Below are 115,343 nucleotides of genomic sequence, written 5' to 3'. Positions count from 1 at the left end.
CTACGGCTTCCCCAACCTGACTGACGCCGACTGGCGCTGGGGCGGCGAACCGGCGACCATCAAGGAAACCATCATGAAAGGCCGCCATGCGGTGATGCCGGCCTGGGCCGAAGTCATCGGCGAGCAAGGCGTGGCCGATGTGGCCGGTTTTGTGGTGACCAACCTCGATGGCCGCAAACTGCCGGAAGGCGCCAAGGCCGACGTGGCCAACGGCGCAAAACTGTTCGCCGCCAACTGCGTGGCCTGCCACGGCCCTGCCGGTAAAGGCACCCCGGCAATGGGCGCACCGGACCTGACTCACCCGGGCGCATTTATCTACGGTTCGAGCTACGCCCAACTGCAGCAAACCATCCGTTACGGCCGTCAGGGCCAGATGCCTGCTCAGGAGCTGTTGCAAGGCAATGACAAAGTGCACTTGCTGGCGGCGTATGTTTACAGCTTGTCCCATGGCGATAAATCTGCTGACACCGAATAACATTCCCCAGCAGAACAAGCCCCGCAGGTGTGCACTTGCGGGGCTTTTTTATTTGAGCCGCCCGGCCCGATCAAGGCTTATATCCTGCTGCGATTACCCAGAGTGAGCCATTCGTTCAACACAGTATGGGAAATCATATTTACAAACCCGGACCCACCTAACCCATCCAGAATTTTAGTGACGAGCGACGAGCGCAACAGCAGCTCACTTGCAAACAGTCTGTGCTCGTTAGTGTATCGACTCGAACTATTCGAGTTTTTGACCCGCTGCAGGGTGTCGCGTGTCACCACATTCTCCGTCTCACTGGCATTGCGCCCCACGACGAACGTGTGTGGTTTGGAAAAAGTGCTGAAATTACTAAGTAAATGCCACGTGAGATCGAGATCCGACTTGCTGCTGAAGTGGCCGTTCTGAGGATGAATAAAGGCAGCGACACTCGCACGATTAATATCGCCACCGCGTGCCAGTTTTTCCATGAGCCCGGGATTACCCAGCAGCGCAAGGGCAAACTTCGAAAACTGAGCTTCGCTCCCCTCCTGCGAGCCGCTGCGCGCTACTGTTTCCAACGATTCGCGGGTAACGACACCTGGCTGCCTGAGGTCAGTAAACTTGGAAAAATTAGTGCTCAGATAAACGGCCATGCCTCGATTGCTCAAAGCCTTGAAGGCATTTTCGGACACTGGATTTACCGCAGGTGCCACTCCTTGGCGGGTCGCCAAGTCTGGCAACCTATTAGTAGAAGCTACACTCATGAACCTCTCCTGAGCTAAAAATAATATTAAAGAACACTCATTAAAATTTATAAAAAAGCACCTGCAAGAGCGCCCCTTACGAACCATCCAAACTTCAAACCAAATTTGGTACTGGGTAAGTGGCAGCACCGACACAATTCGTTCCTACAAAAAAATTCAGCATGTGTAAAAAGAAACCGCTTGGATGATAAGAATGTAATGCGCCTAACAGCTAGACCAGTCTCTATTCAATGTAGGACTTTCCACTGTATCGGGCTTGCAGCCCCACAACAAAGTAGTAACGCATCTGCATTGAATCCTGACTCAGGGAAGTTATTTCATGACCATTACCACTATTTCCAGCCGCGAAGTAATCCAGGCACAAGAGGTGTCAAAAAGCCGACCTCACGTCCACCGGTGTCGCTGATTAATCCATGGGACGAATGACCTGCTTACTGGCCAAAAACGTCCATACTTCCCCTGTCAATTGATCCAGATCACGTACACCATCAATTGATTTCCCCCAACGCGACCAAAGGTCGCACCCTTTGCCAAGGATCGGGGGCGTATCATTACGCCACTGCAACACCCTTAATTTGACCCCGGTTGGCACGTACTGGCCGAGGCAAATCTCCACCGCCGTGGGATGCAATGATGAGCGACCAGATACCGGTACATGACGTTACCCCGCCTGCCCAAAATACGAACCAGCCCGTCGACCTCTACGCGTCGCGAGAAAAAATCTACACCCGCGCCTTCACCGGCCTGTTCCGCAATTTACGCATGCTCGGTGGCGCCGCGTTGTTCCTGCTCTACTTCGGCACGGTGTGGCTGAACTGGGGGGGCCACCAGGCCGTGTGGTGGAACCTGCCGGAGCGTAAATTCTTCATTTTTGGCGCGACCTTCTGGCCCCAGGACTTCATCCTGCTCTCGGGCATTCTCATTGTTGCGGCGTTTGGCCTGTTCTTTATCACGGTCTACGCCGGGCGCGTGTGGTGTGGCTATACCTGCCCGCAAAGCGTGTGGACGTGGATTTTCATGTGGTGCGAAAAGGTCACCGAAGGCGACCGCAACCAGCGCATCAAACTCGACAAAGCCCCGATGGGCGCCAACAAATTCCTGCGCAAATTCAGCAAGCACACGCTGTGGCTGCTGATAGGCTTTGCCACCGGCATGACCTTCGTCGGCTACTTCTCGCCGATCCGCGAATTGGTGTTCGACTTCTTCACCGGCCAGGCCGACGGCTGGTCGTATTTCTGGGTCGGCTTCTTCACCCTCGCCACCTACGGCAACGCCGGTTGGTTACGCGAGCAGGTGTGCATCTACATGTGCCCGTATGCACGCTTCCAGAGCGTGATGTTCGACAAGGACACCCTGATCGTCTCCTACGACCCGCGCCGTGGCGAAGTGCGCGGCCCGCGTAAAAAGGGCATCGACTACAAGGCCCAGGGCCTGGGCGATTGCATCGACTGCACAATGTGCGTGCAGGTGTGCCCCACCGGTATTGACATCCGCGACGGCCTGCAAATCGAATGCATCGGTTGCGCCGCCTGTATCGACGCCTGCGACAACATCATGGACAAGATGGAATACCCACGCGGCCTGATCAGCTACACCACCGAGCACAACCTGTCCGGGCAGAAAACCCACAAGCTGCGCCCGCGTTTGATTGGCTATGCACTGGTGTTGCTGACGATGATCGGCCTGTTGGCCGGCGCGTTTTTCATGCGCTCGCTGGTGGGCTTCGACGTGAGCAAGGACCGCGTGCTGTTCCGCGAAAACGCCGAGGGGCGGATCGAAAACGTCTACAGCCTGAAGATCATGAACAAGGACCAGCGCGACCACACCTACGTGCTCGACGCCGCAGGCCTGCCGGACCTCAAGCTGCAAGGCCGGCGCGAAATCAAGGTGGCCGCCGGCGATATCGTCAGTATGCCGGTGGAGTTGTCGAGCGCGCCGGAGCAATTGCCGTCGAGTACCAACGAGGTCAAATTCATCCTCACCGACGCCGATGACGACAGTGTTCGTATTGAAGCCAAGAGCCGATTCATCGGCCCCCAAGTCCGTTAAACAGAGAGCACAACAATGCCCGCAGCTACTGCCGCAAGCCCCTGGTACAAGCACCTCTGGCCCTGGATCATCGTTGGGATCCTGGCCTGCTCGGTGACCTTGACCTTGTCCATGGTCACCATCGCGGTGAACAACCCGGACAACCTGGTCAACGACAATTACTACGAGGCCGGCAAGGGCATCAACCGCTCCCTGGACCGCGAGCTCCTGGCCCAGACCCTGCAGCTGCGTGCCAAAGTGCACCTGGACGAGCTGACCGGTGAAGTCGAGGTGCACCTGAGCGGCAACAGCAACCCGGCGACCCTGGAGCTGAACCTGATTTCCCCGACCCAGCCGGAGAAGGATCGCAAGATCAACCTGGCCCTCAGCGCCAGCGAACCCGGGCGCTATATCGGCCAGGTCACCGACAAGGTCGAAGGGCGGCGCTTCGTCGAATTGCTCGGTGTGGAAGGCGATCGCACCTGGCGTATGTTCGAAGAAGAACAGGTCAGCCACGACAAGGACTTGCTGCTGGGCGACGAACCATTGCAGGGTGCTGAAGACCTGAAAAAATAAAGCCGCGCTTCGCGCATCGCGGGCAAGCCCACTTCCACATTTGGAACGCGTTCCAAATGTGGAAGTGGGCTTGCCCGCGAAGAGGCCCTGACAGCCACTATAGATTTCAAACCATGACCACCCCAACCCCTTGCTACCACTGCGCCCTGCCCGTCCCGCGCGGCAACCGCTTTACCGCCGTGATCCTCGGCGAGCGCCGCGAGCTATGCTGCCCAGGCTGCCAGGCAGTGGCCGAAGCCATCGTGGCCGGTGGGCTGGAAAGCTATTACCAGCACCGCAGCGAAGCCTCGGCCAACCCCGAGGCGCTGCCAGTGCAGTTGGTAGACGAACTGGCGCTGTACGACCGCGCCGATGTGCAAAAACCCTTTGTGCGCCACGAGGGCGATCTCGCCGAAGCCACGCTGTTGATGGAAGGCATCAGCTGCGCGGCCTGTGGCTGGCTGATCGAGAAACACCTGCGCAGCCTGCCCGCGGTGGCCGAGGCGCGGCTGAACCTGTCCAACCATCGCCTGCACGTGCGTTGGGCCGATGGGCAATTGCCATTGAGCCAGTTGCTCAGCGAACTGCGCCACATCGGCTACGCCGCCCACCCTTATCAGGCCGACCGCGCCGCCGAACAACTGGCCAGTGAAAACCGCCTGGCCTTGCGCCAACTGGGAGTGGCCGGCTTGTTGTGGTTCCAGGCGATGATGGCGACCATGGCTACTTGGCCGGAATTCAATATCGACCTGAGCCCGGAGCTGCACGTGATCCTGCGCTGGGTTGCGATGTTTCTTACAACACCCATCGTGTTCTACAGCTGCGCGCCATTTTTCAAAGGCGCCCTGCGTGACCTGCGCACCCGCCACCTGACCATGGACGTGTCGGTGTCCCTGGCGATTGGCGGTGCGTACCTGGCGGGCATCTGGACCGCGATCACCGGGGTGGGCGAGTTGTATTTCGACGCCGTCGGCATGTTCGCGCTGTTCCTGCTGGCCGGCCGCTACCTGGAGCGCCGCGCACGCGAGCGTACGGCCGCCGCCACCGCGCAGTTGGTCAACCTGTTGCCCGCCTCGTGCCTGCGCCTCAAAGGCGATGGCCAGAGTGAACGCATCCTGCTCAGCGAACTGGCGGTGGGTGACCGCGTGCTGGTGCACCCCGGTGCGGTACTGCCGGCGGACGGGGTGATCCTCGACGGCCAATCTAGCGTCGATGAGTCGCTGCTCACCGGTGAATACCTGCCGCAACCGCGGCACGTCGGCGAGGCGGTTACCGCCGGCACCCTCAATGTCGAAGGAGCCCTGACCGTCGAAGTACGCGCGCTGGGCCATGACACGCGGCTGTCCGCCATCGTGCGCCTGCTGGAGCGGGCGCAGGCCGAGAAACCGCGCCTGGCGCAAATCGCCGACCGCGCCGCGCAGTGGTTCCTGCTGTGCTCGCTGATGGCCGCCGCCGTGATCGGCCTGGTGTGGTGGGAACTGGATGCATCGCGGGCATTCTGGATCGTGCTGGCGATGCTGGTCGCCACCTGCCCGTGCGCGCTGTCCCTGGCCACACCGACGGCCCTCACCGCCGCCACCGGCACCCTGCACAAACTCGGGCTGCTGCTGACCCGTGGTCATGTGCTGGAAGGCTTGAACCAGATCGACACGGTGATTTTCGACAAGACCGGCACCCTCACCGAAGGCCGCTTGGCGTTGAGAGCGATCCGCCCATTGGGCAGCGCCAGCAGCGACCTGTGCCTGGCGCTCGCCGCCGCCCTTGAACAGCGCTCTGAGCACCCGATTGCGCGGGCCTTCGGGCGTGCCCCGCTGGCCGCCGATGAGGTGCTCAGCTTCCCGGACTGGGCCTGGAAGGTCGCGTGGGTGAACGCCTGCTGCGCATCGGCCAGCCCGGTTTTGTCTGCGAACTCAGTGGCTGCCCGATCCCCGCCTCGCCAAACGAAGCCGGCCAATGGCTGCTGCTGGGCGACCGTGACGGTGCGCTCGCCTGGTTCGTGCTGGATGACCGCCTGCGCAGCGACGCCCCTGCCCTGCTGGCCGCCTGCAAGGCTCGCGGCTGGCGCACACTGCTGCTGTCCGGAGACAGTTCGCCGATGGTCGCCAGTGTGGCTGCCGAACTGGGCATCGACGAAGCCCACGGCGGCCTGCGCCCCGACGACAAGCTGCACGTGCTGCAACACTTGCACAAGCAAGGTCGCAAGGTGCTGATGCTCGGCGATGGCGTCAACGATGTGCCGGTGCTCGCCGCCGCCGATATCAGCGTGGCCATGGGTTCGGCCACCGACCTGGCCAAGACCAGCGCCGACGCGGTGCTGCTGTCCAACCGGCTCGACGCGCTGGTGCAAGCCTTTAGCCTGGCACGACGCACCCGTCGGGTAATCATTGAAAACCTGCTGTGGGCCGGGCTGTACAATGGCCTGATGCTGCCGTTTGCTGCCCTGGGCTGGATCACCCCGATCTGGGCGGCGATCGGCATGTCCCTCAGTTCGTTGACCGTGGTGCTCAACGCCCTGCGCCTGACTCGCCTGCCGAGCGCGCAGGCCCCAGGCGCCCCCTCAGTAACCCGCCCACTGCCGGCTTGAGCCGTGCGGGCATGGAGTGCAGATGCCAGCTTTATACGTGATGATTCCGGCGGCGCTGCTGTTGGTGGGGGTCGCCATCTACATCTTCTTCTGGGCGGTGGACAGCGGCCAGTACGACGACCTCGACGGTCCGGCCCACAGCGTGCTGTTCGACGACCAGGACCCGAACCACCTGGCCGCCATCGACGAAGCCAACAGGCCGGAGCAACCGCAGGCCCCTAAAGAACCGCCCCATGCTTGAATTGGCGCCATTGCTGGTCTCCGCGTTGATCCTCGGCCTGCTCGGCGGCGGCCACTGCCTGGGCATGTGCGGCGGGCTGATGGGGGCACTGACCCTGGCAATCCCCAAGGAGCAACGCAGCCGTCGTTTCCGCCTGCTGCTGGCGTACAACCTGGGGCGCATCCTCAGCTACGCCACTGCCGGGCTGCTGATCGGCCTGGCTGGCTGGGCGGTGGCCAACAGCCCCGCGGCGATGTTCATGCGCGTACTCGCCGGCTTGCTGTTGATCAGCATGGGCCTGTACCTGGCTGGCTGGTGGAGCGGCCTGACCCGCATCGAAAGCCTCGGGCGCGGCCTGTGGCGCTACCTACAGCCCGTCGCCAACCGTTTGCTGCCGGTGTCCAGCCTGCCGCGTGCGTTGCTGCTGGGCGCGCTGTGGGGCTGGCTGCCATGTGGGTTGGTCTACAGCACCCTGCTGTGGGCCGCGAGCCAGGGTAATGCGCTGGACAGTGCGTTGCTGATGCTGGCGTTTGGGTTGGGCACCTGGCCGGTGCTGCTGGCGACGGGTTTGGCGGCTGAACGGGTGACGGCGCTTTTGCGTAAACGCAGTGTGCGCATGGCCGGGGGGCTGCTGGTGATTCTGTTCGGGGGGTGGACACTTCCCGGTCCACATCAGCATTGGCTAATGGGCCACTGATAAGGTGTGGCATAGCGCCGCTCCCCGTTGATGCAAATCAACATGGCTCGCCGGTCACGCCCCTAGACTCGGCCCACTAGCCTATCCGGGGGAACGCCCGCATGCTCGACGCCATTCGTTGGGACACCAATCTGATTCACCGTTACGACCTGGCGGGACCGCGCTACACGTCCTACCCCACCGCCGTACAATTCGACAGCCAGGTCGGCACTTTCGACCTGCTCCACGCCCTGCGCGACAGCCGCAAGGCCGCACGCCCGTTGTCGCTGTATGTGCATGTGCCGTTCTGCGCGAACATTTGCTACTACTGCGCCTGCAACAAGGTGATCACCAAGGACCGTGGCCGCGCCCACGCGTACCTGCAACGCCTGGAGCAGGAGATCCAGCTGGTGGCCTGCCACCTCGACCCGAAACAGCCGGTGGAGCAGCTGCACTTCGGCGGCGGAACGCCGACCTTTCTCAGCCATGATGAACTGCGCCAGGTGATGGGTTGCCTGCGCCAGCACTTCAATTTGCTGGATGATGACTCCGGCGACTACGGCATCGAGATCGACCCGCGTGAGGCAGACTGGGCCACCATGGGCCTGCTGCGCGAATTGGGCTTCAACCGCGTGAGCATCGGCCTGCAAGACCTCGACCCGGACGTGCAGCGCGCGGTCAACCGCCTGCAAAGCCTGGAAGAAACCCGTGCGGTCATTGATGCGGCGCGCACCCTGCAGTTTCGCTCGATCAATATCGACCTGATCTACGGCCTGCCCAAGCAGACACCGATCAACTTCGCCCGCACCGTGGAGGAAGTGATCAGGCTGCAACCGGACCGCCTGTCGGTGTTCAACTATGCGCACCTGCCGGAGCGTTTCATGCCCCAGCGGCGCATCGACACCGACGACTTGCCGTCGCCTGCGTCCAAGCTACTGATGCTGCAAACCACCATCGAGCAACTGACCCAGGCCGGTTATCGCTATATCGGCATGGACCACTTTGCCCTGCCGGACGACGAACTCGCCATCGCCCAGGAAGAAGGCACCCTGCAGCGCAACTTCCAGGGCTATACCACCCATGGTCATTGCGACCTGATCGGGCTTGGCGTGTCGGCCATCAGCCAGATCGGCGACCTGTATTGCCAGAACACCAGTGACCTCAGCGCCTACCAGAACACCCTGGCCGGCGCGCAGTTGGCCACCAGCCGTGGCTTGCGCTGCACCACTGACGACCGGTTGCGACGGGAGGTGATTCAGCAGTTGATCTGCACGTTCAGCCTGGCATTCGAGCAGGTTGAACACGCCTTCAACATTGATTTTCGCGGGTATTTCGACGACGTATGGCCGCAACTCGAGGCCATGGCGCAAGACGGCCTGATCGCGCTGGACGCCCAGGGCATTCGTGTGCTGCCAGCCGGAAGGCTGCTGGTGCGGTCGGTGTGCATGGTGTTCGATGCCTATCTGGAGCACCAGAATCGGCAGCGCTTTTCACGGGTGATCTAGTTACATCGCCAGCGAGGCGGCCTTGAGCGCGCCATCAGCGCTCATGCTTTTCATCGCCTTGAGCAAGGAGCCCTGGGAGGTCATCAAGCCGGCCTGCAGCGCACTGATAGCGCCCTGGATGTTGTTGGTCTTCACCCGGGCCTGCTCCGGCGTCAGGCTGTTGTCATTCGCGACCGCCTGGAGCTCGGCCATTTTCTCGGCGATCTGTTGCTTGAGCTTGCGGATCATTTTGAGGATCTGTTTAACGCTTTCATCCAAGCCACTGTCATCGATGTCGGAATTGGCTTTACTGGCCACCGCCACCGCCTTGAACGCCGCGCCGGAAATCGTCACCGTCACGCCTTCCACGCCTTTGGTTTCAGCAGCCGGCGCAGCGGCCTGGGTCTTTACGGCAGGTTCGGCGGCTGACTTCGCGCTCGGCACTGCAGGCACTCGGATGGCAGGATTGTAGGCGGCAATGACAGACATGGTCCGAGCTCCGGCGTGTAGGAATGCCCTTGTATCGGCGCAGATACAAAAAACTTTATACCGTTGCCGGTTTTTGTACAAGCTGGCCTCAGCGCCCCCCAGTGCGTTACCCTTACGTCTTATGTGTGTTTTCCCACAAGGATTTAAGAAATGTCCGAGCCAGTTAAACTGCGCGCTCATAGCCAGGCTCATTGCAAGGATTGCAGCCTGGCCCCCCTCTGCCTGCCACTTTCGCTGAATCTGGAAGACATGGATGCGCTGGACGAGATCGTTAAACGCGGTCGCCCGCTGAAAAAAGGCGAGTTTCTGTTTCGCCAGGGCGACAAGTTCGATTCCGTCTATGCAGTACGTTCGGGTGCATTGAAGACCTTCAGCCTGAGCGACGGCGGCGAAGAGCAGATCACCGGGTTCCATCTGCCCAGCGAGCTGGTCGGGTTGTCGGGCATGGACACCGAGATTCACCCGGTGTCGGCCCAGGCCCTGGAGACTACGTCGGTGTGCGAAATCCCCTTCGAGCGCCTCGACGAACTGGCCCTGCAATTGCCGCAACTGCGCCGCCAACTGATGCGCGTCATGAGCCGCGAAATTCGTGACGACCAGCAAATGATGCTGCTGTTGTCGAAGAAAACCGCCGACGAGCGCATCGCCACCTTCCTGGTCAACCTGTCGGCGCGGTTCCGTGCCCGTGGTTTCTCGGCCAACCAGTTCCGCCTGAGCATGTCGCGCAATGAAATCGGGAATTACCTGGGCCTCGCGGTGGAAACCGTGTCCCGCGTATTTACCCGCTTCCAGCAGAACCAGCTGATCGCCGCCGAAGGCAAGGAAGTGCATATCCTCGACCCGATCCAGCTATGCGCGCTGGCCGGTGGCTCCCTGGAAAGTTGATGCAAAGGCTTGCGGCCGCGCCAATCGGCGAGGCCGCAGGTATACTTCGAGTCCGTTTTCCACCCCAGGACTCTGCGACGATGACTTTCGATTCGTTCGACATCAAATCCCTGATCCGCCCTGTCATCGACTTCCCCAAGCCTGGGGTGATCTTTCGTGACATTACCCCGCTGTTCCAATCGCCCAGGGCCTTGCGCCTGGTGGCCGACACCTTTGCCCAGCGCTATGTCGAAGCCGATTTCACCCACATCGGCGCGATGGATGCTCGCGGCTTCCTGATCGGCTCGATCATCGCCTACCAACTGAACAAACCGCTGATCCTGTTTCGCAAGCAGGGCAAGCTGCCGGCTGACGTGCTGGCCGAGGGTTACCAGACCGAATACGGCGAAGCCTTTCTCGAAGTGCACGCCGACAGCCTGTGCGAAGGCGACTCGGTGCTGATGTTCGATGACCTGATCGCCACCGGCGGCACCTTGATTGCAGCGGCCAACCTGGTGCGGCGCATGGGCGCGAAGATCTTCGAAGCGGCGGCGATTATCGACCTGCCGGAGCTGGGCGGCTCGCAGCGCCTGGAAGATATGGGCATACCGACGTTTTGCCTGACGCAGTTTGCGTTGACTGAACGGTAACGGTTGTCTGTACCGGCCTCATCGCGGGCAAGCCCGCTCCCACAGGTGATCACATTCACAGAAATGAATGTGTGAACCCGATCACCTGTGGGAGCCGGGCTTGCCCGCGATGAGGCCCGAAAGAACAGCGCAGATCAGAGCCCCATCTGCTTGCTGATGATTTCATTCATCACCTCGCGAGTGCCGCCACCGATGGACAGAATGCGGTTGTCGCGGTACAGCCGCTCCACCAGGCTGCCGCGCATATAGCCCTGGCCGCCGAGGATCTGCACGGCATCATAGGTGACGCGATCGGCGGTATCCGTGGCGAAGTTCTTGGCCATGGAGATCTCCTTGATCACACTTTTGCCGGCGGCCATCTTCGCCGCCTGGCGGTAGGTGAATTCCCGCGAGACTTCCACCGCCGTGGCCATTTCCGCCAGGCGATGCTTGAGCACCTGGAACTTGCCGATAGGCTTGCCGAACGCCTCCCGTTGGCTGGCCCACTTGAGGCTTTCCTCCAAGGCCAGCTGCGCGGTCATATTGGCCATCAGGGCCAAGGCCAGGCGTTCGCTCTGGAAGTTGCCCATGATGCAGGCGAAGCCCATGTTCTCGGCGCCAATCAAATCGCCGACAGGCACTGGGCAATCGTCGAAGAATAATTCAGCCGTGTCCGACGCCCACCAGCCCATTTTCTTCAGGGGCTGGCCGACGGTGAACCCTGGGGTGTTTTTCTCGATCAGCAACAGGCTGATGCCGGCAAAGCCCGGCCCGCCGGTGCGCACAGCGACGGTGTAGAAGTCGGCACGAATGCCGCTGGTGATAAACGTCTTGCTGCCGCTCACGCGGTAATGCTCGCCGTCGCGCACGGCACGGGTCTGCAGGTTGGCCACATCGGAGCCGCCACCCGGCTCGGTAACGGCCAGCGCAATGATCTTCTCACCTGCCAACACCTGCGGCGCCACCCGTTCGCGCACCTCGGGCCGCGCCCATTTGACCAGCGGCGGCAAGCCGATATCCAGCGAGCCCAAGCCCGCCACCACGCCAGCGGACCCGCAGCGCATCAGTTCTTCGCTGGCCGCGACTTTGGCGAACAGATCACCTTCGTGGCTGCCGCCCAAGGCTTCGGGGTAACCGATACCGAGAAGCCCCGCTGCGCCTGCCTTGAGGTACAGCTCGCGAGGAAAGCTTTCGGCCTCTTCCCATTGCTCGATGCCCGGCAACATCTCGCGCTCGACGAAACGGCGCACGCTGTCGCGGATCAATTGGTGGCTGGGGTCGAAGTAGTCCTGGTAGGCAGACATCGGCAAACTCCACGCAGAGGTGGAGCGAAATTACCAAGCGCTTGCTTGGTTATCAAGCTGGACGTAGCTATCACACACACCACAAAACGAATGTGGGAGCGGGCTTGCTCGCGAAGGCGGTGGATCAGTCAACACATCTGGTGACTGACACTGCGTATTCGCGAGCAAGCCCGCTCCCACCTTTTGAACGGCTTTGTTGCTTAGAGGGCGATCGGTTTGCGCCCGGCAAATGAGTGCGCCAGCGTGCCGCCATCCACCAATTCCAGCTCGCCACCCAGCGGCACGCCGTGGGCGATACGCGAGGTGATCAAGCCTTTGTTGGTCAACAGCTGCGCGATGTAATGCGCCGTCGCTTCACCTTCAACCGTCGGGTTGGTCGCCAAGATCACCTCGGCAAAGGTGCCCTGCTCTTCAATCCGCGCCACCAATTGCGGAATACCAATCGCCTCCGGCCCCAGGCCGTCCAGCGGCGACAAATGGCCCTTGAGCACAAAGTAGCGCCCGCGATAACCGGTCTGCTCCACCGCATACACGTCCATCGGCCCTTCCACCACGCACAGCAGCGTATCGTCGCGGCGCGGGTCGGCGCATTGCGGGCAGAGTTCTTCTTCGGTCAGGGTGCGGCACTGGCGGCAATGGCCGACCCCGGTCATGGCCTGGCTCAGGGCCTGGGCCAACCGCGTGCCGCCGCTGCGATCACGCTCCAGCAGTTGCAGCGCCATGCGTTGGGCGGTTTTCTGGCCGACGCCTGGCAAAGTGCGCAGCGCGTCGATCAGTTGGCGAATCAGGGGGCTGAAGCTCATGGGCGAATGGTCCGACAAAACAACGAGACGCGGTTTATACCCGCGCCCCGGATTAGCGTCAAATCCTCAATCCTGTGCGACGCGTACCACCAACTTGCCGAAGTTGCGCCCTTCCAGCAAACCGATAAAGGCTTCAGGCGCTTGCTCCAGGCCATCGACCACGTCCTCACGGAACTTGATCTTGCCATCGCGCACCCATGGCGCCATGGCGCTGAGGAATTCAGGCTGGCGATCGCCATAGTCATCAAACACGATAAAGCCCTGGATGCGCACCCGCTTGGTCAGCAAAGTGCGTTGCAACGCAGGCAATCGGTCAGGCCCGCTTGGCGCCTCATGGGCATTGTAGCCGGCGATCAATCCGCACAGCGGAATGCGCGCCTTGGGGTTGAGCAGCGGCAGCACCGCATCGAATACCTTACCGCCGACGTTTTCGAAGTAGATATCCACGCCCTTGAAACAGGCCTGGGCCAGTTCGTCGGCAAACTCCGCGCTCTTGTGGTCGATACAGGCATCAAAGCCCAATTCGTCCACCACATAGCGGCACTTGTCGGCGCCGCCCGCAATACCGACCACGCGCAAGCCCTTGAGCTTGGCCACCTGCCCCACCACCGAGCCCACGGCGCCGGAGGCTGCCGCCACCACCAGGGTTTCCCCAGCCGTGGGCTGGCCGATGTCCATCAGGCCCATGTACGCGGTCATGCCGGGCATGCCCAGCACACCCAAGGCCATGGACGGGCTGGCCAGGCCCTTGGGCACCGGCATCAGGTTGCGACCATCGGAGATGCTGTGGCTCTGCCAGCCGGTGGCACCGACCACCAGGTCGCCCACTTCGAATTTTGGATTGCGCGACTGCTCGATACGGCTGACAGCACCACCGGTCATCACTTCATCGATTTCCACCGGCGCTGCGTAGGACGGAGCGTCGCTCATGCGTCCGCGCATGTAAGGGTCGAGGGACAGGTACAGGGTTTTCAAAAGGACCTGGCCGTCTGCCAACTCCGGCAGGTTCACACGCTCCAGGCGAAAGTTCTCCGGGGTCGGTGCACCTTGGGGGCGCGAGACCAGGACAATGCGCTGGTTGAGAATCGGTTCTTGAGGCATCTGGGGCTCCTTTAACGAATGCTTCGGTATAGGGTGCAGACCATGGGGGCAGTGCCGGGGTTCAGCTCGGATGACGTATTGGGGCTGCTTCACAGCCCAGCGCGGGCAAGCCTGCTCGCCACCACCACAAATAAAAATGCCAGGCACTGGGCCTGGCATTGGAGTCTAGCTAAAGCTCGTCGATCAGAACGGCAGCTTCATGCCCGGTGGCAATTGCATGCCGGCGGTCACGCCGCCCATTTTTTCCTGGCTGTTGGCTTCGATCTTGCGCACGGCGTCGTTGACGGCCGCGGCGAACAGCGCCTCGAGCATTTCCAGGTCATCTTCGCCTACGCCTGGCAATACGCTTGGGTCGATGCTCACGCGCTTGATGTCGTGACGACCGGTCATCACCACGCTGACCATATCGCCACCGGCTTTACCGGTGACTTCGGCGTTGGCCAGTTCTTCCTGCATCTTGGCCATTTTTTCCTGCATCTGCTGCGCCTGCTTCATCAGGCCGGCCATGCCACCTTTCATCATGGGAATCACCTCAAAGTACGTGGATCAATAAGTAGCCCGGTGTCAGGACGCCTGGGGCACCGGGGCTTCGACAGGTTCAATAGTATCGTGACGGACGACCGCACCGAACTGTTGCATCATTTGCTGGATAAGCGGGTCGCCATGGATCGAGTCTTCGGCCTCACGCTGGCGGTTGATACGCCGACGGGTGGCAGCCTGGGCCGGGGTTTCCTGCTCGGGCTTGATCAGCTCGATGGCGATGGTCAGCGTGCGCTCATGGTACTGGTTCAATGCATCGTTGAGGCGACGCTGCTGGGTCGCGTTGAACAGGGCGCTATGGGCCGGGTCCAGGTGCAACAGCCAGTGGTCACCGTCGACGGCGATCAGGGTGCAGTTGGCGGCGATGCTGCCGGTCATGCCGGAAATTGGCAATTTCGGAAACAATTCCAACCATTGCAGGGCCAGGCCGGTGGCCGGCGCCGCTGCAGGCTCGGCCTCGGGTTCCGGGGCCGGCTCGGCGGTATGCTCGCTGGCCAGGTCGTCCAGGTAGCTGTAGGCCGAATCCATGTCCGGCTCGATGTAGTCTTCGTCCAGCGGCGGTTCGTCGTCGAGGTCGATGCCCGGGGTAGCGGCTTCTACCTGGGCCACGGTCGGCTCCGGAACCGGCGCAGAAACCCACTCGGGCGCGGCCGGCACCACACTGTCGGGGGTCGGCGCAGGCATCGGCGTCAGCTCGGGCTGCTCGCCGCTGGTTTCGAGCACGGGCTCCACGGCGGGCTGCAGCTCGACTTCCGGCTCGACCTCTACCGGGTCATTCCACGGCAGGTCGACCACGGGCTCAGGCTCGGGCACGACCACCGGCTCAGGCGCCGGCGCAACCACGGGCGCAACCACCACCGGCTCAGGCTCGGGCACCGGCGCAGCAACCACTGGCGCAACCACCGCCGCGCCAGCCACTGGTTTGGCGGAATCAACTGTGGCCTGGCTGATCCCCACTGGCTTTAGCGGCTGTCTCGGCGCATCTGCCGAATCCGCTGGCCGGAACGCCAGCATTCGCAGCAGGACCATTTCGAAGCCACCACGCGGGTCCGGGGCCAGGGGCAGGTCGCGGCGGCCGATCAGGCCCATCTGGTAGTAAAACTGTACATCTTCGGCCGGCAACGCCTGGGCCAGGGCCAACACGCGGTCGCGGTCGCCATGACCATTGTCGACACCCTCAGGCAGGGCCTGGGCGATGGCCACGCGGTGCAGCACATTGAGGATTTCCGAGAGCACGCCGTTCCAGTCCGGGCCCTGTTCAGACAAATGCCGCACGGCCTCGAGCAACGCCTTGGCGTCGCCCTCGATCAACGCGTGCAGCACGTCGAACACCTGGCCGTGGTCGAGGGTGCCGAGCATGGCACGCACATCGGCGGCCATGACCTTGCCTTCACCGAAGGCGATGGCCTGGTCGGTGAGGCTCATGGCATCACGCATCGAGCCGTCAGCGGCGCGGCCGAGCAGCCACAGCGCGTCGTCTTCGAACGGTACGTTCTCGACGCCCAGCACATGGGTCAAATGCTCGACCACGCGCTCAGGCGTCATGTTTTTCAGGGAGAACTGCAGGCACCGCGACAGAATAGTGGCCGGAAGTTTCTGCGGGTCAGTGGTGGCCAGAATGAATTTGACGTAGGGCGGCGGCTCTTCCAGGGTTTTCAACAGCGCGTTGAAAGAGTGGCTGGACAGCATGTGCACTTCGTCGATCAGGTAGACCTTGAAGCGGCCACGGCTCGGCGCGTACTGCACGTTGTCCAGCAGCTCGCGGGTGTCTTCGACCTTGGTGCGGCTCGCGGCGTCGATCTCGATCAGGTCGACGAAACGCCCTTCGTCGATTTCCCGGCACACCGAGCAGGTGCCGCAGGGCGTCGAAGTGATACCGGTTTCACAGTTCAGGCATTTGGCGATGATGCGCGCAATAGTGGTCTTGCCCACCCCCGGGTACCGGTGAACAGGTAGGCGTGGTGCAGCCGCTGGCTGTCCAAGGCATTGATCAGAGCCTTGAGCACATGGGTCTGGCCGACCATTTCGCGGAACGAGCGCGGACGCCATTTACGTGCAAGAACCTGATAACTCATCGAAAACCGTCGCAACTGGGAAGCGGAAGCCGGTAATGCTAGCGGAGCAAGGGGGAAATTGCATCCGGCACGCTCGTCTAATCTGACTAAGCTCTGCTGATTGGCCCCGAAAAGGCCTGAACCCGGAGAGTGTATGCGCGTAGTCCTGGGCGCTTTATGGATGATCACCACGGCCAGCCTGGCGGCACCCGCGCCGCTGTGTTTCTCGGTTTCCGACAGCTGGGCGATGCCCATGGTGCAGTTGGAGGACGGCCGGCCCACCCAGGGTATTTTGTATGACTTGATGTTGAGCCTGGCCACCCAGGTCGGCCGCCCGGCGCAGTTCCATGTGCTGGCGCGGGCGCGTATCTCGGCGGCCATGCAGCACGGCGATATCGACGTGCGCTGTTATGTCACCCAGGCCTGGTTCGACAATATGTCCGGGGATTACACCTGGAGCATCCCCCTGATGGTGCAGCGCAACCTGTTGGTCAGCACCCAGGCTCCCGTGCAGCCGGTACAGGTGAGCAAACTGCCGCCCCAATCGATCGGTACGGTGCTCAATTATCGCTACGCCACGCTCGACCCGCTGTTTGCCGCCGGTCAACTGACCCGCGACGACGCCCGCAGCGAAGAACAGGTGCTGCACAAGCTGGTGGCCGGGCGTTTCAAGTATGCGGTGAGCAACGAATGGATACTCGACCGCTTCAACCAGCACATGCCCACCGGCAAAAAATTGCACAAAATCGCCGTGATCGACGAGCAGCGCGTCGGCTGCACCGTGCGCAATGACCCGAACGTGCCGGTGCAGCGGATCCTGCGCACCCTGCTGCGGATGCAGATGTCAGGCGAGATCGATGCAATCATCCGGTTGTACACCGGCGAACACCCGGAGCCCCTGCACACTCCTGACAAGAACTGACAGGACGGCCTTATAGACTGGGCTCACTTAACGTCCGTCCTCAAGGAGCCTGCATGAACACCCTCGCCCATTACTTCCTGCTGTACGTCGATAGCCCGGCCACCAGTGCCAACTTCTATAGCCGCCTGCTGGGCAAGCCGCCGGTGGAGCTGAACCCGACGTTTGCGCTGTTCATCCTCGACAACGGCGTGAAGCTGGGGCTGTGGTCGCGGCATACCGTGGAACCGGCCGCCCAGTTCACCGGTGGCGGCGGTGAACTGGGCTTCTCGCTGCCCAACCAGGCCGCCGTGGATGCCTTGCACGCGCAGTGGGTTGAGCGTGGCGCGACGATCATTCAATCACCGACCGCGCTGGATTTCGGCTACACCTTCGTCGCCCAGGACCTGGACGGCCACCGCTTGCGGGCGTTTTGCCTGAGCGACTGACCGCCAGCGCCCTTCCAGGCTGATGGCCGCCACGCTGGCCAGCACGATCACACCGCCGAGCACCACCTGCACGGCAATGTGCTCGCCCAGCAGCGTCGCGGCCATCAGCATGGCCACCGGCGGGATCAGGTACATCGCCACCGAGGCGCGGCTGACCTCGACATGTTTCAACACATAACCCCAGGCCAGGTACGCCAGTGCGCTGGGGAAAACCCCGAGCACTAGCACCGCCAGGTTTTCCGCCAACGGCGCCTGCACCACGGCGGCTGGCAGGCCCGGCAGGTTCACGGCGAGCATCAGCGTGCCCGCCCACACCATGTAGCACGCCATGGTCAGTGGGCTGTAGCGGTGGGCATAGTGCTTCTGCAGGGCGAAGTACACGCTCCAGGACAGCGCCGCCAGCAGGATCAGCAAGCCACGCGGGTTGATATCCGCCACGCCCTGATCCCCCCAGATCACCACCAGCACGCCGAGCAGCCCCAGCAGCACGCAGCCCCAGCGCCAGGCGCTGACCCCCTCCTTCAAGCAGAAAAACGCAATCAGCACGCTGCACAGTGGCGCCGACTGTGCCAGCACGCTGGACGCGGCCGCCGTCACCCATTGCTGCCCGTAATTGAGGCTGGTGTGATGCAGGAACACCCCGAAAAACCCCAGCACCAGCAACCACGGCAGATCCCGCAGGCGCGGCCGACCGATGCCCAGCACCAGTGCCACCGCGCCCATAAACACCGAGGCGATCAAAAACCGCAGCAACGCCAACTGGCCGGGGCTATAGCTGTGCAGCCCCAGGTGCACGCCAATCGGCGAATACGCCCAACAGAGGATGACGCTGGCGACAACTAGCGTTAGCTTTACGGGTGAAGGGGGATTCATCAATGGCGTCCGCAAACAGAGAGGGAATGCCGTCAGTCTTGGCCTCGGCAAGGCGCAGGACAATTAACCGTTTCTGACATCTGAAATCACTGGAACTGAGCAATGGAACTGGCCCAACTGAAAATGGTACGAGCCGTGGCGCAAACCGGCAGCGTGGCCCAGGCCGCCCTGCAATTGCACTGCGTAGCGTCCAACATCACCACGCGCATCAAGCAGTTGGAGAGCGAGTTGGGCACCCCGCTGTTTATCCGCGCCGGGCGTGGGCTGGCGATCAGTGCGGCTGGTGAAGTCTTCCTCGATTACTGTGAGCGCATCCTGGCACTGGTGGAGGAGTCCAAACGCGCCGTCGACGCCACCGCCATCCCGCGTGGCACCCTGCGTATCGGTGCGGTGGAATCCAGCGCCAGCGGCCGCTTGCCACCGCTGCTGGCGGAATACCATCGGCGCTACCCGGAGGTGAACCTGGAACTGGTGACCGGCGCCTGGGGCCAGTTACTCGATGATTTGCAGCACCATCGCCTGGATGTGGCGTTGGTGGCCTCCGGCAACAAACGCGCAAAGCTTGCACACAGCGTGGTCTACAGCGAGCGCCTGGTGCTGATCGCCAGCGCGTCCAGCGCGCCGATCAACAGCGCCGAGGATTTGGCTGGCCGCACCTTGCTGGTGTGGCCGCCCGGCTGCCCGTATCGCGCCGCACTGGAGAACTGGGTCAAGCCCCATGACTTCAAGCCGAGCATCGCCAGCTATGCCAGTTGGGGCACGATCATCGGTTGTGTCAGCGCGGGGATCGGCGTGGCGCTGGCACCGGAAGGCATCCTGGCCCGCTATGAGCAGGCCAATCAACTGGCCTCGTATCGATTCGACGAGTTGCAGGCCGTGGATAACCTGCTGTTCTGGCACAAGGACACCCAGCGCCACCTGGCGCGGGATGCGTTTGCCGGGTTGCTGCGCGAGACGTTCGGCTAACCCAAAACAGTTATTTCATATATCCTCCCGCGAAATTAATTCAAAATGTAAGGGACTACCATGAATTACTTCCGCCTGTTACTGGCGGCAGCCGCTCTGAGCCTGCCTGTCGCACCCGCCTTTGCCGCGTCCACGCCCGCGCCTGTTGAAGCCAGCGCACCGGCCGAAACCGCCGAACACTTTCTCGCGTCGCTCAAGCAAAAGACCGGCACGGTCACCCTGCCCAGTGGCATTGCGAGCCTCAAGCTCAATGACGAGTTCTACTACCTCGACCCCGCCGACACCGAGCGCCTGCTGACCGATGGCTGGGGCAACCCGCCGGGCTTCAAGACCCTGGGCATGATCGTGCCCAAAGCCGTCAGCCCGTTGTCGGAGCGCGGCTGGGGCGTGATCGTCAGCTACAAGGACGACGGGCATATTTCTGACGAGGATGCGGCGAAAATCGACTACGCCGAACTGCTCAAGCAAATGCAGGAAGAAGACGAAGCACAGAACCAGGAACGCAAGAAGCAAGGCTACGCCGGCCTGCACCTGCTGGGCTGGGCCGAGCCGCCGCGCTACGACGACAGCACCCACAAGATGTACTGGGCGCGCGAGCTGAAAGCCGACGACGCCGACCAGACCACCCTTAACTACAGCATCCGCGTGCTGGGCCGCGAAGGCGTCCTGGAACTCAACGCCGTGGCCGGCATGGCCGACCTGGCGACCGTCAAACAGGAAATGCCCAAGGTCCTGGCGTTCACCAACTTCACCGACGGCAACCTGTACACCGACTTCAACCCCAAGACCGACAAGCTGGCCTCTTACGGCCTGGCGGCCCTGGTTGCGGGCGGGATTGCCGCCAAGGCCGGGTTGTTCGCCAAGATCGGCATTTTCCTGCTGGCTGCGAAGAAGTTCCTAGTCGTCGGCGTGGTGGCGCTGTTCGCGGTGATCCGCAAGCTGTTCAATCGCAACAAAGACTAAGCACCGCGCACAAAAACGCCGCTGTGTGACGGGCACACAGCGGCGTTTTTTTATAGCTCAGTTTTGCGCAGCGGGCGCAGCCAAGCGGCTGTACTGATCCTGGCTGATCCAACCGGTGAACGTCCGGTCCTTGGCGTTGGTGAACTCAACCTGAGCCCAGCCCTCCTTGAAGGCCAGCACACCGACCACATCATCCTTGACGATATACGGGCGCTTGGTGGCCTTGTCGCCAGGGGTTTTCAGCAGATAAGCCTTGTCGGCCGACACGGTCACCAAGCCGATCCAGTTGCTGCTGGCGGTCTGGGTCAGGTCCAGGCCGGTGGCAATTTCCGGCATCAGCACGCTCATGCAGCCCGGATGCTGGCGGCCTTGCTCCACGGTCAGGGTCACGCCGTCGGACGAAGGCGCAAGGCTGCCCGGGTAGGCTTCGTCGAGCCAGGTAGTGAGCGCTTCGGGCTTGCCTCGCAGGTAGAACGCACAGCTGCGGGTTACGCCCTCGCCCAGTTCTTCGGCGTAGAAACCTTCGACTTCATGCTCAGGGGTCACCGCCAGCATCAGCCCTTCGTACTTGCCCGAATGCAGCGCGGCGGAACTGGCAAACGCAGGCACTGCGCAACACATCGACAACACACCAACCGCAAGAAACCGGATCATCTTATTTTTTCCCTTCAAGTGCTTCGTAGGCATTTTTTATACGGCGGTCATAGTCGCCGTAATCCTTGCCGTTATAGTTACGCGCCATGGCGACATAGTCTTTTTCCTTCATCGCCTTGATTAACGACGGGCTCTGGCTGCAAAAACTGACGAAGGCCTTTAGTTGATGACCGGCATTAATCTTGAGTGCGGCGGTAAATTCAAACACCGACTTGTAACCGCAAGATGCAAAATTGAAACCCATCATCTGAAACATGCCCCAGGACGCCGATTTCAACGCCGCTTCCATGGTCCAGCGCAAAGGCCGTGGCCATGGTTTCCCAGGCCTTGGTCTGGTCCTTGTTGTTGACCTGCCATTGTGGCCCGGCTTTTTTCACATAGGGGTAAGACAGCAGCGGGTGGGCCTGGTCGTAAATACTCTTGGTGTATTTGCGAAACCAGTGCCCTTCAAATGCGATCACCGGTAATTTGGCCGGCCCGAAACCGGAGCGCCCACCGGATTCGACCGTGGCAAACGCCTTGATGAGATTCACTGAAATACCGTTGCCCAACTGCGTCGCGGCGTTCTGGAAGTCGGTATCGGTCAGGGTCATGCCGCCGTCGCAGGTGGACTGCAACATCAGTTGCCGGTTACGCCGCTCGGCCTCGACCATTGCGCGCATGCGGTCCAGGTACACATTGACCGTGGCCTGCACCGTATCGCCCTGGTTATTGCCGAACACATTCAAGAAGCTGGGAATGCGCATCGTCGCAAACGCCTTCACCGGCACTTTCACCGCCTCTTCGATCAGGCTGTTGAAGGTGCGGCCGGTAGGGTCAATCACGCCGTCCGGGTGTGCATATTTAAGATGACGAAACTGGTACTGGCTGATGCACTGCACCAACTGGCCATCACACTTGCCGTTTTCGGCCAGCGGGAACCCCATCTTGGGAATGATCAAATTGAATAGATACTGGATGCACTGAACATCGGCAGGCAAATTCCGGGCTTTACCGGGCGCACCTACCGAGGCACTGATAAGACGGGGTAACCCTTGCAGGCTTTTCATCACAGACATCCCTGTTAGTTAAAGAAGTGATAGCACTTCAATATCAACTCTGTACTCTTGTCACATTCTGAAACAAGTAGCGAGCGCAAGCTAACAAGTTGGTTTTAGGTTGTCCAGTGAGCGCATTGATAGCTGTGAAACAGCTATCAATGCGCTGCGCAATAAAACTGCAAGGGTTGCGCTGCGGCTATTTTTTCTTCTCCAGGGATTCGTAGGTTCGCCGGATGCGTTTGTCGTAGTCGCCGAAGTCCTGGCCGTTGTAGTGACGGGCCATGCCCACGTAATCCTTGGTTTTCATGGCCTTGATCAGGGCCGGGTTCTTGCTGCAAAACCCCACGAATGCCTTCAATTGCTGACCGGCGTTGAGCTTGATCGCAGTGACAAAATCAAACACGTTCCTGTACCCGCAGGCCGCGAAGTTGAAGCCCATGATTTGAAACATGCCGTAGGACGCGGACATCAACGCAGCCTCGGGCGCCAGGTTGAACGCAGCGAGCATCGTCTTCCATGCCGTGGCCTGGTCCTTGTTGTTGGCGCGCCATTGCGGGCCGGCCTTTTCAAGATACGGGTACGACAGCAAAGGGTAGGCCTTGTCGTACTTTCGCTGGGTGTACTTGCGGAAGATATGCCCCTCATACGCGACCACCGGCATCATCGTCGGCCCGAACCCGGAACGCCCACCAGACTCCACGATGGCGAATGCCTTGATGATATTCACTGCAATTCCATTGCCCAACTGAGTCGCGGCATTCTGAAAGTCAGCGTCGGTCAAGGTCACGCTGCCATCAACTGTGGCCTTGGTTACCAACTGCAGTTGGTCCGATGCAGGCGGCGGATCAGCCTTGCGCGCATCCTCAAGCAGGCTGTTGAACGTGCGCCCGGCAGGATCGATCACTCCATCGGGTTTGGCGACTTTGAGGCGAGTCACTTGATAATTGCTGATGCGCTCGACCAACAAGGGCCCGGCCTTGCCGTCTTCCAAACAGGCGCGCAGCGGTAGTGGGTGCGATCAGATTAAACAGATGTTGAATGTAGCGAACGTCGGCGGGGTCATTGACGGCCTTGCCAAGCGTACCGACTGAAGCCTTGATAGAAGAAAGACTGGTCATGGCAATCATCCTTGTTCAGGAATTGAGTGCTATCACCTCTTCACTACTCCAGCACTGGGTTCGTTTGCATGATTGACGCTAGCAGGCGGCTTGACGTTGTCCAGCCGTCATCGACTGCGCAATTGACATCGGCAGAGGAGTGAACAGGCGTTTTGATTTGAAACAGGAGGGTACTTCAAGGAAGGGCGTTATGGAGGCAACCCCACCAGCCACACCCCGGCACACAATGTTCCCGCTGTGGCTGCTGCCTTCCGGCTCTGACCAGGTTCACGGGTAATCGTTGCGGGGGGACCGATGGGGTCACCATAACGACGCTTGCCTCTCGGCAAGCGGGGCCATTGTACCGATCTCATCGGAAGTTACAACCGTTGGTTCCGGATTAAAAATATCTGATGCTTCAAGTACTTGCCCGCCACCCCAGGACCTGCAGCACACTTGGCTCCCCCACAGCGCCACTTATTGCGCCTGTACCACCTCGTCCGCCCTGCCGCCCTCTTCCTGGATCACCAGGTGGATGAAGTGCAGCTTGGCGATCACCGCTGGCGGCAGCACGAAGGGGTAGAAATCCGGCTGGCCCATGCTGCGCGACAGCTCGTTGAGCATGCCGGCCAGCTCGATCCAGGCGTTGACGAACGACAGGAACGCCGTGCCGCCCGGGTGTTCGGGGTCGTAGAGGGTGGTGAGGGGGAACGGCTGGTAATCCAGGTCCATCTCGCGGGCACTCATGCCGAAGCCCAGGGCGGTGTCGACGGCGTCCATCATGTGCAGGTAATGCGCCCAGGTTTCGGCCCAATCCTCCCAGGGGTGCATGGTGGCGTAGGCGCTGACGCAGGTTTGCTGCCAGTCGGGGCGTGGGCCGTTCTGGTAGTGATGGTCGAGTGCGTCGGCGTAACTGGCGCGTTCGTCGCCGAACAGCTGGCGAAAAGGCTCAAGCCAGTGGCTGTTGGCGATCAAGCGATCCCAATAGTAGTGGCCGACCTCATGGCGAAAATGGCCGAGCAGAGTGCGGTACGGTTCGCGCATCTGCACGCGGACTTTCTCGCGGTGTTCGTCGTCGGCTTCCTTGATGTCCAGGGTGATCAGGCCGTTGGCGTGGCCGGTGGTGGGCGCATTGCCTTCCAGGTCGATGCCGACGAAATCAAAGGCCAGGCCGCTGTCTTCGTCGACGCTTTTAGGCACCACTTGCAGGCCCAGGCTGATCAGTTGCGCCACCAGCCGACGCTTGGCGGTTTCGACTTTGCGCCAGCGCTCGGGGTTTTCCGCGATCGACAGGTCGGGGATGGTGCGGTTCAGGCTGCACGCCACGCACAATGGCGCGGTGCTGTGGGCGGGAATCAGCCAGTTGCAGGCGGCCGGGGTGTCGAGGTTGGCGCAGCGGCGGAAGGCGCCGGCGTCGAGGTTATCGTCCTGCAGCCAGGTGCCCGCGACAGGCCCGGGTTGCAGGGACGACAACCGGCTCTGTTGCGGCTGATAACCCAGCAGTGCCTGGCAGGCCAGGCACTGACTGTTACGAAAGAACAGGGATTGCCCACAACGGCATTGCCACAACTTGCTGTTACGGGATGAACCCGCCGTGAACGGTGCAGCGATGCGCGAACTGAGTTGCTCGAAGTAGCGGAACATGGCGATCTCTCCCTGGGTGACTGAGACTAGATCATCTGGCGCTAGAGATCGTTCCACTTCGTTGAGGGGCGGCTTCGCCACCCGACGCGGGCAAGCCCGCTCGCCACAAGGGCGGCGTTAGACGCTGATGCTGTGCTTGGCCAGGAATTCGACGAAAGCCGCTTCGTCCAGGACCTTCAGGCCCAGCTCACTGGCCTTGGCCAGCTTCGACCCGGCGCCCGGCCCCGCCACCACGCAATGGGTCTTCGCCGAGACGGAACCGGCCACCTTGGCGCCGAGGCTTTCGAGCTTGTCCTTGGCCACGTCGCGGCTCATCAGCTCCAGGGAGCCGGTGAGTACCCAGGTATGCCCCGCTTCGGGCAAGCCTTCGACCACCTTTTTCTCGCTCTGCCAGTGCATGCCGAAGTCCTTGAGCTGTTGCTCGATGGCCAGGGCATGGTCGGCGTTTTCCTTGATGTCGAAAAACTCGCGAACGGTCTTGGTTTGTTTCTCGGGCAGGACCTGGCGGATATCGAACCAAGGAGCCTCGATCAACTTTTCAAGAGACTCGAATTTGTCGGCCAACTTTTGCGCAGCGCCCGGCCCAACGGAAGGAATATGCAGTTTGTCGAGAAAACCACCGAAGGTGGTGCTGGCCGCAAACTCGGCACTCAGGTCGCCCTAGTCCTGCAACTGCAGGCCGCATTGGTCCGGCGACAGCAGCGCGCCAATCACCTCTTGGTTGTGGCTGTCTTCAAAGAAGCTATGGATCTCATGCGCCACTTCCAGGCCCACGTCCGGCAAATACGTCAGCACTTCCGGCAGCGCCTGCTGCACCCGCTCCAGAGAGGCCAGGGAGCGCGCCAGCACCTTGGCGGTCTCCTCGCCCACGTCGGGAATGCCCAGGGCGTAAATAAAGCGCGCCAGGGTCGGGGTCTTGCTGTTTTCGATAGCGCTGATCAGCTTTTTGCTGGAAATGTCGGCAAAGCCTTCCAGGTCGATGATCTGCTCGTATTTGAGCTTGTAGAGGTCGGCCGGCGAACCGATGAGTTTTTCATCCACCAGTTGCTCGATGGTCTTGTCGCCCAGGCCATCAATATTCATGGCTCTACGCGAGACAAAATGAATAATCGCCTGCTTGAGTTGCGCGCCACAGGCCAGGCGCCCAACGCAACGGTACACCGCGCCTTCACTGGTTGTTTCCTTACCCTTGCTGCGCTTGACCAATTGTGTGCGCTCGACATGGGAACCGCACACCGGACAGCTTTCAGGAATTGTTACGATACGGGCGTTTGCCGGACGGCGCTCGGAGACTACGGATACCACCTGCGGAATGACATCACCGGCACGGCGGATGATAACCGTATCGCCGATCATCAAACCCAGGCGCGCCACTTCATCCATATTATGCAGAGTAGCGTTGGAGACCGTAACGCCAGCTACCTTTACGGGTTTCAGACGTGCAACAGGGGTGACTGCCCCGGTGCGGCCGACTTGGAACTCCACGTCTAGCAGCTCCGTCAGCTCTTCCAACGCAGGGAACTTGTAAGCAATTGCCCAACGCGGCTCTCGAGCGCGGAAGCCCAGCTCCCGCTGAGAGGCAACGCTATTGACCTTGAAGACAACGCCATCAATTTCATAAGGCAAGTCGTTACGACGCTCACCGATATAACGACAGTAAGCCAAGCATTCCTGAATACCCTTAGCCAACTTCAAATCACCACTAATGGGCATCCCCCACATTTGCAAACGCTTCAGGTTGCCAACCTGCGTTTCACTTATATCGGTAGTCGCACCGTAACAACAAAACTCAAGCGGGCGACTAGCGGTTATCCTCGAATCCAGTTGGCGCACGCTTCCAGCCGCAGCATTACGAGGATTTGCAAAAGTCTTGCCGCCCACTTCTAGCTGCGAGGCGTTGAGCCTCTCGAAACCAGCCTTGGACATGAAAACTTCGCCGCGCACTTCAAGATCCTCCGGCCAGCCCGTGCCATGTAGCTTCAAGGGGATATTGCGAACAGTGCGCATATTGATACTAATATCTTCACCAGTGGTCCCATCACCACGGGTGGCGCCGCGCACGAACTCGCCGTTCCGATACTTCAGACTGACCGCCAAGCCATCGAGTTTTGGCTCACAGCTGTATTCCACCGCCGCGCCATCGCCAAGCGGCAAGTCGAGCCCCTCAATCACACGGCGATCAAATTCCAACATTGTTGCTTCATCGAACGCATTACCTAGACTCAGCATAGGTATATCGTGCTTCACCTTAGTAAAAGCCGATAACACTGCACTGCCAGCCCGCTGTGTCGGTGAATCACGCGTCACCAGCTCCGGATGCTCGGCCTCCAGGGCCTTGAGCTCGTGGAACAACCGGTCGTACTCGGCGTCCGGAATGCTCGGCTCGTCGAGGACGTGGTAACGGTAGTTGTGCTGATCCAGTTCAGCGCGCAGTTCGAGGATGCGGGTAGGGGCGGCGGTCATGGGTGTTCTCTCATAAAGCAAAAGAGCAGCCGAAGCTGCTCAAATGATGGTGCGCTTAATTCTAATGACAACGCCTGAGGCTAATCCTCAGCGTTTCTGTGTCAAGGCACGACGCTCGAACTCGACGATGCGCTGGCGGTAGTGCTCGATGGTCTGGGCGGTCAGGACGCTGCGTTGATCGTCCTTGAGCTCGCCGTTGAGTTCCTGGGACAGCTTGCGGGCTGCCGCCACCATCACGTCGAACGCCTGTTTCGGGTGACGCGGGCCTGGCAGGCCGAGGAAGAAGCTCACTGCCGGGGTGCTGAACAGGTCGATATCGTCCAGGTCGAAGGTGCCCGGCTTGACTGCGTTGGCCATGGAGAACAGCACTTCGCCATTACCGGCCATGCTTTCGTGACGGTGGAAAATATCCATCTCGCCAAAACGCAGGCCGCTTTCCAGGATGTTCTGCAACAGCGCCGGGCCTTTGAAGCCGGCGCTGTCGCGGCAGATCACACTGATCACCAAAACTTCTTCGGCAGCCGGCTGATCGTTGACCGATTGGCGCGGTGCGTTCTTGCCGGCGTTTTCGTCCGGGAAATCATCGTCGCGGCTGCTGAAGCTCGGGCCGTCATCCACGTCGAGGTTGAGGTCGCCCTGATGCGGTTCGGCTACGGCCGCGCTGGCGCGCTTGCCACGCTTGGAGGACGGCTCGCGGGCTTCACGCAAGGGTGCGCTCATCGACGGCAAGTCGTGCTCGTCCAGCTGCGGCTCTTTATGGGTATCGAGCACACGGGGCGGCCCCAGCAGCTCGGCGCTGCCGTCATCATCGGGCAAGTTGGACAGGTTGCGGTCCAGGCGGAATTTGAGCTTGCCCTTGCCACCGCGCATGCGGCGCCAGCCATCAAAAAGAATACCGGCAATGACAATAATGCCGATGACGATCAGCCACTCGCGCAGACCGATTTCCATGTAATCCCGTGCCTCTAATAAAAAATGCTGAAAAATAAGGGGTTTAGCACCGTGCAAACCGCTTTAAAACGTGGCGCCAACTCTATGTTCTGACTGACGTTTTGCCCACGCACACGAAAAATTGACATTAAACTAGCACGACCAAAGATAACTTTACACCGTCTGTCAAAATGCCTTGAACAAATATGTCCATTTGCCACTTTCGCCAGACCGGTAAACCCCCTTACGGCGTGCTGAAAAAATTCTCTGCCGGCATGGCTCAGGACTCCACCATCGCCATCGCCTCTTCGACATCCACCGCCACCAATCGCGAACAACCCGGTTCGTGCATCGTGACACCCATCAGTTGATCGGCCATTTCCATGGCGATCTTGTTGTGGGTGATATAGATGAACTGCACGGTCTGGGACATCTCTTTGACCAACCGAGCGTAGCGTCCAACGTTAGCGTCATCCAGCGGGGCGTCAACTTCATCGAGCATGCAGAACGGCGCCGGGTTCAGCTTGAAGATCGCAAATACCAGGGCCAATGCGGTCAGGGCTTTCTCGCCGCCGGACAACAAATGGATGGTGCTGTTCTTCTTGCCCGGAGGCCGCGCCATGATCGTTACCCCTGTATCGAGTAGATCTTCGCCCGTCAGTTCCAAGTAAGCGCTGCCACCACCGAAAACTTTCGGGAATAACGCCTGTAAACCGCCATTAATCTGATCAAAGGTATCTTTGAAGCGATTACGGGTTTCCTTGTCGATCTTGCGGATCACGTTTTCGAGGGTGTCCAGGGCTTCCACCAGGTCGGCGTTCTGGGCATCCAGATAACGTTTACGCTCGGACTGCTGCTGGTACTCGTCAATGGCCGCGAGGTTAATCGCGCCGAGCCTCTGGATACGCGCAGCAATCCGCTCAAGTTCTTCTTCGGCGTCTTTCTCGTTGGCCTGGGCGGTCAGCGTATTGAGTACGCCGTGCAGGTCGTAGCCGTCTTCCAGCAACTGGTCCTGCAAGGTCTTGCGGCGCACGGTCAGGGCTTGCCATTCCATGCGCTGCTGTTCGAGCTGGCCACGGATCAACTGGGATTGCTGCTCGGCCTGGGTCCGGCGTTTTTCCGCATCGCGCAATTCGCGGTCGGCGTCTTCCAGGCGATTTGTGCGGTCTTGAGTTCTTCGTCGACAGTCATGCGCTTGTCGAGCAACTCTTCGAGCTTGAGGCGCAGCTCTTCCAGCGGCGCTTCGCCCTCCTCCAGGTTGAGGCTCAGTTGCTCGCGCTTTTCGGTCAGGCGTTCGGACTGCATCTCCAGGCGCTCAAGGGCCTGGGCCGTGGACGCGTGCTGGGCCTTGAGCGAACCCAGGCGCACCGCCAATTGGTGGGCGTGGTCCTTGTGCTGCCGCGCCTCCTGGCGCACGCGGTCGAGGCGTTCGCGCAGGCTGTCACGCTGGGCCAGCAGCAGTTCACGCTGTTCGGTGTCCAGCGCCATGCTGTCGAGGGCTTCCTGCAACTGCAGGCGCGCTTCGCCGATCTGTTCATGTTCAAGGGCGCGCTGTTCGCCCATCTCCGCCACTTCATCGTCGAGGCGGGTGCGGCGCAGGGTCAGTTGCTCGGCCTTGGCTTTGCTCGCGGAGAGCTGGGCTTTCAGTTCGCCTTGCTGGCGCGCTTCGTCCTGCAACAGGCGGCGCAGGTGTTCGCGGCCGGTCTCTTGCTGGCGCTGGGTGGCGCGCAGGGTTTGCAGTTCGGTTTCGAGGCTTTCGAGGGTGGCTTCGCGCTCTTCACGCTCGGCGATCAGGTTGACGATTTCCTGGCCACGGGCCAGAACACCGCTTTGCGCTTCACTCGCGCGGCACACCCGCAGGAAGTGCCGGCCGACCCAGTAGCCGTCACGGCTGATCAGGCTTTCGCCGGCCGCCAGTTGACCGCGTTGGGCCAGGGCCTGCTCAAGCGATTCGACCGGTTTGACCTGGCCCAACCACGGCGACAGGTCAATCGCCGCCTCGACTTTATCCAGCAAACTGCCCGGCACCCGTATGCCGTCAGCGGCCGGGCTGAGCAACCGCAGATCGCCCTGGGCAAAACCGGCCAGGTCGAAGCCGCCAAAATCGTCCACCAGCACGGCTTGCAGGTCGGCGCCGAGCACGGTTTCCACGGCCAGTTCCCAGCCGGTCTGCACTTTCAAGCCTTCGGCCAGACGCGGGCGTTCGGCCAAGTGCTGGTCGCGCAGCCATTCGGCAGTGCCGGTGCCGGGGTCCAGCGCGGCTTGCTGCAAGGCTTCAAGAGACGCCAAGCGCCCGTTCAGCCGCTGCAAATCGCCCTGGGCCTGCTGCTGGGCCTGGGTCGCCTGTTGCAGCTGCTGGCGCAATTGCTCCAGGCGCTCCACTTGCTGCTCTTCGCTGGCCTCCAGCTCTTCCAGGGTCATTTCGCTTTCGGCCAGTTGCTCGCTCAGCTCCATGATCGCTGCGTCTTCCGGGTCGGCGGCGAGCAATACGCGCTCTTCCTGCAGACGACGCTGGCGCTCGGCCAGGCGTTCCATGCTGGTTTCCAGCTGCTGGATGCGCGATTGCTGCACCTCGGCCTGGCGGCGCGGCTCGGCGGATTGCAGGTTGAAAGCGTCCCACTGCTCCTGCCAGCCGTGCATGGTGGTTTCGGATTCTTCCAGGGCGGCGGCGGCCTCTTCCGCGGCGGCGCTGGTGATTTCCTGCTCAGGGGTGAGCATGTCCAGCTCTTCGCCGAGGGTCAGCAGCAAGGTGCGGTCGTGGCCCAGGTGCGATTCGGTTTCCAGGCGCGCACGCTCGGCTTCTTTCAGATCATCCTGCAACTGGCGCAGGCGCTGCTGGCCGTGCTGGATGCTCTGCTCGACCCGGGCGATATCACCCCCCACCGAATAGAAGCGCCCTTGCACCAAGTTGAAGCGCTCGGACAGGTCATGGTGACCGTCGCGCAAGCGTTCGATGCTGGCGTCAGCGTTGCGCTGCTCGGCCACCAGGGCCTCAAAGCTGATTTCCTGGGTGCCGATGATCGCTTCGCGCTGGCCCACCTGATCATTCAGCGCCTGCCAGCGCAGGGCCGACAGCTGCGCCTTGAGCTGGCGCTCCTCGCCCTTGTATTCCTGATACTTTTCGGCGGCCTGGGCCTGGCGGTGCAGGCGTTCAAGTTGACGCTCCAGCTCTTCACGCAGGTCGGTCAGGCGCGCCAGGTTTTCGTGGGTGCGGCGGATGCGGTTTTCGGTCTCGCGACGGCGCTCCTTGTACTTGGAGATGCCCGCCGCTTCTTCAATAAAGTTGCGCAAGTCTTCCGGCTTGGCCTCGATCAGCTTGGAGATCATCCCTTGTTCGATGATCGAATAGCTGCGTGGGCCCAGGCCGGTGCCGAGGAAGATATCGGTGATGTCCCGGCGGCGGCACTTGGTGCCGTTGAGGAAGTAGCTGTTCTGGCTGTCGCGGGTCACTTTGCGGCGAATGGAGATTTCCGCGTAGGCCGCGTACTCGCCGATCAAGGTGCCGTCGGAGTTGTCGAACACCAGTTCGATGCTGGCCTGGCTCACCGGCTTGCGGCTGGTGGAGCCGTTGAAGATGACGTCGGTCATCGACTCGCCACGCAGGTTTTTTGCCGAGCTCTCGCCCATCACCCAGCGTACGGCGTCGATGATGTTCGACTTGCCGCAACCATTGGGCCCGACCACCGCCGCCATATTACTGGGGAAGTTTACCGTGGTCGGGTCGACGAAGGATTTGAACCCCGCCAGTTTGATGCACTTGAGCCGCACGTTTAGGCGTCCGCCAACGCAGCGATCACCAGCGAGGAACTGCGCTGGCAGTAAGCCGACAGTACCTGGCGAATCTGCGGCAGGTCCCGGGCCAGCACGGCGGCGAGCAGTTGCTCGAACAGCGCCAGGTACTCACTCATGGACGCTTTGCGTTGATCCAGCGCCAGGTAATAGGCACGGTTCATCGCCGGCTGCAGGTTTTCAACGGTTTCCTGCAGATAGGGGTTGTTGGCGAAAGGGTAAGCGGCACGCATCACATTGAAGCACTCTTCAACGAAGGCGCGGATGTCCTGGCGCTCGAAATTGGAAACCAGCCGCTGTTGAATCTGCACAAAGGGCGCCATGTCAGCCTGGGTCTGCCAGCCTTGGGCAACGGCATTGCCCAGCAGGATGTACAACTCGCTCATCAAGGTGCACAGGCTCTGCACCTTGTGCGCGGTGAGTTCGGTGACGTGCGCGCCACGGCGCGGCAGGATCGCGATCAGGTGGCGGCGCTCGAGGATCAATAAGGCTTCACGCACGGAACCACGGCTGACATTCAGTGCCAGCGTGACTTTCTGTTCCTGGATCCGCTCCCCAGGCTTGAGATCGCCGCGAATGATACGTTCGGCGAGGTGGTGAGCGATTTGCTCGGCGAGACTGTCCGGCGCCTTGAACGTCATGTTTTCCCTTCAAAATCTTCTATCGATACAAGCGCGGCAGTGTAGCGCATTGGCCCGCTGATGGCGCTACGCCCACCGTGGCGAATTTGGCATGAAATAAGCAGTCCTGAAAAGCCAACAGCCCCGAAAAACGCCGGTTTCAGAAGACTGAACCATAATTGAAAGTGTTGCGATTGCAATTTCTTGACCTTCAGGTCAAAAAATCATTGACCGAAAAGTCAGACATGACTAGATTCGGCGCAAAGCGGTTAACAACAATAATGAGTCTGCGAGGCCTTCCGTGATCCAGTTTTTACTTAACCAGGAACTCCGTAGCGAGCACGCCCTGGACCCCAACCTGACCGTGCTCAACTATTTGCGTGAGCACCTGGGCAAATCCGGTACCAAGGAAGGCTGCGCCAGCGGCGACTGTGGCGCGTGCACCGTAGTGGTCGGCGAGTTGCACACCGACGAGCACGGCGCGGAGCAGATTCGCTATCGCAGCCTCAATTCGTGCCTGACCTTTGTCTCGTCCCTGCACGGCAAACAACTGATCAGCGTCGAAGACCTCAAGCACCAGAGCCAACTGCACAGCGTGCAAAAAGCCATGGTCGAGTGCCACGGCTCGCAATGCGGCTTTTGCACCCCAGGCTTTGTGATGTCGCTGTTTGCCCTGCAAAAGAACAGCGACGCCCCCGACAGCCAAAAAGCCCATGAAGCCCTGGCCGGCAACCTGTGCCGCTGCACCGGCTACCGCCCGATTCTGGCCGCCGCCGAACAAGCTTGCTGCAACAAACCTTCGGATCAGTTCGACAGCCGTGAGGCCCAGACCATCGCTCGCCTCAAAGCCATCGCCCCGACCCAAACCGGTGAGCTCAACAGCGGCGACAAACGCTGCCTGGTGCCGCTGACCGTCGCCGACCTGGCCGACCTCTACGACGCCTACCCGCAAGCACGCCTGCTGGCCGGCGGCACCGACCTGGCGCTGGAAGTCACGCAGTTCCACCGTGTGCTCCCGGTGATGATCTACGTCGGCAATATCGAAGAAATGAAGCGCATCGAAAGCTTCGACGACCGCCTGGAAATCGGCGCCGCCACCGCCCTCTCCGACTGCTATAGCGCGCTGCACCACGAATACCCGGACTTCGGCGAGCTGCTACACCGCTTCGCCTCCCTGCAAATCCGCAACCAGGGCACCCTGGGCGGCAATATCGGCAACGCCTCGCCGATTGGCGATTCGCCGCCGCTGCTGATCGCCCTGGGCGCGCAGATTGTGCTGTGCAAAGGCAACACGCGCCGCACGCTGGCGCTGGAAGATTACTTTATCGACTACCGCGTCACCGCCCGTCAGGACAGCGAGTTTATCGAGAAGATCATCGTTCCCAAGGGCCACACGCTGTTCCGTGCCTACAAGGTATCCAAGCGCCTGGACGATGATATTTCCGCGGTGTGCGCGGCCTTCAACCTGAAGATCGACAACGGTGTAATCAGCGAAGCCCGCGTGGCGTTCGGTGGCATGGCCGCCACGCCCAAACGCGCAAAAAGCTGCGAAGCCGTATTGGTCGGCGCCACTTGGAACTCAGCCACCGTGGAGAAAGCCTGCGCCGCACTGGCCGAGGACTTCACCCCGCTCTCGGACTTCCGCGCCAGCAAGGAATACCGCCTGCTCAGCGCCCAGAACCTGCTGCGCAAATACTTTATCGAACTGCAAACGCCGCACATCGAGACTCGGGTGACCGCTTATGTCTAACCATCACGCCGTCGTTAAAACCCAGGCCGAACTCGCCGAGCTGTTTGCCCAGGACCTGACATCCGGGGTCGGGCGCAGCGTCAAGCATGACAGCGCCGCCAAGCACGTCAGCGGCGAGGCGCAGTACATCGATGACCGCCTGGAATTCCCCAACCAGTTGCACCTGTATGCGCGCATGTCCGACCGCGCCCACGCCCGTATCATCAGCATCGACACGGCGCCCTGCTACGCCTTCGACGGCGTGCGCATCGTCATCACCCACAAAGACGTGCCGGGGCTGAAAGACATCGGCCCGCTGATGCCCGGCGACCCGTTGCTGGCCATCGACACCGTGCAGTTCGTCGGCCAGGTGGTGTTGGCCGTGGCCGCCCGCGACCTGGAAACCGCACGCAAGGCCGCCATGGCTGCGGTGATCGAATACGAAGACCTGGAACCGGTGCTGGATGTGGTCGAGGCGTTTCGCAAAAAACACTTCGTGCTGGACAGCCACACCCACCAACGCGGTGACTCGGCCGGCGCGCTGGCCACGGCGAAAAACCGTCTCCAGGGCACGCTGCATATCGGCGGCCAGGAACACTTCTACCTGGAAACCCAGATTTCCTCGGTGATGCCCACCGAAGACGGCGGCATGATCGTCTACTGCTCCACGCAAAACCCCACCGAAGTGCAGAAGCTGGTGGCCGAGGTGCTGGACGTGTCGATGAACAAAATCGTCGTGGATATGCGCCGCATGGGCGGTGGTTTCGGCGGTAAGGAAACCCAGGCCGCCAGCCCCGCATGCCTGTGCGCGGTGGTGGCGCGCCTGACCGGCCAGCCGACCAAAATGCGCCTGCCACGGGTCGAAGACATGCTGATGACCGGCAAGCGCCACCCCTTCTACATCGAATACGACGTGGGCTTTGACGACAACGGCCGCCTGCACGGGATCAACCTGGAACTGGCAGGCAACTGTGGTTGCTCGCCGGATCTGTCGAACTCGATTGTCGACCGTGCAATGTTCCACGCCGATAACTCGTATTACCTGGGCGACGCCACGGTCAACGGCCATCGCTGCAAGACCAACACCGCGTCCAACACCGCCTATCGCGGCTTCGGTGGCCCGCAGGGCATGGTCGCCATCGAGGAAGTGATGGACGCGATCGCCCGCCATCTGGCGCTCGATCCGCTGGCGGTGCGCAAGGCCAATTACTACGGCAAGACCGAGCGCAACGTCACCCATTACTACCAGACCGTCGAGCACAACATGCTCGAAGAGATGACTGCCGAGCTTGAGGCCAGCAGCCAATACGCCGAGCGCCGCGAAGCGGTCCGCCTGTACAACGCCCACAGCCCGATCCTGAAAAAAGGCCTGGCGTTGACCCCGGTAAAATTCGGTATTTCGTTTACCGCCAGCTTCCTGAATCAGGCCGGTGCGTTGATCCACATCTACACCGACGGCAGCATCCACCTGAACCACGGCGGCACCGAAATGGGCCAGGGCTTGAACACCAAGGTCGCGCAAGTGGTGGCTGAAGTGTTCCAGGTCGAAATCGACCGCGTGCAGATCACCGCAACCAACACCGACAAGGTGCCGAACACTTCGCCAACCGCAGCCTCCAGCGGCGCCGACCTGAACGGCAAGGCCGCGCAGAACGCCGCCGAAACCATCAAGCAGCGCCTGGTGGAATTTGCTGCACGCAAATACGACGTGAGCGAGGCGGATGTGCAATTCCACAACGGCCATGTGCGCGTGCGTGACCAGATCCTGACCTTCGAGGCGCTGATTCAGCAGGCGTATTTTGCGCAGGTCTCGCTGTCGAGCACCGGCTTCTACAAGACCCCGAAAATCTTCTACGACCGCAGCCAGTCCCGTGGCCGGCCGTTCTACTACTACGCGTTCGGCGCGGCGTGCTGCGAGGTGATCGTCGACACCCTGACCGGCGAATACAAGATGCTGCGCACCGACATCCTCCACGACGTGGGCGCTTCGCTGAACCCGGCCATCGACATCGGCCAGGTCGAAGGCGGCTTTATTCAGGGCATGGGCTGGCTGACCATGGAGGAGCTGGTGTGGAACAACAAAGGCAAGCTGATGACCAACGGCCCGGCCAGCTACAAGATCCCGGCGGTGGCGGACATGCCGCTGGACCTGCGCGTGAAGCTGGTGGAAAACCGCAAGAACCCGGAAGACACGGTGTTCCATTCCAAAGCCGTGGGTGAGCCGCCGTTCATGCTCGGCATTGCTTCGTGGTGTGCGATCAAGGATGCCGTGGCGAGTTTGGGCGACTATCGCCATCAGCCGAAGATCGACGCACCGGCGACGCCGGAGCGGGTGTTGTGGGGGTGTGAGCAGATGCGGCAGTTGCAGGCGGCGAAGGCTGTTGAGACTGACACCGAGATGGCTTCGCTCTAGACCGAGGTGCTGCCATCGCAGGCAAGCCAGCTCCCACATTTGACGGTGTTCACAATCCAAAATGTGGGAGCGGGCTTGCCCGCGATAGCGGTCGAACTGACAACAGAAATGTTGAGGTAAACATGAACAACTGGATCAGCGCCCTCGCCGACCTGCAGAACCAGGGTGAACCCTGCGTGCTGGTGACCATCATCGAAGAGCTCGGCTCCACGCCACGCAATGCCGGTTCGAAGATGGTGATCAGCGCCGCGCAGACCTTCGACACCATTGGTGGCGGGCACCTGGAATACAAGGCGATGCAGATCGCCCGCGACATGCTCGTGCGCGGCCAGCAGAACACCCATCTGGAGCGCTTCAGCCTCGGCGCGAGCCTGGGCCAGTGCTGCGGCGGCGTGACCGTGTTGCTGTTCGAACCCATGGGTCAGGTGCAGGCGCAGATTGCGGTATTTGGTGCAGGCCATGTCGGGCGTGCGTTGGTGCCGTTGCTGGCCAGCCTGCCGTGCCGGGTGCGCTGGATCGATTCGCGTGACCAGGAGTTTCCGGAACATATCCCTCAGGGCGTGCGTAAAATCGTCAGCGAAGAGCCGGTCGACGAAATTGCCGACTTGCCGGTGGGCAGTTACTGCATCGTCATGACCCACAATCACGCACTGGATCTTGAACTGACCGCCGCGCTGCTCAAGCGCAATGACTTTGCCTACTTCGGCCTCATCGGCTCGAAAACCAAGCGCGTCAAATTCGAACACCGCCTGCGTGATCGCGGTTACGACACCGCACAGCTGCAACGCATGCGCTGCCCCATGGGCCTCACCGAGGTGAAGGGCAAATTGCCGGTGGAGATCGCCATCTCCATCGCCGGCGAAATCATCGCCACCTATAACGCCAATTTCGGCCAGCACACTGCGAGTGCCGAACCCATTGCCAAACTGCTGCCGGTGTCACGCCGTAGCCAAGCCACGAATTGAGATAACCATGCCTTTGACTCGCAAAGCCTACCGTGCCGCCATCTTGCACAGCATCGCCGACCCTGCTGAAGTCGGGATCGAAGCCTCCTATGAGTATTTCGAAGACGGCCTGCTGGTGATCGATAACGGCCAGATCAGTGCCGTCGGCCATGCCGGCGACCTGCTGCCGACACTGCCCGCCGACATCGAAGTGACCCATTATCAGGACGCGCTGATCACCCCCGGCCTGATCGACACCCATATCCACCTGCCGCAAACCGGTATGGTCGGGGCCTATGGCGAGCAGTTGCTGGACTGGCTCAACACTTACACTTTCCCGTGCGAAAGCCAGTTCGCCGACAAGGCTCACGCCGAGGAAGTCGCGGATATTTTCATCAAGGAGTTGCTGCGCAACGGCACCACCACTGCGCTGGTGTTCGGCAGTGTGCACCCGCAGTCGGTGAATGCCTTCTTCGAAGCGGCCGAAAAACTCGACCTGCGCATGATCGCCGGCAAAGTGATGATGGACCGCAACGCGCCGGACTACCTGACCGACACCGCCGAATCCGGCTACCAGGAGAGCAAGGCGCTGATCGAACGCTGGCACGGCAAGGGCCGCCTGCACTATGCCGTCACGCCGCGTTTCGCCCCGACCAGCACCCCGGAGCAATTGGCCTTGGCCGGTCAGTTGTTGGGCGAGTACCCCGACCTGTACATGCAGACGCACATCAGTGAGAACAAGCAGGAAGTGGAGTGGGTGAAGGCGCTGTTCCCGGAGCGCAACGGCTATCTGGATGTGTACGACCACTACAAATTGCTCGGCGAGCGCTCAGTGTTTGCCCATGGCGTGCACCTGTGTGACGACGAGTGCGCACGGCTCGCTGAAACCGGTTCGGCTGTCGCGTTCTGCCCGACCTCGAACTTTTTCCTCGGCAGCGGGTTGTTCAACCTGCCAATGGCCGAGAAGCACAAACTGCATGTGGGCCTGGGCACGGATGTGGGCGGCGGTACCAGCTTCTCGCTGCTGCAAACCCTGAACGAAGCCTACAAGGTCATGCAGTTGCAGGGTGCGCGGTTGAGCCCGTTCAAGTCGCTGTACCTGGCCACCCTGGGCGGTGCGCGGGCGCTGCGGTTGGAAGACAAGATCGGCACGTTGCAACCGGGTTCGGATGCGGACTTCCTGGTGCTGGATTACAACGCTACGCCGCTGCTGAGCTATCGCTTGAAGCAAGCCAATAACATTGCCGAGACGTTGTTTGTGTTGATGACCCTGGGGGATGATCGAACGGTGTTGCAGACGTATGCGGCGGGGCAGCTGGTGCACCAACGCTGATCTAAACACACCGCAAAACAAATGTGGGAGCGGTCTTGCTCGCGAATACGGAGTGTCAGTCACCAAATGCATTGACTGATCTACCGCATTCGCGAGCAAGCCCGCTCCCACATTTCTTGGCCCTGGTGAGTCAGGGAAATTACAGTTTTACTGAGGAACGCCCAGGCTTCTTGGTCTGCAACAAATGCGAGAACACTGCATGCAAATCATCCGACGCGCTTTCCTCATCGAGGTTGAGCTTGCTGTCGATGTGATCCATGTGGTGCATCATCAGGTTCACCGCCAGCGCCGCGTCCCGCGCCTCGATGGCATCGATCAACTGGGTGTGTTCATCGTAGGAACAGTGCGAGCGGTTACCGCTTTCGTACTGGGCGATGATCAACGAGGTCTGCGACACCAGGCTGCGCTGGAAGCTGATCAGCGGGGCGTTTTTTGCCGCCTCGGCCAGCTTGAGGTGGAACTCGCCGGAGAGGCGGATACCGGCACCGCGATCGCCGCGAGAGAAGCTGTCGCGCTCATCGTTGACCATCTGGCGCAGCTCGGCCAATTGCTCGGCGGTGGCGTGCTGCACCGCCAACTCAGTGATCGCCCGCTCTACCAGCCGACGCGCCAGAAATACCTGGCGCGCCTCTTCGACACTTGGGCTCGCCACCACCGCGCCACGATTGGGCCGCAGCAGTACCACGCCTTCATGGGCCAGACGCGAGAGCGCACGGCGAATGATGGTGCGGCTGACGCCGAAGATTTCGCCCAGTGCCTCTTCACTCAATTTGGTTCCGGGCGCCAGGCGTTGCTCGAGGATCGCCTCGAAAATATGCGCATAGACGATATCGTCCTGGGTTCCGCTGCGACCAGCCTTGCCGGCTCGCGGTTGTTTCTTGAGAGGTTGCAACTGTTCGTTCATGGGCACTCGGGTTTGGAGAACGGCGGCGAATTAAGGGTAATACGGCAAGCGCGTGTCGCTGGCAAGTATCACCTAAAAACAGGGCACATTGTACACAACCCAATGCGCCAACACACTGTACGGCTGTTTGCGGCGTCGGCTGTATTGCAATGAGTAGTTACGTTTAAGTTTAGGCTTGAATCTGCGCCTTCACCGGCAAACACCCAGGTAAAAGGAACACCTCCCCATGAACGACGCCACACAAGCGCCTTTGCGCCCGCTGGCCGACACCTCTGCGTCGGCCGTCGTCGCCGGCTTCATCGCCATGATGACCGGGTACACCAGCTCTCTGGTGCTGATGTTCCAGGCCGGCCAGGCCGCTGGCTTGACCACCGCGCAGATTTCTTCGTGGATCTGGGCGATCTCCATCGGCATGGCGGTGTGCAGCATCGGCCTGTCGCTGCGCTACCGCACGCCGATCACCATCGCCTGGTCGACCCCCGGCGCGGCGTTGCTGATCACCAGCTTGGGCGGCGTCAGCTATGGCGAGGCCATCGGCGCCTACATCACCTGCGCCGTGCTGGTGACGCTCTGCGGGCTGACCGGCAGCTTCGAAAAACTCGTCAAACGTATACCGGCGTCACTCGCGGCGGCGTTGCTGGCGGGGATTCTGTTCAAGATCGGCAGCGAAATCTTCGTTGCCGCGCAGCACCGTACCGGCCTGGTGCTGGGGATGTTTTTCACCTACCTGATCATCAAGCGCCTGTCGCCGCGCTACGCGGTATTGGCCGCGCTGCTGATCGGCACCGCCCTGTCGGGGCTGATGGGCTTGCTGGATTTCAGCGGCTTTCACCTGGAAGTGGCGCCGCCGGTCTGGACCACACCGCACTTCTCATTGGCGGCGACCATCAGCATCGGCATCCCGCTGTTCGTGGTGGCGATGACCTCTCAGAACATGCCCGGCATCGCCGTGCTGCGTGCCGATGGCTACAACGTGCCCGCCTCGCCGCTGATCACCACCACCGGCCTGGCATCGCTGGTGCTGGCGCCGTTCGGCTCCCATGGCATCAACCTGGCGGCGATCAGTGCCGCGATCTGCACCGGGCCCCATGCCCATGAAGACCGTAACAAGCGCTACACGGCGGCGGTCTGGTGTGGGGTGTTCTACGGGATTGCCGGGGTATTTGGCGCAACGCTGGCGGCATTGTTCGCGGCACTGCCCAAGGAGCTGGTGCTGTCGATTGCGGCATTGGCGTTGTTTGGCTCGATCATCAATGGCTTGAGCATCGCCATGAATGAGCCGAAGGAGCGGGAAGCGGCGCTGGTCACCTTTATGATCACAGCGTCGGGGCTGACGTTGTTTTCCATCGGGTCGGCGTTCTGGGGGATTGTGGCGGGGGTGTTGACGCTGCTGATTCTGAATTGGCGCAAGGCATAAAAAAACGGCGACCCTCAGGTCGCCGTTTTTTCAGTATCACTTAGCCGCGTTGATCGGCTTTTCCGGATACCACACGTCCAGCAACGGGCTGACTTCAGCCTTGGTCAGCTCGGAACGGGTTTTCAGCCAGGCTTCAACAGCAGCGCGTTGCTCTTCGGAGACCGAGCCACGCTTCTGCAGGCAAACCAGACCGTAGTCATCGCCGCCAACATAGCCCAGACCGTTGGCTTCCATGGCTTCTTTGATGAATGCTTCGAGGAAAGCGTCGATAGCTTCTTCACTCAGGCCTTCGCTGAAGTCCAGGTTCAGTTCGAAACCCAGCTCTTGAAATTCATCAACGCACAGTTTTTTGCGCAGACGCTGGGAACGGTTAGTCGCCATTGGAACAATCCTCATAAGTAATAACGGGCGGCACTTTAGCAGTTTAAGGCGACGATTGCCCGACTCTCTAGGACAGGCGGCCAAATGCCTGCAAAAAAACCACGATTACCAGCTATCGTTCAGCTACAACTGGACCCACCTTGGGGCATAATGCCGACACTTTCATGACCAATGAGGGATTTTCCTACATACCCCTCGCCCTTTTTCACCCTTCTCAGCAGTAGGGTTTTATTCCTTATGATCAAATCTTTACGTTCAGTGCTTTTTGCCGGTCTTCTTTTGCCACTGGCTATTTCCGCCACCGCCGCCCCTGTCAACAACACCCTGCCACCCAACGTTCAGCAGGCACTCGCCAAAGCCAAGCTGCAAAACACTGCGCTGTCCCTGGTGATGATCCCCCTGAATGGCCCCGGCACGCCGACCGTGTTCAACGCCGATGTTTCGGTGAACCCGGCCTCCACCATGAAGCTGGTTACCACCTACGCGGCCCTGGAAATGCTCGGCCCCAACCATCAGTGGAAAACCGAGTTCTACACCGACGGCACCCTCAGCGGTGGCGTGTTGCACGGCAACCTGTACCTCAAGGGTGGCGGCGACCCCAAGCTGAACATGGAAAAACTCTGGCTGCTGATGCGCGACCTGCGCGCCAACGGCGTGCAGCAAGTGACCGGCGACCTGGTGCTGGACCGCAGCTTCTTCAACCAGCCGCAGCTGCCGGAATTCAATGACGACGGCAACGACGAGAACAAGCCGTTCCTGGTCAAGCCCGACGCCTTGCTGGTCAACCTCAAGGCCTTGCGCTTTGTGACGCGCAACGATTCGGGCCGGGTGCTGGTCTCCGTCGAGCCACCGATTGCCAGTATCCGCATCGACAACCAGGTCAAGGTCTCCAACGCCAAGCAGTGCACCGGCGATGTGCGCTACAACCCGGTCACAGCGGCCGATGGCAGTGTGACGGTGACCGTCAGCGGCCAATTGGCCGATGGCTGCAGTTCGCAGACGTATCTGTCACTGCTTGACCACGCCACCTACACCGCCGGCGCCGTTCGGGCGATCTGGCAGGAACTGGGCGGCACCATCCAGGGCCGTGATATTCAGGCGTCGGTGCCCAAGGATGCCAAGGTACTGGCCCGTGCGTTTTCGCCGGACCTGGCGGAAATCATCCGTGACATCAACAAGTACAGTAACAACACCATGGCCCAGCAGTTGTTCCTGAGCCTGGGCGCGCAGTTCCGCAATGACGCCGATGGTGACGATGCCAAGGCAGCGCAACGCGTGGTGCGCCAGTGGTTGGCGAAAAAGGCATCACCGCGCCGCACCTGGTGATGGAAAACGGCTCCGGCTTGTCGCGTGCCGAACGCGTCAGCGCCCGCGAGATGGCGGCCATGCTGCAAGCGGCGTGGAAAAGCCCTTACGCGGCGGAGTACATCAGCTCGATGCCGATTGCCGGCACCGACGGCACCATGCGCAAACGCCTGAAGACCACCGCCATGCGCGGCGAAGCCCACGTCAAGACCGGGACGCTGAACACCGTGCGTGCCATCGCCGGTTTCAGCCGCGACAACAACGGCAACACCTGGGCGGTCGTGGCGATCCTCAATGATCCGAAGCCATGGGGCGCTTCGTCGGTGCTGGACCAAGTGCTGCTGGACCTGTATCGCCAGCCGAAGCTTGCGGCCGCGGCCCCCGTGCTTTAACCCTGTGGGAGCGGGCTTGCCCCGCGATGGCAAAATATCAGTCGCTGTAGCTGGTGGCTGACACACCGCTATCGCGGGCAAGCCCGTTCCTGCACGCCTCCACCCGATCCCTGCCCGCCTGCTTGGCCACGTAAACGGCCGAGTCGGCACGCAGCAGCAGCCCGTCGATGCCCTCGTCCACCCGCCAGCTGGCCACGCCAAAGCTCGCAGTGACCATGCCCACCGGCTCCATCGGCGCACTGCGCAAGGCTTGCCACAACTCCATCGCCAGGCTGTAAGCCTGCTCGCCGGCAGTGTTGGGGCACAGCACCATAAACTCCTCACCGCCCAGGCGGCAAAACACGTCGCTGCGCCGCAGGCGCTGGCTGATGCGCGTGCACAGCTCTTGCAGCACCCCGTCGCCGACCGCATGCCCATGCTGGTCGTTGATGCGCTTGAAGTGGTCGACATCCAGCATGATCACCGACAAGGCCCCCGAAGCGCGGTTGAGCCGCACCATCTCGGCCTTGAGTCGATCCTGGAAGTAACGACGATTGTGAATCCCGGTCAGGGAGTCGGTAATGGAGAGCGCACGCAGCTCCTCTTCCACCCGTTTCAGATCGGAAATATCCGACACGTAGCCATGCCACAACGTACCGCCGCCCGGTAACTCTTCCGGTGTGGCCTCGCCGCGAATCCAGCGCAGGCCGCGTTGCGGCAACAACACGCGATACTCCTCGCGCCAATGGCTCAACTGCAATGCCGACAAGCGAATCGAGGCACGCACCCGCTCCACATCCTGCGGGTGGATGCGCTCGAAGACCTTCGACGCATCCTGCTGCAATACGCCCAGCTCGATTTCATAGATGTCGCGCATGCCGTCGCTGGCGTAGATAAAGTGCCAGTTATCCTTGGGCTCCCGCGTGAATTGGAAGATCCCGCCAGGCACATGGGAGCTGAGTTTCTTGAGCAGACGGTCACGAGCTGCCAGAGCCTCGTAGGCACGTTTCTGCTCGGTGACATCGAGGTAGATCGCCAGGTGCCCGATCCACAAACCATGGTCATCCAGCAACACGGTGGCCAGCATATTCACGGTCAATTGGCTGCGGTCCTGGCGGATCAGGTTCCATTCACGCGCTTCGTGCAGGTTGTCGGGGCTTTCCACCAGCATCGCCTGGCTGGCGGGGATGCGCTTGCCCAACGCCACGCTCAGGCTGGCGGAGCGTGCTTCCAGCTCCGTCGCCAGGTGCAGGCTTTCCAGGGTTAACTTGCCCACTACCTGCTCAGGCTTGAACCCCAGCATCCGCTCGGCACCGGCGTTGAAGGTATTGATGACCCCGCGCAGGTCGGTCGCAATGATCGCGACGTGGGTGGCGGCATTCAACACACTGCGCAATTGGCCATGAGCACCGCGCAGTTCCTGCTCGCGCTGGCGCAGTTGCACGGTACGCTGCTCCACCAGCTTCAATGCGCGCTGGCGCTGGCTCACCAGCACATACAATAAGGCGCTGAGCAGCAGGCTGAGCAAACCGCCCATGCTCACGATGGTGCCTAGCGAGGAATGGTTAGCCTGGTCAAACACTCGGCTCGGACGTAGGTTCAAGGTGTACACATGGTCGCCCAGGGTGAGGCGGCGTGCGCCTGACAGATCATCCTCGCCCACAGCGTTGCCGGACTCGAAGAGCACCCGCTTTTGCAGATCGGAGGTATCGACAATCTGCGTCACCAGATTGTCCCGTTCCGGCTTGGGCAAACCGTCAGCCATCAGTTGGCGCATGCTGATCACCGCCATTACATAGCCGTAAGGCTCATGCTGGGACTGCCCGGAAGTGGGCGGGTTACTCACCGGCGCCACCAGTAATACGCCGGTGGCGTAGGCCGGCTCCACACCCACCAGCTGCAAGGGCTGGGACACCGCCAGCTTGCCGCTCTTTTGCGCACGCTCAAGAGCCGAGCGCCGCAGGGGCTGGGCCAGCAGGTCAAAACCCAGCGGTGAGCCCAGCAAGCTTTGGGTCTGGCTGTAGAGCACCGGCACGTACTCATCGCGCTCGGGCGCCGGGGCCAGTTCGCCGGAGGAATTCAATTCACGGATAACGTAGGGGGTACCGCGCAGGGCAGACACATGGTGTTCAAACTGGCTGCGTTGCTCGCGAAATATCCGGGGCGCCCAGGAGTAGGCACGGGTGCGCAACAACAAGGGCTGCGCAAAACCGTCGAACTCTTCGCGGGACACATCATCGGAATTGGCGAAGAAACGCCGCAGGCTGTTCAGGCGTTGCTCCTGATCCTCGAAGCGTTCCTGCAGGCGGGTATAACGCTCATTGACCAGCAACTGAAAGCGTTGACGCACCTGTTGCTGATAGAGGTCGGAGGCGGCCCAGGCCACGATCGCCGTCAGGGCACTGCCGGCCAATAACACCACCAATGCCACCAGCCAAGCCGACGCCTGTTCACTGATAAAGCCTAGGATTTTCGGGCGGACGGCTTGCAACGGCATAGGCAACACTCACATCGCCAGTGTGCGGGGGTGTCACTTTGGCTAGGCGTTAAGTTATAGCCATGAGGCGGGTGTTTGACCAGCGTAAAAAAGCCGCAAGACCGGAATAATCCGGGCTTGCGGCTTTTTTGATACAGCGATCAGCGGGCGGTGATTTTCCATGCCCGGTGGATCTTGGCGTTACGCGCAAAATCCGGGTCCAGGGTCTTGTCGCTGATCTCCTCGACCGCATAGCGCTGGCTGAGGTTGTCCTCCAGCACGAACTTGCGGAAGTTGTTCGAGAAGTACAGCACGCCGCCTGGTGCCAGGCGCGCCATGGCCAGGTCGAGCAACTGCACGTGGTCGCGCTGCACGTCGAAGATGCCTTCCATGCGTTTGGAGTTGGAGAAGGTCGGCGGGTCGATGAAGATCAGGTCGAATTCATCGCGGCTAGCCTCCAGCCAGGCCATCACATCACCCTGCTCCAGGCGGTTCTTGTCGGAGAAGCCGTTGAGCGAGAAGTTGCGACGGGCCCAGTCCAGGTAGGTCTTGGACAGGTCGACGCTGGTGGTACTGCGTGCGCCGCCCTTGGCTGCGTGCACGCTGGCGGTGGCGGTGTAGCAATACAGGTTGAGGAAACGCTTGCCGGCCGCTTCTTTCTGGATGCGCATGCGCATCGGGCGGTGGTCGAGGAACAGGCCGGTGTCCAGGTAATCGGTTAGGTTGACCAGCAGCTTCACGCCGCCTTCGCTGACCTCGGTGAACTTGCCCTGGGCGCTCTGGCGCTCGTATTGCTTGGTGCCGCTCTGACGCTCGCGACGCTTGACCACCACGCGGCTCTTGTCGATGTTCAACGCCTGGGGAATGGCCGCCAGCGCATCGAACATACGGGCGGAGGCTTTCTCCGGATCGATGGATTTTGGCGCGGCATATTCCTGTACGTGGACCCAATCGTGGTACAGGTCGATGGCCATGGAGTATTCCGGCATATCGGCGTCGTACACCCGGTAGCAATCCACGCCTTCACGCTTGGCCCACTTGCCCAGTTGCTTGAGGTTCTTCTGCAGGCGGTTGGCGAACATCTGCCCGCCCTCGCTCAGGCGCGCCTGCTCGACCACGGGAGCCGGGGCCGGCTTGATCGGGTTGCCATTCTTGTTGTACTGGCGCTCTTGCGGCTCGGCCGGGGCCTGGTCGTAAGCGGCTTGCTCACGCTCGGCCTGGCGCTGCTCCGGGGTACGGCGCTCGCCGGTGACGAACTGGTCCGGGTTGACCTTGATCAGCAGCAATTTGCACGGCAAGGCGCCGTTCCAAAACGAATACTGTTTGTGGCTGCGGATGCCCATACGCTTGCCCAGGTCCGGCGCGCCGGTGAACACCGCCGCTTCCCAGCCCATGCACGCCTGGCGCAGACGCTCCCCGAGGTTCTGGTAGAGGTACAACAGGCTGGCTTCGTCACCCAGGCGTTCGCCGTAGGGTGGGTTGCAGATCACCAGGCCCTTCTGGTTCTGGTCCGGGCGCGGCTCGAAGGTACCGACTTCGCCCTGGTACACCTTGATCCAGTGGCTCAGGCCGGCGCGCTCGATGTTGTTGCGTGCGGGCTGAATCAGGCGTGGGTCGGCTTCATAGCCACGCACCCACAGGGGCGGCTTGTTCATGCCGATGGCGGCACGTTCGCTGGCCTCGGTGTGCAGTTTCTTCCACAGCGCCGGGACGTGACCGAGCCAGGTGGTGAAACCCCACAGCTCGCGATTCAGGTTGGGGGCCATGTCGGCAGCGATCATCGCGCCTTCCACCAGGAAGGTGCCCACGCCGCACATCGGGTCCGTCAGCGCGCCGCCTTCGGCCGCAATGCGCGGCCAGCCGGAGCGGATCAGGATCGCGGCCGCGAGGTTTTCCTTCAACGGTGCGGCGCCCTGCTGCAGGCGGTAGCCGCGCTGGTGCAGGCTATGGCCGGAGAGGTCGAGCGACAGGATGGCTTCGCCACGGTCCAGGCGCAGGTGAATGCGCAGGTCCGGGTTGATCTTGTCGATGGACGGGCGCTCGCCGGTCGGGGTGCGCAGCTTGTCGACGATCGCATCCTTGACCTTCAGCGCGCCGAAGTGGGTGTTGTCGATGCCCGAGCCGTGGCCGCTGAACTCCACCGCCAAGGTGCCGTCCGGGACCATGTGGTCGGCCCATTCGATATCCAGTACGCCGTGGTAGAGATCTTCGGCGTCCTTCATCGGGAAGCGCTTGAGCACCAGCAGCACGCGGTTGGCGAGACGTGACCAGAGGCACAGGCGGTAGGCGGTTTCCATGTCGGCCATGCCGCGCACGGCCGAGGTGTGCTCGCGGGCTTCCTCAAGGCCAAGCCCGACGGCTTCCTCGATCAGCAGGCCTTCGAGGCCCTTGGGGCAGGTGAGGAAGAGTTCAAAACGGTCCGACATGGGGCATTCCAGGCTTTTCAGCAATAAATGAACGGGCGACGCATCACCGGTTCGGTTTTCAATCAAGCACTTTTCTTGAAGAGTGCCCGCGTGGCACGAATGTGCCGTCCCACCCCGCCTGCCGGGCCTTTGGGCCTTGATTGACGGGGCAGATCAATAATTTTGATGCAACAAAAAGAAATATTCCGACCCTTCGTCGAATAATAACCGACTGCAACGGGCGGGCATTCTCACTAAAGGATTAAACCCATCCTCTGTGCAGGGTGCATCATAGCTGGCTTTGCCTAATAAATGGGGCGAAAAGCCATCCCAGCTTATGGCTATAGCATCGTTATCGTTACGTGCTTATGACAAAACGATCATTGAATCCATGTGACCTATTGGTTAGAACTCAACACAGGTTGGCGCCGTAACGACGCCGACACCTAGGCTCGCCACGCCGGCAGCGAGCCCACCAACGGCAGAAAAACTCTGCCCGGCCTCAGACGAGGCCGAAGGATATCAAGACAGTCAACAAGTGAGGGAAACACCCTATGAGAAGACTTAAGCGTGATCCGTTGGAAAGAGCATTTTTACGCGGATATCAATATGGCGTTCATGGCAAATCCCGTGAGCTTTGCCCATTTACTCTACCGTCGGTACGCCAAGCCTGGATCAACGGCTGGCGAGAAGGACGCGGCGACAACTGGGACGGTATGACTGGCACTGCGGGAATCCACAGACTCAACGAACTTCACGCCGTCGGCTAATCAAGGGCATTTAAATCCGACACCACCACGAATATGTAACGACTTAACCACGCACGCCCTATCCAGGCGGCGGGCTTCGGCCCAGGGGCTCCTTTTAAGGAGCCCTTTTTATTGGCTGAGCGTCAGGCTTTCTTCGCCAGTGCAGCAATGGCATCCACCGACTGGCGAATCAGCGTCGGGCCCTTATAGATAAAGCCTGAGTACAACTGTACGAGGCTGGCACCCGCGGCGATCTTCTCGGCGGCATGCTTGCCTTCAGTGATGCCGCCCACCGCAATGATCGGCAAACGCCCGGCCAGCTCGGCGGCCAGCACCTTGACGATATGGGTGCTCTTGTCGCGCACCGGGGCACCTGAGAGGCCGCCGGCCTCATCACCATGGGCCAGGCCTTCAACACCGACACGGCTGAGGGTGGTATTGGTCGCGATTACGGCGTCCATGCCCGAGTCCACCAGGGCCTGGGCGACCAGCACGGTTTCTTCATCGGTCATGTCCGGGGCAATCTTGATCGCCAACGGCACGCGCTTGCCGTGACGCACGGCCAGGTCTTCCTGGCGCTGGCGCAAGGCTTCGAGCAACTGCTTGAGGGAGTCGCCGAACTGCAGGCTGCGCAGGCCGGGTGTATTAGGCGAGCTGACGTTGACGGTGACATAGCTGGCGTGGGCGTAAACCTTGTCCAGGCAGATCAGGTAATCATCGACAGCGCGCTCTACCGGCGTGTCGAAGTTCTTGCCGATATTGATCCCCAGGATGCCCTTGTACTTCGCCGCCTGAACCCGCGACAGCAAGTGATCGACGCCCAGGTTGTTGAAGCCCATGCGGTTGATGATCGCCTCGGCTTCCGGCAAACGGAAGATCCGCGGCTTGGGGTTGCCCGGCTGCGGCCGTGGAGTCACGGTGCCGATTTCGACAAACCCGAAACCCAGTTGCGCAAAGCCGTCGATGGCCGCGCCGTTCTTGTCCAGGCCGGCTGCCAGCCCGACCGGGTTGGGGAAGTCCAACCCCATCACCGATACCGGCATTTTCGCCGGTGCCTTGCATACCAGGCCATTGAGCCCCAGGCGGCCACCGGCACCGATCAGGTCCAGGGACAGATCGTGGGAGGTTTCCGGGGAGAGTTTGAACAACAGCTGGCGGGCCAGGGTATACATGGGCGGGCTAGACTCGGAGGCGGCGAAAGGTGGCGCCGATTATAGCCGGGGTGACGGGGCGCGTGCGAGGCGTGCCGTGCAAACATCAATGACGTTGCATGACCAGGGCCTCATACCGCGACCAGATTTTTTCTGCATAGCGCATACGCAATGCCTCGCGCTGTGGCCCATCACCCACGCCGACGTTGTAGGAACCCACTGCCGTCCAGTTGTAGCCAAAGCGCTGGATGAACTCGGCGAGAATCGAAGCCCCGACCTCCACCGACAGGCAAGGCTCACTCAACAGGCGCTCCTCGGTAATACCCTGCTTGAGCAAGCGGGGTAAGTGCATGCTGTTGATCTGCATCAACCCGATGTCTCGGGTGCCATTGCTGTTGGCAGGGTTGATCGCATCCGCACGCAAACCCGACTCCACTTCAGCAATTGCCTGCAACAGCTCTGGCTCGATGTCATAGCGGCTGGCGGTCTCCACCCAACAATTGGCCTGCGCCTGATGGCAACTCATCAATAGGCCCAGCAACACGCCCTTGCTCCAGAACTTAGCCATGTTCTACCTGATCACGCTTTACCGGCGCATGGCGGACCTGGCCGCAGACCGAACACACGCGCCCCACTTGCGCCACACCCGCCGTTGCATACCCTTCATCCGCCTTCACCGGGCATGTAAACCGATAGCCCTGCCCGTAGATCGTCTTGATAAACACTTTGTCCGCGCCAAGGTATTTGCGCAGTGAGTAAATGCAGCGGGTCAGCGACTCTTCCGAGGCCTCACCCTGGGGCCACGCCAGCTCCAGCAGGCGATCCTTGGTCATCAGCGTACCGCCGCAAGCCAGCAGCAGCCGCAACACATGCCACTCCTTGGGCGGCAGCTGAACATCCGAATTCTCGCTGGTCAGACGACCGTCGCCGTGCAGAGTCCAGCGCGCAAAAACCAGAGCAGGTGTCGTCAATTGATTATTTACGACGAGCATACGCACCTCGGTATCCGACGACTGACATTGAAATCCTTATTTCCAGTAATGGCTTATGCGCCCATGCCTCCAACTATAAAAACCCGTCTTCCCGCTCACGCCAGGGAAAATCCCATACATCCTGCGACTTGAAGAACCACAACGTAGGACTTTCCTCTACTCAGTCTCGACAGGCGTCCACGCCTGATAAACCTCAAGCAGTTCAACCCCTAAACGGTCCTCCAACTGCACCAGTTCGCCCAACGCAAACAACTGCCCGTTTACCCGTACTTCCACGCAGTGAATGGCTTCAGGGGCCAAAGGCAATACCTTGCCTGGCGCAAAAGCCGCGAGGCGCCTGCGGCTGACCAATTGTTCCTGTAGCAGAATTTCCAGATGCATGGTGTAACGCCTTTTTCACAGGGAAAGATCACGACCCGGCCCCGCAAACGCACGCTGCACACGCTCGTATTGCGCCGCAGTCAACGGCGGAGGCCCGACGCCCCCCGCCACAGCCTTGAATTCGTGGCCCACGGCTCGCGCCTGAATGACAAACAAGCGCACTGGGGCCCAGCGACCCGGCGCCGAGCTACGCCTTTGCTCGGTCGCTTCGCGTCGAAACGCACCCAGCCATAAGCGCTTGCCCTGCGGCACGCGAACAACACTGCCGACACCCACCCGCCCGACCGCAGTGGGGCGGGTGCGTCGTCCCTCTTCAATGGCCTGGCGACCATCCTCGAGATCCAGGCGCATCTCGATCTGGTTAGCCTCGACAAAACGCGGCAATACACTGACCTGGGTGCCATAACGTACGGGCTTCCAGTCGGCGTCATCGCTCCCGGGGGCCGGTAGATAGAAGGTGTGGTTGTCCTGGAATACCGCCGGCACATTTTCCTCGGTGAGGATCACCGGTAACGTCACCACACTGGCCCGCCGTCGACGCTCAAGCAGCGCGATTTGCGCCATCAAGCGGTTATCGTCCTGGGGCTCCATGATCCGAGTGGTCGAGGCTTCGGTGCTTTCGCCGCCGCCCAGGCCCAGCGCCTTCAGTTCGTCACGGTCCACGTCGACCAGCCACAGCGAGATCTCGACCGCTCGCTTGGGCAGGTCCAGCTCCGCTACCAATTTCTGGATGAGGCTCAACTGTTCCGGCTTGCCCTTGATCAGCAGGCTGTTGGCATCCGGGAAGGCGATCACCCCAAGGTTTCTGTCGGCCAAGGGGCCCTTCTGCTCGCGGGCCAGCAGGGTTTCGATCATCGACGCCATCCCCGGTACCGTGACCGGGCTGTCGCGGCTGCCGTATTGGCGGTCAGCCACCGGGGTGTTAAGTACCTGAACCACCGCAAAAGCCTGCGCGCCCACGCGCAAGTCTGCCCGTTGCCGGTCCATCAGTTGGGTCAGCCGAAGCACCTGGTCTACATAGTTCGGTGGGCCGGACACATAGAATGTCCGCGCCCCGCTTTCACGCAGGGGGTAGCGCGACTCATCAAGCCCCGAGCGGCGCATGAGGGCACGCAGCCGGTCGATGGAAATATGCCGCAACGCCACCGCCGAGCTTTTTGCTTCGCCGGCGTTATAAACGTGGAGCACCTGCCCATCGCTGTACCAGATCAGGCCCTGCTGCTGTGCAAGTGCCTCCAGGGTCTGTTGTGGCGTTGCCAAATCAAATACTCCGCTGACGCGTGTGCGCGCCACCTCGCGGCTGACCACGATTGGTACCCCCAACGGCACAGACAGTGCGGTAAACAGGGTATGCAGGCTTTCATCCCGGGCTTGATAGCTTTCGCCCCAAGCAAGCACAGTGCCCGACATCAGCACGGTAAACAGCAGCCAGCGACAAAGTCGGAGACGGGGCATCGTTGCGCAAAATTCCGCGTACACCTTGGGTTTTCCTGAATGGCCTGGCACAGAGAGGCGGCCATACTGAAAGGCAGGCCGTTTTCAATCTTGATGGAAAGTTGACGGCCGCCCGCGCCATCAGCCCGTGGCATGTGCCTTGCTATGGACTCTGTATCAAAGCGCGCACCAACGGCGGAGCGCGCTTACGGACAAAGGCGTCGTTACCTGCAATGGCTTGTATCGCCATCTGAAGGAACGGCGCTTTTTTTTGAAAGAAAAGGTAGGTCTTGATGAACGATTCGGTTGGCAACAGCCCGGTAAATGACCCGTTGGCCTGGGTCAACGGCAGTGATGCCCCGGAAAAAAGCAGCCTGGACCTGGGGTTCATGGCCTTGAGCGATTGCGCGTCGCTGGTGGTGGCCGCCACTCAGGGCTTCGCTCAACCCTATGGGCTGACCTTGAACCTCAAGCGCCAATCCTCATGGGCCAACCTGCGAGACAAGCTGGTCAGCGGCGAGCTGGATGCCGCCCACAGCCTGTATGGGCTGATCTATGCCGTGCACCTGGGCATCGGCGGCGTCGCGCCCACCGACATGGCCGTGCTGATGGGGCTGAACCAGAATGGCCAGAGCATCAACCTGTCTCACGGGCTGCAAGCGCAAGGAGTGACCACTCCTGAGGCGCTGGACCGGCACGTGCACCAAAGTCGAACAAAACTGACCTTCGCCCAGACCTTTCCTACAGGCACCCATGCCATGTGGCTGTATTACTGGCTCGCAAGCCAAGGTATTCATCCCTTGCAGGATGTGGACAGCGTAGTGGTGCCCCCGCCGCAAATGGTTGCGCACCTGCAGGCCGGGCGCATCGATGGCTTTTGCGTCGGCGAACCCTGGTGTGCCAGTGCGGTCAAGCAAAACCAGGGCTTTACCCTGGCGACCACTCAGGCGATCTGGCCGAATCATCCGGAAAAGGTGCTCGGTTGCACCCAAGCGTTCGTCGACCAGTACCCCAACACCGCACGCGTACTGGTGATGGCTATCCTGGAGGCCAGCCGTTTTATCGAGCAGAACACCGAAAACCGCCGCTCCACCGCGCAATTACTCAGCGGCAGCGACTACCTCGACGCCCCGCTCGACTGCATCGAACCGCGCCTGCTCGGGGCCTATGAGGATGGCCTGGGCAACCAGTGGCAGGACCCTCACGCCCTGCGTTTCTTTGCCGGCGGTGCAGTCAACCTGCCCTACCTCTGCGATGGCATGTGGTTCATGACCCAGTTCCGGCGCTGGGGCCTGCTGCGCGAAGACCCGGATTACCTGGGCGTTGCCCGTCAGGTACAGCAGTTGGCTCTGTATCGCCAGGCCGCCGATGCATTGGGCATCACCGACAATGGCCAGGACATGCGCAGCAGCCAACTGATCGACGGCAAGATCTGGGACGGTTCCGACCCCGCCGGTTATGCCCGCAGCTTCCGCCTGCATGCCATCGCCGACCCGGCCACCCGCCAAGCCTTGCGCTGACAGGAGAACTCTATGCTGCGAATCCTGTTGATCAACGACACCCCGCGCAAGGTCGGCCGGCTCAGGGCGGCGCTGATCGAAGCCGGTTTTGAGGTGATCGATGAGTCCGGGCTGACCATCGACCTGCCCGCACGCGTCGAAACGGTGCGCCCGGACGTGATTCTGATCGATACCGAGTCACCCGGCCGCGATGTGATGGAACAAGTGGTGCTGGTCAGCCGCGACCAGCCACGCCCGATCGTGATGTTTACCGACGAACACGACCCGAACGTGATGCGCCAGGCGATCAAATCCGGGGTCAGCGCCTACATCGTCGAAGGCATCCAGGCGCAGCGGCTGCAGCCGATCCTTGACGTGGCCATGGCCCGCTTTGAAAGCGACCAGGCCTTGCGCGCCCAGCTTCAAGCCCGCGACCAGCAATTGGCCGAGCGCAAGCGCATCGAGCTGGCGAAAGGCATGTTGATGAAAATGAAGGACTGCAACGAAGAAGAGGCCTACACCCTGATGCGCCGCCAGGCCATGAGCCGCCAGCAGAAACTGATCCAGGTGGCGGAGCAGATTATCGCCATGAGTGAATTGCTTGGCTGATGTGGCTCAGCTCTTGCTAAAGAATCATCACAGGTAGCCAACGGCGGTTGCCCCTCCACGACAAAGACGTCGCACATCCGGTTTGCCCTCGCGAACCCGGTGGCGGCGTTTTTTCGTTTTGGCCCCTTCATGGGGCAGGTGGGGCGGCCCTAGCCGGCTGTTCCATCACCAGGCCTTCTTACAAGACTCCCAACCGTTGAGGTGCGTGATGAAATCAAGCTTCTGGAAATCCGGGCACACCCCGACCCTGTTTGCCGCGTTCCTGTATTTCGACCTGAGCTTTATGGTCTGGTACCTCCTGGGCCCGCTGGCGGTGCAGATTGCCGCCGACCTGCACCTGACCACCCAGCAGCGCGGCCTGGTGGTGGCGACGCCGATCCTGGCGGGTGCGGTGCTGCGTTTCCTGATGGGCATGCTGGCCGACAAACTGTCGCCCAAAACCGCCGGGCTGATCGGCCAAGTGATTGTGATCGTCGCGCTGTTCGGTGCCTGGAAACTGGGAATCCACAGCTACGAGCAAGCCTTGCTGCTGGGCGTGTTCCTGGGCATGGCCGGTGCGTCCTTTGCGGTAGCCCTGCCGCTGGCCTCCCAGTGGTACCCGGCTGAACACCAGGGCAAAGCCATGGGGATTGCCGGCGCCGGCAACTCGGGCACCGTGTTCGCCGCCTTGCTGGCGCCGGTGCTGGCGGCCGCGTTTGGCTGGAGCAATGTGTTCGGTTTTGCGCTGATTCCACTGGTGCTGACCCTGATCGTCTTTGCCTGGCTGGCCCGCAATGCCCCTGAACGCCCGAAAGCCAAATCCATGGCCGACTACTTCAAGGCCCTGGGCGACCGCGATAGCTGGTGGTTCATGTTCTTTTACAGCGTGACCTTCGGCGGCTTTATCGGCCTGGCCAGCGCCCTGCCCGGCTATTTCAACGACCAATACGGCTTGAGCCCGGTGACTGCCGGCTACTACACCGCCGCCTGTGTGTTCGGTGGCAGCCTGATGCGCCCACTGGGCGGGGCCCTGGCCGACCGCTTTGGCGGGATTCGCACCCTGCTGGGCATGTACAGCGTGGCGGCGATCTGCATCGCCGCAGTCGGTTTCAACCTGCCCAGCTCCTATGCGGCACTGGCGTTGTTCGTCTGCACCATGCTGGGCCTGGGTGCCGGCAATGGCGCAGTGTTTCAATTGGTGCCCCAGCGTTTCCGTCGCGAAATCGGCGTGATGACCGGCCTGATCGGCATGGCCGGCGGCATCGGCGGTTTCGCCCTGGCAGCGGGCATGGGTGCAATCAAACAAAGCACCGGCAGCTATCAGCTGGCCCTGTGGTTGTTCGCCAGCCTGGGCGTGTTGGCCTGGTTCGGGCTGCACGGCGTCAAACGTCGCTGGAGAACCACTTGGGGTTCGGCCGCTGTGACTGCCGCACGCGTCTGATGAGCCTGCAACTGAGCGTCGCCCAAGCCAGCGCCATCGGCCCACGCGCGGAAAACCAAGACGCCGTGCGCGTGGTCACCCCCGTCGCGGAACTGGCGGCGAGCAAAGGCTACCTGTGCGCCATGGCCGACGGCGTGAGCCAATGTGCCGACGGTGGCCTGGCCGCACGCTCGACCTTGCAGGCCCTGGCCCTGGATTACTACGCCACGCCGCAAACCTGGGGCGTGGCCCAGGCGCTGGAGCGCTTGCTGCTCGCGCAGAATCGCTGGCTGCAGGCCAATGGCGGTGGCCAGCCGTTGCTTACGACCCTCAGTGCCCTGGTGTTTCGCGGCCAGCGGTTCACCCTGGCCCATGTCGGCGATTGCCGGGCGTATCGCTGGCTGGACGGTGAGTTGCAGCGCATCAGCGAGGATCACGTATGGGAACAGCCGGGGATGCAGCATGTGCTCAAGCGTGCACTCGGGCTGGATCAACACCTGGTGCTGGATTTTCTGGATGGCCAGTTGCGCGAGGGCGAGTGTTTCCTGCTGCTCAGTGATGGCGTGTGGGCGACCCTTGGCGATCACAGCATCAGCGCCATCCTGCGAGAGCAGGTTGACCTGGATCTGGCAGTCAACACCCTGGTGACTGCCGCGCACCTGGCGGGCAGCCAGGACAATGCCAGCGCCTTGCTGGTGCGCGTCGATACACTCGGCGCAGCCACCCTGGGCGACGCGCTGGTGCAGTTGCAGCAATGGCCGCTGCCGCCGCCGTTGAAGGCCGGGCAACACTTTGAAGGCTGGCAGGTGGAAACCGTGCTGGCGCACAGTCGACAGTCATTGCTGTACCGGGTACGCGATGCCCAACAGCAACCCTGGCTGCTGAAAACCCTGCCGCTGAGCCGCGACGATGACGGCGATGCGGGACAGGCATTGTTGTCCGAGGAATGGTTTTTGCGGCGCGTGGCCGGGCGGGCGTTTCCTGAAGTGCATGCCGCCAGCGGGCGTCAGCATTTGTACTATGTGATGCGCGAATACCCGGGAAAAACCCTGGCCGAATTATTCCAGCAACAAGGCCCATTGCCCCTGGCGCAATGGCAGTCGGTGGCCGAACGCTTGCTGCGGGCGGTGGGCATGCTGCACCGACGGCAGATCCTGCACCGCGACATCAAACCGGAAAACCTGCTGCTGGGGGACGACGCTGAACTGCGCGTGCTGGATTTCGGCCTGGCGTACTGCCCGGGTCTCTCGGAGGACCGCGCACACGTGCTGCCCGGCACGCCGAGCTTTATTGCCCCCGAGGCATTCAGTGGTGAGCGCCCTACAGCCCAGCAGGATTTGTACAGCGCGGGCGTGACCCTGTATTACCTGCTGACCGGGCATTACCCCTACGGTGAAATCGAAGCCTTCCAACGGCCCAGGTTCAACCAGCCCATCAGTGCCAGCCGTTATCGCCCCGACCTGCCGGATTGGTTGCCGCTCAGTCTGGAACGAGCCGTGGCCGCCCAGCCGGCGCAGCGCTTCGAGACTGCCGAGGAATGGCTGCTGGTGCTGGAACAGGCTGACCGGCGAGAGCTGAGCATTCGCCCCAGGCCATTGCTGGAGCGCGAGCCGTTGAAGGTCTGGCGAACCTTGGCCCTGCTTTCGATGCTGATCAATCTAGTGCTGCTTTATTCACTTTTTCACAGCTGACCTACTTCGACACGAGGGAACCCCCATGAATGCAAAAGTCTGGCTGGTGGGCGCAGGCCCCGGAGACCCGGAGCTGTTGACCCTCAAGGCTGTGCGGGCCATGAACGAAGCCGATGTGGTAATGATCGATGACTTGGTCAACCCGGCGGTACTGGAACATTGCCTGGATGCGCGGGTGATCACCGTCGGTAAACGTGGCGGTTGCCGTTCGACACCACAGGATTTCATCCATCGCCTGATGCTGCGGTACGCACGTCAGGGCAAGTGCGTGGTGCGGCTCAAAGGTGGCGATCCGTGCATCTTTGGCCGAGGTGGTGAGGAGGCCATATGGTTGCGCCAACGAGGAGTCGAGGTTGAGTTGGTCAACGGGATCACGGCGGGGTTGGCTGGTGCGACGAATTGCGACATTCCGCTGACTTTGCGCGGTGTCAGCCGTGGCGTCACCCTGGTCACGGCTCATACCCAAGACGACAGCCGCCTTAACTGGCGAGCACTGGCTGAGGGCGGGACAACATTGGTGGTGTACATGGGCGTGGCGAAGCTGGAGGAAATCCGCCAGCAACTACTGGAGGCCGGGATGGCTGCGGATATGCCGGTGGCGATGATCGAAAATGCGTCGCTGCCTCAGCAACGCGAGTGCCGCAGCGAGCTGTCACGGATGCATGAGGATGCCCAGGCATTCGCCCTGAAAAGCCCGGCGATCCTGGTGATCGGCAGCGGTGGCCGCCAGCGGGCAAGCCGCCTGCATCGCCTCGGCGGCCAGCGCCTGATACAAACCGCAGGCAAAAAAAAGCCCGGCCTAAGCCGGGCTTTTTCTACCACTCAGTAATTACTGAGCTTGAGCTTCAACCGACGCTTCTACGCGACGGTTAACAGCACGACCTGCTTCAGTTGCGTTGTCAGCAACTGGGCGGGATTCGCCGTAACCTACTGCGGTGATGCGGCTAGGCTGAACGCCGTCTTTAACCAGGACTTGCTTAACAGCGTCAGCACGACGCTGGGACAGCTTCTGGTTGTAAGCGTCTGGACCTACGGAGTCAGTGTGACCAGCAACTTCTACGTTGGTAGCTGGGTACTGAGCCATGAAGTCGGCCAGGTTTTTCACGTCGCCGTAGCTGTTAGGCTTAACAACCGACTTGTCGAAGTCGAACTTAACGTCCAGCTCAACACGAACAACCTGAGCAACTGGAGCTTCTGGCTCTGGAGTTGGCTCTGGAGCTGGTGCTGGGGTAGGAGCTGGAGCTACTGCGCCAGCGTTACCGCCGAAGTTCACACCCAGGCCGACCAGTGCGGAGTAGTCCCACTTGCCGTTGTCGATTGCGTAGTCAGCTTCAACACCAGCACGAGCGTACAGGTTGTTGGTGAAGTAGTACTTCACGCCAGCGCCAGCGATAGCCAGGGTCGACTGATCGCGACCGCTGTGGCCGTCAGCCTGAACGTTGGTACGGCTCTGGTGGCCGAAACCGCCTTCAACGTATGGACGCAGGCTATCAACGCCAGCCTGACCGAAGTGGTACTGAGCAGTCAGGCTGCCAGTGTCACCTTTGATCTTCTGGTTGCCAGTACCGTCGTTCGAACGGGTGTGGTTGGTTTTGTCATAGGACAGGTTCAACGACAGGTCGTCGGTCAGGAAGTAACCAATGCGAGCGCCTGGGTTGAAGCCGTCTTCGATGTGCTTGACGCTATCGTTGTACTGCTTCTTGTAGAACAGCTCGCCTTCAACTGCGCCTTGGCCTTGTGCCAGAACGCCGAAAGAAGTAGCGGCAATAAGAGAACCAATGGCCAAGCCCAAGGTGTTTTTCAGTTTCATCCGTTAAATCCCCATCTGGTGATTGTAAAGCAGTCCCACAAACCGGGGGACAACTCGGCGACAAGTCTAACAGAACTTGCCTACACGTAAGAGATATTTGCCACGCACTAAGTTTCAGTCTCGCCCGCAAATTTCTCACGTAATTTATCTAGAGCACGTTTGTAACGCATTTTTGTAGCACTCAAACCCATGTGCATGATGTCAGCGATTTCCTGAAATTCCAGCTCTGCGACAAATCGTAGCACCAGAATTTCCCGGTCAATCGGGTTCACATGCACCAACCAGCGATCAAGTCCGCCCTTCTCCTCGGGTGCCGGCGCCTTTTCTTCAGACGCCTCCTCAAGGGGGTCAAGACTCAAAGCATCCATCAAGCGACGCTTTCGCCGTTCCTTCCGATACTGCGTGATGCACTCGTTGTACGTGATGCTGTAGAGCCAGGTTTTGAACTTCGATTTGCCCTCGAAGTTCTTGAGGCCGTACAACACCTTGAGCATCACTTCCTGACAGACATCATCCGCATCTCTATCGTTCCCTAAATACCTTGAACAAACGTTGAACAAAGTGCGTTGATATCTGCGCATCAATTCTTCGTACGCGCGAGTTACGTGAAACAGCTCCGTGTGCGAGCGCGCGACCAACTCCTCATCAGAGAGCTCACGGGGGTCATAGCGCGTGGACAGCGTTTGGGCTTTATTCAAAACAAGTCGTGCCGACAGTCAGGTCAATGTCCGCTACAGCCCGGTCAGTCGGGTTTGCGGCGGCGTACATTAGCAGGGTTTGCCGGGTTAGCGGCTACTGACCTGCTGCTCGAGGAGAATCCGATTGGACAACGACACCAGGTCGCCATCATCGGTCAGCACCGTCGTCTTGACTGTGCCGATCTCCTCGATTTGCCCTTCGACCTCGCCGATACGCACCTGTTGCCCTACCTGATACAGCTCACGCACATAGATTCCCGCAAGAATCTGCCCGGCAATTTCCCGGCTTCCCAACCCCATTGCCAGCGCAACGGCCAGACCAACGGTAATCAAAACAATCACAATCACATGGTTGAGCAGGTCGGTTTTGACCTCCAACTGGCTGATCGCGACCGAAATACTGATGATGATCACCAGCCCTTGGGCGATTCGCCCCAAGCCGGCAGCATAGTCCAGCCCCACGCCTTCGGCGGCGCCGCGCACCAGGCCATTGGCCAGTTGCGCCAGCAACACGCCTACCAGCAGTACCAGCGCGCCACCGAAAACCTTCGGCAAATACAGCGCCAGCATGTCGAGCGTAGCTGAAACTCGCTCAAGTCCAAGGGATTGAGCCGCAGAAACCAGAAAAATCAGCAAAACAAACCAATAAACTATCTTGCCGATCAATGTGGAGATCGGCACCTGCAACCCGGCACGTCCCAAAAGCTTGGTCAGGCCAGTGCCTGCCATCAGGCGATCGAGGCCGAGTTTTGCGAGCAATTTCGACAACAGCGTATCGAGCAGCTTGGCCACGACAAAGCCCAGCAGCACCAGTACCAGAGCACCAAACAGGTTGGGAATGAAATTCGCCACCTTGGTCCACAATGCGGTCATCGCGGTGACCAGGCTCTGGGTCCAGAGATCAAGTTCCATATTCAATCAGCCTTATCAGCAGTACGAGCAAGAGGTTTACGACGGGAAACAGGCGATACGTGGGCCGAACCATTGTTCAGGGCCATCATCAACGCCGGCACCCAGCGGCCGAGCAGACCGAACAAGTCACCCGCCCCCACCTGACGGTTGGCGGTTTTCAACACGCGGCCCAGGCAGGCATCGTCGTCACGGTTGGACGGCGAAGCATTGAGCATGTCACGCAAAGACTGTTCGAACGGATCGTGCATAAAGACCTCTCGCAAGTGTTTTAAAAGACGAGGGTAAAATTCCTGGGGTCACATGGACCCTACTTGCGTTCAGGTCATATTCAGCTCAAACCCAGCGCAATCGTCGAAATAGCCACCATTGTCCGAGGGCGACCGACACCATCAACAGGCACGCAATCACGAACCCGTAGGGGCTCGCAGAGAACGGTATGCCGCCCACGTTGATGCCAAGCAGGCCGGTCAGAAAACTCATCGGCAGAAAGATCCCGGTGATAATCCCGAAGCGGTACATGGTGCGGTTCATGCGTACGCTCAAGCGCCGGTCTTCGGCCTCAAGCACAAGCCCCACGCGCTCCCGAGTCAATTCCAGCTCTTCCAGGTAACGGGTCAGGCTGTTGTTCAGTTCGTTCCAATAGTCGGCGTCGTCATCACAAAACCACGGCAATTTTATCCGTGTGAGCTGGGCAAAAATATCCCTCTGCGGTGACAGAAAACGCTTGAGCCCGGCCGCTCGACGACGGATCTGCAAAACGCTGCCATGCTCCGGCGTATACCGTTCGTCGGTATCGAGTTTTTCTTCCTCCGCATCGACGATTTCGGACAGATCGGTCACCAGGGTCCTGGACCTTATTGGTCAGGTACTGCGCCATATAAAGGATGAGTTCCGATGCAGTTTTCGGCCCTTTGCCGTCTGCCAACTGCACCAACAGCTCATCGGTGGCGCGCAGCGGGCGCAAACGCAAGGAAATAACGCGGCTGGCGGCGGCAAAGATACGCACCGAGACCATGTCTTCCGGCTCGGCACCCGGGTTGAGATTGACCCCGCGCAGAAACAGCAGCAATTCGGCGTCCGGCAATGGCAACAGCCGCGGGCGGGTGTTCTCCTCCAGCAGCAGATCACAGGCAAACTCGCTCAAACCACTGGATTTGCGCAACCAGGTCTGAGTTTGCGGATGGCTGCGATCCCAGTGCAGCCACAGGCTTTCCTGGGGCTGCAACTGCAATTGGTCGAGCTCTGTCCGGGCAATCGAACGCGCACCGCCTTTACCATCCAGCACCAGGGCATGCACCAGCCCCCATTGCGCGTTTTCTTCCTCGAACATCCCTACTCCTGTCGTCTATTGCGGTTTATTCAGGCATTTTCAGCGGGCTGGGCGACACGATCACGCCATTATTGTCGGCATAGATGTATTCACCCGGGCGGAACGTCACGCCGGCAAAGGTAACCACTACGTTCAGGTCGCCGATGCCGCGCTTGTCGGTCTTCATCGGGTGGCTGGCCAGGGCCTGCACCCCCAGATCGGTCTGGGCGATCACGTCGACATCACGGATGCAGCCGTAGATCACCAGCCCTTCCCAACCGTTTTTTGCGGCTTTCTCGGCGATCATATCGCCGAGCAGGGCGCGCCGCAGGGAACCACCACCGTCGACCACCAACACCTTGCCGGCGCCCGGCTGGTCGGCCTGCTCCTTGACCAGGGAGTTATCCTCGAAACACTTGATAGTGACAATCTCGCCGCCGAAGGAGTCTCGGCCGCCGAAATTGCTGAACATCGGTTCGAGCACCTGCACCAGGTCCGGATAGGCGTCGCACAGGTCGGGGGTCACGTAATGGTTCATTGAAAAATTCCTTTGCGTCAAAGAAGTGTCTTTCGAAAGAAGCGCGGGCAATGCAGGTGCGAAACATCCCATCAGCATCGTCGTAACGCAATAGCCACTGCGCGACTGAATATGACCAGAAGCGTTTAACGCGTCATATCTTAGCCGCAACCTCACACGAGCGAAACGCCCCTGGCAGAGCGCTGCCTCACACCGTGGCCATCACCTCGGGCGCGGCACCGAACAATGGTGTCAGCGGATCTTTCAGCCACTGCGCCACCAACGGCCACACTTGAACCTGTGCGGCTTTGCTGACCAGCATTTCCACGTGCCCGAAATCCTCGGTAAACCCTTGCTGGCGGCCCAGGCACAGGTATTGACGGTGCTCGGATCCGACTTGCTCGAACAGCTTGCGGCACGCCCAGTCGGGGTCCTGGTGGTCGCCGGCGGCGCTGACCGCCAACAACGGCACATCGACGTCTGCCAGGCCTTTCCACCAGTCCTGCTTGCCATCGCCAAAGCGCCCGAACAGGCCGTTCCAGCGCATGGCCTCGATCATTACGCCCGCCGGTTCGTCTTCCGGGCCGCGCTTGAGCCGCGAGCCGGAGACTTCCCCGAAACGCTTCAGCAGCAAGCGGCCGGTCCACTCCACCGGCGGAATTTTCAACGGCCAGTGGGTGCGGCTGACCTGACAGCCAAACAGCGCCACAGAAGCCACCGCCGGCGCGCCAAGGTGCTGACCACCGAGGGCCGCTGCCAGGGCGGTGCCGCCCAAAGAATGCCCGAGCCAGTGGGGGATTTGCGCACTTTGCTCGCGCACAAATGCGCCAATGGCCGGCAAGTCGTACCGCGCATAGTCGGCGACGCGATTTTTGGTGTAGTCCTGATTGCGCTTGGACAGACCATGCCCACGCATTTCCGGGATCCATACATCAAAGCCCTGGCGCGCCAGGTAGGCACCCAGCCCGATGCCCTTGGGCGAGTACCAGAAGCGCCGATTGGAAAAGCTGCCATGCAACAAAATGATCGGGATGCCCCGGTTTTCCGGGACATCAGCCAGGCCCAAACGGGTAACCGCCAGCTCGACGGTGCCGTCAGGGCTGTTACCGGGTTTGAGGCGGTACACATCTTCACTCAGGTCGCCACGACGTTCAGCGCTGATCAGGGCGACGGGAAACAGGTTGCTACTGCTTTGCATAATGCTCTTGCACAAAAAAGGGCGGCGTCCGGAGGGAGTTCCGCCCTGTACAGATAAGAATGCCGGCCATCCGCAACGGGTGACCGGCACTTTGGACGTGTCGACCTTAGGCGGACGCTTGGCCTTCCGCCAGGAAGAACCAGGTTTCCAGCACGGAATCGGGGTTCAGCGAAACGCTTTCGATACCCTGCTCCATCAGCCATTTGGCCAGGTCCGGATGATCGGAAGGGCCTTGACCGCAGATGCCGATGTACTTGCCAGCCTTATTACACGCCTGGATGGCGTTGGCCAGCAGCTTCTTGACCGCAGGGTTACGCTCGTCGAACAGGTGCGCGATGATCCCGGAGTCGCGGTCCAGGCCTAGGGTCAGCTGGGTCAAGTCGTTGGAGCCGATGGAGAAACCGTCGAAGAATTCCAGGAACTCTTCAGCCAGGATCGCGTTGGACGGCAGCTCGCACATCATGATCACGCGCAGGCCGTTCTCACCACGGGACAGGCCGTTTTCAGCCAGCAGGTCCACCACCTGGCTCGCCTCGCCCAGGGTACGCACGAATGGCACCATGATTTCGACGTTGGTCAGGCCCATCTCGTTGCGCACGCGCTTGAGGGCGCGGCACTCGAGTTCGAAGCAGTCACGGAAAGCTTCGCTGATGTAACGCGAGGCGCCACGGAAGCCCAGCATCGGGTTTTCTTCTTCCGGCTCGTAGAGCTTGCCGCCGATCAGGTTGGCGTATTCGTTGGACTTGAAGTCCGACAGGCGCACGATGACCTTTTTCGGGTAGAACGCCGCCGCCAGGGTGCTGATGCCTTCCACCAGTTTCTCGACATAGAAGCCCACTGGGTCGTTGTAGCCGGCGATGCGTTTGTCGACGCTTTCCTTGATATCCAGCGGCAGGCTGTCGTAGTTCAGCAGGGCCTTGGGGTGCACGCCGATCATGCGGTTGATGATGAACTCCAGGCGGGCCAGGCCCACACCGGCGTTCGGCAACTGCGCGAAGTCGAAGGCGCGGTCCGGGTTGCCGACGTTCATCATGATTTTGAACGGCAGGTCCGGCATGGCGTCGATGGAGTTCTGCTTGATATCGAAGCCCAGCTCACCTTCGAAGATGAAACCGGTGTCGCCTTCGGCGCAGGACACGGTCACACCCTGACCGTCTTTCAACAGCTGAGTGGCATTGCCGCACCCGACGACTGCCGGAATCCCCAGCTCACGGGCGATGATCGCCGCGTGGCAGGTGCGCCCGCCACGGTTGGTGACGATGGCGCTGGCACGCTTCATTACCGGCTCCCAGTCGGGGTCGGTCATGTCGGAGACCAATACGTCGCCGGGCTGGACTTTGTCCATTTCGGACACGTCCTTGATGATCCGTACCTTGCCTGCGCCGATGCGCTGGCCGATGGCGCGGCCTTCAACCAGCACGGTGCCGGTTTCTTTCAGCAGGTAACGCTCCATGACGTTGGCCGAGGTGCGGCTCTTCACGGTTTCCGGACGCGCTTGCACGATATACAGCTTGCCGTCGTCACCGTCCTTGGCCCATTCGATGTCCATCGGGCACTTGTAGTGCTTTTCGATGATCATCGCTTGTTTGGCCAATTCACTGACTTCAGCGTCGGTCAGGCAGAAACGCGCACGCTCGGCCTTGTCGACGTCAACGGTTTTCACCGAGCGACCGGCCTTGGCCTCGTCGCCGTAGATCATCTTGATCGCCTTGCTGCCCAGGTTGCGGCGCAGGATGGCCGGGCGGCCGGCCTCAAGGGTGTGTTTGTGGACGTAGAATTCGTCGGGGTTGACCGCGCCTTGTACGACGGTTTCGCCCAGGCCGTAGGCGCCGGTGATAAACACCACGTCACGGAAGCCCGATTCGGTATCCAGAGTGAACATCACGCCGGCGGTGCCGGTTTCCGAACGCACCATGCGCTGCACGCCGGCAGACAGGGCCACCAGCTTGTGGTCGAACCCCTGGTGAACACGGTAGGAAATGGCGCGATCGTTGAACAGCGAGGCGAACACTTCCTTGGCTGCGCGGATCACGTTTTCCACGCCGCGGATATTCAGGAAGGTTTCCTGCTGGCCGGCGAAGGAGGCGTCGGGCAAGTCTTCAGCGGTGGCCGAGGAGCGCACGGCGACGGCCATGTCCGGGTTGCCGGCAGACAGCGTGGCAAAGGCGGTGCGGATTTCTTCGTTGAGCTTCTCGGGGAACTCGGCGTCCATGATCCATTGGCGGATCTGGCTGCCGGTCTTGGCCAGGGCATTGACGTCATCGACGTCCAGAGCGTCCAGAGCGTCCAGCGCGGCGTGGATCTGAGCATTGAGGCCGCTCAGTTCGAGAAAATCGCGGTAAGCCTGGGCCGTGGTGGCGAAACCACCCGGCACCGACACACCAGCGCCTGCAAGATTACTGATCATCTCGCCGAGGGATGCGTTCTTGCCCCCTACGTGCTCTACATCATGGACGCCGAGCTTATCGAGGGAAACTACGTACTCTACCAAGGTGATCTCTCCACTTTCTGTGTTGGAAAAGCTCAGGACGCCGGCTGCTCAGTAGGAGCTAACGCCAGCGCTTGTGGCCTGGACCTGGAAAATAAGTGAGAATGCGGCCCACTGCGGGACGGCAAAATCGCGCCTATCATATCCAAGATTCGCCATCAGCTTAAGGCCCAGGGCTCAAATGAAACGATCTGCTTTCTTTATCTCCGACGGCACCGGCATTACAGCCGAAACATTGGGCCAAAGCCTGCTCGCGCAGTTCGAAAACATTACCTTCGCCAAATTCACACGGCCCTATATCGACAGCGTGGATAAAGCGCGGGCCATGGTACAACAAATCAATCTGGCGGCTGAAAAAGACGGCTTTCGGCCGATCATTTTCGACACCATCGTCAATCAAGACATCCGTGAGATCCTCGCAACCTCCAATGGTTTCATGATCGACATTTTCTCGACCTTCCTGGCGCCGCTGGAGCAGGAGTTGAGTGAACACTCCTCTTATTCCGTAGGAAAGTCCCATTCCATTGGTCATAACTCCAACTATATGGAGCGGATCGAAGCGGTGAACTTCGCCCTCGATAACGACGATGGCGCCCGCACCCACTACTACGACAAGGCCGATCTGATCCTGGTGGGCGTGTCGCGCTGCGGCAAAACGCCCACCTGTCTGTACATGGCCATGCAATTCGGTATCCGTGCGGCCAACTACCCGTTGACCGAAGACGACATGGAGCACCTCACCCTGCCGGCCGCGCTGCGTGCGCATTCGCACAAGCTGTTCGGCCTGACCATCGACCCCGACCGCCTGACCGCGATCCGCAACGAACGCAAGCCCAACAGCCGCTACTCCAGCTATGCCCAGTGCGAGTTCGAAGTACGCGAAGTGGAAAATCTGTTCCGGCGCGAGAATATTGCGCACATCAATTCCACGCATTTTTCGGTGGAAGAGATATCGGCGAAGATTCTGGTGGAGAAAGGCGTGGAGCGTAGATTCAAGTAGTGAGCCGAGTCGCAGATTGATTATGCAGAGCAGGCTTGCTGTGGCGAGCGGGCTGTTGTGGCGAGCGGGCTTGCCCGCGTTGGAGTGCGAAGCGCTCCCAGAATTTTGGGACTGCTTCGCCGCCCAACGCGGGCAAGCCCGCTCGCCACAAAAAGCCCATCACCTGAAGGCTCGACATTTACAGGTGAAACCGCCCACCCCCTGCCCCAACGCCGTCGCCAGCGCATCAAACCCGGCCCGCAACAACTGATCATCGCCTGAGGTATTGCAGATACTCGCCCGGATAAACTGCGGCACCGCCGTCTGCCCCACGGCAAACGCCTCGGCGGTGGCGATCAGGTAATTGTTCTGCTTGAGTTCCGCCTCGATTTCCGACGCACGCCACGGCTCCGGCACTTCAATCCAGAAGTGTGGGCTGTTCAGATGAGTGCGGTAGGCAAGGCCGGCCAGCAAATCCTGCACCAGCGCCTTACGCCGGCTGATCTCATTGATCTGCTGGCGCAACAAGTATTCCGCCGTGCCGTTTTCGATCCACTGGGTGGCCAGCTCAAGGGTGACGGGCGTGGCCATCCAGCAGGTCGAACGCAGGGCTGCCGAAATACGGCTGACCAACGCCGGCGGCGCATGCACATAACCCACCCGCAGCCCGGCCGACACCGCTTTGCTCAGGCTACTGATCAAAATCGTACGTTCGGGGGCGAAATGGCTGAGGGGCGGAGGTCGGTCTTCGACCAATACACCGTGGGCTTCGTCCTCAAGAATCAGCAGATTGTGTTCCCGGCACACCTTGACCAGCGCCTCGCGGCGCGCCACCGATAACACCGCGGTGGTCGGGTTCTGGATGGTCGGCGTGCAATACAGCGCGGAAACCCGGTGATTACGACAGATTTCATCCAGCGCACTCGGCAGTACACCTTCCTCGTCCATCTCCAGGCCGATCAGCCGCACACCCAGCATGCGCGCGGCGGTGATCAGCCCGGGGTAGGTCAGTTGTTCGGTGACCACCGTATCGCCGGCCCGCAGCAACGCCATCATCGCGCAGAGTAGGCCATGCTGGCCGCCATTGACGCAGATGACTTGTTCGGGAATCGGATGAAAATCACGCTGCACCAGCCACTGCGCACCCGCGTCACGGTAGCGCGGCAGGCCGGCATCCGGGGTATAGGCACTGATGTCCTGGAGGAATTTGGCGTTGTTCGACAGGGTTTGAAAACTCTGCGCCAGAAAGGCCGTTTCCTGCCCCGGGATATGCATGTTGCGGCTCATGTCGAAGTACTGGCGCGGCTCCTCGCTGAAGTTGCGAAAGCCTTCATCACGCTGGCGCTCCATCCCACGCTTGCGCACGAACGTGCCGTCACCGACCCGCGCCACTACCAACCCCAGGCGTTCCAGCTCGCCGTAGGCCCGGCTGATGGTGCCGATGGTCACGCCAAGATTGTCGGAAAGCACCCGATGGGGCGGCAGTTTTCTTCCCGGTTCAATCAAGCCTTCAAGGATGCCCCGCTCCATGACGTCGGACAGGCGCTTGTACTTCACGCCCTGCCCGTTGGACAACCCCTCACGCATAATTGACACCATGTCAATATTTGTTTTGACAGCCATCTTTCGCCCTAATAGTGTGCTTTTACGGGTTCAATCGCCGGATTTTACAACTCATTACAAGCTCAATATAGAGTTCAATTTCGGCTCAGGGAAGCAATAAACGATGCCAATGTCCGCCGTTCTCGAAAACACCGCTAAAACAAAAAACCAGAAACAGTGGTTGGCCGGCCTGGTGACCAGCGTGATGTTCCTGATCGTGTGCCTGAGTTGGGGCACCACTTGGCTGGGGATCAAAATTGCCGTGGAGAGCGTGCCGCCGCTGACCTCCGCCGGCCTGCGTTTCCTGATCGCTTTCCCGCTGTTCCTGTGTTTTGCCATGGTGCGCCGCGAGCCCATTCTGTTTCCGCGTGAGAGCCGCTGGTTCTTCGTATTCGTGACTCTGTCCTACTTCAGCGTTCCGTATTACCTGCTCAACTACGGCGAGATGCATGTGTCGTCCGGCCTCACCGCCCTGCTGTTCAGCTGCATGCCGGTGTTCATCCTGATTTTCTCCGCGCTGTTCCTGCGCGAACGCATCTACTTCTCCCAGGTGGTCGGTATTGGTATCGGCTTCGGCAGCCTCTACATGATTATCAAGAGCCAGGGCCTGCACCTGGACCACGCCGAGTTTTTCGGGGTATTGGCGATTCTGACCGCCGCGATCATGCATGCCTTGTGCTACGTCATTACCAAGCAAAAAGGCAGTGCCATCAGCGTGATCACCTACAACACCCTGCCCATCGGCATTGCCGGGCTGATGCTGTTCATCGCCGGGCTGTGGTTTGAAACACCGGCCTTCGAAGACATCACCCTGCGTTCCTGGAGCGCGCTGTTCTACCTGGGGCTGGTGGCGTCGGTGGGCGGGTTTATCGTGTATTTCATGCTGCTCAAGCGCTTGAGCCCGATCATCCTGTCGTTCGTGTTCATCATCTTCCCGGTGTTCGCGGTGATCATCGGCGCCTGGTACGAAGGCATGGCGATTTCCCGCGACCTGATGCTGTACTCGGCCGTCCTGCTGGCCGGCTTTGCGATCACCAAATTGCCCGTTGAAAAACTTCTGGCCAAGAAAAATTGAGCCTTTCACACCACTGCGAGAGAAACATGGAAGTCCTCCGCCCCACCGCCCTGGAACAGATCTACGCCCACGCCAGCCGCAGCTACCCCGAAGAATGCTGCGGTTTCATCTTCGCCGATGGCAGCGTGTACCTGGGCAGCAATATCCAGAATGAACTGCACCGCAAGCACCCCGAGAGGTACCCGCGCAGCGCCGCTAACGGCTACACGTTCTCGGTGGCCGACACGCTGTTGATGAACAAGGCGTTTCGCAGCAACAACCCAGTGGTGGTGATCTACCACTCCCACCCGGATGTCGGCGCCTACTTCAGTGATGAAGACCAGGACAAGGCGCTGTTCATGGGCGAGCCGATCTACCCCGTCAGCTACCTGGTGGTCGACGTTCGCCAGGGCCAGGCCCTGGGCTCCAAGCTGTTTGCCTGGGATGGCAAGCATTTCGCCCTTCAACCCTTCAACGACCTGCACACGGAGTTGTCCATGAACGCTGTCTCTTTCCCTGACATTCTGGTTCGCGTGGCCAAGCTGCCGGAATCGACCCTTGAGGGCACCGGATCGACATTGCGCGAAGTCATTGAAAACCTCTGCAGCAGCCATCCACAGCTGCGCCCGCACCTGTTCCACGAAAAGAACAACCAGCTCAAGGAACACTTCCTGTTTACGGCCGAGGAAGAGCTGATCGACGCCGATGAGCCCCTGCCGGAAAAAGCCAGGATCGAAGTATTGCTCGCCACCTCCGGCGGCATGGACGTCGATGCCCTGAGCAATGAAGAAGTGCAGCGCTATGTGCGCCACATCACCCTGCCCGGCGTCGGCCGCGAAGGCCAACTGAACCTCAAGAAAGCCAAGGTGCTGATCATCGGCACCGGCGGCCTGGGCTCGCCCATCAGCCTGTACCTGGCGGCGGCCGGCATCGGCACCCTGGGGCTGGTGGATTTTGATGTGGTGGAGAGCAGCAACCTGCAGCGCCAGATCGTCCACGGCAACAGCACGCTGGGCATGCCCAAGGTCGAGTCGGCCAAACAGCGTCTGCAGGACCTCAACCGCCATATCCGGATCAACGCGCACAACACCGCCCTGAATGCCGACAACGCGTTGAAGCTGGTAGGCGCTTATGACCTGGTGATCGACGGCACCGACAATTTCGACACCCGTTACCTGGTCAACGACGCCTGCGTGCAACTCGGTAAACCCTTGGTGTACGGCGCCATCTACCGTTTCGACGGGCAGATCAGCGTGCTCAACCATAAAGGCGGGCCGTGCTATCGCTGCCTGTTCCCCAGCGCACCGCCTGCAGAACTGGCGCCCAACTGCAGCGCCGGTGGGGTGATCGGCGTGCTGCCGGGCGTGGTCGGGATGATCCAGGCCACCGAGGCGATCAAACTGTTGATCGGCATCGGCGAACCGCTGTCCGGGCGCTTGATGCGCTTTGATGCGCTGGCGATGAAATTCAGCGAAATCCGCTTCAAGCGCCGAGCCGACTGCCCGTGCTGCTCCGCGTTGCGTCACAGCGAAACCCTCACGCCGACAGCCTGCGCGGACGCAGTGCCGAGCCAGCCGTCCCTGGCCGAAGAACGCTATATCAAGCCCCAGGTGCTCAAGCAGGTACTTGAACACCATAGCAGCGCCGACGTGCTGCTGGATGTGCGCGACGCCAGCGAACTGGAGGTGTGCAAATTGCCGGGCGTGCTGCATATCCCCCTGGCCGAACTGGACGGGCAGCTCGACAGCCTCAGCCGGGATAACACCCACTACCTGATCTGCTACGCCGGCACCCGCGCCGAGCAAGCCGCCAGCACCCTGCTGGCAGCCGGCTTCGCCAACACCAAAGTCCTGCAAGGCGGCATGAAACACTGGGTTCGCGACGTCGAACCCGACATGCCGTTGTATTGAGCCGAGGGCTGAATGATGTTGCATAACTCCATTCTCGAGGTGATCGGCCACACGCCGATCGTGCGCCTGGCACAGTTTTCCGAAGACCTCGGCATCGAGGTCTACGCCAAGCTCGAATCCCTCAACCCCGGCGGTAGCCACAAGTCGCGCATCGCCCTGGGCATGATCCTCGACGCCGAGCGCCGCGGCGTGCTGATCCGCGATTCCGGGCAAACCATCATCGAACCCAGCGGCGGCAATACCGGCATCGGCCTGGTGATGGCCGGCAACGTGCTCGGCTACAAAGTGGTGCTGGTGATCCCGGATAACTACAGCCCCGAGAAGCAAAGCTGCTGCGCCTGTACGGCGCCAGGGTGGTGCTGTCGGACAGCCGCCTTGGTAACAATTCCCACGGCGAAAAGTGCATGGAACTGCAGCTGGAAAACCCCAGCTACGTGATGCTCAACCAGCAACGCAATGGCGCCAACCCGCAAACCCATCGCGACACCACCGCGCGGGAAATCCTGCACGCCTTTGGTGATCGGCGCGTGGACTATTTGGTCAGCGGCATCGGCACTGGCGGCCATATCACCGGCATCGGTGAAACCCTCAAAGCTGCCTGGCCTGGCCTGCGCGTCATGGGCGTGGAACCGGAAGAATGCGACCTGCTGAAAAACCAGCACGCGCCGCACCATATCCAGGGCCTGTCGATCGGCCTGATCCCGAGCATCCTCAACCTGGACGTGATCGACGGCATGCTCAAGGTCTCGCGCCAGGAATGCATCGACATGATGAAACGCATCATGCGCACCGACGCCATCAGCCTGGGCCTGTCTTCCGCCGCCAATATGGTGGCGATCGCCAGGCTCGCCCCCGAACTACCGCCCGAAACGGTGGTGCTGACCCTGGTTTACGACAATGCCGACAGCTACCTGCCCAGTTTCGAATAGGCGGTTTTCCAACCATCCAGAATGCGGGGGTGCCTCCATGGGGGGCTTTATCGACATGCAACAGCTGCACGATGAGTTGCTCACTCACCTCATCAAAACCCTCACGCCCGCGCAGATGAAGCAGCTGGAACCGCACCTGGCGCCGCTGATCCAGAATGCCGCGCAAGCCGTGGCCGAAGACCTGATCGCCTATGCCTACCGCGACCCGGCATCACGCGGGCGCGGCGAGCTGATCCTGGAGTCATACGCCTCGTTCAAGGCGGTGCTCTATTACCGGCTGGCGCACCGGGTGTGGAATTTCCCTGACCGGACCAACGGCATCTTTTCGCGCATCGCCCTCAAACTCAGCAATCAGGGCAAGGTGCTCTCCGGCGCCGAGATTCACCCGGCGGCGCGCATCGGCCGGCGTTTTGTGCTGGACCACGGCTACGGCACGGTGATCGGCGAAACCTGCGAGATCGGCAACGACTGCTACATTCTCTGCGGCGTGACCCTGGGCGCCCGGGGCATCGCGAACAACCCCGACGGCAAGCGTCACCCGCGCCTGGGCAACAATGTCGAAATCGGCTCCGGCGCACGCGTGCTGGGCTATGTGCTGATTGGTGACAACGTGTTTATCAGCCCCTCCTGTGTGATCACCCAGGACGTACCCGCCGGCACCAAGGTCAAGGTGGTGAACCAGATCCAGCTGCAAAAAAACCAGGAGTCGGACCACAGCAACTACCTCGGCGCCTTTGCGCTGGATGAGCGTTTACATGTGGTCGGCGAGGTCAACACCAGCCACAAGGTTACCGTGCTGGACGCCGACTTCCACCCCCTGCAGGGGCTGATGCTGGAGCCCACGGTGAAAGAACGGCACCACCTGCAGTTTCGCCTGCACCGCATCGAGTCGGGCAACCACCTGCCGCGCCTGCCGCTGAACCTCAAAGTCTGCGGACCGGAATTTGAAATCACGCTGCTCTCCCCCCTGGCTTGAGCGCAATGGTGCGCTCCTTGTTGCAAGCCAGCCCAATCAACGTCGGAGGTTGAACATGTCCGTACACACCATGGAAACCCTGGCGCTGTTCGACAGTGCGCCCTACCAGAACGCGTTCAACGCCCGGGTGATTGCCGTCAGCGAACACGGCATCGCCCTGGAACACACGCTGTTTTACCCCACGGGCGGCGGTCAGCCGGGCGATACCGGCCAGCTGACCCTGGAGGACGGAACGCAGGTTGAAGTGACCGGTACGGTGCGCGACCCGGTGCTACGCTCGATCATCTGGCACCAGGTGCAGCACTGCCCCGAACAGTTGACGGCCGGGGTTGCGGTGGATGCACAGATTGATTGGGACCGCCGCTACCAGCACATGAAAATGCACACCTGCCTGCACCTGCTGTGCTCGATCATCGACGCGCCGGTGACCGGTTGCAGCATCAGCGCGGATAAAGGACGCCTGGATTTCGACCTGCCGGAAATGACCCTGGACAAGGACAGCATCACCCGCGACCTCAACGCGCTGATCGAACAGGCGCATGCGGTCAAAACCCTGTCGATGCCCGCGTCGGAGTACGCCACTCTGCTGCAGATCACCCGCACCCAGGCGGTTGCGCCACCGGTGGTCCAGGGTTCGGTACGCGTGATTGAAATTGGCGGGATTGATATCCAGCCCTGTGGCGGCACCCATGTGATCAACACCGAGGAAATCGGCCGGGTGTTCTGCGAGAAAATCGAAAAGAAGAGCAAGCACAACCGCCGGGTGATTTTGCGCTTTGAGGGAGCGATTGATACTAATGCGGGCTAGTGTGGGCGCTACGCGGTGTGACGAAGCAGGGGGCCTCGATGAAAAAAACGTCGAGGCCCAACGCGCATTTCGTACAGGAAACTGACAGCAAATTTATGTCCCTGTAACATTCAGAAACGTACAATCCCGTCAGCAACGCCTCGTTGCCCCCGGCTCACGAAAACAGCGCCCGCTCCTCTCGGTTGGTCTTCGTGCAGCCGCTACCCTCATTCCCATCAAGCCCCTGGATCTGAACGCTGCAGGACTGACTGCCTATGAACAAAGTGTTCCGCGATTACCTACCAGCCTCCACACTGCGCCTGCTGCCTAACCGCTGGGATCTGGTCGCCCTGCCACTGGTGATCGGCTTTCTATTGTTCTTCTCCATCACTGCCCGCGAAACCTGGGCCCCCATCGCTACCTTGCAAAGCGAAGTCATCTCCCTCGACCCGGCCAACCTGCCGGAATACGCAATGCGCACCACCTTGCGCATGCTCGCGGCGATGGTTGCGGCGCTGGTTTTTACCTTGTTGTACGGCACCCTGGCCGCCAAAAGCCGGCGCGCCGAGAAGCTGCTGGTGCCGGTGCTCGACATCCTGCAATCGGTGCCGGTGCTGGGTTACATCTCCTTTACGGTGACATTCTTCCTGTTGCTGTTCCCCGGGCGCGTGCTGGGCGCCGAGTTCGCGGCGATCTTTGCGATCTTCACCAGCCAGGCCTGGAACATGACCTTCAGCTTTTACCAGTCGCTGCGCATGCTGCCCCATGACTTGGTGGAGGTGTCGACCAACCTGCGCCTTTCCGGCTGGCAGAAATTCTGGAAGCTCGACGTGCCGTTCGCCATGCCCGGGCTGGTGTGGAACATGATGATGAGCATGTCCGGCGGCTGGTTTTTCGTGGTTGCCTCCGAAGCCATCACCGTCGGTGACAAGACCATCACCCTGCCAGGCGTAGGCTCGTACCTGGCCTTGGCGATTGCCCAGAAAGACCTGCACGCGGTGGGTTATGTGATTCTGGCAATGGTGGTGGTGATCCTGATCTACGACCAGTTCCTGTTCCGCCCGCTGGTGGCCTGGGCCGACAAGTTCCGTATGGAAACCACTGCCTCCCAGGGCGCCGCGCCGCAATCCTGGCTGCTGAACCTGATCCAGCGCACGCGGATGGTCCAGCGCATCCTGCGCCCCATTACCCGAACCATCAGCCGCCTCGGCAACCAGCGCTTCAGCCTGGCCGGCGGTGCGCTCAAGGCGCTACCGGCCGAAACGCCGGCGGCCTCGAAGGTTATTGATCGGGTCTGGGGCACATTGATAGCGCTGTTGGCCGCGTATGCGCTGTATCACATCGTGCAGTACGTCGGCACCGAAGTGACCTTCGCCGAGGTAGGCCATGTGTTTGTGCTGGGCCTGATCACGCTGCTACGTGTGGTCGGGCTGATCCTGATCGCCTCGCTGATCTGGGTGCCGCTGGGCGTGATGATCGGCTTGCGCCCAAGGCTTGCGCAAAAATCCAGCCGCTGGCGCAGTTCCTCGCGGCGTTCCCCGCGAACCTGTTGTTCCCGGTGTTCGTGATCGTGATCCTGCACTTCAAGCTCAACCCGGATATCTGGCTGAGCCCGCTGATCGTGCTGGGCACCCAGTGGTACATCCTGTTCAACGTGATTGCCGGCGCCAGCGCCTTTCCCAATGACTTCAAGGAAGCCGCCGCCAACTTCCGCATTCGCGGTTGGCTGTGGTGGCGCAAGGTGATGTTGCCGGGGATTTTCCCGTATTACGTTACCGGCGCTATCACCGCCTCGGGCGGGGCCTGGAACGCCAGCATCGTGTCCGAGTATGTGTCCTGGGGCCAGGACAATGTGGTCGCCCACGGGCTGGGCGCCTATATCGCGCAGACCACGGCTGCCGGCGACTTCCCGAAGATCGCCCTGGGTGTGGTGGTGATGTCGATCTTCGTGGTGGCGTTCAACCGCGCAGTCTGGCGGCCCATGTATGCCATGGCTGAAAACAAACTTCGTCTGAATTGATGGGACTCGCTGTGATGACTACCTATACCGAGCACGCCGCCGACACCCCGCAAATTTACTCGTTGAAAAACGTGAGCCGGGTGTTCGGCAAAGGTAAAGACGAGCTGCAAGTCCTCAGCGGCGTGGACCTTAACCTGCGCGAAGGCGAAATCGTCGGCATGCTCGGCCGCTCCGGCTCGGGCAAGTCCACGTTGCTGCGCATTATTGCCGGGCTGATCCAACCCTCCTCGGGCGAAGTACGCTACAACGACGCGCCCTTGAACGGCCCGGCTGAAGGGGTGGCCATGGTATTTCAGACCTTCGCGCTGTTCCCCTGGCTGACCGTGCTGGAAAACGTCGAAGCCGGCCTGCAAGCGCTGCAAGTGGAGCGCAAGGAAACCCGCCGGCGCGCCCTGGCAGCCATCGACTTGATCGGCCTGGACGGGTTTGAAAACGCCTACCCCCGCGAACTGTCCGGCGGTATGCGCCAGCGTGTGGGGTTTGCGCGTGGGCTGGTGGTCAACCCGACGTTGTTGCTGATGGACGAACCGTTCTCCGCGCTGGATGTGCTCACCGCCGAAACCCTGCGCACCGACCTGCTGGATTTGTGGAGCGGCAAACAGCTGCCGATCAAGTCGATCCTGATCGTGACCCACAACATCGAAGAAGCGGTGTTGATGTGCGACCGCATCCTGGTGCTGTCCTCCAACCCCGGCCGGGTGGTGGCCGAGATCAAGGTGCCGTTCGCGCACCCGCGCAACCGGCTGGACCCGACCTTTCGGCAAATGGTCGACGACATCTACGCGCTGATGACCGACCGGCGCAGCGCCGATGCCAGCCGCGGCCTGCCGGAGCTTAAAATGGGCAGCCTGTTGCCGGAGGTGTCCACCAACCTGATGGCCGGCCTGATCGAAACCCTGGCCGCCGAGCCCTACAACGGCCACGCCGGTTTGCCCACTGTGGCCGAACGGCGCTTGCTGGAAGTCGACGACCTGTTCCCGGTAGCCGAGATGCTTGAGCATTTGGGCTTCGCCGAACTCAAGGGCGCCGACATCACCCTCACCGACGCCGGCAAGCTGTTCGCCGACTACGGCACCCAGGAACGCAAAACCCAGTTCGCCGAACATTTGATCCGCCACGTGCCCCTGGCTGCGCGGATTCATCAAGTGTTGCTTGAACGCAGCGGGCACCGGGCGCCACGGGTGCGTTTTGAGCAGGAGCTGGAAGACTCGATGACCGAAGCGTTTGTGCAGAAAACCCTGGAAAGCGTGGTGGCGTGGGGGCGCTATGCGGAGATTTTTTCGTATGACGATCACACCGAGACGTTCAGCCTGGAGGACGTGGAAGGCAGTATGTAAGCCCGTCTGAATCACACAGAACAAGAGTGGGAGCTGGCTTGCCTGCGATGCAGACAACTCGGTCTTTCAGATACACCGAGGTGATGCTATCGCAGGCAAGCCAGCTCCCACACAAGCCCGCTCCCACAGGGGGGCGGTGGTGTTTTTTTAGATCACGAACAGGTCCACAAACCGATTTACCGGTGTGGCCTCAAGCCGTGCCGGGTCCTTGCACAGTGCAAAAATCTCCCCGCTGCGCTGCGCGGTAAAACGCGTGGCCAGGTTGGCTTTGAACTTGTCTTCCAGCAACGAAATCCCATCACCCCGGCGCCGGCGATGGCCGATCGGGTATTCCACCGCCACCTGCTCGGTGCTGGAGCCATCCTTGAAAAACACCTGCACCGCGTTGGCGATGGAGCGCTTGTCGGCCTCCAGGTATTCGCGGCTGTAGCGCGGGTCTTCGACGATGACCATTTTGTCGCGCAATTCATCGATGATCGGGTGCGCGGCATGGAACTCATCTTCGTACTGCTCGGCCACCAGATTGCCGAACGCCAACGGCACGGCGGTCATGTATTGCAGGCAGTGATCGCGGTCGGCGGCATTGGCCAATTGGCCGACCTTGGAGATGATGCGAATCGCCGACTCATGGGTGGTGATCACGATGCGCTCGATTTCATGCAGGCGATTCTTTACCAACGGGTGCAACGTTACCGCTGCTTCGCAGGCAGTTTGCGCGTGGAACTCGGCGGGGAAACTGATCTTGAACAGCACGTTTTCCATCACATAGGTGCCGTAGGGCTGAGCCAGGCTGAAGGCGCGTTTGTCTTCAGGCTTGAGGGCCAGGTCCTTGTTGGTGTGGCTGAACAGCACGTCGTAAAAGCCCCACTGCGGCGCGCTGAGTACCCCCGGGATGCCCATTTCGCCACGCAGGGCGATATCCGCCAGGCGTACGCCACGGCTCGACGCATCCCCCGCCGCCCAGGATTTGCGCGAGCCCGCGTTCGGCGCATGCCGGTAAGTGCGCAACGCCTGGCCATCGACAAACGCGTGGGACAGCGCCGACAGCAGCTGTTCGCGGTTGGCACCCATCAGCTTGGCGGTGACGGCGGTGGAGGCAACTTTCACCAGCAGCACATGGTCAAGGCCGACGCGGTTGAAGGAGTTTTCCAGGGCAATCACACCCTGGATTTCGTGGGCCATGATCATCGCTTCCAGCACGGCGCGCACGGTCAGCGGTGCGTCGCCGTTGGCCACGCGTTTTTGCGACAGGTGATCGGCCACCGCGAGAATGCCGCCGAGGTTATCCGAGGGGTGGCCCCATTCAGCCGCGAGCCAGGTGTCGTTGTAGTCGAGCCAGCGCACGATGCAGCCGATATCCCAAGCGGCTTTGACCGGGTCCAGGCGCAACGAGGTGCCCGGCACCCGCGCACCGAACGGCACGACAGTGCCCTCGACGATGGGCCCAAGGTGCTTGGTGCACTCGGGAAAGCGCAGGGCCAGCAGGCCGCAGCCCAACGTGTCCATCAGGCAATTGCGGGCGGTGTCCAGTGCGGCCTGGGACTCGATCCGGTAAGTGAGGACATAGTCGGCGATGTCCTGCAGGACCTGATCGTAGTCGGGGCGGTTGTTCTGGTCGACGTTGGCGCTCATGGCAGTACTCCAAAAGGGTTTGGGGTTAGTCCTCGGGCTTACGGTTGTTGGAAAGCAGATCTTGAGTGTCTGCCTTGGAATAAAGATCCCCTGTGGGAGCGGGCTTGCTCGCGAAGGCGGTGTGTCAGGTACTGAAATGTCACTGACCCACCGCATTCGCGAGCAAGCCCGCTCCCACATTGGTGCGGAGTTGGACCTTAGAAAGCGTCGCCGGGGACGCGTACGAAGCCTTCCATCAATACACGTGCACTGCGGCTCATGATGGCTTTTTTCACCACCCATTCACCGTTTACCTGGGTCGCCTCCGCGCCGACGCGCAAGGTGCCGGACGGGTGCCCGAAGCGCACCGCATTGCGCTCCACGCCACCGGCTGCGAGGTTGACCAAGGTGCCGGAAATCGCCGCCGCCGTGCCGATCGCTACCGCCGCCGTGCCCATCATCGCGTGGTGCAACTTGCCCATGGACAGTGCGCGCACCAGCAGATCCACATCCGCAGCCTTGATCGCCTTGCCACTGGAGGCTACGTAATCCGCAGGTTTGGCCACAAATGCGAGTTTCGGCGTGTGCTGACGCTGGGCCGCTTCGTCCAGGTGTTTGATCAGGCCCATGCGCAATGCGCCGTAAGCCCGTACGGTCTCAAACATCGCCAGTGCCTTGGGGTCGCTGTTGATCGCGCCTTGCAGTTCGGTGCCGGTGTAGCCGAGGTCTTCAGCGTTGATAAAAATCGTCGGGATGCCGGCGTTGATCAGCGTCGCTCTGAACGTGCCCACACCGGGCACTTGCAGGTCGTCGATCAGGTTGCCGGTGGGGAACATCGAGCCGCCACCGCCCTCTTCTTCCGCCGCCGGATCGATGAACTCCAACTGCACTTCGGCGGCCGGGAAGGTCACGCCGTCGAGCTCGAAGTCACCGGTTTCCTGCACCGCGCCGTCGGTGATCGGCACGTGGGCGATGATGGTCTTGCCGATATTGGCCTGCCACACCCGCACCACGGCCACACCGTTGTGCGGCACGCGGGCCGGGTCAATCAGGCCGGCGCTGATGGCGAACGAACCCACCGCCGCCAACAGGTTGCCGCAGTTGCCGCTCCAGTCGACAAAAGGCTTGTCGATGGAGACCTGGCCGAACAGGTAGTCCACGTCGTGATCGGCGCGGGTGCTTTTGGCGAGGATCACGGTTTTGCTGGTGCTCGACGTGGCGCCGCCCATGCCGTCGATCTGTTTGTCATAGGGGTCTGGGCTGCCGATCACCCGCAACAGCAGGGCATCGCGGGCCGCACCCGGCACCTGCGCCGCTGCGGGCAGGTCCTGGAGGCTGAAAAATACACCCTTGCTGGTGCCGCCACGCATATAGGTGGCGGGGATCTTGATTTGCGCTGCGTGTGCCATGGTTATCCTCTTCAGGCGGTCGCCGCCGATTCCAGGAAGTCCTGGGCAAAACGTTGCAACACGCCGCCCGCCTCGTAGATCGACACTTCTTCGGCGGTGTCCAGGCGGCACGTCACCGGCACTTCGACACGTTCGCCATTCTTGCGGTTAATTACCAAGGTCAGCTGCGCACGCGGGGTGCGTTCGCCGACCACGTCATAGGTTTCGCTGCCGTCGATCTGCAAGGTGTGGCGGTCGGTGCCCGGCAGGAACTCCAGCGGCAGCACGCCCATGCCCACCAGGTTGGTGCGGTGGATGCGCTCGAAACCTTCGGCGGCAATCGCTTCCACCCCGGCCAGGCGCACGCCCTTGGCGGCCCAGTCGCGGGACGAGCCCTGGCCGTAGTCGGCACCGGCGATGATGATCAGCGGCTGCTTGCGCTCCATGTAGGTTTCGATGGCTTCCCACATCCGCGTGACCTGGCCTTCCGGCTCGATACGCGCCAGGGAGCCCTGCTTGACCTTGCCGTTTTCCAGCACCATTTCGTTGAACAGTTTCGGGTTGGCAAAAGTGGCGCGTTGCGCGGTCAAATGGTCGCCGCGATGCGTTGCGTAAGAGTTGAAGTCGACCTCCGGCAAGCCCATCTTCGCCAGGTATTCACCGGCGGCGCTGTCGAGCATGATCGCGTTGGACGGCGACAGGTGGTCAGTAGTGATGTTGTCCGGCAGCACCGCCAGCGGGCGCATGCCCTTGAGCGGCCGTGCACCGGCCAGCGCGCCTTCCCAGTACGGCGGGCGGCGGATATAGGTGCTTTGCGGGCGCCAGTCGTACAGCGGCGCGACTTTGGGGCCGGTGTCTTCGTGGATCGCGAACATCGGGATATACACCGCACGGAACTGCTCCGGTTTGACCGAAGCCTTGACCACTGCGTCGATTTCTTCGTCGCTCGGCCAGATGTCCTGCAGGCGGATTTCCTTGCCGCTTGCGTCCAGGCCCAGCACGTCCTTTTCGATGTCGAAACGGATGGTGCCGGCAATCGCGTACGCCACCACCAGCGGCGGCGAGGCCAGGAACGCTTGCTTGGCGTACGGGTGAATGCGCCCGTCGAAGTTGCGGTTGCCCGACAACACGGCGGTGGCATACAGGTCGCGGTCGATGATTTCCTGCTGGATCACCGGGTCGAGCGCGCCGGACATGCCGTTGCAGGTGGTGCAGGCGAAGGCCACCACGCCGAAGCCGAGTTTTTCCAGCTCATGGCCCAGGCCCGCTTCTTCCAGGTACATGGCCACGGTTTTCGAACCCGGTGCCAACGAGGATTTGACCCACGGCTTGCGGGTGAGCCCGAGCTGGTTGGCATTGCGCGCCAGCAGGCCGGCAGCGATCACGTTGCGCGGGTTGCTGGTGTTGGTGCAACTGGTGATGGCGGCGATGATCACCGCGCCGTCGGGCATTTGCCCCGGCACATCCTCCCACTGGCCGCTGATGCCTTTGGCAGCCAGATCGCGGGTGGCAACGCGGGCGTGCGGGTTGCTCGGGCCGGCCATGTTGCGCACGACGCTGGACAGGTCGAACGTCAGGCCACGCTCATATTGCGCGCCCTTGAGGTCATCGCCCCACAAGCCGGTATGGCGGGCGTACTGCTCCACCAGGGTGACTTGTTCGTCTTCACGGCCAGTGAGTTTCAGGTAGGCGATGGTCTGCTGATCGATATAGAACATTGCCGCCGTGGCGCCGTATTCCGGGGCCATGTTGGAGATGGTCGCACGGTCGCCCAGGGTCAGCCTGGAGGCGCCTTCGCCGAAGAACTCCAGCCATGCACCGACCACTTTCTGTTTACGCAGGAACTCGGTCAGCGCCAGCACCATGTCGGTGGCGGTGATGCCGGGCAGCAGCGTGCCGGTCAACTCGACGCCGATGATTTCCGGCAGGCGCATCCACGAGGCGCGGCCGAGCATCACGCTCTCGGCTTCTAGGCCGCCGACGCCGATGGCGATCACGCCCAGGGCATCCACATGCGGGGTGTGGCTGTCGGTGCCGACGCAGGTATCCGGGAACGCCACCCCATCGCGCACCTGGATCACCGGGGACATTTTCTCCAGGTTGATCTGGTGCATGATGCCGTTGCCCGGCGGGATCACGTCGACGTTTTTAAAGGCTTTTTTGGTCCACTCGATAAAGTGGAAACGGTCTTCGTTGCGACGGTCTTCGATGGCGCGGTTTTTCTCGAACGCGTCCGGGTCGGAACCACCGGCTTCGACAGCCAGGGAGTGGTCGACGATCAGTTGGGTCGGCACCACCGGGTTGACCTGTGCCGGGTCGCCGCCTTGCAGGGCGATGGCATCGCGCAGGCCAGCGAGGTCGACCAGGGCGGTTTGACCGAGGATGTCGTGGCACACCACCCGTGCAGGGAACCAGGGGAAGTCGAGGTCGCGCTTGCGTTCGATCAGTTGGCTCAGGGAGGCGTTGAGGGTAGCCGGGTCGCAACGGCGTACCAGGTTTTCCGCGAGCACGCGGGAGGTGTAGGGCAAGGTGGCGTAGGCACCGGGGGAGATTGCGTCGACAGCCGCACGGGCGTCGTAGTAATCCAGGCGGCTGCCGGGCAGCGGTTTGCGAAATTCAGTGTTCATCGTCAGGACTCGGTCACGGTAGTTACAAAAGGAGAAGACTGCGACGGGCCAATGTGGGAGCGGGCTTGCTCGCGAATGCGGTGTATCAGTAACAGATGTGTTGATTGACACACCGCATTCGCGAGCAAGCCCGCTCCCACATTTGATTCGATTACCAGACCCGGATCATCGGTCTCCTCATTCAGCGACGTTCGATTGGCACGAACTTGCGCTGCTCAACGCCGATGTACTCGGCGCTTGGACGGATAATGCGGTTGTTTGCGCGCTGCTCGAACACATGCGCGGCCCAGCCAGTCAGGCGCGAGCACACGAAGATCGGGGTGAACAGCTCTGTCGGGATACCCATGAAGTGGTACGCCGAGGCATGGTAAAAATCGGCGTTGGGGAACAGCTTCTTCTGTTCCCACATGGTCTTGTCGATGGCTTCCGAGACCGGGAACAGCACCTTGTCGCCCACTTCGTCGGCGAGTTTTTTCGACCAGCCCTTGATCACCTGATTGCGCGGGTCGCTGTCTTTGTAGATCGCGTGGCCGAAGCCCATGATCTTGTCTTTGCGCGCCAGCATGCCAAGTGTGCCTTCGACAGCTTCTTCGGCGGACCCGAAACGCTCGATCATCTCCATCGCCGCTTCGTTGGCGCCGCCATGCAGCGGGCCGCGTAGCGAGCCAATGGCGGCGGTGACGCAGGAATAGAGGTCGGACAAGGTCGATGCACACACGCGGGCGGTGAAGGTCGACGCGTTGAATTCGTGCTCGGCGTACAGAATCAGCGACACGTTCATGACTTTTTCATGCAGCGCGCTCGGCTTCTTGCCATGCAGCAGGTGCAGGAAGTGGCCGCCGATGCTCGGCTCGTCAGTCACGCAGTCGATACGCTTGCCGTCGTGGCTGAAGCGGTACCAGTAGCACATGATCGCCGGGAAAGCGGCGAGCAGACGGTCGGTGACATCGCGCTGCACGCTGAAGTCTTGTTCCGGCTCGATATTGCCGAGGAACGAGCAACCGGTGCGCATCACGTCCATCGGGTGGGCGTCGGCGGGGATGCGTTCCAGTACTTCTTTCAGCGCCTGCGGCAGGTCGCGCAGTTTGCTCAGCTTGGCGCTGTAGGCAGCCAGTTCGGTGGTGGTCGGCAGTTCGCCGTACAGCAGCAGGTAGGCGACTTCCTCAAACTGCGCATCGGCCGCCAGTTCGCGCACGTCGTAGCCCCGATAGGTCAAGCCGGCACCGGCCTGGCCCACGGTGGACAGTGCGGTCTGCCCGGCCACCTGGCCACGCAGGCCGGCGCCACTCAATACTTTTGCTTCAGCCATGTTCGTTCTCCAATTTTGTAGTTATTCAGGGAGGCCTGTTCGTTACTTCTTCGCGGCGAACAGCGCGTCGAGCTTTTGCTCGAAGGTGTGGTAGTCGATGCGATCGTAAAGCTCCATGCGGGTTTGCATGGTGTCGATCACGTTCTGCTGGGTGCCGTCGCGACGGATCGCGGTGTAGACGTTTTCGGCGGCCTTGTTCATGGCGCGGAAGGCCGAAAGCGGGTACAGCACGATGGAAACATCGGCAGATTTCAACTGTTCGGTGGTGTACAGCGGCGTGGCGCCGAACTCGGTGATATTGGCCAGGATCGGCGCTTTCACACGGGAGGCGAACAGTTTGTACATGTCCAGCTCGGTAATGGCTTCCGGGAACACCATGTCGGCGCCGGCCTCGATGCAGGCGGCGGCTCGCTCCAGGGCGGACTCCAGCCCTTCGACCGCCAGGGCGTCGGTGCGCGCCATGATCACGAAGCTGTCATCGGTGCGCGCATCCACGGCGGCCTTGATGCGATCGACCATTTCCTGTTGGGACACGATTTCTTTGTTAGGGCGATGGCCGCAGCGCTTGGCGCCCACCTGGTCTTCAATATGGATGGCAGCGGCGCCGAACTTGATCATCGACTTGACGGTACGCGCCACGTTGAACGCCGAGGAGCCGAAACCGGTGTCCACGTCCACCAGCAGCGGCAGGTCGCACACGTCGGTGATGCGGCGCACGTCGGTCAGCACGTCATCCAGGCCGGTGATGCCCAAATCCGGCACACCGAGGGAGCCTGCCGCCACGCCGCCGCCTGACAGATAAATCGCCTTGAACCCGGCGCGCTTGGCCAGCAAGGCGTGGTTGGCGTTAATCGCGCCGACCACCTGCAAGGGGTGTTCGCTGGCGACCGCGTCACGGAAACGCTGGCCTGGAGTACTTTTATTGTTGGAACTCATGACTCACCTCGTGCTTGGGGAGCGCCGTCCGGAAAGTGACGGGCAATATTGCGTTTGGACGCGCCGATATGACGGCGCATCAACAGCTCGGCCAGTTCACCGTCGCGATCGGCAATCGCGTCAAGAATGCGGTGATGCTCGGCAAAGGCCTGGCGTGGACGATTGGGGGTCGCGGAAAACTGGATGCGGTACATGCGCACCAACTGGTACAGCTCGCCGCAGAGCATCTGGGTCAGGGTGCGATTACCGGCGCCTTGAATTATCCGGTAATGAAAATCGAAGTCGCCTTCCTGCTGGTAGTAGCCGAGGCCGGCCTGGAAGGCTTCGTCGCGCTCATGGGTGTGCAACACCTGGCGCAGTTCCTCGATCTCCGCGTCGGTCATGCGCTCGGCGGCCAGACGGCAGGCCATGCCCTCCAGGGACTCACGGATTTCATAGAGCTCGATCAGCTCGGCGTGGCTCAAACTCACCACCCGCGCGCCGACGTGGGGCACGCGCACCAGCAGGCGCTGGCCTTCCAGGCGGTGGATCGCCTCGCGCAGCGGGCCGCGGCTGATGCCATAGGTGCGCGCCAGTTCCGGCTCGGAAATTTTGCTGCCGGGGGCGATTTCGCCCTTGACGATGGCCGCCTGGATGCGCCGGAAGACGTTCTCGGACATGGTCTGGGAATCGTCTTGCGCCACCACTGGGGTTTCCAGCTGATCCAGCATATTGTCGACACCTTTAAAAGCAATTCGGCAAAAACTAGCCAATCAGCCTCATTTAGTCAAAGAATAAATACACATTGTCGACAATCGTCTAATAACCCTTGAATGCACCCGATCAGGGCATGGCCGCCTGCCAGCGCTGGCGCCAGAAAAGCATCATGTTAGAATGCCCGCCGCATTTGCCTGACATCGCTTGATGAAACGGCGCACTAGAGATTGAGCAGCAATGCCAGTCGCCATGAATGGAACATCGCACTGCACCGCCTCAGGATCTATGAGACTCAAGCCCTCCCCCTTTTGCTTTGCCTGCTGTTTATACCGGCACTCTTACCGGGGCTTTGTGCCGCCGCCGAGAAGACCGTGTATGGCCTCAACGAATACGCCCAACTGGCCGGCATCGACCTGGAAGTCGCCGCCAAACTGGACACCGGCGCCAAGACCGCGTCCCTCAGCGCCCGTGATATCAAGCGCTTCAAGCGCAATGGCGAATCCTGGGTACGCTTCTACCTGGCTATCGACACCGCCCATTCCCACCCCATCGAACGCCCCCTGGCCCGCGTCAGCAAGATCAAGCGCCGCGCCGGTGACTACGACCCCGATGAGGACAAGAACTACACAGCCCGTCCGGTGATTGCCCTGGATATCTGCATGGGCACCGCTTTACGCAGCATCGAAGTGAACTTGACTGACCGCAGCGCTTTCCAATACCCGCTGCTGATCGGCTCCGAAGCGTTGAAACGCTTTGATGCGCTGGTCGACCCCAGTCTTAAATACGCAGCAGGCAAACCCGCCTGCGCCGCCGACGCTCATACCGCCGAGTAAACCGAATGCGCTCTCTAACCCTGCACCTGAGAATCCTCATCGCCATCCTGGTGGTGTTAGGTATTTCGGTCACCGCCTATCAGATTTTCGTGCTGGGGATTCCCGTCACCGAGGACGCCACCGACGACTTGTGGAACATCGACGCCAAGGTCGAGTTCGTCGCCAACCCGAAAGACCCGGTAAAAATCCAGATGTTCGTGCCGCCGCTGAGCCGCGACTTCGTCAGCCTCAATGAGAGTTTTATCTCGAATAACTATGGTGTGAGCGTCAACCGCACCGACGGCAACCGCAAGGTCACCTGGTCGGCGCGCCGCGCCAAGGGCAACCAGACCCTGTATTACCGCCTGGTGCTGACCAAGCGTTACAGCGGTGAAAAGGTCAAGGTCAAGGGCCCGACCTTCCGTGACAGCATCGCCGTGGAAGGCCCGGAAAAAATCGCTGCCGAAGCCCTGCTGGCGCCGATCCGCCAGCACTCCGCCGACGTCGAAACCTTTATCACCGAAGCCATCAAGCGCACCAACAACCTCAACGACGACAATGTGAAGCTGCTGCTGGCGGGTGATCCATCCACGCCGCACAAGGCCAAGATCGTCGAACTGCTGCTGTCCATCGCCCACGTGCCGGTGGAAAAAGTCCACACCATCCGCCTGGTGGCCGACCAGCCGCAAGCCCCGGAACTGTGGCTGCGCAGCTTCAATGGCAATGACTGGTTGTACTTCAACCCGGAAACCGGCGAACAGGGCCTGCCCGCCGACCGCCTGCTATGGTGGACCGGCGATGAAAACCTGATCACCGTCGATGGCGGCAAGAAAGCCATGGTCACCTTCAGCCTGAACAACAGCGAAATGAACGCGATCCGCCTGGCCAAGCTGACCGACGAAAACACCGACGCCAACTTCCTCGAATACTCGCTGTACGGCCTGCCGCTGCAGACCCAGCAGACTTTCATGATCATGGTGATGATCCCGATTGGCGTGCTGGTGATCCTGATCCTGCGCAACCTGATCGGCCTGCAGACCCTGGGCACCTTTACCCCGGTGCTGATCGCCCTGGCGTTCCGCGAGACGCAACTGGGCTTCGGGATTGTGCTGTTCACCATTATTACCGCGCTGGGGCTGTCCCTCAGGTCGTACCTGGAACACTTGAAGCTACAGATGCTGCCGAGGCTGTCGGTGGTGCTGACCTTCGTGGTGGTGCTGATTGCGGCCATCAGCCTGTTCAGTCACAAACTGGGGCTGGAGCGCGGGCTGTCGGTGGCGCTGTTCCCGATGGTGATTCTGACCATGACCATCGAACGCTTGTCGATCACCTGGGAAGAACGCGGCGCCAACCATGCGCTGAAAGTGGCGATCGGTACGCTGTTCGCCGCGTCCCTGGCGCACCTGATCATGAGCGTGCCGGAGCTGGTCTACTTCGTGTTCACCTTCCCGGCGATCCTGCTGATCCTGGTGGGCTTCATGCTGGCCATGGGTCGCTATCGCGGCTACCGCCTGACCGAACTGGTGCGTTTCAAGGCTTTCCTGAAGGCTGATTCGTAATGTTCGGCTTCTGGAAGACCTGGAAAGCCCTGGAAGCGCGGGGGATCATGGGCATCAACCGGCGTAATGCCGACTACGTGCTCAAGTACAACAAACGCAGCCTGTACCCGATTGTGGATGACAAGATCATCACCAAGGAACGGGCCATGGCGGCCGGCATCCATGTGCCGGAGATGTACGGGGTCATTTCTACCGAGAAGGAAATCGACAAGCTCGACGAGATCATCGGTGGGCGCAGCGATTTCGTGATCAAACCGGCCCAGGGCGCCGGCGGGGACGGCATCCTGGTGGTGGCCGACCGCTTTGAAGGGCGCTACCGCACGGTGTCGGGCAAGATCATCAGCCATGAAGAAATCGAGCATCAGATTTCCAGCATCCTCACCGGCCTGTATTCCCTGGGCGGCCACCGCGACCGCGCACTGATCGAGTACCGCGTGGTGCCCGACCAGATCTTCAAGAGCATCAGCTACGAGGGCGTGCCGGACATCCGCATTATCGTGCTGATGGGCTATCCGGTGATGGCCATGCTGCGTCTGCCGACCCGCCAGTCCGGCGGCAAGGCCAACCTGCACCAGGGCGCCATCGGCGTGGGGGTTGACCTGGCCACCGGCCTGACCCTGCGCGGCACCTGGCTGAACACCATCATCACCAAGCACCCTGACACCACCAACGCGGTGGACGGCGTGCAACTGCCCAACTGGGACGGTTTCATGAAGCTCGCGGCCGGCTGCTATGAGCTGTGCGGGCTGGGCTATATCGGCGTGGACATGGTGCTGGACCAGGAAAAAGGCCCGCTGATCCTCGAGCTGAATGCGCGGCCGGGGCTGAATATCCAGATCGCCAATGACTGCGGCCTGACCCTGCGCACCCATGCGGTCGAGGCGCGGCTCGAAGCATTGAAAGCTGCGGGCGTGACGGAAACCCCGGAAGAGCGGGTGAAGTTTGTGCAGGAAATGTTTGGGCATATCCCTGCCGTAGAGGGCTGAACACCGCGCCGTCTGCATCGCCGGCAAGCCAGCTCCCACAGATGATCGGGTTCACATAGCCCAATGTGGGAGCTGGCTTGCCGGCGATGGCATTCTATTTGGATGTAACCTCAGTCCAGCTACCCCTAGGACCAAATCCTATGGCGGACTACAATCCCCTCCCCCACGCCAACGGCTGATCCACCCCGCATGCCAACCTGTTCCGTACACCCGCTGCCCTACCGCGCCAACCCCGCCGAGTATTTTGCGGCGATCCGCCATGCCCCCGGCGCGGTGCTGCTCGACAGCGGCCGCCCGTCGGCTGAGCGCGGGCGTTATGACCTGCTCAGCGCCTGGCCACACGCGACGTTGACCGTACAGCCTGACGAGAGCGGCAGTGATTTCCTGCAGCGTTTACGCAAAAACCTGACGCAGCTGGGTGAAGCGGCAATCCCCAAAGGTTTAGAGCTGCCGTTCGCCGGCGGCCTGATTGGCTACCTGAGTTATGACTTCGGCCGGCACCTGGAACACATGCCACACCTGGCGGCGGACGATTTGCACCTACCGGACGCGCGTTTCGGGCTGTATGCCTGGGCGCTGGTCAGCGATCACCAGGCGCAGGCCAGCCAGCTGGTGTTTCACCCGACGCTCGCCGACAGCGAACGGCAACGGCTGATCGCGCTGTTCAGCCATGGCGGTGTCGACGCCTCGGCGACCTTCAAACTTCAGGGCCCGATGGCACCGGACCTCAGCGCCGAGGCGTATCGCCAGGCCATCGTGCGTATCCAAGACTATATCCAGGCCGGCGACTGCTACCAGGTCAACTTCGCCCAGCGTTTCCGTGCGCCGTGCAGTGGCGATCCCTGGGCCGCCTATTGCGCCTTGCGCGAAGCCTGCCCGACGCCGTTTTCCGGGTTCCAGAGCCTGCCGGATGATGGCGCGGTGCTGAGCCTGTCGCCGGAGCGCTTCGTACGTATCAGCGAACGCCAAGTCGAAACCCGCCCGATCAAGGGCACCCGCCCTCGCGGTTTGACGCCTGAAGATGACGCCGCCAACGCCGCCGAACTGCTGGCGAGCCCCAAGGATCGTGCCGAAAACCTGATGATCGTCGACCTGCTGCGCAACGACCTCGGCCGCACGTGCCGCACCGGCTCGGTAAAGGTCCCGGAGCTGTTCAGCCTGGAAACCTACCCCAATGTGCACCACCTGGTCAGCAGCGTGACCGGCGTGTTGGCCGACGACAAAGACCCCCTCGACCTGATCGCCGGCAGCTTCCCCGGCGGCTCCATCACCGGCGCGCCGAAGATTCGCGCCATGCAGATCATCGACGAGCTGGAGCCGACCCGACGTGGGTTGTACTGCGGCTCGCTGGTGTACCTGGATGTGCGCGGCGAGATGGACAGCTCCATCGCGATACGCAGTCTGCTGGTCAAGGATGGCCAGGTGTGCTGCTGGGGCGGCGGCGGGATCGTGGCGGACTCGCAGTGGGAAGCGGAGTATCAGGAGTCACTGACCAAGGTGCGGGTGTTGTTACAAACTTTGGAAGGTCTGTAGCGTCCGGCAGACCGCCCACCCGCCGTCTGTGAAGGATCACATGAAGCGACTGCCGACTACTCGTCAGAAATTATTTCCGGGATTGCATATCCATCCAACCGCACCTATTACCTCCCGAATTGGGAGGTTTCAGCGATGCGGGTAATCGCTCTCTGCACCTTACGAATATTCTGGGAAAGCCACCCCGCTTATACCGACGCCAAAACGCCGCTGGTCGAGCTGTATCGCCATTTGGAGAAGACCCCTTATGCAACGCCGCAGGCACTCAAAGCCGAGCTTCGAACAGCGAGCATTCTCAAAGGCGGCAGGGTTGTGTTCAACGTGAGCGGCAACAAGTATCGAGTGATCATGGCGATCGACTATCAACGACAGCTGGGGTTCATCCGCTTTGTGGGACCCCATGAGCAATACGGTCAGATCAACGCGGAGACCGTGTGATGAACATCAAACCTATTCATTCCCAGGAAGATCTTACGGCTGCGCTCGCTCGGGTCGAGCAGATCTGGGGAGCAGAGATCGGCTCGCCTGAAGGTGACGAGCTGGAAATCCTCGCTGTACTGATTGAGAAGTACGAGGCGGAACACTTTCCAATGCCGGCGTCGGACCCGGTGGAAGCGATCAGATTTCGCATGGAGCAGTTAGGCATGACCGCCCGCGACCTTGAGCCTTTCATTGGTACCAGCGGGCGAGTATCCGAAGTGCTGAATCACAAGCGCAAGCTGAGCTTGTCGATGATCAAACGCCTGCATGAGGGGTTGAGCATTCCTTACGAGCGGTTGCTCGCTGGGGTTTAACGGGAAGATATGCAGTGGCTTTACCGGCCCCTTCGCGAGCAAGCCCGCTCCCACATTTGACCGCGTTTATCCTGTGGGAGCGCGACCGAATGTGGGAGCTGGCTTGCCTGCGAAGAGGCCATCCGCCTCCCCGCAGAACCTACAGGCTCAATGAACGATTCGACGCCTTGATAAACTCTTGCTTCAAATCTTCAAACGTATGCACCGCCGGGAACTGCGGGAACTCGCGAATCACGTTCTCGGGTGCGTGGAACAGAATCCCGCGGTCGGCCTCGCCCAGCATGGTGGTGTCGTTGTAGGAATCGCCAGCAGCGATCACGCGGTAGTAAAGGGTTTTGAATGCCAGCACCGACTGGCGCTTGGGGTCTTTCTGGCGCAGTTGGTAGCTCACCACGCGGTCGTTTTCGTCGGTGATCAGACGGTGGCAGAGCAAGGTCGGGAACCCCAGTTGGCGCATCAATGGCTGGGAGAATTCGTAGAACGTGTCGGAAAGGATCACCACCTGGAAGCGCTCGCGCAGCCAGTTGACGAACTCGATGGCACCGTCCAGCGGCTTGAGCGTGGCGATCACTTCCTGGATATCCGCGAGTTTGAGCCCATGCTCGTCGAGGATGCGCAGGCGTTGCTTCATCAGCACGTCGTAGTCGGGAATGTCCCGGGTCGTCGCCCGCAGCGATTCAATACCGGTTTTTTCAGCGAAGGCGATCCAGATTTCCGGAACCAGTACCCCTTCCAGGTCGAGACAGGCAATTTCCACAAGACGCTCCCATTGGTTTTATTAAGTTGAGCCAGCAAAAAAGGTCTGCCGAACTCTAGCGATTCACGCTCGCCGCCGCAACGCAGGGCGGTTTTTGATACCATCGCTCCCCTATAGAGCGCTCAGCGCCATTGACCTGTAGGAACCGTCCTGATGAACCAAGCCTTCGACGTCGCTGAACTCGCCGCGACTTATGCCAATAAATCCGCCCAGGATATTCTCAAGCTGGCGTTCAGCCAGTTCGGTGATGACCTGTGGATTTCTTTCAGCGGCGCCGAGGACGTGGTGCTGGTGGACATGGCCTGGAAGCTGAACAAGAACGTCAAGGTGTTCAGCCTCGACACTGGCCGGCTGCACCCGGAGACCTACCGGTTTATCGAACAGGTGCGCGATCACTATAAGATCGATATCGAACTGATCTCGCCGGACCAGAGCAAGCTGGAACCCTTCGTCAAAGAGAAAGGCTTGTTCAGCTTCTATAAAGATGGCCACGGCGAATGCTGCGGTGTGCGCAAGATCGAACCGCTGCGCCGTAAGCTTTCCGGTGTAAGCGCTTGGGCTACCGGCCAGCGCCGCGACCAGAGCCCCGGCACCCGCAGCCAGGTGGCGGCGCTGGAAATCGACAGCGCTTTCTCCACCCCGGAACGCACCCTGTACAAGTTCAACCCGCTGGCGCAGATGACCAGCGAGGAAGTCTGGGGTTACATCCGCATGTTAGAGCTGCCATACAACAGCCTGCACGAGCGCGGCTTTATCAGCATCGGCTGCGAGCCCTGCACCCGCCCGGTGCTGCCGAACCAGCATGAGCGCGAAGGCCGCTGGTGGTGGGAAGAAGCCACGCAGAAGGAATGCGGGCTGCATGCCGGGAATATCATCAGCAAGGCTTGAAGGCTGATGAGCTAAAAAAAATGTGGGAGGGGGCTTGCCCCCTCCCACATTTGTTTTGTGGCAGGCATTTAAATGTACACACTAATGTAACCATAAGTGCCATTTATGTGTGCAATCCATACACCTTCGCACCAATACGTAACATTCATTTCCCCACGCTGTTTGCCTTTCAATAGCGCACCTCCAAAAGCAAAAAATAAATACCTGTTCAAATGGTCAATTTATATCGCTTTAAATTCAGCGAGTTATTTAAAACACCTGTAAAAAAGAAATTACCAAAGGTTTTCATAGATCGAAAACTGGCACGCATGTGGCTTATTGTGAAAAACGCTTTGTATACAATAAATACAAAACCTACATACACTTTGCCATCAGCAGCTTGCTTGCCGATGTGCTGGAGCCTGCCGGAATGCGTACAAGCCTCTCGAACAACATCGCACTGGATCTGCCCTCCCCCTGAACCCCGAGGCCACAAGCCCGGGCCCGCTGGTACTGAGCCCGCGCCTGCACAACAAGGACCTCGCGCCCACCAAGGTCGAAGGTCGACGCTGGGGCCGCTACAGCATCTTTGCCCTATGGACCAACGACGTGCACAACATCGCCAACTACTCGTTCGCCATTGGCTTGTATGCCCTGGGCCTGGGCGGCTGGCAGATCCTGTTGTCCCTGGGGATTGGCGCGGCGCTGGTGTACTTCTTCATGAATCTGTCGGGGTATATGGGGCAGAAGACCGGCGTGCCGTTTCCGGTGATCAGCCGCATCAGCTTCGGCATCCACGGCGCGCAGATTCCGGCGTTGATCCGCGCCGTGATTGCGATTGCCTGGTTTGGGATTCAGACCTACCTGGCCTCGGTGGTTTTCCGCGTGTTGCTGACCGCCATTCATCCCGGCTTCGCCGACTATGACCACAACTCGATCCTGGGCTTATCGACGCTGGGTTGGGCGTGTTTTGTGGCGATCTGGTTCGTGCAACTGGTCATCCTCGCCTACGGCATGGAGATGGTGCGGCGCTATGAAGGCTTCGCCGGCCCGGTGATTCTGCTGACCGTGGCCGCGCTGGCCGGCTGGATGTACTTCCAGGCGGGCGGCAACATCGCGTGGTCGATCCGTGAACCGCTGAGCGGCGGTGAGATGTGGCGCAATATCTTCGCCGGTGGCGCACTGTGGCTGGCAATCTACGGCACCCTGATCCTCAATTTCTGCGATTTCGCCCGTTCCTCGCCCTGCCGCAAGACCATTCAAGTAGGCAACTTCTGGGGTTTGCCGGTGAATATCCTGGTGTTTGCCGCCATCACCGTGCTGCTGTGCGGCGGGCAGTTCCAGCTCAATGGCCGGGTGATCGAAAGCCCTACCGAAATCATCGCGGCCATCCCCAATACCTTGTTCCTCGTGCTCGGTTGCCTGGCCTTCCTGATCGTCACCGTGGCGGTGAACATCATGGCCAACTTCGTCGCACCGGCCTTTGTGCTGAGCAACCTGGCGCCCAAGTACCTGAACTTCCGCCGCGCCGGGTTGATCAGCGCCACGGTGGCGGTGCTGATCCTGCCGTGGAACCTCTACAACAGCCCGCTGGTGATCGTGTATTTCCTGTCCGGCCTGGGCGCGTTGCTGGGGCCGTTGTACGGGGTGATCATGGTCGATTACTGGTTGATCCGTAAAAGCCAGGTGGACGTGCCGCAGTTGTATAGCGAAGACCCGAATGGCGTTTATTACTACAGCCGCGGGGTCAATATGCGTGCGGTGGCGGCGTTTATTCCTGCAGCCGTGATCGCCATCCTGTTGGCGCTGTTGCCGGGGTTTGCCAGCGTCTCGCCGTTTTCCTGGTTGTTTGGCGCCGGTATTGCAGGGTTGCTGTACCTGCTGATCGCCAAGCGTCAGCCGTTCTACGCCGATGTCAGCGGCGAAAGCATTGCAGTCGATAACGTCAGTCATTAATCAAGGACATTCCATGCGTATCCTCGTGGTCAACGTCAACACCACCGCCTCCATCACCGACACCATCGCCCAGCAGGCACGGGCCGTGGCCGCACCGGGCACCGAAATTGTCGGGCTCACGCCTTACTTCGGCGCCGAATCGGTGGAAGGCAACTTTGAAAGCTACCTGGCGGCCATCGCCGTGATGGACCGGGTGATGGCCTACGACCAGCCGTTTGATGCGGTGATCCAGGCTGGCTACGGCGAGCATGGCCGCGAAGGCTTGCAGGAATTATTGAACGTGCCGGTGGTCGACATCACTGAAGCGGCCGCCAGCACCGCGATGTTCCTGGGCCACGCCTACTCGGTGGTGACCACCCTGGACCGCACCGTACCGCTGATTGAAGACCGCCTGAAACTCGCCGGCCTGTACCAGCGTTGCGCCTCGGTGCGCGCCAGCGGCATGGCGGTACTGGAGCTGGAAGAAAACCCGCTGGCCGCCATGGAAGCCATCGTACGCCAGGCGGAACTGGCGATCAGCGAGGACAAGGCCGAGGTGATCTGCCTGGGCTGCGGCGGCATGGCCGGGCTGGATGAGCAGATTCGCCAACGTACCGGTGTGCCGGTGGTGGATGGGGTGACGGCGGCGGTGACGATTGCCGAGTCGCTGGTACGGTTGGGGTTGTCGACGTCGAAGATCCGGACTTACGCGACGCCAAGGCCAAAGAAAGTCATCGGATGGCCAAGCCAGTTCGGCCGCTGAGGTCTATGTGGGAGGGGCTTGCCCCCGATAGCGGTGGGTCAGCAATAAATCAGCCAGCTGACACTCCCTCATCGGGGCAAGCCCCCTCCCACATTTTGGATGTGTGCCTGGCTTTAGATCGCACTGAAGCGGCGTCCCAGTTTCTGCTCAGCAAACTGCTCAATGATGAAATCCACAAACGCCCGGGTCTTGCCCGGCAGCAACTTATGTTCGGCGTAGTAGATGGAAATATTGCCGTCATCCACATACCAGTCGGGTAGCACGCGCACCACCTCGCCACTGCGCAAAAACGGCACCGCCATCGGCATGCTCACCAGTGCAATCCCCAGGCCCTGGGCGCTGGCACAACAGGCGGCTTCGGAGTCACTCATGGTCATGCCGGGCTTGAGTACCAAGGGGCGATGTTCACGCTCAAGGCTGGTCAGTTGCCAGGAACGCACGCGGCCGGTCTGCGGGGAGCGGATCAGGATGCCGCTGCAGCGCGCCAGGTCTTCGGGGGTCAGCACCGGCGGGCGGCGGGCCAGGTAATCGGACGACGCCACCAGCACACGATGGGCCGGTGACAGCTTGCGGGCGACGACGCCTTGCGGCAGCTCGAAACCGCCGCCGATAGCGGCATCGAAGCCCTGGCCGATCAGGTCAACCTGGCGGTTATCGAAATGCCAGTCGGGGCTGATATCCGGAAAACGCCGCATAAACGCCCCTAGCAGCGGCACCACATACCGATTGCCGAACACCGTGCCCATGCTGACCTTGAGCGTGCCCACCGGCCGCCCTTCAGCGCTGGCCAGGTTGGCGACGGCGTTCTGGATAGTGGTGAGACTGCCGCTGACTTCGTCGAGGAACAGCTTGCCGGCTTCGGTCAGGGTTAAACGCCGGGTGCTGCGTTGAAACAACCTGACGCCGAGGCGCGCTTCCAGCTTGGCGACGCTTTTGCCGACCGCCGCCGGGGTCAGGCTCAGGTGCCGTGCAGCCTCGGCGAAGCTGCCGCCTTCAGCGCTGCGCACAAAGCATTCGATACTGCCGAAGCTCTCCATATCGCACCATTCTAAACTTTTGGTTTACACAGACTATAGCAATCGCGGTCTACCGGGTTGTCCGGGTGAGGTCGATACTCGGCTCATCAACTCAATTGGAGATCGACATGACCACACAAAACCTCAGCGGCAAAGTCGCCTTGATTCAAGGCGGTTCCCGCGGCATCGGCGCCGCCATCGTCAAGCGCCTGGCCGCGCAAGGTGCAGCCGTCGCCTTCACCTATGTCAGCTCGGCCGCAAAAGCCGAAGAACTGCAGAACAGCGTGATCAGCGAAGGCGGCAAAGCCCTGGCGATTCAGGCCGACAGCGCCGATGCCACGGCGATTCGCAACGCGGTCAACGCCACCGTTGAAGCCTTTGGGCGCATCGATATTTTGGTGAACAACGCAGGTGTATTGGCCATCGCACCGCTTGAAGACTTCAAGCTGGAAGATTTCGACCAGACCTTGGCGATCAACGTACGCAGCGTGTTTATCGCCACTCAGGAAGCGGCCAAGCACATGGCTGAAGGCGGCAGGGTGATCAATATCGGCAGCACCAACGCCGAGCGCATGCCGTTTGGCGGCGGCGGGCCGTATGCGATGAGCAAGGCGGCGCTGGTAGGGTTGACCAAGGGTTTGGCGCGGGATTTGGGGCCGCGTGGCATCACCATCAATAACGTGCAGCCTGGGCCGGTGGACACCGATATGAACCCGGCGAACAGTGAGTTCGCCGAGAGTCTGATCGGGTTGATGGCAGTTGGGCGTTATGGGCATGTAGAAGAGATTGCCAGCTTCGTCGCCTATCTGGCCGGGCCGGAAGCGGGTTACATCACCGGGGCAAGCCTGACGATTGATGGCGGTTTCAGCGCCTAGGCTTGCTGGAACACTGCAAAACCCAATGTGGGCGGGGGCCTCCCTCCCACATTGGGCCACGTTGCGTCAGTACATTGGAGGCAGGCCATAGGCGGCCAGGTCGAAATCCGCGAGTTTGCGGATGATCTGGTCGGCATGGTGGTACTTGCTGTCAGCCATGGCCTCATCGGGCACGGCGATGGCGGTCATGTGGGCGGCCTTGGCGGCAGTCACACCGAAGGGCGAATCCTCGAACACCAGGCAATCCTTGGGCGCTACGCCCAGACGGCGGGCGGCAGTGAGGAAGATATCCGGCGCAGGCTTGGCGGCGCCGACTTCCGGGTCGTCGGCCGTGACGATCGTGCCGAACAAGCTGAACCACTCGCGGTGCAAGGTGGTTTTGTGGCCAAACGAATTGCGCGACGAACTGGTGCCCACGGCAATTGGAATATTGTGAGCCTTCAAATGCCGCACCAGCGCTTCGGCACCGGGCATGCCCAGGGCCTTGGGGAAACGCTCGCTCATCAGCGGTTCACGGATTTGCAGAAACTCGGCCGAGGTAATCGGCAGGTCCAGCGCCTTGACCACGTAGTCGGCCAGGTCCTGGGCACCGCGCCCGATAATGTGTTGCTTGATCCCCCAGTCGTAGGTACGGCCGTAGCGTTCGGCGATGATCTGTGTGACTTCGGTGTAGATGCCTTCCGTGTCCAGCAATAACCCGTCCATATCAAAAATCACGGCCTTGATCGGACCGACTGCGGTACGCGGTGCATTCATCACAACAAAACCCTGGGGGAAGGACTAAAAGGATTCAGCACAATAACGGCCACACTTGCCCGCAAGCAACCCTTTAGACTGTGCCCCCCTCCTTTAGAAGCGCGCGCAATGCTCTACCGCCTAGCCGCCGACAGCCTGGTGCTGTTTCACCTGTGTTTTATCCTGTTCGTGCTGTTCGGCGGCCTGCTGGCCCTTAAATGGCGACCGGTTATCGGGCTGCACCTGCCCGCTGCCGCCTGGGGGGTGGCGGTGGAGGTGTTCCACCTGCCCTGCCCGCTGACCCGCTGGGAAAACCTGCTGCGTCACCTCGCCGGTCAGGATGGATATGGCGCGGGGTTTATCGAGCATTACATCCTGGCGCTGATCTACCCCGCCGGGCTGACCCCGCAGATTCAGCTGGGGCTGGGTGCCTTGGTGCTGTTGATCAATATCACGCTGTATGGGTGGCTGATCCGGCGTTACGTACAGGATTGAGACAGCTTCACTGGTGAAGAATCAAACTCCCTCAGTCCCTTCACAGACGCCCCCATGTCCGAAGCCTTCGAAGTCCCCAGCCCCCACGAAAAACACCTCGAACACACCACCGAACATGCCCACGGCCGCGCAGACACCTTCGCCAGCCGCATCGCGGTAATGACCGCCATCATGGCCACGGTCGGCGCGATGCTCAGTTACCAGGCCGGCTCCAGCGAAAGCGAAGCGGCGATGGACAAGAACAACGCCGCCATCATCAAGACCGAAGCCGCCAATCAGTGGAACTACTACCAGGCCAAGTCCAGCCGCCAAAACCTCGCGGAACTGGCCACGCACATTCCCGGCGTGGACGCCGCGCATTACAAGGATGAGATCGAGCGCTACAAAAGCCAGAAGGAAGAGGTGCGCAAACAGGCGGAAATACTCGAAGCGACCTCGAAGCAATGGGATGAGAAATCGGAACAGGCCCTGCATCAACATCATCGCTGGGCCCAGGCGATGACCGCAATTCAGATCGCGATTTCGTTGGCGGCGATTACGTTGCTGACGCGCAAGGAATGGCTTAAACGCATGTCGTACACGGCCGGCGGTGTGGCCGTGGTACTCGGCAGCCTGGCCTGGCTGCATCTCTGACTGAGCACAGTTTAATGTGGGAGCGGGCTTGCTCGCGAAGGCAGTGGGTCTGCCAGTATCTATGTGCCTGACAAACTGCCTTCGCGAGCAAGCCCGCTCCCACATGTGCTCTTCGGTGTTTTCAGGGTTGGGCTCTGTCATCGAGTCGCTACATAGCAAAAGAAATAACACTACCCAAGGAAAACCCGGTGTCCGCACAACCCAGAGAAGCCGTGGGCGCCGCCTACAGCATTGAATCCATGCGCTACAGGCCATGACCTGGAAGGCCATCCACCGCAGCGGCGACCTGGGCGACTTCGAGCACTACCCGAATGCAGGCTTGTGGATTATGGAAATCCAGATCGCCCACGCGACCAAACCCTACGACGCTTTTTACGAAGACCTGCTCGCTTAAGCAACCTCATGCAACGCTCCACCGAACAGGAGCTACAAGCGCGTGTCGGTAGCGCTGGCTTGAAGATGAAATTTTCGGGCAAATAATTCCAATCTGACGTTACGGGCATTAGAGTGGCGCGCCTTCGAGAATTGAATCTCGACTATTGAGCCCATGGAGTTACCCCGTGAAGTACGTCAGTAAAGTGGTTGCAGCAGCTGTTCTCGGTTTCGCGCTTGCAGGTTGCACCGGCACCGCCATCAAATCCCCGCAGTACGACAGCAGCCAATACACCGTGATCGGCCACAGCCAAGCCAGCGCCACCGGTATCATGTTGTTCGGCATCATCCCAATCGGCCAGAACAGCCGTTTCGTGCGCGCCCAGGATGCTGCCATCAAGGCAAAAGGCGGCGACGCGCTGATCAATACCCAGATCCAGGAAAAATGGTTCTGGGCCTGGGTGCTGAGCGGTTACACCACCAGCATTTCGGGTGATGTGATCAAGCTGAAAACCGCGCAGTAAATCCCCCGGGATTTACCACGTATCATGGGCTGAACTCTCGAGGACGGCCCATGAACCTCAGTATTGTTTATGCCCTAGCGGCCGCCGCCCTGTTCGGCGCCAGCACCCCGCTCGCCAAAAGTCTCGGCCTGAGCCTCTCGCCCGTGCTGCTCGCCGGCCTGCTCTACCTGGGCAGCGGCATCGGCCTCGCCGGCGTACGCCTGATCCGCGATCGCGGCTGGCAACCCAGCGGCCTGGCCCCCTCCGAATGGCCGTGGCTGATCGGCGCCATCGCCTTCGGCGGCATCCTCGGCCCCGTAGCCCTGATGTTCGGCCTGACCCGCACCGCCGGCGCAACCGCCGCCCTGATGCTCAACCTTGAATCGGTGTTGACCGCCGTCATCGCCTGGCTGGTGTTCAGAGAAAACGCAGACCGCCGCCTGATTATCGGCATGATCGCGATAGTCATGGGCGGTTTAGTGTTGTCATGGTCCGATGGCGGCGGCGCCAGCCACGACTGGATCGGCCCGTTTGCAGTCGCCGTAGCGTGCTTGTGCTGGGGGATCGATAACAACCTGACGCGCAAGGTTTCAGCGTCGGACGCGTTGTTTATCGCGGGCGTCAAAGGGCTGATTGCCGGCGTGGTGAATTGCAGCCTGGCGCTGTATCTCGGCGCGCAGATACCGGCTTTGGCGCAATTGACGCCTATCTTATTGGTCGGGTTTCTGGGGTATGGCATCAGCCTGGTCATGTTTGTGCTGGCGTTGCGCGGGCTGGGCAGTGCGCGAACCGGCGCCTACTTCTCGACGGCGCCGTTCCTGGGGGCTGCGGTGGCGCTGCTGGCGTTCGGGGAGTCGGTGACAGTCGCGTTCTGGGTTGCGTCCGCGCTGATGGCCGTTGGGGTTTGGCTGCACCTCACGGAGCGGCACGCCCATGAGCATCGGCATGAGGCGACGGAGCACGGGCACCGGCATGTGCATGATGAGCATCATCAGCATGAGCATGGGTTTGAGTGGGACCCGGCGCAGCCGCATAGTCATGTGCATGAGCACAGTGTGGTGAGGCATAGCCATGCGCATTTTCCGGATGTGCATCATCGGCATCGGCATTGAGGGCGACAGAGAGTTGCCCGTATTGCAGGGAGGATTAATTTTCCATAAGAAGCCAGCTGATACACATGACGGTAGCGGATGTGAAAGCAATCAGTGTCGGTATGACCATCCAGTACTTGAGATGTCGTGGGATTTTTTCAACGTCCTCAACCCTTACTAAACGCCTCCATTGGAGTACTTTTGGGATAAGAATGATGATAGCCATGGCAAATAGGCGTACCTGTCGGCCTTCAAATGGAGCATTACGGAAAATCCGCCTGTGCAGGATTACATAGTCGCTGTGTTCCACATAGCGTTCTGCTGCGTCGAGCTTTTTGAACATTACAAAAAATGTGAGAGGGATGCTGAGTAGCATGATGACGGACGAGCACATGCCGATGTATTCGAACACCATTTAATCCCTCACAGTCTCATAGAGAACTTTTCCTGTGGCTTCTCCGAAAGCGCTTCCGGCTTTGCCTAAGGCGAGTCCACCTGCGGCTCCGCCAACAATGGCACATGCCAATGCTCCGGCGCCTGCTGTAGGTATGCCAAAAACAATCATGCAGGCGCCTATCCCCACAAAGGTACCAACACTTCCGCCCAACGATGCCCCCCCCAACGCCTAGCACCAACTTACCCCCTTCAACATATTTCGCCTGCGTACACTCTTGCTCACGTCCTGTCGTACACGCCTGCGCTATCTCCAGCGCCGTCGCCCCTACATCCAGCGCTATCCCAATGTAAGTCCCCTTCTTCAAAATCTGCGAAGCCTTGGCTACACGCCTGACCCGCTCCTCATACCCACGAATTTCTCCATGGTGCCAGTAACTCCTACTGGAAATTCCGAGCATTTTTTTAATCGAACCTTCATTTTTCAACCCCGTACCAAAGCGCGCCATACCCGAAATTTGGCTATCCAACCTTGCAAACAGCGCCCTACGCTTAGCCAGAAACTCCTCCCTCACCCCCACGGCGTCCCTCCTCAAGTACTGCTTATGCAAATCGTCGATGTCCATAAGCGTCCTCTCGACTTGCGACAGGTGTTTGCTCCAGCCACTGCTGGCGCTTCCGAGGCCGAGGGAGGTGTAAGACAAGATGGTTTGTAACTGATCATAGTTTTTGATCAGGAATTGATCAGTTGCGGAATACGCCAACAGGGCGAGTTTTATATTCAGCGCCGAACGCATCAGCCATGCCTCTTCAGCAGTGCAAGACGCGGTTCGGCTGTCCCCGATGATCACCAATTGCCCAGGCAATACCAAGGTGTTGCGGATGTGCTGGTTGAGGGTGTCGAATTTGGTGTGCGTATGGGGATTAAGAGAAAGGCTGAGTTTGAGCAGTGGATAAGGTTGCGGTCGCTCATTGATAAATGCGTAGGGTCCCTGCATGCGTGCACCTCCAAGTGACTGAGGCGCACGACTATAAGAAGGCGCGACAGCGGAGGTAAGACGGGTATAGGGGTGGTTTTAACGTTTCAGAAATGGACTACTTCAATCCAGGTGCATGCCTACGATTGCGTGGGTCTAGCTGATCAAGTGGCCCATCGTACGAGGGGTAGCGTGGAGCTGGGCGATATTAGTTAATTCGGGCAACGTCCTAGAGTCCATGCGGAAGCAACGGACTCCCACTTTTCAAAAGCTAAACCTATAGTCGCTCGTTCGCTCTGTGAGCGACCGGGTTTGGCGACTCGATGACATTAAGGACGGACGTAGACGACGTCATTTTCAGGCAACGGCTTTTCTGAAGACTTAGCGTGAAATGGCTTCGTAATTTTTTATTTGTCTTAATGGAGTCACTAATGAATAAATACATGGCCCTCACCAGCAACGACAGCGCCACACCCGCCCTTTTCATCGACACCACCGTACCGCTAGAGATACTGCTTGATGCTGCGAGTTATCGGCTGCGGGCGGTTACTCAAGTTATGGAAAACCTTGCGCTACGGGGGAGATAAGTAGTGATGCCGTCGTACTCAGCGATTTTGCGTTGTTGTGCTCGATTCCTTTGCGCGATGGGTGTGATTTACTGGATGTCATAAGTCGGCGTATGGACATCCCATGCGATTGGTCTAAGAAACGCACGCTTTCAAACCCTAGAAATCACAAAACCCCTGGTTTCTCTCGAAACCAGGGGTTTTGTTTACATCAAATTTGGCGGTGAAGGAGAGATTCGAACTCTCGATACAATTTCTTGTATACACACTTTCCAGGCGTGCTCCTTAAGCCACTCGGACACTTCACCGTATCTCGGCAAACCAGTTCAGTCTGTCGAGGCGCGCTAATGTAGTCGAAAGCCTTTCTGATGGCAAAGGTTTTTTTCAGAATTTTCATGCGCTTAGACGGTTATGCCGTTACCCGCCTGGCAGGGGGCGGTGATTCTGCCATTCTTGGGCATTGGCGGCGTAGGTCTGGAACGGCTGTTGCGCCCGGCCATGGGCTATTCAGCGGCTGGCATGCGGGAAAAGTCTGACTGGGTAGTCAGTCACGGCGCTTTACCGGGGCGGGCGTGGTGGGTAACGTTTGTGCATGCACTTCTATAACAAGTCCTACAAGGAACCGCGTCATGAGTGAGTTGATTGCTTACCACCTCGAAGACGGTATCGCGACCCTGACCTTGAGCAACGGCAAGGTGAATGCCATTTCTCCGGATGTGGTGAGTGCGTTTAATACAGCGCTGGACCAGGCCGAGAAGGATCGGGCGGTGGTGATCGTCACCGGGACGCCGGGGATTCTGTCGGGTGGTTATGATTTGAAAGTGATGACGGCCGGCCCTAAAGAGGCGATCGGCCTGGTGACAGCGGGCTCGACCTTGGCCCGGCGCCTGTTGTCGCACCCGTTCCCGGTGATTGTGGCGTGCCCTGGGCATGCGGTGGCCAAGGGCGCATTCCTGCTGTTGTCGGCGGATTATCGGATTGGTGTGGAAGGCCCGTTCAGCATTGGTCTGAATGAAGTGGCAATCGGCATGACCATGCACCACGCCGGCATCGAGTTGGCACGGGATCGTCTGCGTAAGTCGGCGTTTCATCGCTCGGTGATCAATGCCGAGATGTTCGACCCGCAGGGCGCCCTGGGTGCCGGGTTCCTCGATAAGGTGGTGGCGCCGGAGGAGCTGCAGGCGGCGGCTCTGGAAGCGGCACGCCAGTTGAAGAAGCTCAATATGAATGCCCACAAGCACACCAAGCTGAAGGTGCGTAAGGCACTGCTGGAAGCTTTGGACGACGCAATCATCCAGGACCAGGGCCATATCCTGAGCTAACCCCTGCTACTGAAACACCAAAGCCCGACCTTTAGTCGGGCTTTTTCTTGCCTATAAATACGAATCCTCCGTAAACGCTCTAGCCTGCCGCTGCCCGCAGATGTTGAAACATGTACTTAAACATCGCCTATCTCCTACCTCTACCGGGGTAATTGCCGAATACAGTGCACAACCGTACACTGCGCCACCTTTGTCCCGATGGGCCGTGTCGATGCTTTTTCTGTTGCGTATGTTGTTGATGGGCCTGCACTTTATGCTCGCCGGTGTACTGGGCGTGCTGATTGGTGTGTGCCGGCCGTTCAACCCGGACAACAGCCGCTTGTGTGCTCGCCTGTATGCACTGCCGGCGATGTGGCTATTGCGTTTAAACGTGAAGACGGACGTGGACTCGCTGCGCAACAAGCCGGGAACGTGCGTGATCATCGCCAATCACCAGTCCAACTACGACCTGTTTGTGTTCGGCAATGTGGTGCCCCACCGCACGGTGTGTATCGCCAAAAAAGCCTGAAATGGGTGCCGCTGTTCGGCCAGTTGTTTTGGCTGGCGGGCAATGTGCTGATCGACCGGGGCAATGCGCACAAGGCGCGCCGTGCGATGCTGACCACCACGCACACTTTGCAGCATGAGGACACGTCGATCTGGGTGTTTCCGGAGGGCACGCGCAATATGGGCAAGGGCCTGCTGCCTTTCAAGAAAGGCGCGTTCCATATGGCGATTGCGGCCGGTGTACCGATTGTGCAGGTGTGTGCCAGCAATTACGTGACCCACATGCAGCTCAATCGCTGGAACAGCGGTGATGTACTCATACGCTCGTTGCCGCCGATTCCTACGGCTGGGCTGACTCCGGATGACATTCCGGCGTTGATGCAGGCTTGTCAGGCACAGATGGATGCGTGCATTGCGGGGATGGATCGGGAGTTGCAATCTGCTTAGGTACTTTTGGGCGCGCTTCGCACGCCAACGCGAGCAAGCTCGCTCGCCACAAAAAGCTCGCCTCTAGAACATCTGCCAAAGCTACTACGGAACGCCATTCAAGCTAAGCTGCCCAACACCTGTCCTCCTAATAAGAAGCGATCAGCATCATGGGTAGAGTTGTTGCGGCCGCCGTTTACAGCGCCGGAAAGAAAGTCACTGATATCACCCTCGACGAAGGCGCAGCCTGGGCCGCCAAACCCGATCACTTTGTGTGGATCGGCCTGGAAGAGCCCAACGCCCAGGAGCTGGCCAACCTGCAACGCCAGTTCAACCTGCATGAATTGGCCATCGAAGACGCCCTGGAAAAACACAGCCGCCCCAAGCTGGAAACCTTCGGGGATGCGCTGTTTATCGTCACCTATTCACCGGTGCGCGAGAACGGCAAGCTGGAGTTCATCGAAACCCATATTTTTGCCGGCAACGGTTACATCATCACCGCCCGTAACGGTCACTCGGCGTCCTACGGCTTTGTGCGTCAACGCTGTGAGGCGCGGCCGCTGTTGCTGGAGCATGGGGAAGATTTCGTACTGTATGCACTGCTGGATTTCGTCACCGAAAACTATCAGCCGGTGAGCGAAGCGATCCATGCCGAGATTGATGAGCTGGAGCGCAACGTGCTGTGCAGCTCACTGAGCGAGCGCGATATCCAGAACCTTCACGGCCTGCGCCGCGATGTGCTGCGGCTCAAGCGATATGTGGCGCCCATGGTGGAGATCAGCCAGGAGCTGCAGAAGCTGAGCTTTCCGTTTATCGACAAGAACATGCGCCCGTACTTCCGTGATGTGCAGATCCACGTGACGCGGCAGATGGAAGACCTCACCACCCTGCGCGATATCGCCAGCCAGACCATCGAGATCGGTGTGTTGCTGGAGGCCTCGCGCCAGAGCGTGGTGCAGCGCAAGTTCGCCGCGTGGGCGGCGATCCTGGCATTCCCCACGGCGGTGGCGGGGATTTATGGGATGAACTTCCAGAATATGCCCGAGCTGCAATGGCACTACGGCTATTTTGCGGTGCTCGGGTTTATTGCGGCGGGGTGCACCGGCCTATGGGCCAGCTTCAAGCGGTCGGGCTGGCTTTAAACGCGGGCCTCGGGCTTGTGGGCCACAAAGCGCATCATCCATTCCGCCACGGTGACGCCGTGGTGGTCGCGCTTCAGGCTCGATACACCGTTGGTGTAGACCTTTTCGCCCAAGGTCGTCTGAAGAATCTCCAGCAGTTCGCGGGAATAATCGTGGATAAATTCCGGGTGGCCCTGGAAGCACAGCACCTGGTCGCCGATGTGGTACGCGGCGAACGGGCAAAAATCGCTGGAGGCTATGACCGTGGCATTTTCCGGCAGGGTGGTCACCTGGTCCTGGTGGCTGATCAATAGCGTCAGTTCTTGCACTTCGGGGCTCATCCACGGCGCCTTGGCGTCGAGTTTGTAGTCGTGGATGCCCATGCCCCACCCCTGGCCGGCACGCTCGGTCTTGCCGCCCAGCAGCAGCGCCAACAGTTGATGGCCAAAGCAGATACCCAGCAATTTATCGCCGCGTTCATAACGCTCGAGCAGGTAGGTCTTGAGGGTCTGGATCCACGGGTCGGTACCGAAGGAATCGGCCTTGCTGCCGGTGATCAGGTACGCGTCAAACACTTCGTCGTCCGACGGGTATTCACCCTGCACCACGTTGTACACGACAAACTCGGCGGGTATCGGCTGCTTGGAGAACAGGCGCTTGAACATCTGCCCGTACCCTTGGTATTGGTCGATCAAGCCTGGACGCAGGATATCGGTTTCCAGGATACAGACGCGTAGCGACATAAAAAATACCTGACACGGTGATGGGAATAATGCACACCCCAGAGCCTGCCTTGAAATACCCCCTCAAGGCAAGCCCCGGTTGCTTCCCACCTACTGATCACCGAAAGGCTTCACCTTGTGCAGCTTTTTCCAACAACAGTGCGGGCGGTGAGAAGCGCTCGCCGTACTGCTCGGCCAGATAACGCGCCCGGGCGATAAAGCCATTCAGCCCGTACTGATTGATAAACTGCAGTGCGCCGCCACTCCATGCGGCAAAGCCAATTCCGAAGATCGACCCCACGTTGGCGTCCGCCGTGGACGTCAACACACCCTCCTCCACGCAGCGCACGGTTTCGATAGCCTGAATAAACAGCAACCGGTCGCGTACATCCTGTGGCGAAATCTGTTTGCCTGGCTGTTCGAAGCGCGTTTTCAGCTCGGGCCACAGGTGTTTCTGCGCACCTGCGGGGTACGCGTAAAAACCACCTCCCGCCGCCTTGCCCGTGCGTCTGTACTCATTCACCAACAGGTCAATCACCACCGTCGCCGGATGCGTCGGCACGGCTTTACCTTCCGCCTGAAGATCCTTCGCCGCTTGCTGTCGGATATGGCTCATCAAGCTGAGCGACACTTCATCGGAAACCGCCAACGGCCCGACCGGCATCCCCGCCTTGCGCGCTTCGGTTTCGATCATCGGCGCGGCCACGCCTTCGCCCAACATGGCGATCCCTTCGTTGGTAAACGTGCCGAACACCCGCGAGGTGAAGAAGCCACGGCTGTCGTTGACCACTATCGGGGTTTTCTTGATTTGCAGTACGAAATCGAAACCTCGCGCCAGGGTTTCGTCCGAGGTGCGGGCGCCCTTGATGATTTCCACCAGGGGCATCTTGTCCACCGGGCTGAAGAAATGCAGGCCGATAAACTTGCCAGGGTCGGGCACCGCCGTGGCCAGGCCGCTGATGGGCAAGGTGGAGGTGTTGGAGGCGATCACCGCGTCGGCGCCAACCCTATGTTGCGCAGCGGCCGAGACCTTGGCCTTGAGCTCGCGGTCTTCGAACACGGCCTCGATGATCAGGTCGCAGCCGGCAAGGTCGGCGTCATCCTGCGTAGGATGGATGCGCGCCAGGGTGGTTTCCCGCTGCTCGGCGGTCAATTGCCCACGGCTGACCTTCTTGTCCAGCAGCGCCGCTGAGTGCGCCTTGCCCTTCTCGGCCGCCGCCAGGTTGACGTCCTTGAGCACCACCTCGACGCCCGCGCAGGCACTGACGTAGGCAATGCCCGCGCCCATCATCCCGGCGCCAAGCACGCCGACCTTGCGCGTCACGTAAGGCGCAAAGCCCCGTGGCCGCGAGCTGCCGGCGTTGATTTCGTTGAGCTGAAACCAGAAGGTGCCGATCATGTTTTTCGCCACTTGCCCGGTAACAAGCTCGGTGAAATAGCGGGTTTCGATCAGGTGCGCGGTGTCGAAATCCACCTGGGCGCCTTCCACGGCGGCGCAGAGGATTTTTTCCGGGGCCGGGAAGCAGCCTTGGGTCTTGCTGCGCAAAATCGACGGCGCAATCGCCAGCATCTGTGCCACTTGGGGGTTCGACGGCGTGCCGCCAGGGATCTGATACCCCTTGGTGTCCCACGGCTGCCGGGCCTGCGGGTTAGCCAGAATCCAGGCGCGGGACTTGACCAACAGCTCATCGCGATTCGCCGCCAGCTCATTGATCAAGCCCGCTTGCAGCGCCTGTTGCGGCCGGACCTTTTTACCTTCCAGCAAATACGGCAGGGCCTTTTCCAGACCGAGCATGCGCACCATGCGCACCACCCCGCCGCCGCCCGGCAGCAGGCCCAGGGTGACCTCGGGCAAGCCGAGCTGCACCGATGTGTCATCCAGTGCGACGCGGTAATGGCACGCCAGGCAGATCTCCCAGCCGCCGCCCAGGGCCGCGCCATTGATCGCTGCGACCACCGGCCTGCCGAGGGTTTCCAGGCGGCGCAGTTGCGCCTTCAGCACCCGCACGCTGTCGTAGAATTCCCTGGCGTGGGCCTGGTCGACTTTGATCAGCTCATTGAGGTCGCCGCCGGCAAAAAACGTCTTCTTGGCCGAGGTGATAATCACCCCGGCAATTTCTTCCTTTTCCGCTTCCAGACGCGTAACGGTGGCCGCCATGGCCTCGCGGTACACGCCGTTCATGGTGTTGGCGCTCTGGCCGGGCATGTCGAGGGTCAGCACCACGATCTGGTCCTGGCCTTTTTCGTAACGAATGGCTTGGGTCATGACAAATTCCTTGGGCTCAGAGGCGTTCGATAATGGTCGCGATGCCCATGCCACCGCCGACACACAGGGTGGCCAGGCCGTAGCGCTGCTGGCGCACCTCCAACTCGTCGAGCAGGGTGCCGAGAATCGCGCAACCGGTGGCGCCCAACGGGTGGCCCATGGCGATGGAGCCACCGTTGACGTTGACCCGCGAGGCGTCGATGCGCATGTCCTTGATGAACTTGAGCACCACCGAGGCAAAGGCTTCGTTGACTTCGAACAGGTCGATGTCTTCTATGCGCAAACCGGCCTTGGCCAGGGCCTTGCGGGTCGCCGGCGCGGGGCCGGTGAGCATGATGGTCGGGTCGGTACTGGTGACTGCCGTGGCGACGATGCGCGCCCGCGGTTGCAGGCCCAGCTCGCGGCCCTTGGCTTCGGAACCGATCAACATCAGCGCGGCGCCGTCGACGATGCCGGAGCTGTTGCCGGGTGTGTGCACGTGGTGGATGCGTTCCACATGGCTGTAGACCCGCAATGCGGTGGCGTCGAAGCCCATCTGCCCCATCATTTCGAAGCTGGGCTTGAGCTTGCCCAGGCCTTCAAGGGTGGAATCGCCGCGAATAAATTCATCATGGTCCAGCAGCACGATAGCGTTCTGGTCCTGCACTGCGATCAGCGATTTGTTGAAGGAACCATCTGCACGGGCCCTGGCCGCTTTCTGCTGGGACTGTAGGGCAAAGGTGTCGACGTCCTCGCGCGTGAAGCCTTCCAGGGTGGCGATCAGGTCCGCGCCGATGCCCTGGGGCGTGAAGTGGCTGTGCAGATTGGTTTGCGGGTCGAGCACCCAGGCACCGCCATCGCTGCCCATGGGCACGCGGGACATGGACTCGACGCCGCCGACCACCACCAGGTCTTCAAAACCGGAGCGCACTTTCATCGCCCCGAGGTTGACCGCCTCCAGGCCCGAGGCGCAAAAGCGGTTGACCTGCACCCCGGCGACGCTCACGGCCCAGTCCGCCACCAGCGCAGCGGTCTTGGCGATGTCGGCGCCCTGGTCGCCCATCGGGGTCACGCAGCCGAGCACGATGTCATCGACCTGGTGGGTGTCGAGGTCGCTGCGTTGCGCCAGCGCTGTCAGCAAACCGGCCACCAGGTTTACCGGCTTGACGCTGTGCAAGGCGCCGTCGGCCTTACCTTTGCCCCGTGGCGTGCGTATGGCATCAAAGATCAAAGCTTGGGTCATGACGTCCTCGAACCGCTGTGCATGTGTGCCCTTACCTTAGGCTCGATTGACACGGTTTCAATGACGGATGCGCTCATTGCTTTTGACCTCCACGCTCGGACGAACGGTAGGGCCCTTAGCGTATTGCCTGATTAATCGTTTTAGCTGTCTAGCCAAGGCTTTGGCGCCAAGATGGCGATAGGCCTCATGCCGTTTTAAGCTGAAATTCTGATTAGCTGATATGAAATGGATCTAAGCCGCGCAGAACGAGGGCTCTAAGGTTCAATCAGTAAGAAGTTGCTGCCGGGTTTTGCTGGAGCAACTGTAAGAAAAGCGACACGTCAACACTGCATAGTGGTTTTACCGGCACGCATTTGACGCTCAGGAATAACAACAAAAGGCAGTCAGCCATGTTCAAACATTCGAAAGTACGTCAGGCGGGACTTATTCTCTTCGCCACCACACTGATTCTGATCTTGCCCAATTTAACCAAGGTTATTGGGTGACCCCCTACCCCACACATTCCGTGCACTCACAGCACCAGAACTGCAGTTTTTGGCAGCACCTGCCGGGACATTGCGTATAGCGGTCCTGTTGCAGGGGCTGCCGTTTTGCGTGGGATTTTCCGGTATCGTGAGCCCCATCGTCACTTTGCATCGGGCCACCCTCGTGAAATTTATCCTTGCCCTGCTCGCCCTGCTCATCAGCCTGCCTGCTGCGGCTGCACAACTGAGCATCGAACTCGATCACGCCAGCAAGACCTGGCAGACCGCCGACCTGCTCAAGCATCCGGATGCGCAAACGGTGCAGATCACTGATGACGTGTCCTACAAGCGCCACATGACCTATCGCGCAGTGCCGTTGGCGGTGCTCCTACCGGGCCTCAAGCCGCAAAACCATGTGCAAGCCGTGGCCCTGGATGGGTTCGCCGCCGAACTGACCGCCGCGCCTTTACTGGAAAAAAACGGCGCCCGCGCCTGGCTGGCCGTGGAAGATCCGGCCCACCCGTGGCCCGCATTGGCCGACGGCAAACCGAGTGCCGGCCCGTTCTACCTGGTGTGGACCAACCCGCAGGCCGGGCATATCAGCCCGGAGCAGTGGCCGTTTCAGATCTCTGGGATCAAGCAATTGAAGACGGTTTCGGAGCGTTTCCCTGCCTTGTTGCCCGACCCCAAGCTGGCGGCGAATGACCCGGTCAATCAGGGCTTCGCGTTGTTCCAGAAAAACTGCCTGGCGTGCCATCGCCTCAATGGTGCCGGCGATGCACAGGTGGGGCCGGACCTGAATATTCCCTACAACCCCACCGAATATTTCAGCGGCGATTTCCTCAAACGCTATATCCGTGACCCGCAAAGCCTGCGCCACTGGCCGCAGGCAAAGATGCCCGCGTTCGCCACCATTGTGTTGCCGGACAGCGAGCTGGATTTGTTGGTGGGGTATTTGAAGCATATGGCGGGGCGTAAACAACACCCTTGAATATCGAACACAGCCACCCCCTGTGGCGAGCGGGCTTGCCCGCGTTGGGCGGCGCAGCAGCCCCAATGAAGCAGCATGCGGTGTGTCAGGTATTTCCTCAGCGGCCGGTTTTGGGGCCGCTTCGCAGCCCAACGCGGGCAAGCCCGCTCGCCACAAAAGGCTGGATCTTCACAAGGTCACACTATTGCTGTTGCACTGAAATTACCGGGGTAGGCGCCACAAACACCTTGGCGTGCATCTGTTCATGCCCGCCGCCACGGCGCATGCCACGTACCGGGCAGGCGTCGAGGTAATCCAGGCCCACGGCCAGTTTCAAATGCCGCTCCGGCCGGGCCAATTGGTTGGTCACGTCAAAGCTGTACCAGGCGTCATCCAGCCAGGCTTCGGCCCAGGCATGGCTTGCCAGGTGCGTGCTGTCTTCGGTGTACAAATACCCCGACACATACCGCGCCGGGATCCCCAGGCTGCGTGCACAGGCCAGGAACGCATGGGTGTGGTCCTGGCACACGCCGGCGCGCCCTGCGAAAGCCTGGGCGGCGCAGGTGTCGACTTCGGTGGCGCCAGGCGTATAAACCATCGACTGGTGGAGAGCCTGCATCAGGTCGATCAACGCCGTGCGATCACGCCGTTGATGGCAATGCTGTTGCGCAAAGCTGCGCAGGGCTTCATCGGGTTCGGTCAGGCGCGTGCAGCGCAGAAACGGGAAGGCCGACTGGCTCTCGTGCTCGGCCTCGCGCAATTCGTCGATATCCACTTGGCCTCGCGCACCGATGATGATGGCGTCGTGGGGTTCGTCCAGGGTCAACACATGCAGGATGTTGCCGAACGGGTCCACCTGCGCACGCACCGGGCGCGGCAGGTCCAGTTGCCAACTGAGCACATGCTGGCGCTCGCTGTCGTGGGGCGTGAGGCGCAGGTACTGGATGCTGGCGCGCACCTGGTCTTCGTAGTGGTAGGTGGTTTCGTGGCTGATGGAGAGTCTCATGCCGCCTCCAGGTAGGAACTGTAGATGGCGTCGCCCAACTGGCGGACCAAGGGGAT

At 60.6% G+C, this 115,343-nt stretch carries 87 protein-coding genes, 1 tRNA gene, 1 other RNA gene and 16 pseudogenes (2 of these 105 only partly in view); 53 read left to right on the top strand and 52 right to left on the bottom strand.

Features of this window, described 5'->3' with window-relative positions; genetic code table 11:
• A protein-coding gene (ccoP, locus tag LRS56_03285; GenBank protein WDU63585.1) for a cytochrome-c oxidase, cbb3-type subunit III crosses the window boundary here: on the top strand, nt 1-475 show its 3' portion. It extends 503 nt beyond the left edge of the window; 475 of the gene's 978 nt are visible here — the last part of the coding sequence; its start codon lies beyond the left edge, outside the window; the stop codon is at nt 473-475.
• A gap of 77 nt (nt 476-552) precedes the next feature.
• Here ccoP and LRS56_03280 read toward each other — a convergent pair whose 3' ends face one another.
• The gene (locus tag LRS56_03280) at nt 553-1,227 is read right to left on the bottom strand and encodes a hypothetical protein (GenBank protein ID WDU63584.1); all 675 of its coding nucleotides are present in this window, start codon (nt 1,225-1,227) and stop codon (nt 553-555) included.
• Nucleotides 1,228-1,860: 633 nt separating this feature from the next.
• Here LRS56_03280 and ccoG point away from each other — a divergent pair.
• The 6 genes and pseudogenes from ccoG to hemN all read left to right on the top strand — a co-directional run bounded on the left by ccoG (nt 1,861) and on the right by hemN (nt 8,795).
• Nucleotides 1,861-3,276 (top strand): cytochrome c oxidase accessory protein CcoG, encoded by a 1,416-nt coding sequence (gene ccoG / locus LRS56_03275; protein WDU63583.1) that lies wholly within the window; start codon nt 1,861-1,863, stop codon nt 3,274-3,276.
• 15 nt (nt 3,277-3,291) lie between these two features.
• The gene (locus LRS56_03270) at nt 3,292-3,831 is read left to right on the top strand and encodes a FixH family protein (GenBank protein ID WDU63582.1); all 540 of its coding nucleotides are present in this window, start codon (nt 3,292-3,294) and stop codon (nt 3,829-3,831) included.
• A 113-nt stretch (nt 3,832-3,944) separates the two neighbouring features.
• Nucleotides 3,945-6,394: pseudogene (locus LRS56_03265) on the top strand (heavy metal translocating P-type ATPase).
• 22 nt (nt 6,395-6,416) lie between these two features.
• A complete protein-coding gene (ccoS, locus tag LRS56_03260) occupies nt 6,417-6,635 on the top strand; it encodes a cbb3-type cytochrome oxidase assembly protein CcoS (GenBank protein WDU63581.1) in 219 nt (72 codons plus the stop codon).
• Nucleotides 6,628-7,311 (top strand): sulfite exporter TauE/SafE family protein, encoded by a 684-nt coding sequence (locus tag LRS56_03255; GenBank protein WDU63580.1) that lies wholly within the window; start codon nt 6,628-6,630, stop codon nt 7,309-7,311. Before ccoS ends, LRS56_03255 begins: the two co-directional genes overlap by 8 nt.
• Nucleotides 7,312-7,412: 101 nt before the next feature.
• Entirely contained in the window at nt 7,413-8,795 is a 1,383-nt protein-coding gene (hemN, locus tag LRS56_03250; GenBank protein ID WDU63579.1) for an oxygen-independent coproporphyrinogen III oxidase, read from the top strand.
• On the opposite strand, the gene LRS56_03245 is transcribed toward hemN, so the two are convergent.
• The gene (locus tag LRS56_03245; protein WDU63578.1) at nt 8,796-9,263 is read right to left on the bottom strand and encodes a hypothetical protein; all 468 of its coding nucleotides are present in this window, start codon (nt 9,261-9,263) and stop codon (nt 8,796-8,798) included.
• Between the two features lie 150 nt (nt 9,264-9,413).
• Here LRS56_03245 and fnr point away from each other — a divergent pair, with 150 nt between their 5' ends.
• Both fnr and LRS56_03235 read left to right on the top strand, forming a co-directional pair.
• Nucleotides 9,414-10,148, top strand: coding sequence for a fumarate/nitrate reduction transcriptional regulator Fnr (gene fnr / locus LRS56_03240; GenBank protein WDU63577.1), 735 nt, complete (start codon nt 9,414-9,416; stop codon nt 10,146-10,148).
• An 80-nt stretch (nt 10,149-10,228) separates the two neighbouring features.
• Nucleotides 10,229-10,777, top strand: coding sequence for an adenine phosphoribosyltransferase (locus LRS56_03235; GenBank protein WDU63576.1), 549 nt, complete (start codon nt 10,229-10,231; stop codon nt 10,775-10,777).
• A gap of 134 nt (nt 10,778-10,911) precedes the next feature.
• Here the strand turns inward: LRS56_03235 and LRS56_03230 are convergent, their stop codons facing one another.
• The 5 genes and pseudogenes from LRS56_03230 to dnaX form a co-directional block, all read right to left on the bottom strand.
• Entirely contained in the window at nt 10,912-12,060 is a 1,149-nt protein-coding gene (locus LRS56_03230; protein WDU63575.1) for an acyl-CoA dehydrogenase family protein, read from the bottom strand.
• Nucleotides 12,061-12,260: 200 nt separating this feature from the next.
• Nucleotides 12,261-12,863 (bottom strand): recombination mediator RecR, encoded by a 603-nt coding sequence (gene recR / locus LRS56_03225; GenBank protein ID WDU63574.1) that lies wholly within the window; start codon nt 12,861-12,863, stop codon nt 12,261-12,263.
• Nucleotides 12,864-12,929: 66 nt separating this feature from the next.
• Entirely contained in the window at nt 12,930-13,964 is a 1,035-nt protein-coding gene (locus LRS56_03220; GenBank protein WDU63573.1) for an NADP-dependent oxidoreductase, read from the bottom strand.
• 183 nt (nt 13,965-14,147) lie between these two features.
• Nucleotides 14,148-14,486 (bottom strand): YbaB/EbfC family nucleoid-associated protein, encoded by a 339-nt coding sequence (locus LRS56_03215; GenBank protein ID WDU63572.1) that lies wholly within the window; start codon nt 14,484-14,486, stop codon nt 14,148-14,150.
• A gap of 42 nt (nt 14,487-14,528) precedes the next feature.
• Nucleotides 14,529-16,579 (bottom strand): annotated as a pseudogene (gene dnaX, locus LRS56_03210) (DNA polymerase III subunit gamma/tau).
• A gap of 133 nt (nt 16,580-16,712) precedes the next feature.
• Here dnaX and LRS56_03205 point away from each other — a divergent pair.
• Nucleotides 16,713-17,480 (top strand): transporter substrate-binding domain-containing protein, encoded by a 768-nt coding sequence (locus LRS56_03205; protein WDU63571.1) that lies wholly within the window; start codon nt 16,713-16,715, stop codon nt 17,478-17,480.
• A 53-nt stretch (nt 17,481-17,533) separates the two neighbouring features.
• A complete protein-coding gene (locus tag LRS56_03200) occupies nt 17,534-17,905 on the top strand; it encodes a VOC family protein (GenBank protein WDU63570.1) in 372 nt (123 codons plus the stop codon).
• Here LRS56_03200 and LRS56_03195 read toward each other — a convergent pair.
• The gene (locus LRS56_03195) at nt 17,819-18,778 is read right to left on the bottom strand and encodes a DMT family transporter (protein WDU63569.1); all 960 of its coding nucleotides are present in this window, start codon (nt 18,776-18,778) and stop codon (nt 17,819-17,821) included. The genes LRS56_03200 and LRS56_03195 overlap by 87 nt on opposite strands.
• 102 nt (nt 18,779-18,880) lie before the next feature.
• Between LRS56_03195 and LRS56_03190 the strand changes: the two genes are divergently transcribed.
• Both LRS56_03190 and LRS56_03185 read left to right on the top strand, forming a co-directional pair.
• On the top strand, nt 18,881-19,744 hold the full coding sequence (locus LRS56_03190; protein WDU63568.1) for a LysR substrate-binding domain-containing protein: 864 nt from the start codon (nt 18,881-18,883) through the stop codon (nt 19,742-19,744).
• 60 nt (nt 19,745-19,804) lie between these two features.
• Nucleotides 19,805-20,707, top strand: a complete 903-nt coding sequence (locus tag LRS56_03185; GenBank protein ID WDU63567.1) for a DUF2167 domain-containing protein — start codon at nt 19,805-19,807, stop codon at nt 20,705-20,707.
• A 57-nt stretch (nt 20,708-20,764) separates the two neighbouring features.
• On the opposite strand, the gene LRS56_03180 is transcribed toward LRS56_03185, so the two are convergent.
• The 9 genes and pseudogenes from LRS56_03180 to LRS56_03140 form a co-directional block, all read right to left on the bottom strand.
• Nucleotides 20,765-21,361: a hypothetical protein gene (locus LRS56_03180; protein WDU63566.1), complete on the bottom strand. Its 597-nt coding sequence runs from the start codon at nt 21,359-21,361 to the stop codon at nt 20,765-20,767.
• 1 nt (nt 21,362) lies between these two features.
• Nucleotides 21,363-22,410 (bottom strand): annotated as a pseudogene (locus LRS56_03175) (N-acetylmuramidase family protein).
• Nucleotides 22,411-22,597: 187 nt separating this feature from the next.
• A pseudogene (locus LRS56_03170) lies at nt 22,598-23,519 on the bottom strand (N-acetylmuramidase domain-containing protein).
• A 200-nt stretch (nt 23,520-23,719) separates the two neighbouring features.
• Nucleotides 23,720-23,816: signal recognition particle sRNA small type (gene ffs, locus LRS56_03165), an RNA gene on the bottom strand.
• A gap of 159 nt (nt 23,817-23,975) precedes the next feature.
• On the bottom strand, nt 23,976-25,142 hold the full coding sequence (locus LRS56_03160; protein WDU63565.1) for a putative zinc-binding metallopeptidase: 1,167 nt from the start codon (nt 25,140-25,142) through the stop codon (nt 23,976-23,978).
• 117 nt (nt 25,143-25,259) lie between these two features.
• Nucleotides 25,260-27,605 (bottom strand): annotated as a pseudogene (gene ligA / locus LRS56_03155) (NAD-dependent DNA ligase LigA).
• An 87-nt stretch (nt 27,606-27,692) separates the two neighbouring features.
• Nucleotides 27,693-28,556, bottom strand: coding sequence for a cell division protein ZipA (gene zipA / locus LRS56_03150; protein ID WDU63564.1), 864 nt, complete (start codon nt 28,554-28,556; stop codon nt 27,693-27,695).
• A 259-nt stretch (nt 28,557-28,815) separates the two neighbouring features.
• A pseudogene (smc, locus tag LRS56_03145) lies at nt 28,816-32,303 on the bottom strand (chromosome segregation protein SMC).
• 2 nt (nt 32,304-32,305) lie between these two features.
• Nucleotides 32,306-32,965 (bottom strand): GntR family transcriptional regulator, encoded by a 660-nt coding sequence (locus LRS56_03140; GenBank protein WDU63563.1) that lies wholly within the window; start codon nt 32,963-32,965, stop codon nt 32,306-32,308.
• Nucleotides 32,966-33,245: 280 nt separating this feature from the next.
• Here LRS56_03140 and xdhA point away from each other — a divergent pair, with 280 nt between their 5' ends.
• The 4 genes from xdhA to guaD all read left to right on the top strand — a co-directional run bounded on the left by xdhA (nt 33,246) and on the right by guaD (nt 39,363).
• Nucleotides 33,246-34,694: a xanthine dehydrogenase small subunit gene (gene xdhA / locus LRS56_03135; GenBank protein ID WDU63562.1), complete on the top strand. Its 1,449-nt coding sequence runs from the start codon at nt 33,246-33,248 to the stop codon at nt 34,692-34,694.
• A complete protein-coding gene (gene xdhB / locus LRS56_03130; protein ID WDU63561.1) occupies nt 34,687-37,086 on the top strand; it encodes a xanthine dehydrogenase molybdopterin binding subunit in 2,400 nt (799 codons plus the stop codon). The genes xdhA and xdhB overlap by 8 nt, the downstream gene beginning before the upstream one ends.
• Nucleotides 37,087-37,208: 122 nt before the next feature.
• The gene (gene xdhC, locus LRS56_03125; GenBank protein WDU63560.1) at nt 37,209-38,051 is read left to right on the top strand and encodes a xanthine dehydrogenase accessory protein XdhC; all 843 of its coding nucleotides are present in this window, start codon (nt 37,209-37,211) and stop codon (nt 38,049-38,051) included.
• A 7-nt stretch (nt 38,052-38,058) separates the two neighbouring features.
• Nucleotides 38,059-39,363 (top strand): guanine deaminase, encoded by a 1,305-nt coding sequence (guaD, locus tag LRS56_03120; protein ID WDU63559.1) that lies wholly within the window; start codon nt 38,059-38,061, stop codon nt 39,361-39,363.
• Nucleotides 39,364-39,502: 139 nt separating this feature from the next.
• Here guaD and LRS56_03115 read toward each other — a convergent pair whose 3' ends face one another.
• Nucleotides 39,503-40,267 carry a GntR family transcriptional regulator gene (locus LRS56_03115; GenBank protein ID WDU63558.1) on the bottom strand — a complete coding sequence of 255 codons (765 nt, stop codon included), beginning with the start codon at nt 40,265-40,267 and terminating at the stop codon, nt 39,503-39,505.
• A gap of 226 nt (nt 40,268-40,493) precedes the next feature.
• Here LRS56_03115 and LRS56_03110 point away from each other — a divergent pair, with 226 nt between their 5' ends.
• Nucleotides 40,494-41,684: a benzoate/H(+) symporter BenE family transporter gene (locus tag LRS56_03110; GenBank protein WDU63557.1), complete on the top strand. Its 1,191-nt coding sequence runs from the start codon at nt 40,494-40,496 to the stop codon at nt 41,682-41,684.
• Between the two features lie 36 nt (nt 41,685-41,720).
• On the opposite strand, the gene LRS56_03105 is transcribed toward LRS56_03110, so the two are convergent.
• Entirely contained in the window at nt 41,721-42,065 is a 345-nt protein-coding gene (locus tag LRS56_03105; GenBank protein ID WDU63556.1) for a YggL family protein, read from the bottom strand.
• A 237-nt stretch (nt 42,066-42,302) separates the two neighbouring features.
• Between LRS56_03105 and dacB the strand changes: the two are divergent.
• Nucleotides 42,303-43,762 (top strand): annotated as a pseudogene (dacB, locus tag LRS56_03100) (D-alanyl-D-alanine carboxypeptidase/D-alanyl-D-alanine-endopeptidase).
• 37 nt (nt 43,763-43,799) lie between these two features.
• On the opposite strand, the gene LRS56_03095 reads toward dacB, so the two are convergent.
• The gene (locus LRS56_03095) at nt 43,800-46,238 is read right to left on the bottom strand and encodes a diguanylate cyclase (GenBank protein ID WDU63555.1); all 2,439 of its coding nucleotides are present in this window, start codon (nt 46,236-46,238) and stop codon (nt 43,800-43,802) included.
• Between the two features lie 140 nt (nt 46,239-46,378).
• Entirely contained in the window at nt 46,379-48,643 is a 2,265-nt protein-coding gene (gene rlmKL, locus LRS56_03090; GenBank protein ID WDU63554.1) for a bifunctional 23S rRNA (guanine(2069)-N(7))-methyltransferase RlmK/23S rRNA (guanine(2445)-N(2))-methyltransferase RlmL, read from the bottom strand.
• Between the two features lie 533 nt (nt 48,644-49,176).
• Between rlmKL and LRS56_03085 the strand changes: the two genes are divergently transcribed.
• Nucleotides 49,177-49,392, top strand: coding sequence for a ribosome modulation factor (locus LRS56_03085; GenBank protein WDU63553.1), 216 nt, complete (start codon nt 49,177-49,179; stop codon nt 49,390-49,392).
• 122 nt (nt 49,393-49,514) lie between these two features.
• On the opposite strand, the gene LRS56_03080 is transcribed toward LRS56_03085, so the two are convergent.
• From LRS56_03080 to sctC, 5 genes are all read right to left on the bottom strand, one after another.
• Nucleotides 49,515-50,543 carry a quinone-dependent dihydroorotate dehydrogenase gene (locus LRS56_03080; GenBank protein ID WDU63552.1) on the bottom strand — a complete coding sequence of 343 codons (1,029 nt, stop codon included), beginning with the start codon at nt 50,541-50,543 and terminating at the stop codon, nt 49,515-49,517.
• Nucleotides 50,544-50,628: 85 nt separating this feature from the next.
• Nucleotides 50,629-51,090 (bottom strand): transglycosylase SLT domain-containing protein, encoded by a 462-nt coding sequence (locus LRS56_03075; GenBank protein WDU63551.1) that lies wholly within the window; start codon nt 51,088-51,090, stop codon nt 50,629-50,631.
• Complete coding sequence (locus LRS56_03070; protein WDU63550.1) at nt 51,083-51,514, bottom strand: winged helix-turn-helix domain-containing protein; 432 nt, start codon at nt 51,512-51,514, stop codon at nt 51,083-51,085. The genes LRS56_03075 and LRS56_03070 overlap by 8 nt, the downstream gene beginning before the upstream one ends.
• A 156-nt stretch (nt 51,515-51,670) precedes the next feature.
• Nucleotides 51,671-51,895, bottom strand: coding sequence for a FliM/FliN family flagellar motor switch protein (locus LRS56_03065; protein ID WDU63549.1), 225 nt, complete (start codon nt 51,893-51,895; stop codon nt 51,671-51,673).
• Between the two features lie 15 nt (nt 51,896-51,910).
• Nucleotides 51,911-53,350 (bottom strand): type III secretion system outer membrane ring subunit SctC, encoded by a 1,440-nt coding sequence (gene sctC / locus LRS56_03060; GenBank protein ID WDU63548.1) that lies wholly within the window; start codon nt 53,348-53,350, stop codon nt 51,911-51,913.
• Nucleotides 53,351-53,622: 272 nt separating this feature from the next.
• Here sctC and LRS56_03055 point away from each other — a divergent pair, with 272 nt between their 5' ends.
• From LRS56_03055 to cobA, 5 genes and pseudogenes are all read left to right on the top strand, one after another.
• Complete coding sequence (locus tag LRS56_03055; protein ID WDU63547.1) at nt 53,623-54,849, top strand: CmpA/NrtA family ABC transporter substrate-binding protein; 1,227 nt, start codon at nt 53,623-53,625, stop codon at nt 54,847-54,849.
• A gap of 12 nt (nt 54,850-54,861) precedes the next feature.
• A complete protein-coding gene (locus LRS56_03050) occupies nt 54,862-55,437 on the top strand; it encodes an ANTAR domain-containing protein (protein WDU63546.1) in 576 nt (191 codons plus the stop codon).
• A gap of 208 nt (nt 55,438-55,645) precedes the next feature.
• Nucleotides 55,646-56,857: a NarK/NasA family nitrate transporter gene (locus tag LRS56_03045; GenBank protein WDU63545.1), complete on the top strand. Its 1,212-nt coding sequence runs from the start codon at nt 55,646-55,648 to the stop codon at nt 56,855-56,857.
• On the top strand, nt 56,857-58,527 hold the full coding sequence (locus tag LRS56_03040; GenBank protein WDU63544.1) for a bifunctional protein-serine/threonine kinase/phosphatase: 1,671 nt from the start codon (nt 56,857-56,859) through the stop codon (nt 58,525-58,527). The genes LRS56_03045 and LRS56_03040 overlap by 1 nt, the downstream gene beginning before the upstream one ends.
• A gap of 25 nt (nt 58,528-58,552) precedes the next feature.
• Nucleotides 58,553-59,297, top strand: a pseudogene (gene cobA / locus LRS56_03035) (uroporphyrinogen-III C-methyltransferase).
• 59 nt (nt 59,298-59,356) lie between these two features.
• On the opposite strand, the gene LRS56_03030 reads toward cobA, so the two are convergent.
• The 8 genes and pseudogenes from LRS56_03030 to ppsA all read right to left on the bottom strand — a co-directional run bounded on the left by LRS56_03030 (nt 59,357) and on the right by ppsA (nt 67,462).
• Nucleotides 59,357-60,337, bottom strand: coding sequence for an OmpA family protein (locus LRS56_03030; protein ID WDU63543.1), 981 nt, complete (start codon nt 60,335-60,337; stop codon nt 59,357-59,359).
• Between the two features lie 107 nt (nt 60,338-60,444).
• Nucleotides 60,445-61,035, bottom strand: a complete 591-nt coding sequence (gene sigX / locus LRS56_03025; GenBank protein ID WDU63542.1) for an RNA polymerase sigma factor SigX — start codon at nt 61,033-61,035, stop codon at nt 60,445-60,447.
• An 87-nt stretch (nt 61,036-61,122) separates the two neighbouring features.
• The gene (locus LRS56_03020) at nt 61,123-61,947 is read right to left on the bottom strand and encodes a mechanosensitive ion channel (GenBank protein WDU63541.1); all 825 of its coding nucleotides are present in this window, start codon (nt 61,945-61,947) and stop codon (nt 61,123-61,125) included.
• Nucleotides 61,948-61,949: 2 nt separating this feature from the next.
• Nucleotides 61,950-62,195 (bottom strand): CrfX protein, encoded by a 246-nt coding sequence (locus LRS56_03015; protein ID WDU63540.1) that lies wholly within the window; start codon nt 62,193-62,195, stop codon nt 61,950-61,952.
• A gap of 85 nt (nt 62,196-62,280) precedes the next feature.
• A pseudogene (locus LRS56_03010) lies at nt 62,281-63,277 on the bottom strand (zinc transporter ZntB).
• Nucleotides 63,278-63,302: 25 nt separating this feature from the next.
• Nucleotides 63,303-63,794 (bottom strand): ribonuclease E activity regulator RraA, encoded by a 492-nt coding sequence (rraA, locus tag LRS56_03005; GenBank protein WDU63539.1) that lies wholly within the window; start codon nt 63,792-63,794, stop codon nt 63,303-63,305.
• Nucleotides 63,795-63,981: 187 nt separating this feature from the next.
• Nucleotides 63,982-64,971, bottom strand: a complete 990-nt coding sequence (locus LRS56_03000; protein WDU63538.1) for an alpha/beta fold hydrolase — start codon at nt 64,969-64,971, stop codon at nt 63,982-63,984.
• A 106-nt stretch (nt 64,972-65,077) separates the two neighbouring features.
• The gene (gene ppsA / locus LRS56_02995; protein WDU63537.1) at nt 65,078-67,462 is read right to left on the bottom strand and encodes a phosphoenolpyruvate synthase; all 2,385 of its coding nucleotides are present in this window, start codon (nt 67,460-67,462) and stop codon (nt 65,078-65,080) included.
• Between the two features lie 178 nt (nt 67,463-67,640).
• Here ppsA and LRS56_02990 point away from each other — a divergent pair, with 178 nt between their 5' ends.
• Nucleotides 67,641-68,459 (top strand): kinase/pyrophosphorylase, encoded by an 819-nt coding sequence (locus LRS56_02990; protein ID WDU63536.1) that lies wholly within the window; start codon nt 67,641-67,643, stop codon nt 68,457-68,459.
• Nucleotides 68,460-68,618: 159 nt separating this feature from the next.
• Here LRS56_02990 and LRS56_02985 read toward each other — a convergent pair whose 3' ends face one another.
• Entirely contained in the window at nt 68,619-70,061 is a 1,443-nt protein-coding gene (locus LRS56_02985) for a PLP-dependent aminotransferase family protein (GenBank protein ID WDU63535.1), read from the bottom strand.
• 160 nt (nt 70,062-70,221) lie between these two features.
• Between LRS56_02985 and LRS56_02980 the strand changes: the two genes are divergently transcribed.
• The 7 genes and pseudogenes from LRS56_02980 to LRS56_02950 all read left to right on the top strand — a co-directional run bounded on the left by LRS56_02980 (nt 70,222) and on the right by LRS56_02950 (nt 79,053).
• Nucleotides 70,222-71,115: an EamA family transporter gene (locus LRS56_02980; GenBank protein WDU65684.1), complete on the top strand. Its 894-nt coding sequence runs from the start codon at nt 70,222-70,224 to the stop codon at nt 71,113-71,115.
• A 26-nt stretch (nt 71,116-71,141) separates the two neighbouring features.
• Nucleotides 71,142-73,004 (top strand): molybdopterin-synthase adenylyltransferase MoeB, encoded by a 1,863-nt coding sequence (moeB, locus tag LRS56_02975; GenBank protein WDU63534.1) that lies wholly within the window; start codon nt 71,142-71,144, stop codon nt 73,002-73,004.
• A 15-nt stretch (nt 73,005-73,019) separates the two neighbouring features.
• Nucleotides 73,020-73,933 (top strand): annotated as a pseudogene (locus LRS56_02970) (PLP-dependent cysteine synthase family protein).
• 37 nt (nt 73,934-73,970) lie between these two features.
• Nucleotides 73,971-74,962: pseudogene (locus LRS56_02965) on the top strand (serine O-acetyltransferase).
• 2 nt (nt 74,963-74,964) lie between these two features.
• Nucleotides 74,965-75,717 carry an alanyl-tRNA editing protein gene (locus LRS56_02960; GenBank protein ID WDU63533.1) on the top strand — a complete coding sequence of 251 codons (753 nt, stop codon included), beginning with the start codon at nt 74,965-74,967 and terminating at the stop codon, nt 75,715-75,717.
• A 254-nt stretch (nt 75,718-75,971) separates the two neighbouring features.
• Nucleotides 75,972-77,716: pseudogene (locus LRS56_02955) on the top strand (ABC transporter permease subunit).
• A 14-nt stretch (nt 77,717-77,730) separates the two neighbouring features.
• Nucleotides 77,731-79,053, top strand: coding sequence for a nitrate/sulfonate/bicarbonate ABC transporter ATP-binding protein (locus LRS56_02950; protein ID WDU63532.1), 1,323 nt, complete (start codon nt 77,731-77,733; stop codon nt 79,051-79,053).
• Between the two features lie 147 nt (nt 79,054-79,200).
• Here the strand turns inward: LRS56_02950 and prpD are convergent, their stop codons facing one another.
• From prpD to LRS56_02920, 6 genes are all read right to left on the bottom strand, one after another.
• Nucleotides 79,201-80,685 (bottom strand): 2-methylcitrate dehydratase, encoded by a 1,485-nt coding sequence (gene prpD, locus LRS56_02945; GenBank protein ID WDU63531.1) that lies wholly within the window; start codon nt 80,683-80,685, stop codon nt 79,201-79,203.
• Nucleotides 80,686-80,882: 197 nt separating this feature from the next.
• Nucleotides 80,883-82,073, bottom strand: coding sequence for a 2-methylaconitate cis-trans isomerase PrpF (gene prpF, locus LRS56_02940; GenBank protein ID WDU63530.1), 1,191 nt, complete (start codon nt 82,071-82,073; stop codon nt 80,883-80,885).
• Nucleotides 82,074-82,084: 11 nt separating this feature from the next.
• A complete protein-coding gene (gene acnD, locus LRS56_02935) occupies nt 82,085-84,679 on the bottom strand; it encodes a Fe/S-dependent 2-methylisocitrate dehydratase AcnD (protein WDU63529.1) in 2,595 nt (864 codons plus the stop codon).
• Nucleotides 84,680-84,860: 181 nt separating this feature from the next.
• On the bottom strand, nt 84,861-85,988 hold the full coding sequence (prpC, locus tag LRS56_02930) for a 2-methylcitrate synthase (GenBank protein ID WDU63528.1): 1,128 nt from the start codon (nt 85,986-85,988) through the stop codon (nt 84,861-84,863).
• A gap of 42 nt (nt 85,989-86,030) precedes the next feature.
• On the bottom strand, nt 86,031-86,924 hold the full coding sequence (gene prpB, locus LRS56_02925; protein WDU63527.1) for a methylisocitrate lyase: 894 nt from the start codon (nt 86,922-86,924) through the stop codon (nt 86,031-86,033).
• Nucleotides 86,921-87,634 carry a GntR family transcriptional regulator gene (locus LRS56_02920; protein WDU63526.1) on the bottom strand — a complete coding sequence of 238 codons (714 nt, stop codon included), beginning with the start codon at nt 87,632-87,634 and terminating at the stop codon, nt 86,921-86,923. Before LRS56_02920 ends, prpB begins: the two co-directional genes overlap by 4 nt.
• 294 nt (nt 87,635-87,928) lie before the next feature.
• Here LRS56_02920 and LRS56_02915 point away from each other — a divergent pair, with 294 nt between their 5' ends.
• The 6 genes from LRS56_02915 (at nt 87,929) to LRS56_02890 (ending at nt 93,304) form a co-directional block, all read left to right on the top strand.
• Entirely contained in the window at nt 87,929-88,453 is a 525-nt protein-coding gene (locus LRS56_02915; protein WDU65683.1) for an ATP-dependent zinc protease, read from the top strand.
• 5 nt (nt 88,454-88,458) lie between these two features.
• Complete coding sequence (locus LRS56_02910) at nt 88,459-89,991, top strand: inactive transglutaminase family protein (GenBank protein WDU63525.1); 1,533 nt, start codon at nt 88,459-88,461, stop codon at nt 89,989-89,991.
• A complete protein-coding gene (locus tag LRS56_02905; GenBank protein WDU63524.1) occupies nt 89,991-90,977 on the top strand; it encodes an alpha-L-glutamate ligase-like protein in 987 nt (328 codons plus the stop codon). Before LRS56_02910 ends, LRS56_02905 begins: the two co-directional genes overlap by 1 nt.
• Before the next feature lie 189 nt (nt 90,978-91,166).
• Nucleotides 91,167-92,510, top strand: coding sequence for an aminodeoxychorismate synthase component I (pabB, locus tag LRS56_02900; GenBank protein ID WDU63523.1), 1,344 nt, complete (start codon nt 91,167-91,169; stop codon nt 92,508-92,510).
• Nucleotides 92,511-92,645: 135 nt separating this feature from the next.
• A complete protein-coding gene (locus LRS56_02895; GenBank protein WDU63522.1) occupies nt 92,646-92,948 on the top strand; it encodes a type II toxin-antitoxin system HigB family toxin in 303 nt (100 codons plus the stop codon).
• Nucleotides 92,948-93,304, top strand: coding sequence for a transcriptional regulator (locus LRS56_02890; protein WDU63521.1), 357 nt, complete (start codon nt 92,948-92,950; stop codon nt 93,302-93,304). The genes LRS56_02895 and LRS56_02890 overlap by 1 nt, the downstream gene beginning before the upstream one ends.
• Before the next feature lie 139 nt (nt 93,305-93,443).
• Here the strand turns inward: LRS56_02890 and thrH are convergent, their stop codons facing one another.
• Entirely contained in the window at nt 93,444-94,061 is a 618-nt protein-coding gene (gene thrH / locus LRS56_02885; GenBank protein WDU63520.1) for a bifunctional phosphoserine phosphatase/homoserine phosphotransferase ThrH, read from the bottom strand.
• A 153-nt stretch (nt 94,062-94,214) separates the two neighbouring features.
• Between thrH and LRS56_02880 the strand changes: the two genes are divergently transcribed.
• The 3 genes and pseudogenes from LRS56_02880 (at nt 94,215) to LRS56_02870 (ending at nt 97,626) form a co-directional block, all read left to right on the top strand.
• Nucleotides 94,215-94,949 carry a phosphoadenylyl-sulfate reductase gene (locus LRS56_02880; protein WDU63519.1) on the top strand — a complete coding sequence of 245 codons (735 nt, stop codon included), beginning with the start codon at nt 94,215-94,217 and terminating at the stop codon, nt 94,947-94,949.
• A 409-nt stretch (nt 94,950-95,358) separates the two neighbouring features.
• A pseudogene (locus LRS56_02875) lies at nt 95,359-96,884 on the top strand (NCS1 family nucleobase:cation symporter-1).
• Between the two features lie 13 nt (nt 96,885-96,897).
• Complete coding sequence (locus LRS56_02870) at nt 96,898-97,626, top strand: aspartate/glutamate racemase family protein (protein WDU63518.1); 729 nt, start codon at nt 96,898-96,900, stop codon at nt 97,624-97,626.
• Nucleotides 97,627-97,739: 113 nt separating this feature from the next.
• Here LRS56_02870 and LRS56_02865 read toward each other — a convergent pair whose 3' ends face one another.
• Entirely contained in the window at nt 97,740-98,663 is a 924-nt protein-coding gene (locus LRS56_02865; protein ID WDU63517.1) for a LysR family transcriptional regulator, read from the bottom strand.
• A 107-nt stretch (nt 98,664-98,770) separates the two neighbouring features.
• On the opposite strand from LRS56_02865, the gene LRS56_02860 reads away from it, so the two are divergent.
• Nucleotides 98,771-99,517, top strand: coding sequence for a 3-oxoacyl-ACP reductase FabG (locus tag LRS56_02860; protein WDU63516.1), 747 nt, complete (start codon nt 98,771-98,773; stop codon nt 99,515-99,517).
• Nucleotides 99,518-99,583: 66 nt separating this feature from the next.
• Here the strand turns inward: LRS56_02860 and LRS56_02855 are convergent, their stop codons facing one another.
• Nucleotides 99,584-100,273, bottom strand: coding sequence for an HAD-IA family hydrolase (locus LRS56_02855; protein ID WDU63515.1), 690 nt, complete (start codon nt 100,271-100,273; stop codon nt 99,584-99,586).
• 108 nt (nt 100,274-100,381) lie between these two features.
• Here LRS56_02855 and LRS56_02850 point away from each other — a divergent pair, with 108 nt between their 5' ends.
• The 5 genes and pseudogenes from LRS56_02850 to LRS56_02830 all read left to right on the top strand — a co-directional run bounded on the left by LRS56_02850 (nt 100,382) and on the right by LRS56_02830 (nt 103,367).
• The gene (locus LRS56_02850) at nt 100,382-100,747 is read left to right on the top strand and encodes a DUF2784 domain-containing protein (GenBank protein WDU63514.1); all 366 of its coding nucleotides are present in this window, start codon (nt 100,382-100,384) and stop codon (nt 100,745-100,747) included.
• A 54-nt stretch (nt 100,748-100,801) separates the two neighbouring features.
• Nucleotides 100,802-101,380, top strand: coding sequence for a DUF4337 domain-containing protein (locus LRS56_02845; protein ID WDU63513.1), 579 nt, complete (start codon nt 100,802-100,804; stop codon nt 101,378-101,380).
• A 265-nt stretch (nt 101,381-101,645) separates the two neighbouring features.
• Nucleotides 101,646-101,774, top strand: a pseudogene (locus LRS56_02840) ((Fe-S)-binding protein).
• 166 nt (nt 101,775-101,940) lie between these two features.
• Nucleotides 101,941-102,276: a hypothetical protein gene (locus LRS56_02835; GenBank protein WDU63512.1), complete on the top strand. Its 336-nt coding sequence runs from the start codon at nt 101,941-101,943 to the stop codon at nt 102,274-102,276.
• Nucleotides 102,277-102,326: 50 nt separating this feature from the next.
• Nucleotides 102,327-103,367, top strand: a complete 1,041-nt coding sequence (locus tag LRS56_02830) for an EamA family transporter (protein WDU63511.1) — start codon at nt 102,327-102,329, stop codon at nt 103,365-103,367.
• A gap of 34 nt (nt 103,368-103,401) precedes the next feature.
• Here the strand turns inward: LRS56_02830 and LRS56_02825 are convergent, their stop codons facing one another.
• Nucleotides 103,402-103,761: a hypothetical protein gene (locus tag LRS56_02825; GenBank protein WDU63510.1), complete on the bottom strand. Its 360-nt coding sequence runs from the start codon at nt 103,759-103,761 to the stop codon at nt 103,402-103,404.
• A 16-nt stretch (nt 103,762-103,777) separates the two neighbouring features.
• Entirely contained in the window at nt 103,778-104,737 is a 960-nt protein-coding gene (locus LRS56_02820; GenBank protein WDU63509.1) for a hypothetical protein, read from the bottom strand.
• Nucleotides 104,738-105,147: 410 nt separating this feature from the next.
• Between LRS56_02820 and LRS56_02815 the strand changes: the two are divergent.
• Nucleotides 105,148-105,401 (top strand): annotated as a pseudogene (locus tag LRS56_02815) (short-chain dehydrogenase).
• Nucleotides 105,402-105,500: 99 nt separating this feature from the next.
• Here LRS56_02815 and LRS56_02810 read toward each other — a convergent pair.
• Nucleotides 105,501-105,590 (bottom strand) — tRNA-Ser (locus LRS56_02810).
• 321 nt (nt 105,591-105,911) lie between these two features.
• Between LRS56_02810 and LRS56_02805 the strand changes: the two genes are divergently transcribed.
• The 3 genes and pseudogenes from LRS56_02805 (at nt 105,912) to LRS56_02795 (ending at nt 108,658) form a co-directional block, all read left to right on the top strand.
• On the top strand, nt 105,912-106,604 hold the full coding sequence (locus LRS56_02805; protein WDU63508.1) for a crotonase/enoyl-CoA hydratase family protein: 693 nt from the start codon (nt 105,912-105,914) through the stop codon (nt 106,602-106,604).
• Nucleotides 106,605-106,815: 211 nt separating this feature from the next.
• Nucleotides 106,816-107,537: pseudogene (locus LRS56_02800) on the top strand (1-acylglycerol-3-phosphate O-acyltransferase).
• Nucleotides 107,538-107,686: 149 nt separating this feature from the next.
• A complete protein-coding gene (locus LRS56_02795) occupies nt 107,687-108,658 on the top strand; it encodes a magnesium and cobalt transport protein CorA (GenBank protein WDU63507.1) in 972 nt (323 codons plus the stop codon).
• Here the strand turns inward: LRS56_02795 and LRS56_02790 are convergent.
• The 3 genes from LRS56_02790 to LRS56_02780 all read right to left on the bottom strand — a co-directional run bounded on the left by LRS56_02790 (nt 108,655) and on the right by LRS56_02780 (nt 112,847).
• On the bottom strand, nt 108,655-109,380 hold the full coding sequence (locus LRS56_02790) for an amidotransferase (protein WDU63506.1): 726 nt from the start codon (nt 109,378-109,380) through the stop codon (nt 108,655-108,657). The two genes, LRS56_02795 and LRS56_02790, sit on opposite strands and share 4 nt — an antisense overlap.
• A gap of 97 nt (nt 109,381-109,477) precedes the next feature.
• Complete coding sequence (locus tag LRS56_02785) at nt 109,478-111,625, bottom strand: 3-hydroxyacyl-CoA dehydrogenase NAD-binding domain-containing protein (GenBank protein WDU63505.1); 2,148 nt, start codon at nt 111,623-111,625, stop codon at nt 109,478-109,480.
• Between the two features lie 16 nt (nt 111,626-111,641).
• Nucleotides 111,642-112,847 carry an acetyl-CoA C-acetyltransferase gene (locus LRS56_02780; protein ID WDU63504.1) on the bottom strand — a complete coding sequence of 402 codons (1,206 nt, stop codon included), beginning with the start codon at nt 112,845-112,847 and terminating at the stop codon, nt 111,642-111,644.
• Nucleotides 112,848-113,495: 648 nt separating this feature from the next.
• On the opposite strand from LRS56_02780, the gene LRS56_02775 reads away from it, so the two are divergent.
• Nucleotides 113,496-114,302: a cytochrome c gene (locus LRS56_02775; GenBank protein WDU63503.1), complete on the top strand. Its 807-nt coding sequence runs from the start codon at nt 113,496-113,498 to the stop codon at nt 114,300-114,302.
• A gap of 181 nt (nt 114,303-114,483) precedes the next feature.
• Here the strand turns inward: LRS56_02775 and LRS56_02770 are convergent, their stop codons facing one another.
• Nucleotides 114,484-115,287, bottom strand: a complete 804-nt coding sequence (locus LRS56_02770; protein ID WDU63502.1) for a transglutaminase family protein — start codon at nt 115,285-115,287, stop codon at nt 114,484-114,486.
• Nucleotides 115,284-115,343, bottom strand: the final stretch of a protein-coding gene (locus LRS56_02765; GenBank protein WDU63501.1) for an alpha-E domain-containing protein. 891 nt of this gene lie beyond the right edge of the window; 60 of the gene's 951 nt are visible here — the last part of the coding sequence; the start codon falls outside the window, past its right edge — the gene reads right to left on this strand; the stop codon is at nt 115,284-115,286. Before LRS56_02765 ends, LRS56_02770 begins: the two co-directional genes overlap by 4 nt.

The sequence above is a fragment of the Pseudomonas poae genome (assembly GCA_028869255.1).
Lineage (GTDB): Bacteria > Pseudomonadota > Gammaproteobacteria > Pseudomonadales > Pseudomonadaceae > Aquipseudomonas > Aquipseudomonas poae_C.
The sequence above is the reverse complement of the archived record's forward strand: the minus strand, read 5'-3'. Positions and strand labels throughout refer to the sequence as shown.

What these genes read in the sequence shown, in the direction of transcription:
- ccoG (WDU63583.1), top strand. Translation starts at nt 1,861, where the DNA reads ATGAGCGACCAGATACCGGTACATGACGTTACCCCGCCTGCCCAAAAT.
- LRS56_02770 (WDU63502.1), bottom strand. Translation starts at nt 115,287, where the DNA reads ATGAGACTCTCCATCAGCCACGAAACCACCTACCACTACGAAGACCAG.
- LRS56_02790 (WDU63506.1), bottom strand. Translation starts at nt 109,380, where the DNA reads ATGTCGCTACGCGTCTGTATCCTGGAAACCGATATCCTGCGTCCAGGC.
- LRS56_03040 (WDU63544.1), top strand. Translation starts at nt 56,857, where the DNA reads ATGAGCCTGCAACTGAGCGTCGCCCAAGCCAGCGCCATCGGCCCACGC.
- LRS56_03140 (WDU63563.1), bottom strand. Translation starts at nt 32,965, where the DNA reads ATGACGTTCAAGGCGCCGGACAGTCTCGCCGAGCAAATCGCTCACCAC.
- LRS56_03105 (WDU63556.1), bottom strand. Translation starts at nt 42,065, where the DNA reads ATGGCGACTAACCGTTCCCAGCGTCTGCGCAAAAAACTGTGCGTTGAT.
- LRS56_03110 (WDU63557.1), top strand. Translation starts at nt 40,494, where the DNA reads ATGAACGACGCCACACAAGCGCCTTTGCGCCCGCTGGCCGACACCTCT.
- LRS56_02825 (WDU63510.1), bottom strand. Translation starts at nt 103,761, where the DNA reads ATGGTGTTCGAATACATCGGCATGTGCTCGTCCGTCATCATGCTACTC.
- LRS56_02960 (WDU63533.1), top strand. Translation starts at nt 74,965, where the DNA reads ATGTCCGTACACACCATGGAAACCCTGGCGCTGTTCGACAGTGCGCCC.
- LRS56_02830 (WDU63511.1), top strand. Translation starts at nt 102,327, where the DNA reads ATGAACCTCAGTATTGTTTATGCCCTAGCGGCCGCCGCCCTGTTCGGC.
- LRS56_02990 (WDU63536.1), top strand. Translation starts at nt 67,641, where the DNA reads ATGAAACGATCTGCTTTCTTTATCTCCGACGGCACCGGCATTACAGCC.
- LRS56_03235 (WDU63576.1), top strand. Translation starts at nt 10,229, where the DNA reads ATGACTTTCGATTCGTTCGACATCAAATCCCTGATCCGCCCTGTCATC.
- LRS56_03160 (WDU63565.1), bottom strand. Translation starts at nt 25,142, where the DNA reads ATGTTCCGCTACTTCGAGCAACTCAGTTCGCGCATCGCTGCACCGTTC.
- prpD (WDU63531.1), bottom strand. Translation starts at nt 80,685, where the DNA reads ATGAGCGCCAACGTCGACCAGAACAACCGCCCCGACTACGATCAGGTC.
- LRS56_02910 (WDU63525.1), top strand. Translation starts at nt 88,459, where the DNA reads ATGCGCTCTCTAACCCTGCACCTGAGAATCCTCATCGCCATCCTGGTG.
- guaD (WDU63559.1), top strand. Translation starts at nt 38,059, where the DNA reads ATGCCTTTGACTCGCAAAGCCTACCGTGCCGCCATCTTGCACAGCATC.
- LRS56_03080 (WDU63552.1), bottom strand. Translation starts at nt 50,543, where the DNA reads ATGTATACCCTGGCCCGCCAGCTGTTGTTCAAACTCTCCCCGGAAACC.
- prpB (WDU63527.1), bottom strand. Translation starts at nt 86,924, where the DNA reads ATGAGTTCCAACAATAAAAGTACTCCAGGCCAGCGTTTCCGTGACGCG.
- recR (WDU63574.1), bottom strand. Translation starts at nt 12,863, where the DNA reads ATGAGCTTCAGCCCCCTGATTCGCCAACTGATCGACGCGCTGCGCACT.
- LRS56_02890 (WDU63521.1), top strand. Translation starts at nt 92,948, where the DNA reads ATGAACATCAAACCTATTCATTCCCAGGAAGATCTTACGGCTGCGCTC.
- LRS56_03015 (WDU63540.1), bottom strand. Translation starts at nt 62,195, where the DNA reads ATGCACGATCCGTTCGAACAGTCTTTGCGTGACATGCTCAATGCTTCG.
- LRS56_03280 (WDU63584.1), bottom strand. Translation starts at nt 1,227, where the DNA reads ATGAGTGTAGCTTCTACTAATAGGTTGCCAGACTTGGCGACCCGCCAA.
- LRS56_03270 (WDU63582.1), top strand. Translation starts at nt 3,292, where the DNA reads ATGCCCGCAGCTACTGCCGCAAGCCCCTGGTACAAGCACCTCTGGCCC.
- rlmKL (WDU63554.1), bottom strand. Translation starts at nt 48,643, where the DNA reads ATGTCGGACCGTTTTGAACTCTTCCTCACCTGCCCCAAGGGCCTCGAA.
- LRS56_03230 (WDU63575.1), bottom strand. Translation starts at nt 12,060, where the DNA reads ATGTCTGCCTACCAGGACTACTTCGACCCCAGCCACCAATTGATCCGC.
- LRS56_03245 (WDU63578.1), bottom strand. Translation starts at nt 9,263, where the DNA reads ATGTCTGTCATTGCCGCCTACAATCCTGCCATCCGAGTGCCTGCAGTG.
- LRS56_02795 (WDU63507.1), top strand. Translation starts at nt 107,687, where the DNA reads ATGGGTAGAGTTGTTGCGGCCGCCGTTTACAGCGCCGGAAAGAAAGTC.
- zipA (WDU63564.1), bottom strand. Translation starts at nt 28,556, where the DNA reads ATGGAAATCGGTCTGCGCGAGTGGCTGATCGTCATCGGCATTATTGTC.
- LRS56_03115 (WDU63558.1), bottom strand. Translation starts at nt 40,267, where the DNA reads ATGAACGAACAGTTGCAACCTCTCAAGAAACAACCGCGAGCCGGCAAG.
- LRS56_03030 (WDU63543.1), bottom strand. Translation starts at nt 60,337, where the DNA reads ATGAAACTGAAAAACACCTTGGGCTTGGCCATTGGTTCTCTTATTGCC.
- xdhB (WDU63561.1), top strand. Translation starts at nt 34,687, where the DNA reads ATGTCTAACCATCACGCCGTCGTTAAAACCCAGGCCGAACTCGCCGAG.
- LRS56_02850 (WDU63514.1), top strand. Translation starts at nt 100,382, where the DNA reads ATGCTCTACCGCCTAGCCGCCGACAGCCTGGTGCTGTTTCACCTGTGT.
- ccoS (WDU63581.1), top strand. Translation starts at nt 6,417, where the DNA reads ATGCCAGCTTTATACGTGATGATTCCGGCGGCGCTGCTGTTGGTGGGG.
- LRS56_03075 (WDU63551.1), bottom strand. Translation starts at nt 51,090, where the DNA reads ATGGCTAAGTTCTGGAGCAAGGGCGTGTTGCTGGGCCTATTGATGAGT.
- LRS56_03020 (WDU63541.1), bottom strand. Translation starts at nt 61,947, where the DNA reads ATGGAACTTGATCTCTGGACCCAGAGCCTGGTCACCGCGATGACCGCA.
- LRS56_03195 (WDU63569.1), bottom strand. Translation starts at nt 18,778, where the DNA reads ATGAATCCCCCTTCACCCGTAAAGCTAACGCTAGTTGTCGCCAGCGTC.
- LRS56_02820 (WDU63509.1), bottom strand. Translation starts at nt 104,737, where the DNA reads ATGCAGGGACCCTACGCATTTATCAATGAGCGACCGCAACCTTATCCA.
- LRS56_03050 (WDU63546.1), top strand. Translation starts at nt 54,862, where the DNA reads ATGCTGCGAATCCTGTTGATCAACGACACCCCGCGCAAGGTCGGCCGG.
- LRS56_03095 (WDU63555.1), bottom strand. Translation starts at nt 46,238, where the DNA reads ATGCCGTTGCAAGCCGTCCGCCCGAAAATCCTAGGCTTTATCAGTGAA.
- LRS56_02805 (WDU63508.1), top strand. Translation starts at nt 105,912, where the DNA reads ATGAGTGAGTTGATTGCTTACCACCTCGAAGACGGTATCGCGACCCTG.
- LRS56_03180 (WDU63566.1), bottom strand. Translation starts at nt 21,361, where the DNA reads ATGATCCGGTTTCTTGCGGTTGGTGTGTTGTCGATGTGTTGCGCAGTG.
- pabB (WDU63523.1), top strand. Translation starts at nt 91,167, where the DNA reads ATGCCAACCTGTTCCGTACACCCGCTGCCCTACCGCGCCAACCCCGCC.
- rraA (WDU63539.1), bottom strand. Translation starts at nt 63,794, where the DNA reads ATGAACCATTACGTGACCCCCGACCTGTGCGACGCCTATCCGGACCTG.
- LRS56_03255 (WDU63580.1), top strand. Translation starts at nt 6,628, where the DNA reads ATGCTTGAATTGGCGCCATTGCTGGTCTCCGCGTTGATCCTCGGCCTG.
- LRS56_03065 (WDU63549.1), bottom strand. Translation starts at nt 51,895, where the DNA reads ATGCATCTGGAAATTCTGCTACAGGAACAATTGGTCAGCCGCAGGCGC.
- LRS56_02860 (WDU63516.1), top strand. Translation starts at nt 98,771, where the DNA reads ATGACCACACAAAACCTCAGCGGCAAAGTCGCCTTGATTCAAGGCGGT.
- prpC (WDU63528.1), bottom strand. Translation starts at nt 85,988, where the DNA reads ATGGCTGAAGCAAAAGTATTGAGTGGCGCCGGCCTGCGTGGCCAGGTG.
- LRS56_02905 (WDU63524.1), top strand. Translation starts at nt 89,991, where the DNA reads ATGTTCGGCTTCTGGAAGACCTGGAAAGCCCTGGAAGCGCGGGGGATC.
- LRS56_02985 (WDU63535.1), bottom strand. Translation starts at nt 70,061, where the DNA reads ATGGCTGTCAAAACAAATATTGACATGGTGTCAATTATGCGTGAGGGG.
- xdhC (WDU63560.1), top strand. Translation starts at nt 37,209, where the DNA reads ATGAACAACTGGATCAGCGCCCTCGCCGACCTGCAGAACCAGGGTGAA.
- LRS56_02870 (WDU63518.1), top strand. Translation starts at nt 96,898, where the DNA reads ATGCGTATCCTCGTGGTCAACGTCAACACCACCGCCTCCATCACCGAC.
- LRS56_03045 (WDU63545.1), top strand. Translation starts at nt 55,646, where the DNA reads ATGAAATCAAGCTTCTGGAAATCCGGGCACACCCCGACCCTGTTTGCC.
- LRS56_03220 (WDU63573.1), bottom strand. Translation starts at nt 13,964, where the DNA reads ATGCCTCAAGAACCGATTCTCAACCAGCGCATTGTCCTGGTCTCGCGC.
- LRS56_03185 (WDU63567.1), top strand. Translation starts at nt 19,805, where the DNA reads ATGAATTACTTCCGCCTGTTACTGGCGGCAGCCGCTCTGAGCCTGCCT.
- LRS56_02845 (WDU63513.1), top strand. Translation starts at nt 100,802, where the DNA reads ATGTCCGAAGCCTTCGAAGTCCCCAGCCCCCACGAAAAACACCTCGAA.
- prpF (WDU63530.1), bottom strand. Translation starts at nt 82,073, where the DNA reads ATGGCACACGCAGCGCAAATCAAGATCCCCGCCACCTATATGCGTGGC.
- acnD (WDU63529.1), bottom strand. Translation starts at nt 84,679, where the DNA reads ATGAACACTGAATTTCGCAAACCGCTGCCCGGCAGCCGCCTGGATTAC.
- LRS56_03190 (WDU63568.1), top strand. Translation starts at nt 18,881, where the DNA reads ATGGAACTGGCCCAACTGAAAATGGTACGAGCCGTGGCGCAAACCGGC.
- fnr (WDU63577.1), top strand. Translation starts at nt 9,414, where the DNA reads ATGTCCGAGCCAGTTAAACTGCGCGCTCATAGCCAGGCTCATTGCAAG.
- moeB (WDU63534.1), top strand. Translation starts at nt 71,142, where the DNA reads ATGGAAGTCCTCCGCCCCACCGCCCTGGAACAGATCTACGCCCACGCC.
- LRS56_03055 (WDU63547.1), top strand. Translation starts at nt 53,623, where the DNA reads ATGAACGATTCGGTTGGCAACAGCCCGGTAAATGACCCGTTGGCCTGG.
- LRS56_02780 (WDU63504.1), bottom strand. Translation starts at nt 112,847, where the DNA reads ATGACCCAAGCTTTGATCTTTGATGCCATACGCACGCCACGGGGCAAA.
- LRS56_02950 (WDU63532.1), top strand. Translation starts at nt 77,731, where the DNA reads ATGACTACCTATACCGAGCACGCCGCCGACACCCCGCAAATTTACTCG.
- LRS56_03085 (WDU63553.1), top strand. Translation starts at nt 49,177, where the DNA reads ATGAGAAGACTTAAGCGTGATCCGTTGGAAAGAGCATTTTTACGCGGA.
- LRS56_03205 (WDU63571.1), top strand. Translation starts at nt 16,713, where the DNA reads ATGCGCGTAGTCCTGGGCGCTTTATGGATGATCACCACGGCCAGCCTG.
- LRS56_02895 (WDU63522.1), top strand. Translation starts at nt 92,646, where the DNA reads ATGCGGGTAATCGCTCTCTGCACCTTACGAATATTCTGGGAAAGCCAC.
- LRS56_03000 (WDU63538.1), bottom strand. Translation starts at nt 64,971, where the DNA reads ATGCAAAGCAGTAGCAACCTGTTTCCCGTCGCCCTGATCAGCGCTGAA.
- LRS56_02785 (WDU63505.1), bottom strand. Translation starts at nt 111,625, where the DNA reads ATGACCCAAGCCATTCGTTACGAAAAAGGCCAGGACCAGATCGTGGTG.
- LRS56_02920 (WDU63526.1), bottom strand. Translation starts at nt 87,634, where the DNA reads ATGCTGGATCAGCTGGAAACCCCAGTGGTGGCGCAAGACGATTCCCAG.
- LRS56_02865 (WDU63517.1), bottom strand. Translation starts at nt 98,663, where the DNA reads ATGGAGAGCTTCGGCAGTATCGAATGCTTTGTGCGCAGCGCTGAAGGC.
- LRS56_03200 (WDU63570.1), top strand. Translation starts at nt 17,534, where the DNA reads ATGAACACCCTCGCCCATTACTTCCTGCTGTACGTCGATAGCCCGGCC.
- LRS56_02855 (WDU63515.1), bottom strand. Translation starts at nt 100,273, where the DNA reads ATGAATGCACCGCGTACCGCAGTCGGTCCGATCAAGGCCGTGATTTTT.
- hemN (WDU63579.1), top strand. Translation starts at nt 7,413, where the DNA reads ATGCTCGACGCCATTCGTTGGGACACCAATCTGATTCACCGTTACGAC.
- sctC (WDU63548.1), bottom strand. Translation starts at nt 53,350, where the DNA reads ATGCCCCGTCTCCGACTTTGTCGCTGGCTGCTGTTTACCGTGCTGATG.
- LRS56_03215 (WDU63572.1), bottom strand. Translation starts at nt 14,486, where the DNA reads ATGATGAAAGGTGGCATGGCCGGCCTGATGAAGCAGGCGCAGCAGATG.
- LRS56_03070 (WDU63550.1), bottom strand. Translation starts at nt 51,514, where the DNA reads ATGCTCGTCGTAAATAATCAATTGACGACACCTGCTCTGGTTTTTGCG.
- LRS56_02880 (WDU63519.1), top strand. Translation starts at nt 94,215, where the DNA reads ATGAACCAAGCCTTCGACGTCGCTGAACTCGCCGCGACTTATGCCAAT.